Consider the following 115,343-nt stretch of genomic DNA (forward strand, 5'->3'; position numbering starts at 1 on the left):
CGTGAGGGGCCGGAAGCTTAACTGGTATAAGCTGTCGACTCATAATCGACCGACAGTGGGTTCGAGTCCCACCCGGCCCACCAATGCTTACTTCAAAATATCAGAGGGTTATGTGCCGTTAGGCATAAAATGGCCACTTGGACACGTTATGCTTTATTGTCCGTTGGGCCAAGTTATGCTTTATTGGCAGTCTCGCACAGCCCGCGTACGTCACAGGGCTGCCTGATCGTCCAGCGTAACGCCCCCACGTCCCCTCACGCGGTGGTGGAGCGGTCTTGCCGCCTCAAGTAGCCGAAGTTGTGTGCGGCGCGCGCCCTCCGACGCAAGGTCACCCCGGCGCGACACTCGTGAATTGACGCCTGACTCGGCGGTCTGCCGGCCGAAAAACCAAACACGGCTCGCCCGATCCGGCGCAGCGATCGTCGGCAGGACGTCTCTAGAAGCCTCCAACTCCTGCGGCGCCCTTGGGCATGCGGCACCGCCTCCCAAACCGCCTATGGTCGTGTTGACGCGCCATGTACGTGATTTGGACTGCACCGACGATGTGCGCCAATATCCGGAAGCTGAACCGGAATGCGAGCAAGATGTGCCGATGAGATGCCGAACAGCCTGTAGTTTTCGACGTTCTTATTCTCAACTCCACAGCAATTTCGCGAAGTCGCCTGCGCACACGGAAACAAGTCAAGGTCGGCGAAAAGCTTTTTCGACGATGCTCGATCCTCGACGAGCAAAGCCTCAAGCCCACAGAAGCGCGGCGCCCGGGCCCATCCTTAGTCGCCAGTGCCAACCTCTCTGCCAGCGCGTTTTAAATCAAATGGTCGTCGGCCCAATCAGTCGGACCGGTTTCTTTCGAAGCGTTGAGGAGCTGTTGAGGGAGGCGTTCTTCTTCGTTATCGAAAACGAGAAGGTCTTTAGCAGCCCCTTTCCACGAATTACGGAACTCGTATGGCACGCATTCCGTTTCTCCAACGAAACACAGAGCGCCTTGAGTGCCCTCTCCGATAAAAACGAGTTGGTCAAGTTTTGACAATCACGAAATTTACCCACTAGACAAAGGTAGTTTTTTTGATATTCAGCTCTCAAGGCGTACGGGTTCTTTCAAAGAGGTCGGGCTTTTTCGCGCGTCCCATCCGCGAATACCGACGCTTCTGGCGACCGTCGGAGGCAGCCAGCGGCGGAAAAGCACCGAACGATAACTCGCCGAATTCGATCGGCGCCCTCTTTTGGCAAACAGCGCCTGAAAGACTCCTGTCTCAGGGGAACTCGCGATTTGTTCGCTGCACGAGCATGCTGGCCACGCTCATACGGGCAGCTTTTGCTGGCTCGGCGGCGCTAGAAAGGCAGCCAATTCGCCCGCCTAGAGTTTTGCCCTCGATTCGAAATTGCGGGCGTATTCACTACTCGTTTCGAATCTCGACATGTGAACGCCGGAGCTGTCGTGACTGAGCCTCTTCCGTGATTCATACGGATAGTTGCTCAGCGTTCGCAAACCGCTGCATCTCAACATCCATGCGAAGTGGCAGCGTGATTCTCCGGCAGTCCACCGACGCAGCCAAAAAGAAACTTGCCATCGCTGGCGGACAAAAAGAGGGCGGGCGCGATCCAAGCGCCCGGGGGAAGTTTCCTCTGCCCAACGGCTCGCGAAAAGCGTCGCGGTGAAACGCTGAATTTTGCGACGGACGACAATTCTCGCGTCTTGCCCCGTGCGTCGCAGTCCACCTTATTCTTCGTCGCCTGCCGAAGTTTGCTACGCCCTCATCGCCGCCTGATGGTCGGCTTGATACCCCAGCACCGATGCCTTCACCACGAAGAGGTTGCTCCCCGTTTTGTGGTGAAGCTTGAGTTTTCCCTGTTCCGCCAACTTCACGACTTGCGACCGGGAAACGAATAACAGCCTCGCCGATTCGGCAATGGACATGAAATCGTCGGCGCCTTCCAAACGCTTATGAGCGAGTGCCATGGTGTCAGCCTCGGCTGGCGTCGGAATCTTCGAGTTCGTTAACGTCGTGACCTGCCAGTGATGGGTGTCTGACTGAGTGTAGGCCATCGGCAGCGCTTCAACCCAGCTATAGGTCTCCACCCTGAGGCGCTCAGCCGCTATCGGGGATTCGGCCCGACCTCTTCGGCTTGATGAACTGCAGTTGGCCACCTGTTTTCGAAGACGCACTCGTCGATGGATCGGCGCTAGGCCCAGCGCTCTTTTTCGAGCATCGGCGCGTCGTAACCGCGTTCGACGAGTCCCAACTGGAGGATTGCAACGGGCTTGGCGCCAGCGGGCATCTCCAACGGCGCGGCGACCTCATGCGGATCGAGCAGCGAAACCCATCCTATTTTGAGATCTTCAGCCCGTGCGGCAAGTCACATGTTTTGGATCGCGCATGCCACCGAAGCAATATCCATTCGGGAAGCGGGCGCCGCGCGAACACATAATTCTCGGGCTCGTCCGTTAGCGCAGATGACGAGCACTTCCGCGCATTCGCGTCGGCCCTCGCCCCCTTGAGTTTCATGAATGACTGCCGGCGCTCGCCGAGAGCGTCGGCGGTCGGCAATCCCTCGCGCTCGACCGAGTCGTGCAACCTGCCGCGAATCTTCGGGCAGGTGTACGCACGATCCGCCATGGCTGCATGAAACCAACGCTTGGCGCATGCAGACACCTTCTAGCTACGAGCGGCACCGAAACGCGATCTTTAGAGGTATTTTTCTAACTCGAAAATCTCCTCCCGTTTTCTGCGCGTTTTTCTCCCCTCCGGTTTGCCAGCGCTTCAGCTCCGCTTCGAACGTCTTTTCACTCTCTCTTGCCCGCTTTAAAATGTGCTCATTGGCGGTGAACAAACATCACGAGTGAGCCGGGCGGCTCTCAGACTATCTGGAGCTTGCCGGTCACTCTATGCTTTTTCAGCATGCGCATTTCGGCGCGGTTACTAGTTACGCAGAAGGAAGTTGTTGTGCTCTGAATAAATTTGATCTCTTCGCACCCGCCAGCTGTCAGTGCTTGTTGGTGCATTTTCGACTTGAGCGTCGATAACTCAAACTATTCGGAGCATAACGATGAGTTTTCCAGCGTATTTTGTTGCTTGGCCGGCAATAGAGAAGGTTATCTCGAATTGTGCGAACAGCTCGTTGGGCTTGTGACCAAAGGCAGAACATCGAAAGGCGGCCCTTATCGGATGGTCGATTGGTCAATGCGCTTTCAGAGCTCGTGTACGACAAGGGTAAATATCCGGGCACCGAGGGTCGAGGGCCTTTCTGGGAGTTGCTTCGCTACGGTCTTCAAGGGATGACATTTGGCCCTGTCGCCTGCCGAAAGCTCGCCTTCGATTTTGAAACCTGGGAATCAGATGCTTGGGCGTTGGGTGATTTTGAATTCTACCGAATGTATCGTCATGTTCAGCGGTGCTTCAATCTCCCCGACGGAGCTTGCATGGTCACATATCCTGAACCTTGGTCGGAAGACGGCAAAACGTTCACGGAACCCAAGCTCGGAATCGAAACGCTCAACTTGTTGAAACAAATCAGGTGACGGTTGACAGTCAGTCCGTGTATTCGGATGACGACCGCGTTTGTGCGGATGGCATTAATGAGACGGAATCCGCCTATCCGGCCGCCGACATCTAAGTCGGATTGGAAAGCCAGAATGGCTATCAATATGGAATAAAAGAAATGATTAACATTGAAAGTGAACTCGTCGCAGTTGGTAAATTAGTCCCGCTGCAGCATTTCAAGCCCAGGCCTAAACAGACCATCGGCCTACCAAAAGAAACGCCGGTATTAACCTGCCATGTAGGGCCGTCAGAAGCGTATTGTTTTTCGAGAAAACCCGGCGACGCGAGCTTTGGCTTCGGGCATTTCGACACGGACGACGGTCCGTTAATGAGCATCCGATTCCAGCTTGACGACTTACAGGTCTATTGGGTGGCTCAATTGACCGACCCAGAAGTCTGGGCGGCAATTGACGTGTGGAAGCGGGCGGGACGCGTTCCGATTCTGTTTAATGTGCAGGAAGCAAAACGTCGTCACGAGATGGTGTGCGTTATCGATTTGCCACGGGACATGTCTCGTCACGATGTTCACCGCCTTCGCCCTGACAATGCTCCCACTGAGCGTACATGGCAGAGCATGGTTTTACTTGCCGGGAGCGGGATGCTGCAGCTAGAGGCTACGAGCGACCTCCAGGGCATCTCATTGCGCCATGTGCTCGCCAACGTACTGCTCACCAAGCGATTGGAAGCGATCGCCCCAAGAGGTGATTGGCATAGCCGGCACTAACGACGGCAGCTATTCCGAGCGAGTCCGTCGGAAACCGCGCCCCATTCGCAGATGTGGGCCCGAAGCTACGGTCTCAGTTGACAACCTCTCTCATGGCATTGGCCTTGAGGCGCTCTTGACTGTCATACTAGCTGTAGCGTCGAATTTCGTGAACAGCGGCGCCAAATCGTATATCTGCCACCGGGAAAAGTCGCAAGCTCTCATTCTGAAAAAGAACGGAACCGGAATGAATCTGCCGTCAGTGAAAGATCTAGGCTCACTGCGGAGTACGATGGATGCACTCGTCGACGTTTCTCCCCGACTCGTGGTTCTGTACGGCTGGAACCTAGCCGGGCCGACGATTATTGATCGTCTATCTGTTACCAACGAGACGGTCCTTTCGACGGTACCCGATATAGTCGCGCTAGCAGCAAACTTGCTTGACATAGAGGAAGATGCGCTGCGGAGGTTAAACGAATTGCGAGAATTTCGGAACTTGGTCGCACACTCGCCAGGCTTGTCCGCGGCAGAAAATGGCCCGTCTCCCGGAGGTGGCCAAGGGGATCTATCCATTGTTGGTGCAGTTAAGGCCGAAGCTTAGTCAAAAGGCGGAGGAAGCTCCCCGGTCGATCTAATGTGGAGAGCGACAGTCCATCTTCTGAAAGAGCCTTCGGTGATAGCTGAAGCACTAACGTGTCGGCCATAAGTGAACGCAGCATTCGCTGCGTTCGGTCTTCGCCTTTGAGGTTTTCAGGATTGCTTCATCTTTTGCATCTCCCGAAGCACGGTAAAGACGTGTACCCCGACTAAATCTTCTTTGGGCACATGCGCGAGTACTTCACGAAGGTTCACCGCCTTCCCTTTAGCAGTAATCTCGGGGTAGGCGCGGGCGATGACCTCGGTAGACCTTCTCTGGCTTTCCTCGCTAAGAAGCTTCCTGTGTTGATTCCATTGCATAGCCAGTGCACGCGCTTCGTCGTTGGCGTGGATGTACAGCAGGCGCACGTCAATATCAAGGCCTCGCGCAGCTTCTCTCACACTGACGACAGTGGACGATTCACTCAATGCGGCCAGTTGCGCCCGTATTATGGGCCAATCTCGAACTTTGCGAGCCGGTCGCCTCTTCGACTCCGGAAAAACCACATCCGAATCATAAATTTCGGCGAACGAGGGTTCCCAATCGGTAAGGTCGCCGGCCACCAGCTTCGGAAGGGTCAATCCACTTCGTGAGGCGATGCGCAAAAGAGCCGGCAGTCCAGGGGTGCCTCCCTGCGCGAGCCAGTGGTGCACAGTGTTTTTCGGAAGACCAATGCGTCGAGCGAATCTCGCGCTCTTTCCTTCATCCAAACATTGCACTAACTCGCGGATGCCGTTGAGCATGGCTTCCAATGACGGCCTTGCAGCAAAGTCATGCTCAATTGCGAGCATGGCGCCGAATTGACCCGAAATCCAGACTTCTTCGTGCGTGGCTGGTTCCGAAGCACCGACCCCAAGGAAGCCTCCACATGAAGTACACCACCCTGGTACGACAAAGACGGATTTGTGCCGTGCGTTTGCGCTTCCGCAATCGGGGCACACCTGCACGAGCCGCGTTTTGTGCTTGGTACACGCGCTTACAGCGCCGACGTCCCACGACAGCCGGAAGTACGGTGTCGCGTCTGCTGCACGGTCATCGGCTAGGCAATATGGGCACCACTGTTCAGAGGCCGAACGGGCACTTCGTTCCGCGATGACACTGCGCCATGGCAAAAGTGTCAGAGAATGCAAATTGTCGACGCTGGTCAACTTCGACAGTGCGCGCGCCCAGTCATGTGCTGTGTCGGACATTCCGCTCAGACTGGTTGCGTTCCATCTCCAACCCGCCGGAAGGCTCCACTGCATGGCCCTTTCAACAGTGCGCCCTAGGTCTGCCGCTGAAATGCAGTGCGACATAGCCAGCCGGCAAAAATAGCTGACCAGGCTTTCGACATCCGGCGTTCCGACGCCGATCGGAGCGACTGGGTTAAGCGCAGAGCGCGTTAACGACAGCGCTTCGATAATGTTTGGCACCATGTCATACCGCCGAACGTTGAATTCTTGGCATGATTCGGGTGAAACTTGGCCCGATGGCGCTCTCGCCGTCAATAATTTCCTCAAGAATTCGCTTGCGCTGTGCCTCGGTGAGGAGCGCGCGTTCCAACGAATCGACCGACCATGAACCGACGGCTTCCGCTAGTTTGCCTGCGCGGATAAGCACGCTGCTCAACGTCCCAACGCATCGCAACGTGTTCCCAAGCAAGCCTTTCGAGTGTTGAGTGAGCTGCCCTCCCCAAAGGTTGGGCAGCGTTTTCTCGAACGCCAGAACGCAACGCTCGAACGCCTTCACGTCTTCGGGCCGGTCTTCACGATAGCGCTCGAAATGAAGAACGTGCGTACGTCGAGCGAGCTGCGCCGAAAGTGACACCAACTGATAGAGGTCGTAGGCCCCGACGAGGACCATCTGGGTGCCGCATTGGTTTGCCAACGACTTCAGCGTGTCGAGCTGAATCTCGAGCCTATGCTTGCCTCGGGTCTGGCGAATGATATGTGCCGCCTCATCGATGACGAGGAACTGTACCTGGCGTTCACGCAACCCTCGCTCAACGGCAGTCCGAAGCGCAGCCAGGCTGTTACCAGTAGAGCCACGCGGCCGCACGACCCTTCCGGTGTGCTCGTCGACGCCATACAGCTTCTTGGGCGCGTCAAGGTCGTCGCCGAGCTGTGTGAGAATGCGCCTGTAGAACAGTTTCCAGGAAAAGTCATTCTCGCCTGACGACGGCGCTTCGACATACACCGCCGGGATGACGCCACCATTCGCTTTCATATGTGAACGACCTCGTTCAAGTGCGGATTCAACCATGTGCCTCGATAGCGTCGTCTTGCCAGCGCCTGTCGGTCCACAAACAAGCAGGATGCTGTCCTGGCTGCTGGGGTATATGAGCGTATGGAGCTCGCTCATGACTTCGGTTACTCGTGTCTGTTTAATGCGCTTGCTCGAGAGCGCTTTTGCCAGGTCGATTCCGATCGGCGGAACGGTTTCGTTAGTTTGTGACATGTTGATGGCGTTAAAAATCTTCAAAATCAAAGTCGTCAGCCTCGATGGTGTCTTGGGACGGCGACAACGGTTGGCTAGCGGGCTGTTCCCGTTGACTGGGCGTGGCAGTTCCTTTCGGCCCTTCGGCGGTCTTCGGCGCTCCCGGCTTAAGACCAACCTTCTGATGCGCAATGACAGGCTCAACGCTCGCTAAATCAAGGTCGGTGTACAGGAGCTTGTTTTCGGACTGACGCTCGAATTCAGTCGCGAGAGCTCCGTCTGGCGTGAACACCTGCATGAAGTCGCGAAGCCGCTGTTTGTCGCGCTCGCCGTCCGAGAGCGATCCGTGCCGGCTGTTGAACTCTTCCGTGATTGCGCGCTTCTCGACTTCGGTCAGCATTGCGAGGCCATGCAGGTTGTTGCAAATCGCCCGGACCCACGTCTCTTTGACCCGCACGTAGACGGACGAGGCGTCCCACGGGTCGTATCGAACGTGTACGCTCTCGCCATCGAGCTGTGCGGAATCAAACACCTCGTTCCAATAGAGTCGCTGGTCTACTTTGACGCCTCGTTGACGGTGGACCTGACGCGTGCCCGTGCGGTCAACTGGCGGACACGTTGCAATCAGGAAGTCGCGATTAAACTGAATGTGAGTCTGCGGACGTCTGCCGTTCTCTCGCATGCCACGTACGAAGGCCTCGCGCGGTGACTCTTGTAGCGCCGGGTGAATATTTTGGTCGTAGTACTCCCATGCCCAGTGCTGAATGCCTTGGTATAGGGCGCCGATGGTCCACTCCGCGAGTTTCTGAGGCAGGTGGGAGCCGGTCACCATACGGACGTTTTTCGTCGCTTTCGTATTGCCAGCCAGGTTGTGGATGTATTCGGTGTTCAAGCGACCAAACATGCGCTCCAGCACTGCACCATGTCTTGGCTGCCCGGCCGGTCGAAAGCGCAGGTGAGTGCCCATTGCGCGAAGGAACGATTCGAATGCAGCCGACAAGAAATCACTGCCATTGTCGACAACGATGAATTCCGGAAGGCGATTAAACCGCCGCACCATGTCCCGGACCGTCATCATCACGGAGGTGTAGGAAGGCGAATCGAAAGTAAGATAAATCGCCACGATGCGTCGCGACCAAGCATCTACGGCAAGCGATAGCCACGGGCGGCCAAGCGCCTTCCCGGTCCGGCTCGAGATGACCTCAATGTCGAGCAACGTGTGGTCGATGTGCACATACTGGAACGGCCGGCTACCATGCGCGGGCGAGTCGTGATGCAGGACATCGACGAATGTGCTCCCCTGATACGCAATTCGTTTCCCATATCGTGTGCGGACGTCTCTGTTGGTTTCGCGGGCTTTGATCCGCGCAATCAGCGTGGGATATGAAGGTGGCACCTCGCCCGCCTCAGAGAACGCGACCAGCAACATGCGGTGGCAAGTCTTGTAGTTGATGGCCTTGCTGTTGAGCCATTGCTCGTCGATGACGCCGTCCATCAGTTCCATCTGTCGCGGACTCAATCGCGAAGTGCGGTTTCCCCTTGCACCTGTATTCGGCACGAGCGCAAGAACCTCGTTGGCGCCATTGGCGAGAGCAATTTCTTGGCGCGCCTTCCAGCGGCGAAGCGTGCGTCCAGAAACGTTGGCGGGCTCGGATTCGGCCTCCAACTGCGCTTGCCGGCGAAGGGCGGCCTCAAAATCCTCCTTCGAAAATCGGCTCAGGTCTTGGCTGGCTTGCTGGTCTTGCTGCGGGGACTTCAGTTGGCCTTTTTCGTGCGCGCTCTCCAGCCAATCACGCGTCAACGTTATGGTCGAGCCATCCTGTCCGTTGCAGACGACTGAGTCGCCAGCGACCATAACGATGGTGAGCTCGTTGCCTTCGAACACGAACTTGGCGCCGTTGGCGATGTTGAACGCGAAACGGTCGACACCTGGCAAGCTGCCCGAACGCGTGTCGGCAAGCATGAAGTCGCGCAATGCTTCGTCGCGGTAGAGGCGAAAGCTGCGCTTGTCGCTCAGCGATTGACCGTCGAGGTCGGTCGTCACGCGGTTCGCCGCGATCGCTCGATTCAGCATGTCGGCATCGAATTCGTGCGGGGGTCCGAGCAGCTCCATGAAGGTGAGGGAGCCATGCATTTGCAGCACGTCGTGGAGTCTCTCGCGAACGTCGTCCGGGCATGGTTCGGCAAGGTGCAGGTAGTCGGCCAGGTAGAGGAGGTTGTCTACGCGCCGGCGCGGAATCGATGCATCGCTGACTACGCGATAGCGAATGCCGAGGTCGGCGAGGTGCTTCTCGACTTGCGGCGCATACCATTCGCCGTCGCTGCCCTTCGAGTAGCGCCACGGATATTTTTCAGCGAGTCGAGCGAGCTTAGCCTCGGAAACCCAGTCTTCAAGAGTGAAGCCGTCCTCACTGATGGTGAGGAAATGCGGGATGTGAAGGATATTGCGGATTTCGCCGGTCGAGTCGTCGACGAGCTTGAGCTTCAGCTCGCACGGTGCCGTGTAGTACTCAAGCACGTTGGCTGAGTGTTCCTTCGTCACTGCCGCAGGAAACTCGATATGGCGGGTTTCGGTGCGAATATCACGGCCCATTTTCTTGCTGGCCAGGATAGAGACCACGCTGCCCGGTAGCGGGTTGACGGGGCGCACGGGCGCTTGAGCGCGAGCATCGAGAATGAGTTGCCGGCCTTTGTCGGGCGTGCCTAGTTTGTCGAAGAGTTCAGTGAGTCGAAGCTTGTCTAGCATTTACGTCGTCGAGAGTGAAGTGGCTATATAGACGTGTAAGTTCGGCGGCGGTGCATGACGTGCGAATAGGTCGCATACGACTGAAATTAGTGCGTTCGGCCGTTTCATCGGAACTCGCTTGGGATGAGGGAAGGTGAGGACGCACGACGATCGCGCTTTCGCCGGGGAAAGGTCCGGAAGGAAGTTACGAGCGTCGAGCCGCGGAGCGGTCACTTTTGGCATGCGACGTTATGCGCGCTCGCGGCCAGCCTGCATCGATCCGGGCCACCACACAGGATTGGCAAAGCGCCATCTCGCGCTAGAATGTGTCGGCTCCAAGAGTGTCGAACGCCGCAAGTCCCGCATCGCCATACCTTGGAGGATCCGGAACTCCCAATGTGCGCACTGGACAGGCGGCGTCACGTGTTCAGTCAGAGGAGGTGAGGGACCTCTCGGAGTTGAGAGAAATCAAGCTCCGCAAATAAACAAAAAGACGGAATGCGCTGATGCAAATAATTAATAAGATTGCGGCGTGGGCTGCCGAACAGCCGGCGTGGATTGACGACGCGGTGCGTCGGTTGATGGCTGGCAAGTTGACCGATAAGGATCTGCATGAGCTAGCTGCCCTGGCAAAGGCGGAGCACGGGTTGGCCGACCCGAATCACCCGGTTCCCAAGCGACTCGACCCGGAGGTAATGCCTGTCGCTGGGAACGACGGCAGAGACGTGAGCCTGAAGGCATTGCGGTCGCCGCAGCACTTGAATGCGATCGACCCCGGCCAAGCGCTGACGTTCGAAGCGGCCGGTTTGACCGTCGTTTATGGTTACAACGGTTCAGGTAAGTCAGGCTATGCGCGGGCTTTAAAGATGGCCTGCCGGGCGCGCAATGTCGAAAACATACTTCCCGATGTGTACGCCGCATCGAAAGGTCCCGCATCTTCGGGCGCTGTCTTCGATTGGAATGAAGGGCAAACCGCCCAGTCACAAGCGTGGATCGTCGGGACGGTTCCACCGGCACCCCTCTCGCAAATCTCTGTCTTCGACGCACACTGCGCTCGCGTATTCGTGGATAGCCAAGCAAAGGTTCTCTTTGTTCCAGATGGGATGGAGGTCATCCATGGACTGTCCGACGCGCTGGGTGCCATCCAGCGGCTGATAGAAATTGACAGGAAGAGCAACGTCTTCGACCACTCTCAGCTTGCCTCGCTGGCCGGAACAACCGTCGTCGGTCGAGCTCACGCGCAGCTTGGCCGAAAAAGCGATGTGGAAGCACTGAAGAAGCTCGCTGTGCTGTCGGATGAAGAGGAGGCCGAGCGACAGGTGCTCTCCAAGCTTCTGAAAGAAGCTGATCCGGTGAAACTCGCGGCCGCCATCCGTCGCACCGCGACGCGGCTTGGAAGTCTTCGCAATGAGCTCGCAGCGCTTGAGGCGCCATTGTCGGACAAGGCTACTGGTCATTTGGCCGATGCCTTTGTCGTCATGGTTGCGATGGAAGCTGCGTCGAAACTGGCGGCAGAGGCGCTTGAGGCCGATGGAGCGACGGTTGCTGGGACTGGCACCGAGCCTTGGGAGATCTTGATGCGCAGCGCTATCAAGTACGCGACGGAAGTCGCTTATCCTGGGCATGCGTTTCCGGGGCCCGAGCACGACGCCCACTGCGTTCTCTGTCAGCAGCCGCTTACCGAAGAAGCAAACGGTAGGCTGAAGTCCTTTTTTCAATTTTTGCAGGCCGACGCGCAGAAGAAGGCCATCGAGGCACGAGAGGTCTCAAAGAGGCTTTACTTGGCCATCAAGGCGCTCAATTTTGGCGCTTTCCCGGCGGACCCGGCGCTCTTCGAAGAGCTTCAGGAAAATCATCCGGCACTGGAGACCGCCATCCGCGAGTATGTGGCAGCGCTGACGCGTCGTCAGGCGAGCGTCGCAGCCATGACGCCGAACCGCAAGTTGGATCCCCTCCAAGCGTTGCCTGCGTCACCTTTCGCAATGCTGGACGAATTGATCAGCAAACAACTTCGAGAAGCTGCTCGACTCGAGAAAGCGCTGACGCCGCAAGAACGCGAACTGAAGACCAAGCTGCTTGCCGACTTCGACGCCAGGGCCAAGCTTGCGGAAATGTTGCCGAAGGTTCTTGAGGCCATAGATTGGCACAAGCGCGACAATTCGTTCGGCGAGGCCATTAAGGGATGCAGTACGCGGACGGTCACTAGCAAGATCAGCGAGTTGTATGAAGCGCACGTCACCGAAGAGCTGCGGAAAGCTTTTGCTCAGGAGCTCGCGGACCTTGGTCTCAGCAGGCTGGACGTTGCCTTGGAGATGACCGGGCAGAAGGGCGCTCGCATGCAACAGCTGAAGCTCCGAACTTCGTCCCAGTACGCCCGTGCGAAGGCGTCAGACATCCTAAGCGAGGGCGAGCAGCGGGTCATCGCCATGGCGCTGTTCTTGGCGGAGGTCGGCATTGAGCCCGGCCGGTCGGGGTTGATTTTCGATGACCCGGTATCATCCCTTGACCATATGCGTCGCGAGAGAATCGCTAAGCGCCTGGTTCTTGAGGCGAAGCGGCGCCAAATCATCGTGTTCACGCACGACCTGGCCTTTCCGTGGGCGCTGAAGGATTTCGCTGAAGACAATGGAGTTAGCGTAGCAGATCGACACATCTACGCTGCGGGCCCCAGGAAGGGCATCTGCCAAGACGGCTTGCCCTTCGAGGGAAAGAAGTTGACCGCGCGGGTTAACGACCTTCTTGAGCAAGCAAAGCGCGCGAGGAAGGTGCTGGAGGAAGAGCACAACAACGAGCTTTACAACGACATCGTGCGTAATTGCTACAGGCGAATGCGGGACACATGGGAACTGCTCATCGAGGAGCACCTTTTTGCAGGCACCGTGAAGCGATTCAGACGCGCCGTTGAAACCTCCAAGCTGCGGTATGTATCTGTTGGCGACGCGGAAGCCAGCGCAGTGTTCAATGGGATGACTCGGTGCTCTAACTTCACCCATGAAGGAGGAGCCGAGGCACCGCCGGCGCTCCCTGACCCCGATGAGTTCCTTTCTGACATCGAGGCGCTCGCGGCTGCTTTGAAGATGATCGATGAGAATAAGAAGGAAACCGAGAAGCGCCGGCTCGAAGCAGGACTGGCAACGCAGTAGCCAGGCTTGGGGAGGCCGTTCCCAAAATCGGCCGTCGGCTCCAGCGGCCGCGAGGAGCGTCGACGGTGCAGGAGCTATTGAACGAAATCTGTCAAACGCGACGAGGCCCAGCTGACTACGCTCCCGCGCTTCTAACACAGGTAGTTTGCATTGGGCCGCCCGACGAACAATAACCGCGCCAGTTCTCAATCATCGTCGAGTCAAACGAAATCTGCTCTTCGTTGGTTTCCGGCCAATAGCTCGCTATGAAGCCGCATTGCTGGCTGAGAAACATGATCACAGGTCGGTATTCGCTAGGCCTGTGCGGTGTCTGCTGGAGCAAGATCGCATCCGAACATGAAGCTTTAATTGCGGCCAGATTCCTTCTAGCCGACTCGTATGCACTGTCTGCGTCGGGATGCTGCGCCTTTATCGCGTGGACCCAGGCGATAGCCTTTTCGCGACCGGACTGACGCGCTGGGCTGTCGCCGTTCGGGCTTAACGTTATCGTGAACGAAGCAGGAGCTTCTCCCGAAACGTCAAGCGGCATCGGGTCCGACCTCTCGACGGCACGAAGCGCAGCGTCATCCCATTGCGGATTCCCGCTCGAGCGCGAAACAATCGCGGACAAAAGGGTGCCCGTCTTCCCGAGACGGACCGCGATTACTGTCTCTAGTCCGCTGGTATCGCCGGCCCAAATGATGTTCGGCCGAACTCGGCGCTTCGCTCTTTCTGCATAAAAGCTCGAGGGAGCCGCCTGGGTCGAGTCTGGAATCGGTTGTGCCGTGCCGATAAATCCGCTCTGACCGGAAGTTGTCGCATTTGCATTGACGATTGGCGGCTCCGAAGCGGTTGCCGACTCTACAGGTTGGTTCATTATTGCAACAAGGCGATCGCGCTGTTCGGTGTACCAGGTCACAAGACACGACTTGTTAAAGCAATTGGCGTTTCTCCAGTTCCATGCCTTTCGAGCGGCGTCTGCAAAGCCCTTCTTGTCGGGTGTAGTTGCCTTTGCCTGGGCGAAAACCGTTGCAAGGTCCAGATCCAGAGACGCAAGTTCGGCGTCGCTGCAAATCAGTTTCTCGGACGTTGAATGGGCTTTCTTGCAGTCGAAGCTGGTGATGACCTTCGGCTCTTCGGGGACAGGTGTAGCAGGGAGCGCAACGGGCGCCTTAGAGGATAAATCGCTGCCCCCGCTGTTTGCATATCGCGCCGGCGCTGCGGTTTCGCTGTTGCTCGAACTGTGCGACGCGCCCACCACCATGCGGATGAAGACAGCAACCAAAATGCCGACGATCCAAAACCAACCGGTGCGCTTCTTGGCACCGGTAGTCGAAGCTGAGCTCGGAGGGACTTCCGCAGCCGTCGGATGGGGCGTCGATGAATGTGCTTGTTCGTGCTTCTCACTCTCGGGCGGCTCAGCGTCGTGTTGCTGCTCTTCGCCGGAAGCCCGACGGACGGGTTCGTCCGCATCGATGAGGCTTGCGTCATATCGCTGGCGCCTGTCAGCGTCGCCCAAGACCTCATACGCCTCATTCAGAATCTTCATGATCCGCGTGGCGTCCGGACTGCTGTTCTTGTCCGGATGGTACCGCTGGCTCAACGCTTTATAAGCTGCTCGGATGACCTCGGGCGGCGCGTTGCGGGATACCTTTAAATTGTCGTAGTGAGTGTGCGGTCGAGACATACGCGCGGATCATTTCGAATTTTGTCTCTGGATTACGGCACGGTTTGCTAGAAATTTAGCGCGGCATGGGGAGAAGCGTCGGCCGGAAGGTCATTCGAATGCGTGGCCTACCGCACTGCCGGCGAGAAATTGCGCCGACCGTAGAGGTCACCGACGAGCATACCTGCCGCTGACATCGGCGCCTTTTGCAACATCGGGGACACGCCTCCACCTGCTTATGCCGTTCCAGAACGTTGTCTCTGATTGCGAAGAATCGGTCATATACGACCGAAATTGATGGCAGAATGAAACTTTGACAAGACCTGCGACCGGACGGGAAGCGGACGCGGGACTGTGCCGCCCGGTCCATCCTTCCTCGGCTTGAAAGGACTTGGTTTGCCATCCATTTCGATCAACGGCGTGTCGGCGCCTGCAGCAGATCGAGCGCACTCATTGCGTCCGGGACAGATTCCACTTCGAGGAAGCGCCCGCCCGCGGCGGTGAGTGGGACTTCTGTGTTATCGCAGTAGATGACGTCGCCGCTAGCCAGGAGCGCCAGGAGGTCCTCGACTGAAACCGAGCGGACGCCCACCTTCATCTCGAACGCCTCTTCGTCTTCTCGAGCTTGCTTTTGTGCATCCGATTCCTTCGAGAACAAGTCAAACGATGTGGCTTCGTAACCACCTGAATTGACGCACCGAATTTCGATAGGTTGTCCATCCGAGTCCACGTCACCAAACAGCGCAATCTGGCTGGTTCGTTTCACGTGCTCATGTTCGACACCACGGCCAATGGTCCGAAACCCGTTTGACCCGCGCTTCGTTAGATGTGGTGAGAGCGCAATCTCTGTCGTTGCGAGGTCGTCCAAGCGGGCGAGCGGATATAGGGCCTGCCAACGAAGACGTCGCATCCGCCGTTCTGAAACTCAGTTCGCTCCAGTCTGCGGTGCTGCCCCATTCCCTTCGGCCGGCGTGCTTGATGTATCGCTCATTCAATGAGAAGAGACCGGCTGAGCCGCGCCCTCGACTCGGGAAACGGTATTGTTACAAATCAGTTTGGAATCTCACTTTTGAAAAGGAACGATCGAATAACGGGCTTTTTCAGCGCCCGTGATTTCGAAGAACATTTCAGCGCGAATGTCGCATTGTTTTAATGGCGGCCCGATGTTATACATGTCAACAGTCACGCGTCGGCCGAGCACAAGCCGCCCGACGTTAGCCGCCTCTTCCGACTGAAGAGCTTCGGCGGTGACCTCCAAGCGTGGACGGGTTGTGACCGGTGGCGCGCTGGAGAAATTCCGCACCACGGGGATGGGGCCTGAAAAAGCGGACACGCTGGCGAAGCTAGAGGCGTGGGACCCGAGACAGTCTGGCGGAGTCGGTCATTTGAGCACCGATGGAAGGGCACCTGCGCTAACGTCAGGGGCCTCCGGCATTGCCTTTCTACTCTAAAAACACATATGCTCACTGAGGAATTTCTCCAGTGAGCGGTGTTGTCATTTCTCAGTAGAGAAATTCTCACAGAAGGATCTGCTCGGTCTTAAAGGCGATGCTTGCGTAAGCATCACTGTGTCTTTTCGCGTTGCGCGATCTAGGGCCGCTGCGCGGCTGGCAGCCAGGGCGTGCGGGGGCGGGCGCGGGATTGTCTGTCGGCCGTTGGAGGCGCGATGTTTTAGCAGCGAAGGGCGTTTCATCGCGATCCACTCAGCGCTCTCTCGAGGTTCTCTCTGAAAGGATTCTGTTTTCGGTAGCGGGGTGTAGGCCGCTGCGCGGCGGGCAGCCAGGGAGGAGGGTGACAGGGCTCGACGATCGCGAGACGCGCCCAGGCTCCGTTCCTGGCCCGCGCCTGTCTCGTCGTTCTCTCGCGAAAGAGCTTTCGCAAGCTGATGGATTTCGAAGCTCGACCGTTCCTCTTGGCTGCCGGCACATGCGCGACTCCGCCTGACGGCCGGTTCGCCGTATTCGCTCACCGCGAAAGCAATCGATACTGCGGAAGGCTACGGTGTCAAGGTGTCGCGCGCAAGGATGTCGGGTCCCGAGTGGCAGACTGCGATAGCGATTTTCATCGCGAACACGGTGCACGCCTCGCGAGAACGGGAGCGCTGAAAGAAGCCGTATAGCTGGCGAGATCCTCATCGCATCTAGAAGTTGAAAAAAATCTGCCGGACCTGGCCGGCGCAGATAGCGCAGCCAAACTCTTGCTACCAATCCCGCGCCACGATATAATCATCATACGTTTTGACTGCGCTTGCTCTTCGAGGGAATTGAGCTAGCGCGGGATTCCGAGGGCGAGTGTTGTCCCGGTGCTGAAGCAGCCGCTGCAATGGCGCTGTTTCTTTGGATCTTCGTGCCGCGCGGCGTGGATAGTTGCGCCTGCACGGGCCTGAAGCAAGTTTGCTTCAGGATGTCCCTCCGTACGCGTTGCGGAGAAGCATCGGGGCTACGGCATCTGCGCCGTAGCAGAACTCATCGGAATCAAAGGAACACCTATGTTGGACGCTGTCTTTTCTCTCAATGCCGACCCGTTCATTGCTGTCGGCAACCTTACCAAGCTCGAGCAATTCCGCGGATTCGCCACGTCGAAACTCGCAGCGGGTCTGCCCGCAGATTTCCCTATGCTTTCCTGCCCAATCGCGGACGAGGATGCACCTTTCATTCCGGCTGGCGTTATTCGGTATCGCATGAATTTCGGAGCCGCTATCGGAGTAGGTTCGCCTCTGATGACCATGCGACTGCAAATCAACGGTGCCCAAATCTACTGGCTGGCCGACCCGACGGACCCGGAGGTCTGCGCCGCATTCGCGAGGTGGAAGCGCGCCGGCCGGGTGCCGATATCGCTCAATTTCGACAAAGGAAACGAGCGCGAGTGCACGTTCTGCGTGCCGGAAATATCGAAGCGCCTGTCTGGCATGGAAGACCTCCGGGAGTACGCTGGGCAGCCGTTGACTGAGTACGTCTGGAAAAGCATGGTGACGCTATCTGCCAGCGGGAAGCTGCAGCGGCAGGCTACCTCCGACCTTCCCAACGTTCCGCTAGAACGCGTGCTCGTCAACCTTCTGGTGGCGGAGCGCCTGGCGCCTTTCGTGAGAGGGCGGCTGCACGACGTGAAACCGAAAAACGGGATTTTATCCTTCGGACTAGGAAATATGGCTTCAGCGTAGCTGGCTCGAACTCACGATGCGCGGCTAAAGATCGCCGCGCCATTACTCTCTCCTTCGAACACTCTTCGGAATAAGGAATATGCAAGCTCACATCTCTATCAATACCGCACACTGGCCCGTCGGTATTGGCGGCATCGTAGACTTGCGGTCACTCCCTGTACGCCCGAAACAAACCCATCGGAATGCGCGCCGACACTCCGGTACTGACGTGTTCGGTCGCGCCCGCAGATGCTGGTTGGCTGTCGAAGAGCAGTGGCCGGGCCTGTTTCGGCTTTGGGTACATTCCGCGCGCAGATGGCCTGCTGATGACCATCCGCGCGCAGATTGGCGGGCTGCAAATCTACTGCGTCGCAGAGATGGCCGACCCCGGAAGTATGGGCCGCCATCGACAAGTGGAAGAAGGTGCGACGCGTTCCTGTTTTGCACGAGACGCATGAAGGTGAGCGAACCGACCACGCTTTCGGTGCGTTCGACTTTCCTGTGGGAACGTTGCACAACGAGGCGCATCGGCATCAGCCTGACCCGGAGCCGACGGCTCAAGGGCTCCAGAGCATAGTATCCTTCTTGGGAAGCGGAGCTTTACAACTGTGGGCAGGAGCGGACATCGCTGGTGTTCCCTTGCAGCAGGTACTGACAAACGTGATTATCGCGGAGCGGTTCACGCCGTTTGCAGAAGCGTCGCCGGTTCCCGGTGTAAGGACTCGCCGCAAATGAATGGGAGGTGCGCGTCTTCAGAGCCGCGCGCGTTCTTGGCTGTCAGTCGCTCTCCCCGAATATGGCAGTTCGCAGACTATGCGACAGAGATTTTCATGGCAATGTTGCGGACTTCGACTCCTCGATTTTCCGTGTCCCCTCCTGGATCATCGCGAACACTCCACGAACACCGCCAAGAACCTCGCGAGGAACGAGCTGCTGCAGCTCGCGTAGATTCGGTGCTCTCCCTGTCGCGAGAATGTCCTCGACTGCCGCTTCGATCGCTTTCCCAGCTTCAAGTCGGTGTACCTCGCTACGGCCGCGCTGTTGTGCTGTCCACTTTGCCGCGATGACGCCCGCCTTCGCATTGTCGATACGGTAGAGTTGTCGCCGATGCACCTCCAGTTGCCGCGCCGCCTCTCTCACGCTGATAGGAATATCTGATTGACGCACTTTGTCCATCTGCTCCTTGATGCCGGCGCCGTCGCGCTGGCGCGGCGATGCGCGCTTCCTGTAGTCGGGGAACAGTTCTGCCAACGAAGGAGTTTCACGCAAGCACGGAACCTCGCCATCAACACATCCAGTCAGCAGCGCCAGGAGCGACACGCCCGTCTGCGATGCGATACGCAAGTGAGCCGCAAGTGTGGGGACGCCTTGCTTGAACCAGTAATGCACGGTTGACTTGTTCGAGCCGATACGCCGCGCGAACCTTGCGCTCATCCCGTCGTCGAGTTGGTCGACAAGCTTCCGAACTCGCTCCATCATGGCGCCGCGATCCGGTGCCGAGATTATCGAAGCCTGCGCGGCCAGAAGCTGCCCGACCTGCGCAGCTTTCCACGTCTCGGCAGCAGACGCTGATGCATGCGCCTCTTGAACTCTGCCGAGAGGTGCTCCGCAGTAGCAGCACCATCCAGGAACAACGCATGCAGCGTTGTTCCTCGCCCCGGTACGGCCGCAGTCTGAGCAGGCATCCGGGAGTCGGGTGCCATGCTTTGCGCAAACATCGATGTCGCCGACATCCCACGCGAGTCGGAAATAGGGCATTCCTCCTTGAACCAAGTCCTCTTCGAAGCACGCGGCGCACCATCGAGTCGTCGCCGGCGGCTTGCTGCTTTGTGCGATCACGTTGCGCCAAGGACGGAGCGTCAACAAGTCGAGACGCTCGACGCTCGTCATCGCCGACAACGCGCACGCATATCGTTCCGCGACATCCCCCATGCCGCTGAGGTTCACATCCTTCCAGAAGTTTTTTGGCGGAGCCGACCAACCGCACGACTTCGAAATTCTGTGCAACAAGTCTGTTGAAGATACGCAATGTGCCACTGCGAGGCGGCAGAAGTAGCTCGTGAGGCTCTCCACATCCGCGGTTCCGACGCCGATGGGCGGGAATGCATAAAGCGCCGAGCGTGGAGGGCAATTGTCGTCTTCCATCAGGTCGTCCGTGGCAAACTGGCCGTCTCAGATGCGGTCATGCAGCGATCAGGTTGGGGCCGATTCCCGATTCACCATCAAGAATCTCCTCGAGGATGCGATTGTGTTGAGCCTGGGACAAAAGTGCGCGCTGTAGAGAGGCGGTTGTCCACATATTCGTGATAGTCGCGAATCGGGCCGCACGGACGAGTACGCCGCTGAGGGTGCCTATGCACCCCAAGGTGTTCTCATGAAGCGCTTTCGAATATTTTGTGAGCTTTCCGCCCCACAGTTCGGGAAGCGTTTTCTCAAATCCGGAGACGCAACGCTCGAACGCCTGGACGTCCTCAGGCCGATCTTGCCGGTAGCGTTCGAAATGAACCACGTGAGTTCTGCGCGCGAGCTGCCCCGAGAGGGAAACCAAGTGATGCAGGTCATAGGAGCCGATGAGCACCATTTGCGTTCCACACAGGTTCGCCAGCGATTTCAACGTGTCGAGTTGAATCTCAAGTCTATTGCGGCCGCGAGTCTGCCGAATGATGTGTGCGGCTTCGTCGATAACTAGGAACCGCACCTGTCGCGCGCGAAGGCCGCGCTCGACTGCTGTACGCAGAGCCGCGAGCGTTGTTGCCCGGTTGGCGGCGCGAGGCTTGTTCATTCGGCCGGTTTCCGGGTCGACTCCATAAGCCAGCTTCGGAGACTCCGTATCGTCGTCAAGCTGCGAAAGGATCCGCTGATAGAAGAGACGCCAGGAGAAGTTGTTTTCCCCAGACGAGGGCGCCTCTGTGAAGAGCGCGGGAATGATCCCACGTTGTCTTTCGAGTTGACCGTGCGCTTGTTTAAGAGCATTGTTGACGATGTGCTTGGCGAGTGTCGTCTTGCCGGCGCCGCTGGGGCCGCACACCAGCAAGATACTGTCCTGGCTGCCCTCATAGATCAGTGTGTCGAGTTCAGTCATCACCTCGGTCACGCGCGTGTGTCTGATACGCTTCGCAGCCAACACTTCAATCTGTGAATCGACGTGCGACTTCTCGTTGCCATGTCCGGCGTTCATTTGAGCCTCCTATAAGTCGGCGAAGTGATCAAGGTCCGCAAGCACAGCACCACCGACGTCCAGCTCCCGAGCCAGCGGTGCGCCATCAGAGGAGCAATATTCAGATGCCAGTCTGCGCGCAGCGGGCGGCTCGCCTACCAGCACGCTGCGATGAGGGGCTGCGATGGGTTCGATGTTCGCCATATGCAGTCCGGTGTACAGGTCCTTGTTCTCCGACTGCCGCTCGAGCTCCAATGCGAGTGCTCCTTCTGGCTTGAACACCCGAAGGAACTCCCGCAGGCGCTGGGCATGTTGCTCGTCGTCAGCAGGCGCTGTGAGATGGCTGTTGTATTCGGCAGTCAGAGCACGTTTGTCCACTTCAGTCAGTTGACCAAGCCCGTAGAGGCTTCTACTGATGGCTCGAACCCATCCGTCTTTTAGCAGGACGTAGACAGATGACTTGTCCCACGGATCGTTGCGCGTTGCCAGCGACTCGCCAGCGACCTTTGGCAACTTGAAGGATGGATTCCAATAGAATCGATTGTCGACTTTCACGCCGCGCTGAGAGTTCACTGTACGGACGCCGGAGCGGTCGACGGGCGGACAGGTCGCGATCAGGAAATCCCGATTAAACACGATGTGCCGTTGAGGGCGGTGTCCGTTCTCTCGTAGGCCACGGCGAAACGCATCTCGCGGTGATTCGCCCAACGCGGGATGTGTCTGCTGGTCGTAATAATCGAAGGCCCAGTGCTGCAGCCCAAGATATAGACAGCGCAAAGTCCACTCGGCGAGCTTCTTTGGCAGATGTGAGCCTGTCACCATCCGTATGTTCTTTGTCGCCTTCGTGTTGCCCGCGAGGTTGTGAATGTATTCGGTGTTGAGCCGACCGAACATGCGCTCGAGTACCGCACCATGTCGCGGTTCTCCTTTTGGACGGAAGCGCAAATGCGTGCGCATCACACGAAGGAACGTTTGGAATGCCAGTGTCATGAAGTCGCGACCGTTGTCGACAATGAAAAATTCCGGAAGGCGATTGCACCGGCGCACCAAGTCCCGAATGACCATCATGACCGAGCGATATGAAGGCGGATCGAAAGTGAGATAGAAGGCGAGCACTCGCCTTGACCAAGCGTCAACTGCCAGCGTTAACCAAGGACGCCCCAACGGCTTGCCGGTACGACTCGAGATGAGCTCGATGTCGACCTCGGTATGATCTATATGGACGTATTGGAAGGGGCGACTGCCGTGGACAGGAGTGTCGTAGTAGAGGACATCGACGAAAAGAGCTTCCTGGTACGCAATGCGTTTTCCATGGCGAGTTCGTACGTCGCGATTCGTCTTGCGCGCTTTGATCCGTGCAATCAAGGTCGGGTATGAAGGAGCCTTCTCGCCCGTGCCATCGAAGGCGATGACCATGTGGTGGTAGCACACCGTGTAGTTGATGGCGTCGCTGGTGCGCCACTCGGTGTCGATGACCTCGTCCATGCGGGTGAACTGCGTTTCGGTGAGCCTCGGCGTCCGATTACCTTTCGCCGCGTTGTTGGGTACCAGCGCAAGCGCAGCATTATCACCGTTAGCCAGAGCAACGAGTCGTCGAGCCAACCAACGTCTAAGTGTCCGCGACGATACGTGTCCGTCGGTATTCATCGAGTCGAGGATCGTCTGTCTGCGAAGGGCGGTTTCCAGTTCCGCCTGCGAGTATCGACTAACGTCCGTACCTGATGTTGTTCCCTCGGTAGGGACTGCTGTGATTTGATTCTTTTCGTGCGCAAGTTCAATCCAATCACGCGTGAGCTCGACGTTCGTGCCATCCTGCCGACTGCACACGATCGATTCCTCTCCGACGAGGGCCATCGTCAGCTCCTGGCCATCAAACAGGAACCGGGAACCCGCGGCGATTTCGAGCGAGAAGGACTCCGCTCTGGGCAGCCACCGGAGGCCGCTATTCGCGATGAGCAGGTCGCGTAGCGCTGCGTCACGGTAGAGAAAGAACGCTCGCTTGTCTGCGAGTGGCTCCAGGTCGAGAGCTGTCGCGACGAGGTTCTCAGCGATGGCCTGATTGAGGAAGTCGGCGGAGAAACCGTATGGAGCCTCGAGCAACTCGAAGAAGGATAGGGCGCCTTGTTCAGCTAAGGCGGCGTTGAGCCGATCGACGCTCTCCGGAGAAAGCGGTTTCGCTCCCGGCAGGAAATAGTCGGCTAAGTCAAGGAGATTCTCGATGCGTCGACGTGGAATGCACTCTTCGCTAAAGACTCGGTACCGCACACCCAACTCGGCAAGCTGCTTCTCAATCTGCGGGGAGCACCATTGGCCGTCGCTCGCACGAACGTAACGGTAAGGGTATTTCTCCGCAAGACGCAGCAGCTTCGCTTCGGATTTCCACTCCTCGAGCGTGAAGCCGTCGCTGCGAATGGTGAGATAATCCGGGACGTGCTGGATCTTTTTGATTGCGCCGGTGGATTCGTCTACGAGATTGAGCTTGAGCTCGCATGGCTGCGCATAGTATTCCAGGACGTCTTTCGCGTGTTCCTTGGTCACGGCAACCGCAAACTCGATATGTCGGCTTTCGGTCCGGATGTCGCGCGCCATCTTCTCACTCGCGAGAACGGTGATGACGTTCCCACCTCGAGAGCTCACGTCGCGAACCGGTGCGTGCAACCGCGCGTGCGCGACGAGCTTCTGGCCGGCAGGCGGCGTGCCGAGGCGTTCAAAAAGCTCAGCAAGTTGAGATTTGCTCAGCATGGCGTGTGGCGGGAACGCAATCAGGATGAGATCGTGTAGGGAGGCGCGTTGTCGATGTGACCCGAGCGGCGCGCATACGATGAAATGCTATATAGCGCAAGTGCAGACAGCGAGCGTGAAGGATCAAACGAACCAAGAAGCAAGCAATGAGCAAACGACCGAATGCGGTTCCGGAAACGGATAATGTCTACGAGGAGTGGGAGGAGGAGGCGAGGGAGCTCATCGTGTCGAAGATGAACGAACTCAAACTCAGCTTTAAGGAGTTGGCGCTTCGGCTTGAGCGCCTCGGAGTCGTTGAGTCTGCGGGTCAGCTTAACCGCAAGATCAATCGCAAACGGTTCTCCGCGGCCTTCATGCTCGCATGCCTCGACGCGATGGAGGAGGAAACCTCCAGCTAGCAAAATGGATCGCTCCGTTGCACCGGTCGCTGCCGGTGCAGTGTTGGCGTTGATCTTCTCTCTCTCGGTCGACATCGCCGCCTCCGCCATCACGGCTACTCCGGTTCCGTGCGAGAAAATGGTTCGCGTTGCCACTGCATCAACAGGCGACGGAGGTGGAGCGTATGGGTCGGAACTCGCGTAGCCAGGGTGGCACGGAACAATGCGGCGGCTTGCGGGTAGCGCTGCTGCGCCGGCTTTTGTGCGTCACGTCTCGTCGCTTTGAGGTACCCCTTGAAGGTGGGACGTCGAAGGTTCGAAACGACATCTTCCAGCATATCCACGTCGAGGTCGCGTCGGCTAACACGCGATCTGAGCATCCAGAATTCCAAGGCGGGCCAGACCGTCCCGGCCCATTCTTCGCGAAGTTCTCTCTTTGAGGTTTTCATTTTCCAGGTTCCAACTGAGGTTTGCTTGGGGGCCGGTGAGTTCATCTGCGCAGCGCGTTTTACGGAGCGGATTGACGCGAGGGTTACACGCTTTAACCCGTCGCGTCGAAGGCCGGAAGTGGCACCTTTGCGTTCGAGCGTGGTCGAACGCACGATGAAAGGTAGCACTGCGACCTAATCTAAGCTCTGCGAGTCAACGAACCGACGCAAAGTGGCGACAAACTCGGCTGGACACTTGATGTCCGACTCGCTCACACAGATAGATCGATGTAGTAGCTCGGTAGGAATTGCACTTCGCGAGGCATCGACGATGATGATCTGAGTGGGCTTGCGTCTCGCCACGTCCTCACGTAGCAATTCGGCTCTTGCGCGGTACTCGACTGGACGACTGTGCAGCCGATTGCCGCTGATTGTTGCGCCAATCGCTTTTTGTGCTATACCAGCCGGTAGGAGGCGAAGGAGTCGTCGGAAACCGTAGTCGACCACCAGCCAACTGTTGAGGACGATCGCGAGCTTCGTCTCGTGCGCGACGATGGTGGACACTGGTTCGAGTAGTGATAAGGGCTCCGGGCGAGGTAGTGTGCGCGCAGTGCACTCGCCGGTATGGCTGCGTGCGTGGGTGCGAAGCAGAACTCCTTCGACACCGAGGTAGAGGATCGAGATCGGGTAGTCCATGGCGGCCATGCTCGTATGCCGCGAGTTGTCTGCAGGCGCTGGGGACCTCCTTTGTTGGATTGCGGCGGGGAGGGAGTCCTCTCGAGCAGTTTTTCTTTGTGTTGAGAGGCGGCATGGGTATTCATTGGTGAATTCAAGCACATGGCGGCGAAAATGCAAGGGGAAGAAGGGCAGACCGTCGACTCAGCCTGGGCTCATCTCGCGTCCAGAGCGGTTCGGGCCGCGTTGGTGCATAGGGGTGTGAATTATGAAGACCTCGCACGCCGGCTTGTCGAGGGCGGGGTTCAGGAGTCGGCACGTTCGATCGAAGGTAAGGTGCATCGAGGTACTTTTCGCTTCACCTTCTTTCTCCAGGTGCTCCGCGCGGCGGGGTCTGCGCTTCCGGGCACATGGTTGTGTCCGAAACAGAATAATGAGTCTTGGGAGGCACGTGCGACACGGGTCTTCAGGGCAGACCTCTCAGCTCAGCCTTGGCTGGACACGGACATGTTGAGTAGTCGGCTTGAGGAGGTCGGCGTACATGTTGACGCGGAATCGCTCGAGAGCCAGATAGAGGACGGGACGTTCAGCGCGGCGTTGTATTTCCAAAGCGCGACGGTCTGCCGCTTTGACGCCCTGTGGCTCTATTTGGACATCGCCGCCGTCAACGAAGTCGCGGCAAACAGAACGTTGCGCGAACAACGATCTGCGGATGACTAAGATTTCCTTGGATTTCTCGCACAATGGCCTAGAGGCGCGCGTGAGAATACCCACGCGGGACAAGATCGGCCTGAGGGCTGACTTCCAGTCTTGCCGCCGTCAACTGTCCGATTTGCGACGCCGGCCACCCCGGCACGAGTTCCGCCGGCGCGTACACCACCAGCCGGTTCGGGCAACGCGCCGCCTCGCACTCTAGCCAGCCGCGCATCACTGCGACCTCCTTTGCCGCCGCATTCCATACAATCCGGGCTGCTCATCGCCGGCAGTCAACATGGTCCACACTGGGCTCGCGATTGATCTCATCGAGGCCACCCGAGACTCGAAGTATGGATCCGACGATCTTGGCTGGGCGGACCTACCGCGAGGCTTGTTGGATCAGGCGACGCGCCGACGTACCAGCCTGCGGAGGACTGCATCGCGAGACCTGTACCACCGAAGAACTTCTGTGACGGTGCGCGGAAGGTCCTCTCGGCGTGTTTGCTCTTTCGCTGAGAGGGCTACATGGGTTTTCACTTAAATAGAGCAGTTCATTACCGTCTGCCACTCGGGAGACTTTGGCTCTAGTTCGACATCGCAGTTGTCAACGAACTTGCTCTGAACATGAGGTTGTGTCAGCAACCATCATCGGCAGACGGCGCGCTCTCCTTGCTTTTCTCGCCTACGAAGATCTATACTTTGAGGCACACACCGCATAAAGTTTCCCATGCGGTCGGCCGAGCCAACAAGTCAAATTCGAACCGTCTCGCCGCGACATTCGCCGCCCGGTATCTCGGGCAGTCGGCACTAAAGCTGAGCACGTGCTCGGTGCCGGCCCTCCTGTCGAGGGCAATCATGCCAATCTGGACTGTTCGCCCTATATCGAGCGAGCCGTGTATTCGCCTGCTCGAATGGCGAATCTTCCAGATTTTTCCGCAACATACTCGTCACTTTGTTGGTTTGAACGCGAGCGGTCGAACGGGGCGTGTCAGTTCGGCCATCGAGACTTTTGATTCTGAAGCGTCGCAAGGATCAACCCGGTCCGGGCGAGTCTACACGCTGGTCGGCGAGAGTGGGTATGCCGATGACGCGCAGTATGTCTGGGAGCGCTGGTGTAGGGCAAACGGCGTCGAGGAATGCATCGACGTGACGGACAAGATGGAATCGTGGGGCGAACATGAGCACCGCTGAGCAGAGGACGCGTGCCGTTGTGGGCGCGCGCGACCTGCTGGTAACTCTCGCGGATGGGCGCGGCCCGTATTGCGCGGACCTGGTGCGAACGTTAGCCATGACGCTGCTCAGACACTACCCGAGCGAAGCCGACATCGATGTATCCGCGATCGCGCTACCGAGTCTGTGGGCGGAACCGGCGAAGATTGCTAGCCGCAGGGAGCATCGATGAGTGAGGGCAGCCAGGGGTGGCGCTGTGGGCTGCGAAGACGCGAGGGTTGGTTTGCGGACCATCTGCCGAGCGATCGCCGAAGTAGGTTTGCTCATTGCTCAGGGCATAGCGTCCGATCGCTGGTCCTTGGCTGCGGTTCTGGCTGGGTGTCGTACCTCGATTCGTGTGTGGAGGCGTCAACCACACGGCTGCTCGAAGCTTTGGGAGGGGCATTACCGGTGCGAACGGTAAGGAGTGACGATGCAACGGTCTGCACGCGCGCGAAAGAGAAACCGAGCGCTCGACGACGCTCGGCTGCAGCTCGCATTTCGCCGCGCCGCCGTGGCGATGATTCTATTTGACCCGATAGCAGCCGAAGCGCTTTTGGACCTTCCGGATGCTGAACTCGGGCGACGCTTCAAAATCTCTCTCGCGCGAACCATCGGTCGGGCTACGGCGCTGAACTTGGACCTTCGTGCGATCCGCGAGGAAGGCGAGCAACTACGCGGTCGCGCCAAGCGTAGATCGCAACGCCGGATGTCGCGGGAGGCGGCCCTTGTAGCTGAGGGCAAGTTGTTGCGCGCGGAAATCGTCTGTCAGGCTTTGAGTATCTCAGAGAAGAGGCTGAGGAAAGACGTCGCCCGACGTCGTATCTTCGACGTCGATGTTGAGGGCACGCAGTACTATCCCGCGTTCTTTCTGGCAAACGAACTGAACCGCAAGCATCTCGCGAAGATCGTGCGGCGACTGGGTGGCTTGGACGGATGGAGCAAGTGGGGCTTCTTCACGGAGCCGAACGGGTCGCTTGCCGATTTCACGCCGCTCCAGGCACTGACGCGTGGTGAAGTGACGCAGGTGTTGAGGATCGCCGCAGCCCTCGTAGGACGGTCCCAGAAGCTTTAGAAGGGTAACGTACTGGGTACGCGGAAAGCGTGAAACCATGAGAGAGCTTTGGGCGTTCGCTTTGAGGTATCCAGCGCTGCTGATCGTCCCCGCGATTGGATTCGTTCTCAGCTTGGTGGTATTGCGCATCAAAACGAGGTACGTGAACGAAGGTGTCTTGTTTGGGCGCTCCCGCGGATCGCCGCCGGAAGGTCAAGGCTCGGATACCGTCGAAGAGGAGGATACGCGTGCTGAAAATCATATCGACCTGACGGTCGCGCTTCGAAAAATCCACGAATTGGCGTTGGCGGACGGGGACTTGAGATATGCCTACTGGCACGAGATTGGGCAGCTCTTGCAGAGGGCGAATCGCATGCAGGCGGAAATCGATTCGCTGAGCGAGGAGTTGGAACGGTGCCGCGCGATGCTTTCACGAGCGAAGTGAGTAAGCTGCCAGGCGTTGGCAGGTGCGCGGCGGAAAACTGAGGGTGACGTCGACAGCTCGGCGATCGGCTGTGGGCGGCGTCGGTGACGGATGTACGCTCGACTGCAATCCCTGGTTGCCCGTGTATGTAATAACCCAAATCGCGTCTGTCGATTTAGGGCAACACGTGGTGCACGTTTGGCATTCCGGGGACGTAAGTCCGCACCGGGGTTATCCACAGAATTTGTTGATAACGCTGGGGACAACGGGGCGAAGAACCGTCGCCAGGCCAAGTGCGGTCGGTAGGACCCACATGCACCTTGCGCTGTCAGCGTCCGCCGTCCCAAGCCTCTTGGTCCTCGATTGTCCTTGGCACCGCCGCGAGTGCGATGCTTATCACGAGCAGGCTGAAGATAATCGACCGAATCCCGCGTCATAGCCCGTCCATAAGATCGATTCCAGCGGACGAATGGACCTAGAATTTGTCGCCGTTGGCGTAAAAGCTGAACTATCGCTCCAAGCGGCGACCGCTTCACAGCTTCGTCTATGAGAACTTCCACCACGACCAACGCTGCCCGCAGCGACGTCGAGAGACGCTGCGGGCTAGCCTTCGCTGGTAACGAGAGCAGCAGGGCCGCGGCGCAAGGTCTCTCCGATATGCAAATGCCTCGAAGACGAGGCCTCAATCGGCAAAGCACGTGCTCCATCCTGCCGCAGGGCCGCCGGAATATGCGACTCCGTCCACCCTAAGACCGCGATCGTCGAGTAGGGAGAGAATACCGCCAGCGTCGGTAATGAGGTCATCTGTCAGAACGACTGCGAGTGGCTGGCCCGGTTCAATAGTTGTAGCGGGAAGGGGGAACGAGCTTGTCGGTGTCGTGACTGACCAGCCGGAAACATCCAACGGTTTGGAGGACATGTTTGCGACGACCAGCTTTCCTGTGCCATCCGCAAGCCGATTGAGCGAAGTGAGCTCAGCCTTAGGCGGGGGCGCCGGCATAGGATTGCCGAGACCGCCGCCAGCGAAATCGTAACGCGGCGCCTCGAACCCGGTGCTCGCATCTACCTGCTGCCCGTGCGAATCTGTCTGCCACGACTGAGTCTGGAAAGCAAGGAAGATTGCCGTGACACGATCGGTGTTCGTGCTCAAGAGGAAAATTGCGCCGTCGTGCCACGGTCCATTTTCATGGAGTCGCTCGTCGATGTCGGGCGGATCGCCTTGTGCCATGTGCGTGTTGTCGATACCAAATCGTGGCGTCTCACCGAAGACAGCATCGGTCTGGTGTGGCGAGGTGCGAAACTGGCTTCCGAATATGACAATATCGTCGTTTTGTTCGCGCGCGAGAGTAAGCAACCCCGAAAGACGGTGGACCAGATCGTCACCGCCCTGACTCTGACTCGGCAGCACCCGCATCTTGCGTGGATCGAACAAGTTTCCCTTGATATAGTCCAGCGCACCGGCGTCGTAGCTGGTGGTCTGGTTTTGAAGGCCTGGCTCCAGCTCGCGAATACGGTTGAGCACTGGATTTCGGTAATCTTCGTCGATGAAAAAGTCGAGATACGTTTCAGCAACGGGAGAACCGGGTGCGTCCTTGGACGACTGCACGTTGACCGTTGCGAAAAACGAGTCCGGGCCTGCGTCGACGAGCATCCACAGATGAGGGTTACCCGACGGTGTTGGCTTGAAGCGATCAATCTTTCCCTTCAGGTAACTATAAGCGATATGTCCCATTTCAAAGCTCCGTTGTGAGCCGCGACGTTTTGGTCAGCTGAAGTGCGTTGGCAGGTCTCCCGCCAGCAGAAGCTGCGGTACCTGAGTGAGACGCCAGGTCTCGCCGGTCCGATCGAAAACCCAGACCATGTCGAATCGATTGTCTGGCCAGTCCGGCACCGGCTCCTCCCTCGAGAGGAGCGATCGTGCGATTGACGGGATGCGCTTGTGCTCCCATGCGATAAGCACCGGACCATCCGTCGCTGTGACCTTCTGGACCAAGCTCTCAATATCGTCTTTTCCGACCGAGTCGTCGATGGAAATAGACGGGTCGAGATGCTGGGCAAGCGGTTCGATGGTCTCGTAGGGGCGCTTGCTATCGTCGTCTGACGCAGCATCGTAGAAGGCCGCGAAGAGATGTTCCGGGCGCGCGAGAGGCGCTTGTGGCTCGCCTCCGTCGCCCGGCGCGAAGAACTGGACGAGTGCGCCGGCGCGCTGCCAGCCCTGCGGCGTCAGTGATTTGTTGTCGTGCTGCCCGTTCGCGTCAACGCCGGCCGTCACATGGTTCGGCTTCTCCGCGTGGCGGATGATCATTATCTTCTCAGTCATTTTGCGTAGCCTCGATGGATTAGCGCGCCAAGGTTACCGGTTAAAAAGCAGTCGTTCTGTCTGCCGTATGTTGCCGTCTTCGTAGTAGGGCGCGTACCACTTGTCCTTGTCCTGTTTCAGGGAGAGTGGCTTCGGTGCCGCGCCGTCCGACTCCTCCCGTTTTAGCGCTGCTGCGAACGCATAGTGGTCGACAAGGCGCAGACCTTCGATCGCAAAAACCGTCGCAATGGCTCGGTCGTATATCGCGAACAGATTGTCACCATTGAGTTGTTCGCCGCCATCGGCGAGATTGGACGATCCACCGAATACCACGGGCTTAGTGCCGTTGAAATCCACAACAACGAACTTGTGATGAACTACGTGCGCTGCTGCACCGTGCACTTCGAGTTCGGTGTTGAACGGTGGGGGGAACTTTTCTGGGTTTTCCTTTGAATACACCAGTTCGCCCGCAAGTGTTCTGGGGCTGTACACCGTCGTCCCGTTGATTGTGTTGTCGCTTTCATCAACATCGTCAGAGATGCCATAAGAAAACACCTTGGGGTTTTCGTGGATCTTTCGTAAAGCTTCCAAAACGTTACCCTTCCCGCTCAATTCCATCACTGCAAAGATCACTGAGCTTTCGGCGTGGCTCACGGCATCGAGGAGAGTATTGAGTGAAAAGGTTGGCTCCTTGTGAGGAGCGAACGATAGCTTCAAAGCCGGCAAACCGACTTCTGCGACGTCGTACTCATGCTGCGAAATGTCGTCTTGCTCGAACGCCGGCCGGTGCAAATCTGCGTCGAAGGCAGCTTGGAACGCCGTACCGTATTTTTCTGCGACAGCTTCGTTGTCGAAGACGACGACATGATTAGCGTTGACGTAAAGGCCGGTGATCGAGAAGTTAGTCGATCCCGTTAGAACGCGCACGGCTTTTCGGCTCTCATCGCGTTTGATCAATACCTTGTTATGTTGGAACCGACCAAAATGTCCTCGTTTGAAGTTGCCTTCTTGTTCCGCAGCCGCGGCGCTCTTGATAGCAGCGTATGCCTGGCCAGCTGACGTATCGTCTCCGTGCTGTTTAGGATCGTTGTCTGAAAGGAGACGCAGCCGTCCCGCCTTTGCCATTAATTCAAGAGCCGTGATGAGGTCGGGCTCGTTCAAGTCATAGACCATTGCATCCAGCGTACAGGTCGTATCGGCGTGGCAGTCGTTCAGGAAATCGATGATCGCCTGGCGGCCGTGACCGCCAAGCCAGGTCCACTCTTCCTTGAACGGCGTCGTCAAAAAATTCCAGCCGCCTTCGTTTTTCTTCGGTTGGAAAGGTGCGTTGTGAAATTTATCGGCGTATGCCTGTGACGAAAGATATCCTCGGGTGAACGCGATTTCGATTTGGCCATCCTTGAAGGGGCCAACGTCAATTTCGAGGTCGACGCGCTGGTCGTCTATGAGATCGGTGGTTCCTTCGTCCTTGAAGCGCTTCACTACAACTTCGTAGCGGAACCTTCCGGAAGACCCGTCAGGTGGAAAATCGACCCACCAGAATTTCTGAAACGGTGCCTTGTCGGACGAAAAAAACTTTCCTTCCTTCGAAAGGTGCGGGTCTGGGTATGCCCCTTCGAAGTTCAGACGGTTTCCGAGCCAGGTCCAATTAACGGTTGATGCGGGCGTTCTTCGAATTGCGAACCCAGCTAGCTGATCGGTAAGATGGTCGGCAAGACTGAACGCCAGCAAGACACACCGGTCGCCCATATAAGCCTTAACCGTCAATCCTTGAGCGGACGCTGCTGCATTGAAAACTTGTGTCATCACGCCTCCTTCTTGGTTGGTCACAACTGCGGATGCGCTGCGGAGATGCCCGCTAACCGCTGTCAGCTTGCCTTGCTTTCTTGCGCGGGCATGCGACGACGATCGCGAGATAGCAGAAAGAATAGTGCGTGGAAGAATCGGCGAAGGTGACGTTTTAGTGTCAGAGCGCTATGGAATAGCTTTCAGGCCGTTGCCAAGACAGGATCAGGGCATAAACTTGTAACGGCATCTCAGTTAGCGCGCATAACTCCGAGGCTGCCGACTTGTCGCTTGGGCAAGCGCCCATTCGCCTGCGGACGCGCTTCGTTGCCTTGGTCGTATCTCGCGTAAATGACGGTTCTCTGGATGCACTAAAAAGCACGGCGAGCGGGACTTCTCGCGTTGTGGGCACATATATTTTCGTTTTGCAGATCCGCAGCCACGTGCAGCGCATACAGGCGCCGTGGAACCGCACGCCGACAAGATGCGCTCCGTTGTTTGCCCGAAGTGCGGCAGACATGCTTCCAACGCCGTGTCCGACGAACGGGATATTCGCGCTGCGCGTCGAACGAACGATCGAATGGTGATGGGAAGTAAAGGAAACCCTTCTTTACCCTCTGAGGCCGGACCTAGTCGCAATCAAATGCTATTTTTCATATGGTTCGGCAACTTGTCTCGCGTAGCGCCGCCTTCTATATTGGGTAGGACCCGGATGATTCGCGCGTAACACCTGGCGGTCGCGCCACCGTTATGTCGCCCCGCAACCGGGAAGGAGACAGCATGCCACAATATGTAGGCAAGCTATTGCATTACATGAAACGCATTGCAAGACCTCTTCTTTCAATCGTAATAATTTTTGTCTTCCTCTTTGCTCTTCAACATTGGATCGAATCTACGACGTTCGGACAACGCATTGGTGCCATCACTTTCGCTTCGCTTCAAGACTTGCTTCCCAACTTTGTGCCCGGCGAACGCTTACCTGTCGTAGTGGTTGATATCTGGCCTATCAAGGGTGGGAAAGACATTGGCAGCACCACCGACCGAAAGGCGCTGAGAGAGTTAATTGGTGCTATTGCAGCGGCTCATCCCCGGGCAATCGGAGTCGACATAGATTTTTCACCAAACACCGACGGTCCGGCAGACGATCAAGACCAAGGTTTCTTCGACTACTGCAAATCATTTGGAGAGAAAAACCCACCTGTTCCGATCTATCTCGGGGTTTACCGCGCTCGCGACGATGGTAAAGACGCCTGGCTAGGAGGGCAGATCAATGCACCACTGGCTGCAGACGTCCAGATTAAGATCGGATCGGACGCAGATAACGATATTGAATCTTCAAGGGACGGTATAACCAATCGCATGGCGACGTGGTACCTTCCTCGCGACAAGCCTAAACTGACTCCGCTGCCCACAATGAGCTTCGCTTTGGCGAACTCCTATATGCTCGCGTCGAGCAACAAATCGTGGCCTGCGCCGCCTCTGCTGCTCGGCGTAATCCCGATCGAGGCCGTTCTAGAGCACACTTCACTCAAGCCGAATGATGTCAAGGAAAACGATCGAGGCTATCTGCTCAATTTCAGTAAGATCCGGCAGTTGCATCACGAGACGCTGCTAACAACAAGTGCTCAGTCGGCGACGGAGTTTGCTCCCTACTTGACTGGGAAGGTTGTAATCTTGGGAGATGCAGCCCATGCACAGGATCATTTCACTCCGCCCGTAGGTCCCAGCAGTCCTGGAGTTTATGCGCACGCTCTCGGCGCATACACATTATTGGCCGAACCCGTCTACGAGTTGAAGCCACTTGCTCGTGTCGCGCTCGACTTCATTTTCACGATACCTCTTTTCTGGATGGTTTTAAGACGCGCAGGGAAACGCTCCGGCCCAACAGAGAACGCTCATGGAGTAGACGGAGGCGAATATAGGATGTCGCTACTGTGTGCAGTGAGCGTGTCAGTTCTGGGCATCATATTGATGAAGACGCTGCACATTATGTGGCTAGATTTTATGCTTGTTGCGCTGGCCCAGCTTCTGCATCCGCACGTCCAGCTGTGGATCGACGATCGTCACCGAAGAAGGACTGCTTATAGTCCAACGCCAAGCGAAATCGATATGTTGAAAAAACTGCGGACCGGAGCGCCGGATCCGAATTCCTGCCCTTTGTGCGGTTCGAAGGTTTCAGCAAGGGAGAACGCGCCATGACACCCGGAACTCGCGTTGCAACGCTTTTGTTGGTTCTGTCGTCAGCAGCTTCATTCGCGCAGGACGAGGTGGCGGATCCTGTGGCGAACGTTTCTATCCTTAGCGGACATTGCTGGGTTCGGAAACACGAGGAGGTACTTAAGGAACCGGCAGGTAAGGGGAGGGAACTACATCAAAATGATCCTGTGATGTCCGATGACGACATCAGGTGCGACGGAAATGGTCGAGCCAATATTAAATTCAATCGCGGAGATGGCGTGCGAGAGTTTTCCTCGAACTGGAAGACGGTTGGTAACGTCTCTGGAGCGCCGCATTACACGCCCGGCAGCGTTCCCGCCAGCCGTCTTGGCGAAAACCACAAACCGGAGCAGCAACAACGGGTGGCTACCTACGAGCCCTCCGGATCTAGTGCAGATATGGGAAACAAGTACACAGGTCATCAGGCGACCATGTCCAAGGCAGCGCAGGCAAAGACGCATAAGAAGGCCGCCGCCGGCGAGGCGTCGCCGTATTGAGCACGCGCAGCGGACACTACGAGAAAACGAGACTGTTCACGAGGGGACTCACCGCCGTCGACTATCAGCGGTTACGGCGAGCGTCTTCATCGGTCTTCTAGACCGCTATCCGGAGTCGGAGTGGTACGCTTTCCGTGCGACTACGGATTAGCGCGAGTTGCAGGGCGCACATCGATTGAGGATATGTTGCCAGCCATTTCGGAGTAAGCGCGTCTTCATTACCGTGTAGATTTCGTCGTTGAGTTTGGCTACTTTGGTGCCCACCAAGATGAATGGTGGACGCAACAGTGGACAGCTCTCCTCAATCCAAACGGCCGAAGCGCCCCAATTTTTCTGTCAGTTCAAGCGGCAGATCGTCGAGGCGACGCTCGAGCCGGGTGCGTCGGCCGCGCTCATCGCTCGCGAGCACGACATCAACGCCAATCTGCTGTTCAAATGGCGTCGTCATTATCTTGCCGGCGATTTCGGCATGCCCGACGTCACGCTGCCAGAGGCGCCTGTGCTCAACTGGCTACCAGTGGCAGTGACTGAGTCTTCACCGGAAGTACCGGCGTGCCCATCGCCGGACAGCGCGAGCATGTACGAGGTCGAATGTGGTGACGTCCGTCTACGCCTGAGCGCGGACACGCCCATCGCAACCCTGATCAAGATTATGCGGGGCCTTGCCCGATGAGCCTGCTGATGCTGCCGTCCGCCGTTGGCCTGCCGTCCGGGTCCCGCGTTTGGCTGGCCGCGGGAGTCACCGACATGCGGGCCGGGTTCAACAGTCTCGCCGCCAAGGTGCAGACCGTGCTCGAACGGGATCCGTTCTGCGGGCACATCTTCGTGTTTCGCGGCAAACGCGGCGACCTGCTCAAAGTGCTGTGGTGGAGCGGCGATGGCATGTGCCTGCTGATGAAGCGACTCGAGAAGGGGCGCTTCGTATGGCCGCAGGCCGACGGTGGCGTTATTTGCCTGAGCCCGGCGCAACTGTCGATGCTGCTGGAAGGCATCGACTGGCGGCAACCGACGAGAACGGCACGACCGACCTCGGCGTTGTAAACGTCGTTGCGGGCGCGTAAACTGCCTGCATGACGCGCGCGAGCCCACTTCCCGACGATGTCGAAACGCTGAAGGCCATGCTGCTCAGCCAGGAAGCGACGCTGCGCGAGCGCGACGCACAAGTGCTCAAACTGCAGGAAACTGTCGACTCGCAACAAGCTGCGTTGGCTTCACGCATCGCCGAAGTCGAACACCTCAAGCTGCTCATTGCCAAGCTGCGCCGCATGCAGTTCGGCCGCAAGTCGGAGAAACTGGACCATCAGATCGAGCAACTCGAACTGCGCCTCGAAGAACTTGAGGCCGACGAAGGCGCGACGCCGGTCGAAATCCAGAGGACGCCGCGCGCGGCCGTGGAACAAGCGCCGCGCAAGCCACTGCCTGAACATCTGCCGCGCGAGCTCCGGACGCACTTGCCCGAATCTGCCGGGAAGTGCTCCGAGTGCGGTGGCGAGATGAAGCTGCTGGGCGAAGATGTTGCCGAACAACTCGAGTACGTACCGGCAAGCTTCCGGGTTATCCGTCATGTGCGCCCCAAGTTTGCGTGCGTGTGTTGCGACAACATCTCACAGGCCCCCGCACCCAGTCGTCCTATCGAACGCGGTCTCGCCGGCCCAGGGCTGCTGGCACACGTGCTGGTCTCGAAGTTCGCAGACCATGTGCCGCTTTACCGGCAGTCGGTGATGTACGCGCGAGAAGGCGTCGAGCTTGATCGCTCGCTGCTTGCGAAGTGGGTCGGTCACGCTGCGACGCTGCTGCAGCCGCTCGTTGAAACGCTGCGTCGACACGTGATGTCGGCGACGAAACTCCACGCCGACGACACGCCGGTTCCAGTGCTGGCACCGGGTAACGGCAAGACGAAGACCGGTCGCTTGTGGGTGTACGTGCGCGATGATCGTACATCGGCCGATATGACGCCGCCCGCGGTGTGGTTCGCCTATACGCCAGATCGCAAGGGTATCCATCCGCGACAGCATCTCAAGTCATTCGACGGCACGCTGCAAGCCGATGCATACGGCGGCTACCAGGCCATCTACGAAACCGGGCGCGTCACAGAGGCGGCCTGTTGGGCGCACGCTCGACGTCGGTTCTATGAACTGCACGCAGCCCGCCCGAATGCGTTGAACACCGAGGCGCTTGCGCGTATCGGCGCACTATACAGGATTGAGGAAACGTTGTGAGCCACGCGTGGAATTGATCGAGTAGCGGTCGCGCATGCTCCTGGCGATGCGCACGGCGCTGGTCGGGCGGCTTGCCCCTGATGCGCTGAACCGGTGGGAAGCGCTCACACGCTATTGCGATGACGGCCAGCTCGAAATCGATAACCTGCCAGTCGAGCGCGCGCTACGCGGGGTGGCCATCGGTCGACGCAACTATCTGTTCGCTGGAGCAGACTCCGGCGGCGAACGTGCCGCCGCGATCTACAGCCTCATTGGCACCGCAAAACTCAACGGCATCGATCCAGAGGCGTATCTGCGCTTCGTGCTCGCGCGCATCGCGGGGCATGCGATCAACCGCATCGATGAACTCACACCGTGGGTCGTCGCCGATCAGATCCGCACCGCGCTCTAAAGATCTCAGTCTCCAGTCAAGACGTCGCTGGGGTCACGCTTACATTTCGGATTCGCACAGCTTCGCCGAGAATGTCGAGGTACTCTTTGTGGTCCACGCGTTCGTCCGGCGGAAGGGTGCCATTGGCGTGCCGCTCAAGCGCATCTTCCCGTTGCCTCACACTGTTAGCCATTGAAGTGATGCGGCTGTACGCCTCGCACGCGTACGCAAAGGTCTCGCGCTTGGCGTAGTCGATTCTCAAGAGAAACTCCGTCCGACGGTTTTCCTCCAGCCCGACGGTGGATCGCTTGCAATTATGAAAGACGTGCGCTGCCTCATGGACGACGAAATCGGCGAATGGGTCCGCGTCGTCGAAATATAAGGTCGAGATAAAGCAGGTGGTTTCCTCGCTGAGGCCAACGATGTGGCAGGCGTCCTGCGCGAAAGCGGGTGCGCCGACGCTTGTCAAATATAGATTGGCCAGGTTCCACGCTGTGGATGGCCAAGTTTGCTTCATGAGGACGAAGGAGATGTTCTGCGGCGTGAGGAAGACGACGCCACGAGCGAGGGCTTCTACGACGACGGAGCGTTCATGGGCGGGAAAAAGTCCGTTGAACATCGGCGAAAGCTTGTCACGAGCCCAGCCGTTCAGATTTATGGGCACGCTCACCTGGCTGCCAAGTCCCCGCGCCCGCCGCAGCGTCTCCTCCACGAGCGCTGTTCGCAAGCGTTGCATCGCCTGTTGTGCGACTTCCGCGAAGTTGTCGCCCGGCCCGCCTGTCAAGTTGCTGTCGTACTCGCCACTATCGAGATAGCGCTGCACTTCACCTTCAAGCCAATGCTCACTGCCGATTGCCGCGCGCTCGAGGTTTTGTTGTGCAGGGGCCAATGAAGCTGTCATATCTGAACCCGTTGATTTGCGAGGCTGAAGTAGAAGATACCGCGGAATCTGGGGACTTCAATTTGCGTCCTCGCATCGATCGGACGGCGTTGTAGACGCTTGTCTCCGCCTGTCTCAACGAACTTGCTACTTCGCAAAGGAGCCGCAACGAAGTGCGGCGTGGTTGAGTCGGCGCAAAAAGACCATCCGGGTCCACCGATGCACTGCTTGCTCGGGGTCCTGGTACAAACGACAAACGCTAGCAACGGACCTGTAGACCGAGAGTACGCGCGTGAACCGTCGCTCGCCACAGGTTGAGTGTCATGCCGGCATTCAATCGTATCGAATGAACGGGTTGCCGTACATGTTCATGGCGAGGGATTGCGCGAAGCGCCCAGGGAAAATCCGCTCCACGTTCTGGTTTGCTAGCATGTTCGCCTCGGCCAAATTGCATCCCCCTTTCCACGCATCGAGGAACGACGGCAGCCAGTGGTAAGTGACACGAGCATCTAGGGGCCAAGGCGATGCGATGACAGCTGAGCATCCCGCGTCGAAGAGTTGCTTTGCCATTCCTGCGGTGGTTTCTCCGACTGGATCCTTGTCGAGCCTTCCGCCGCTGCAGACGAACAGAACGACGACATCGACGTTTCGAAGGACTCTTGCGAGGGACCGGGCCGTCACGCTCAGTTCACCCTCGTCGCTGATGCGAGCAAAGTAGCTCTTTCCTCCGGGAGCGATCCCTCCGTGCGCTGTAATGATGGCAAGTTTTGCATCGACAAAATCGGGCAGCGCGCTTTCTGTGTTAAGCACGATGCCGTGGTCAGAAAGAGTTTCTTCAAGCCGGCTGGACACCATCGCGAGGGTAGCGCCGCGATCTTCACTGCCGGAGATCCATGCGTGCTTGGCACGTCCCTTCGTTGACGGTTTCGCCAGCGCCGAACGTAGCCAAGACAGCGACGGAACCGACGCTAAAGCGTGGGTTAATCCGGCGAACTCCTGGTCTATACGCCAAAGGTTGAGTGGGAGGCCCTGAAGCGTTGTACTGCCGATGACAAGCGTAGGTGACGATGGCAATGGTGAGAATTTAAGAGTTTCGGTGCTCAGATAGAAGACGTTGGCATGCGCGTTATCATCAGCGTAGCCATAAGGATATTGCTTTGCCCAAGCCGATAACGCCTTTCCCGAGAATGTTGCAAGGCCCTCTTTCTGGGCGGCGAAATCCATTTTGCCAGCGCAGTCGACTCGAACGAGTTCGCCGGATTCGTTCAGGCCCGCCATCACTACGCTCGCCCCCCGTGACAATACATCCGAGATGACCTTGCTAGCAGACGCTACGTCTTCTACGACGGCGACCGGCGAGGAATTCGATCGCCAGCCCGGAGAGGCAATGGCCCGGTCCGCAAGAAGTTCGATCGCGAACGCTACCTCGTCCGGGCGAGTCAGAACTTCGGCACTCTTCAAGAAACGAGCGGCGATCGTTGAAGAAATTCGGGCGTCGTATGCTGTATCCGCAGCATATCGGGCCCTCTCTGAAGCTCGATGCACTGCGAGCAAATCTACAAGCGTGGGCGTTTTTGCAGAAACCGCGGCAGTCACAGCATCTAGCGCTGAGTCGTCACGCAAAAGGCTTGAGTAGACTTCGCGCGTTGCTTCCGCGACAGGTAGTTCGTGACCATCAGCGAAGTTGATAAGCTGAGCAAGGAGGCTGGCGATAGGCGCGCGGCTGTCATTTCGCAAGAGTGCGAGAGAGGCGACCGACGTCGCCTCCGTAAGCAGCGTTTCAATCGCTGCAGCCATCGAATTTTGCGTACGCGAGGCCTTCTTTGTTTCAACTGTAAGGCCGAGGTACCGGTGCTGCAATGCCATCTCGTCCGATTTGCCGAGATCCTGCAACAGTTCGGCGGCAAAACGATGCGTCACCGTCGCCTGTTCGAAGAGCGCCAGATCTCGGAAAACGCGGGTCAGCATGTTCGCTTCCTGCCACGCATCCTGTGTATCGACAGGACAGTCGATGAGAAATGCGCAGTTAATGGCGATAAGACACGCCAGGGTATCTCCGCCGGCCTTATAGACGTCGGCATTGAGAGCCCACGCCAGACGCAGGCGTTGAGGATGGTCGCCGGCAAGAATTAATGTCTGGCGACAAAGATCGCGAGCCTCTTGAGCCCGACCGCCTTTCATGAAAATCCCAGCAGCGGCGTAAAGAAGACGAAGGTCCTGGAGGGAGTCCTTCGCGTAAGGCGCGATGGCAAGCCCTAAGCCGAGCCAATTTCTTACTGCAGTAACGTCAAGTTCGTCCTTGAGGCGCCCTTCATAGTACCCAATCAGATCAGTGAAATTCGCAAGCAACGTCCTTGGGTCGGCGGGAACAAGCTCTTTAGGCAAACAAGCGTGTCCGAGCACGGTTGGCCCGTTGTCGGTCAGCCACTGAAAACCTGCTTCAAATGCTGGCGTCATCGCATGCACCTTGTCGAGTGGGGCGCCATGCTCTGGGTCGTTTCCGGTAAGAACAACCGGTCGGTCCAAGTTCCGGCTGACGAGATAAATCATCGTTACTTCGCCGTATCGTCCGCTGCCCTCAACAGATACAAAGTGTCGGACGCGACTATAGACGAAGTTGTCTTCCGGCCGACCCGCAAGATACTGGAGGATAAACGTCAGAGGCGTGACGAGTCTCTCCGGGTCAATAACGAATTCGTCGTTTCCCGGGCCCCGGGCAATCGCGATCTGCTCTATGGCGTCGAGCGTCATGAGTACGGTGCGCCTGTCCGCCTCGCGACCACTGAGAACCAACTCAACGATTTCGAGCGCATGTATGACCAATCCGCGAGAGAGCGCATCCCGAACTAGCCCGTCTTGAGCGAGCGTAGACCACTTCGGCCGACGTGAAACTATGCGTCGATTTATCTCCGGATAGTTCGGTATTTCTGAACTAGGGAGCTCGCTGGCCAGGAAGTGATAAGCCTCAGCTTCGCCGTTTGCTTCCGATAGTTGCTGCGCTTCGATGGCGGCAGCGGCATAGTCTCGCTTGTCGGTGGCGGCACGTAAGCGGTTGCGGATGTTGAGTTCGCTGGAAGGAAACCGACTCTGCAACTTTGTGGCGATAGCGGAACCGAGAGAAACGTCGTTGAGGCGCCACGCGACTTGAAGCCCAACTTCGAGAGCTTCCTTGGAACGCATCCGATCCCGGGCGTGTGAGAGCAGATCCCGAGCGAGCAACAGCGAACCGCTGTCAGCGGCAATTTGTGACAACTGAACCGTTATATCCGGTTCAGCAGTGTCGAAGTTTCCCATATCCTCAATCTGCTGCACGGCCAGTGCGGTAATACCTTTGTTCAGAAAGAGCTGAGCCTTGAGGACGGTACGTTCTTGTGCCTCAAGCTCCATTAACTGGTCGATGGAGCGTGACACCTTTCCAAGAAGGCCAGCTTCATCCCATTCGTGCCAATCCGACGCCATATCGTCGATCGTGCGACTAGCGCTTGTTCTGCCGACCGTCGAGCATACGGTTGCCCCTGTTGCGTTCAACAATTGCATCAGCGACGGCCGCCGCGGCTCAGCATGCTCGATGTCGACCACAAGCCTGAGCTTACGCTCGACTGAGACCTCTATCAGCATCTCAGCAAGATGGGCAAGATGAGGGACCCAATTGTCCTCGGCGAGGCGCAAGAACGAGCTCGCCGGGTAAGCGATTTTGCCCGTTTCAGTAAATCGGACGTGACCAACGCCGACAACGACTGCCACACTGGCCTCAGGAAGCTGTGACACTTCATGCAAAAGCGATTCAGCGAGCAAATCAGGCGCAGTGACGCGTCTGATCGAATCGCCCAGAACCGTTGCGCCGGCAAGTTGCGCAATGTCTTTGCGAGAGCTAATGTGAAGGTCAGAATCTGCAAAAATTATAGTCGCCGGTCGCGAGATGTGGTCGCCGTCCGACGACTGACTCTGCAAGAGACAGGACACGTACCCATCGACGCGAAGATCAGCGGGGATCTTCGGAGCGAATAATAGGGCGACGGTGCCGACCTCAGAATGTTGTTCGTTGAGTATGGTCGCAACGACGTCTGCAAAATCAGTAGCGTTCATAGTGTTCAATCAAGATCTGCTTTTTTGCCGCCGAGGGTTAGTCCATATCTCAGCTGGCATCTCAAAGCCTCGAAGCCGCCGCACCGTCGGACGGGTTCGCGGAGCTTTCCGCAATCCAGACGACATGAGAGCGCTTCTTATGGAGTTTGCGGTTGCGACGCACTTCACGGTGCGCGGAAATCGTGTCAGGTGGCCGGAACTTGAGCCGAACGAGCCCGAGCTGAAAGATGCTACCTTCGACTTTTTGATTGAGGACCTCGGCGACAATGGGTTGGAGGTTGAGTGCAAGTCGGTGTCTCATGACAAGGGCCGATCGATTCATCGCACAACGGCGTTCTCGCTATACGAGGTGTTGAGGAGGGAGCTCAATGCGTTCGCTTATAGCCTGAAGACCGGACTCGTGGTCGTTGTGACTGTACCAGGTTCGGTCCCAGGATCACCTTCCGAGCAGGATGCACTCGCGAAGCGAGTGCACCGCCAACTAGTACTTGGGCAGTCTGAGACGTTCGACGATGGATTGCGGATCAGCATAACTGATTGTGAGGTGCAACGACTTGGAGATGTCGAGCTGCGGACAGATAGCGAAGACGCTCGTGCAATCGTCGACGACATAACTGGTACGCGGAACCGGAGCGTATTGGTTATGGGAAGACACGGCGTCGGTGCGTTGTTGCTCATCCTTCAGAACTCCAAAGACGATGGGCTACTCAGCGCAGTTTTCGATACGGCGAAGAAAGCGGCGCGAAGTCAACTTTCGGGAGCGCGACCAGCGCTTATCTTATTGGGTTTCGAGGGCGTCGAGGCTGAACAGCTAGCGTGCCTAGCGCAACAAGATGAAGATCCCACGCAAGCACCGAGTGCTGCGCGATTGGCCGTCAGTCAGTTCCTATCTGGGGATGGCCGGGAACACGTTGTGGGCGTCGGTCTTCTCAGCCGTAACCGCTTGCGAGCTCGAGGCTCTGGCTGCTTCGACAGTGGCGGAGCGACCTACTACTTTGAGAACGAGAGCAGTCCCCTCCGGCTGCCGGTGTTCAAGGGTTTGTTTCGGGCATAAGCTTCGCGTCAGCCTGGCGGAGCGCACCTGATTTATACGGGGGTGCGGTCGATGAACTCTCCCAAGATTAAAGTTCTTTCAGCGTTTGCCGTAAACGAGCGTGCTCACCATCCATCTGGGTTTCGGGCCCCACAAGAAGGCCGAACCAGATCTGGCGCGCGGATGGGACATGCGTCTCACCAAAGAACTTGCCACCAGGAAAAGGGAGCTCAGCCGATGACCACAATCGAACGTCGCTCTATCAGTGACGCGGACATATCGGAAGTGCATGAAATTGTAGTGGAGCTCACCACTCGAACGCGGCCCGCGGGAAATCGAACGCCGATGGAGCTATGGTTCGACGAGGCTGCCACGGCATTACGAGACCACTCGATCGCAATGTTAAGTGCGCTGTTTTGCTTGGTGTTTCTGAGCTGGGCGTTCGAGAAAGAATCTTTGCCAGATGCCTTTTTGGTGGTGAGCGCGTTCGTTGGATTGATACTGCTTACTGCATCGTTCATTGGGATCGGCGGCGCTGTCCCGTTTATCAACCGTCTGCGCAAGGCCCCGTATTCGCCTCTGCTTTGGTCGGTTGAAGCTTGTTCTCGCATCGATCTACCGCTTTTGCACCGGCTCCTCTGCTGCAATCGGGACGCCATAGCTTATATGCTGGTGCAATTCAGCCACGAGCGTAGCTCATTCGAAAAGCGCGGTGCGATGCTCGCCGGGGCGCTCGACAAGATTGGGCTATTTCCGGCAATCGCGGCTTTCGTCGGAGTCGCAACATCGCTGTGGTCGCACTCGGAAACATTCGTTCGTGTGCTCGTTTTCGTAGTTCCGGCTTTCTATTTCATTAACTTTTTGAATTGGATGCTCTTGCAAGAAATGGATCGGACAATCGCGATCCTAAAGTATAGCCTTGACATTCTCGAAGCGGATCACGAGGGATTGTCGTTAGCCGAAACAAGCGTGCTAACGGACATTGGAATCGCAGCGTGACACAGACCGTGCAGAAACCATCGTCGGAGAGTCTTTCGCTTCGCGCAGTCAGCTTATCGTCAACACCCCAACTCGCAACTTAAATGGATCAGAAAAGCTTTCTTGAGCATTTTGGTGTCAGCCAAGATGAGATAGACTCTATGAAGAAGCGCGCAAGGATTGAGACATTTAATAAGAAAGCACTTCTCGCTCGCTTGTCGACAGCTCGGCGGACCCCAGACGCGGGCGCCTATATTTCAGAGCAGCTGTGGGCCTGTCACCGCGTTCTTTCCGCCGCTGGCGTTCACAACCTGATGTATCTAACTAGAGATCTCGTAGAACGGGGAGTCGCTCGTCTCTGCTGGGAGGAGCTGCTGGATCGGAGGTTCGGCGATCCAATGAATGTGCAAAATCGTGCGGTGTGGCTTTTGTTCCACGTCTGTTTGCAAGCTCAACGAGACTTTGCGCTCGATGTCTGCACCGCTCGATCCCGTGAGGATCTGCTAACAGGGCGTTTTTTAGAGGGGATTAAGGGCGCATGTGCTGTTTGGGCAGAATCGTCATCTTCTTATCTCCGGAGGGTAGAGAACGTCCTGGAAGTTTGCAGCCTCGATCTGACGGTTGGCGGGGCCGAGCAGGAAACCGGCGGAGACTTCGCTTTGATCTTGGACATCAAGGGCATTCCTTCTTGCGCGGAAGACTTCGAGCATAGTGTTGTGACGCTGACAGAAGGCGGCCCACGAGGTGACCTTTTTGTTCCTCTGATATTTCAGGCAAAGCGTTATACCGGTTCTACTGCAGACATCGCGAGAATAAATAGTACCCAAGGTTATCAATTCAATAAACTGCGGCAGAGAGATTGTGCTTCTGCCTATATTTTTTATGAAAACGGAGACAACGGCATTGACTATCCTGCACTTCCGATGGTCAAACCCGCTCATAAGTGCTTACCTGTGGAGTCACACCGTAAGACTGGCGTATTTGAAGGGAGTGTCGACTTTGCGACATACATTCTTCGCGCCGCGAACGGATTCGATGATATGCCGGCTGCGCAGACCCGCGAAGATGCGTTGAACATGATTCTCGCCAACGCATCGCCTGAAGGACTTACCAAACTCGTCGTACTCGGAAATACCGCGGGGCTCAAAAGGACATACGAGGAGGCGTTAGCCGCGCTTCGTGAAGAGATTGAGAGTGGATTATCGAAGGATCCGACGCAGCACGAACGACCAAGGACGAATAGACCGCGTTGATTCGCACGCCAGGAGTAAATGAAAAGTTTGTAGAGGAAAGCTATCTTCAGACGTACCGTTCCAAATCGAACGTATAGTCGGGCTAGCAGCTGATCCTGCTCATTATTCTGTTTTCGCTACAACGGTGAGGTAAGAAAGTCGACGGGGGTCGGGGGATGATGGACCGAGCTGGTGGGACGCGGTGCATCGCTCGAGACATTTTTCTCTGCCCAGCAAGGCGAATTGGGAGGAAATACCGATTTATGCGTCGATTCGTAACAGAATCGTCGAACGATTGGCGCGATAGCATCTCTGGGCGAAAATCTCCGTAAGCTGGTGTGGGTTTGCGCCCACGCCGAGAACGACTGCACGGATTCGAAGAAATGGCATTGTCGCCGCCCTTAGGCCCGCCAGATTGCGAGAGCAGACATTCGCGGTTGTACCGGTCCCTGTCGCCTCTGCGCACGACGGAGTCTGACCTATATTGGGTGCATTCAATGGCGCCTAGCGTCTTCCGGGATGCCGCGGAATGCGGCTACGTCATCCCGTCTCACTGTCCCTTATTTAACTGCGATCTAACATATCTGTTCTACGGCCGGCCAGCTTATCGCTTTGGCTACGACGGTTCGATGCGCGCTGGTCAATGGGCACCGTGCGTCTTCGTCTTTCATCCTACAATTGAGCTTCGCGGCGTCCAGATGTACCCGTTCGATACCGGTGCGTTTTTACGTGGAAGATTCGAACAATGGATACCGCGCCAATACAGCCTCGCAGATTTCGAGTTGCCAATATCCTGCGGGGCGCCTGGCCATTTCATTCAGGCTTTTTACGGTTCGAACGTTGACTATTGGGTCGGCGACGGACGTGTGGCAGCTTCGTATCGCGGTTGCGAACTCGAGCGCGCCGTCCTCGCCGACATGATTTCTGATCGCGCGGGGAACCGCGCAGACAACAGGCGCCAGGCAATCGAAATGGCGTTAGCGGAAAAAATTCCGATCGACCGCGAGCATGTCGCGGCGCTTGTGGTTCCCGATCGTTTGAAAGACGCGCCTTTTGTTTTGCCCTATCAACTTGAGAAGAACATTCCCGTTTTTACCTACAGGCTGTATGAAACCGCAACGGTAATCGAGCATCAAGTGCATATCGAGGAAACCGTACGGCGTGTGCATCAACTGAATGGGGCGATTTGAAATGGATGCCATATTCAAGCCGCACGGTTTTACACTAATCGATCCTACTCTTCCGGGGTTCGCCCGGAGCGTTTTTGCGTCTACTCGCGATGGTCGACTTTTCATACAGGAAGTTGGAAGAGACGAAACTGTCCGGTTTGTGAACGTCGAATTTGAAGATGCGGAGATTTCAAAGTTTGACGACGCCGCAATTGGAAAGTTGACTCAAATACGGCGGATGGGAAGAGCTGTCCATGACTGGTATTCGACGCCACTCTATGTATTTTCATGGGGAGACGGAAAGATTACGGCAGGGTGCAAAGATGAGGTAGCGATAGGTCTGCTCGAAAGACTTCATGACTTGATTCAGTGGCCGCATATCTATGCATCTGCTGCGGACTTCATCTATTCCTCAAAAGCAACACTAGGCGGAGCGATCCATACTTATCGCCGCAATGATGGCGACCTTCTGTTTTTTGCGGACCAGAAGGTAGCTTCTTTGCAGATGCGAACAAATAAGATCCTCACAACGGTTCTGCCAAGTCGTGTCGTACCGCTTAATCACGACGCTGAGGCGAGGCGGTTATATCAGCGATTCAAAGAAAGACTCGACGCTAATGTGATGACACTTGCCGCTCTTTATTTGGAGACGGGGCGAAGTGAGCAAGTAATCAAGCTTATTGAGTTGAAGTCGGAAGGATCTGATCCAACACCTCCACCATGGGCGAGAGTCATAGATGAGGTTGTCGGCAGACTTCGATTTGCGGACAATGAAATTGCAAAAAGAAAGTACCGAGTAGCGACTTCAGTGTATGCAAGCGTGCGTGCGAAATATATATCTCAAATTGATGACGAAATTGTTCGGAAGCTTGCGGAGTTCTCCATCTCAAAGAGGTGCGATCTGCTGAGAACGAGTCGTGATGTATTGCGTCTTCGGGAGTGGCAGTTGCTTGACTGTCTGTTGCAAGAGCTTGGCTGCCTTGCCGGTAGTCCAAACGAGTGGATTGGATACGCTGGACGATCTCTGCTACTACTCGCCAGTCTGTTCTTGTCTGAGAAAGAGACTGGGCGAGCGCGAGATGTCTTGGCAATTGTCGCAGAGCTGGCGACTTTGGCGGCGGAGCGGAAACTGTCAATAGACTATGACCTTGCGTTGGAGTTTCTTTTAAGTCAGGCGTCCCTTGAGGTATGCGCAGGCGACCCCGATCGTGCAGAAGAGTGCTACCTGCAAGCGATCTCGCGTCTGCGAAGGGATGACGAGAACGCCAACACCATGGTGTCCTTGGCTTCAGTGCTGGCGACGTTGTCCAACTTGTACCTTGGGCAGGAACGTCTAATTGCGGCGGAAGCAACTGCGATTGAAGCAGTGGCCATGGGAAGAATCTTGACGCTCGGCGGAATCCCAAAAAGCAGAGAAAGCTTGTTTACCGCTCAAGGTGTCCTCGAGAGATTGTACGTTGGAGCCAGTCGGGACTTAGAGCTCTCTCTCCTGCGCAAGACACTGGATGCTTCGACACGGAGTTGATTGCTGTATACGACACATGAGTCGCTCGACGACTTCCCACAGGCGCCATGCGCCTGTGGGTTGCGCCGTGGCATCGGATCACTAAAGTGTTCCGTTGCGCTGCCGTTAACGACTACGGAGGGGCAGAAAAGCCAGTCGTGACAGGTGAGAATGATGCATCGCAACGAGACCGGATCCCTTTTTGGAAGATGAAAAACAACAAAGCTCGTTTTCGCGTTAATTCCCGGCTGGCACACATTCTCAGCCAAGAGTACACCTCGAGTGAGAAGGCTCTCAAAGAGCTTGTGGACAACGCTTGGGACGCCGACGCAGAGCGTGTAACCATATCATTGCCAGAGCCGATGAGCGATGCGCCGATTGTCATCTCGGACGATGGAAGCGGCATGACCACAGCGGAGCTGAATAACCACTACCTCTCGATCGCGTCGGATCGCCGCGCAAGAAGTGGCGAGCGTACCGCCCGTAAGCAGCGGTTGGTCAAAGGGCGCAAGGGGATCGGCAAGTTCGCGGGACTGATGACAGCCTCGGTGATGACGCTTGAAACCTGCGCACGAGGGACAAGGACGAGCTTCACTCTGCGACTTCAGGATTTGTTAAGTGCTGACGACCTTGACCTGTTGGACCTAGAGCTCGTTACTGCTGTCTGCGACTCGACCGCACACGGGACGACGATTACTCTCAGCGACCTTGACCAGCAGTTGGCGTTTCCTAGTCCTCAGGGACTGAGGCAACTACTGTTGCAAGACTATGGTCGCGAAACTGATTTTGGCATCATTGTTGACGGGAAACCGCTTGGCGTTGACGACGTTGTCGGGACATTCAAGGACAGTACGTTTTCCGTACCGAATGTGGGGGAAGTCAAGCTTCGGTTCGCGATCGCAGAGAAAAAGTCGGTGTCACGTCTGCCTGGAATCGTGATACGTGTCGACGGAAAGGTTGTTGGGAAACCGTCTTTCTTCGGATTGGAGGAACGCGACGATTTCCCCCCGAAGCTTTTGAAGCGTCTCTACGGTGAGATAGATGCGGATGGACTTCGAGATCATGTCACCGCTGGTTGGGACAGCCTTATTGAGAATAGCGAGCTTCTGGAGCAGGTAAGAGAAGTCGTTGCGCCACTTGTTCTTCAGGCGTTCAAGGAAACGCACGGCAAGGAGCTACAGCTCGCTCATGCTCGGCTGAAGCGTGAAATCAAAGAACGGCTAGCTGCGCTTCCAGAAAACCGACGGGAATATGCCGAAACTGCAATCAGGAAGGTGCTCGACAAATTCTACGGCGAACCGCCGGAGAAAGTGGAGCCTTTCATCCATGTTCTGCTGGAGGCAATCGAGCGATCAGACTACGGTTCCGTGGTCAGGCACTTGGCGGAAGCGCGACGTAGAGATGTAGTCGCACTTGCCGAGGCGCTGGACGAGTTTGGTCTCGCCGACATGGCTTATCTCGTTGAGCAGGCGGGAGCACGTCGAGAATTTTTAGACAATCTTGAAGCGCTCGCTAAGGATGCGAGCACCATCGAAGCGCAGATGCACAGAGCCGTCGAGCGGAATCTTTGGATATTTGGCCCCGAGTATTCTATCTTCAGCTCGAACCAGACACTGCAGCGCCAGGTGGAGGACATGCTTGGCAAGAAGTTTACGGGAACACGTTCAAAAAAACGGCCTGACCTGCTGCTCAATGAGAATCTTAGTGGAGAGTGCTTGCTCATCGAGTTCAAACGACCATCGCACGCGTTAAATCGCGGCGACTACGAGCAAGCTACTCATTATAGACACGACTTGACGAAGCACATGGGCAAGAGGATTAAAGTGTTGTTGGTCGGTGGAGACCGTTCTTCCGACTACCCGACGAACAATACAGAGCCGGACGTTGTGGCGCATACTTTCCTGGACGTCATTGCAACAGCGAGACGTCAACTGGATTGGCAACTCCGACAGCAACGCTGACGCCTGGTGAGCCTCGTTTCTGAAGCAGAGTGAAGGTGCCGATGACCAGCACAAGGGTCAGCTTACTCCCACTTTTTGTATAGCGCGGAGGCTACCATCCCAATCAAAACGCTTTGCCCGCGCGTCAGCCGCGGCGAATTTTTCTTAATTACTATCGCTCCGCGCTTAACCATACATGTCTCGTTTGGGAATCGACCGTGCAACCGGGCAAATCTTCGAGGGAAAGGATCATCCGCGCTACCTCGCCGTACCTACGCCAGTCGTGTCGCAATGCAAGCTCATAGAAACCCCCTCTGATCTGTCCCAGCTACCGCTTGGGCTCGACAGTCATCCCTTCGGTTGGGTGTTTCGCGAGGAATCCTTCGACCCTGTGTCACGTGTAAGAAGGGGGCGGCTATATCAGAAGCTCGGGAACTCCGGCTGGGAACAAATGCTGGTTGATGCCAGCACGTTCGCTATTTCCGACTATTCGAGCAAACGGAACGATGGCCGCTTGTATAAGGAACTGTGCGTCTATGCTCAATGCTCCGAGCTTTTGGGGAGACCCGACAGAGGTGAGGGGCTGCGTTTGGCGATAGGTGTGGCCGGGTCGTTTTCAACCTGGCAGATACTGCAAACGGAGTCCACGGTCAGCCAGGATGTGCTAGTCACGCTTCGAGCAGAGTCGGCACTTGGCATAATGCCGTCGCTGCACGAGGCGCGGATTCACACCGAGAGCCTCCCCGCGGTAAAACGGGCCTACCAGCGCGTGCTAAACGCGGCGTATCGAGAATTGCCAACGTCAGTAGTAGACCAGTGTCGCAACCTCTGCGTCGTGTTGATCTCGAGATGGCTTTATCAACTGTCGGGAGATGCTTCGTTACTCGGGGAAGATCTAGCTCGATGCATCGGCGCGATTCAGCGTCACTTCGGCCAGGGCAGTCACGTCTTGCTACGTTCCGCGCTCGAGGTTGTGAACATGTTGCATCCGCGCGGCAAGGAGAACGAGCGGCATCGGCGTAACCTCCGCGAAGTCACTGAGGATGATGCGAACCTCGCGGTCCACGCAACCGGCTTCGTGCTCCGCGAAATTGACTGGGCGCTTTGAGCCGTTTGTCGACTCCGACCAGACCTCCATATGTTCGAAAGATATAAACCCGTCCGAGATTTGATGCGCTGCTACAGCATTGATGAATCGCTGGTCATTATCTGGCAGTTGTCGCGGCACGTTGTGGCCGGTGGCCCGGCGCCGTCGATCGATGGGGCGCCCGGAAAGGACCTAAGGAAGATTATTTTTCCCCATCAGCTTAGCCTTGTTTGTCGTGAGGTACTGCTGCACGGAACCATCGGGCGGGGAACACGGACGCTGTCCAACTGGCATGACCTAGAGAAAGCCTTCGGGGCAGTTCAGGCGTACTTGGAATACACGTCAGCAACCACGGAAGGCAACTTCCAGCTAGAACTGCATCGCATCGGGCAGCAGCAGTTGTCCTTACAGCGAAGACCTTCGCTGGGAAGGTTCATGCGATATGTCGCCTTGTACGAGAGCAAGGACGTCGCTGCCGTCCTTGAGCGCGCGATTGGCATCTCGGCGAGAGACTATACGTTTCTTGGCTTCATGACGTACACGCAGTTCGCCAAATCGCCGCGCTTCGTTACGAGTGTCGACCTGGAGAAGGCTGGCATTGACCATGAGACGAGAGATCGATTCTTCGAGCGTATGACCGGCTCTCTCTCGGCGACACGCGCCCAACTTCGAAAAAGCCAGCGGTTCGACCATACGTGGGCATACACGTTTGACACGCTTGACGACAGGCCGCTCGTCAATCTCGACCCGTTGTACCCCGAGAGGACCTATTGCCCGATGCCCGAGAGGATGCTGACCCGATTCACGGAAGGGACGTTCTATCTCTTGTTTCAGCAAAAGGGATTTGATGCGGCATTTGGCAAAGCGTTTGAAGAATATACAGCGGACGTTCTCCGAAGGACTTGCATGCCGTCGCGGGTGACAGTGCACGAAGAGATGCCCTTCATGGTTCGGGGGAATGTGCACCACGGTGTCGATTTCGTGCTGTCGGACATACATGCGAACGTTTTCGTTGAGTGTAAGACGAAGCGACTGGATCTGCGAGGCCGCATCGCATCTTCGGCTGAGGATCTCGACGCTCAGTTGACAATTCTCGCGGAAGCGATTGCTCAAAATTATCGGAATATAGTCCTTGCGTTGGATGGGAAATCGCATTGGGTCCGCAATTCCTTGCCGTGTGCGAATCTTGTAGTGACTTTGGAAGACTGGCTTCTGGTAAGCCCTGACGCGCACGATACGCTGGTAAGCAAGGTTCAGGCGATTCTCACGAGCAGGGGGTGCAATGCGGCTCTTCTGCGGCGGATTCCATTTGCTATTCTCTGCGCTGAAAAATTTGAAGTGTTTTGCTGTGCGATAGCCAAGCACGGTATCAAGGCTGTCGTGGACCCCTTGTTCGAAGAGTACCGAGGTCCTTGGACGCTTTCTGCACACCTTGAAACCGACTTTCGGGATGTTGCAGAATCGGCCAGCTCATTGTTTGCGGACGCCTTCGCGGAGTATGGGCGAAACATGGTGACGCCGGTAGTGAATTGGAAAGAAAATATATCAAAAGTGCTACCATTAAATATAAAAAACTATGTCAGAGAAGATGCCTAGGTTTCTGGTTGAATGTGCAAACGACCACGTTGAGCAGGTCAGGACTGCGCTCAAACGAGCTGTCGAGTACTGCATCGCAGAAAAGATATGGACAATCGCGGTGATTGTGCCGGCACTTCAGCATGTAGACTCCTCGACGGTCGGCAAGGTTTTAGGGGGTGAGAATGTCAAGGCAATGTCGCAAGGCAAAGTGCTCAAGGTTTCGGACTCTCAGGAGGTTTCGATGGCACTCACGCCTGCGGCCAAGGCGGCTAACGCGGATACTGGTTCCCTCTTACTCGCAGTACATCTTGACGAGTCTGATATTGGGAAGGTAGATGATCATTCTCGAGCTTCAGCGATTGTCTACTGCCCATGGACCGAAGACGCGGGGAGACTGTGGCTCAGGACCTGGCAACCCACATTCTGGGGAACCCAGACGTGGAAGGTGCCTCCGCTGGGACTCAGTCCTGCAGTTGAGGCTGCGCTGAAAAGTATCCATACGGTCGTGAACGTGTCGAGCGGTCTGACGCACACATCTGACAAGGCATTTGCTGCGAGCCGATTCAAGGCGCTCGGGAAGCAGGGTGAACTCTTCGAGCTGGATGATCTCCGCATCTGGGCCCTTCGTCATGGTTGGAAGCAAAGCGGTGCGAAAGCATTAGTCAAGGTCGCCGCCAAGTATGCAAACTGACCGTCGACCTGACTTGATCTGTTGGCAACTTCCCGGCCCGTTGATTGTTCGAAATGAGGGCGCGGCCTTCGGGCATGAGGTGTGATGGGATAAGGAAGCGCCGACCCACGGTCGAGCCGCTTGGAGCCTCCTTCGACGGCGCAGTTGATCGAGAAAGGGTTGTGGCGTTGTCGCAAGTGCGATGTAAGTGTTTGCTGCGTCTTTCAGGTCACCCCTACGATTTCATGCTCTGATTTCTCAGTTCCTTGTCAAATGACGGGGCAGTCTAATGGTTGGTGCAATCACATGAATTCCTCGATTAAATCGAGCGCGGTCCCACAAACGCTCCTAAACGACTGACATTTCGCAGAATGGTGTGGCATAGTGCGACCATCGCATACATAAGGAGGGGTGCTATGGCAACGCTGAGCGAAATTCAGGCAAAGATACAAAAGCTACAGGAGCAGGCAGCGGAAATTGCCAAGAAGCAATCGTCCAAGGTGCTCGCAGAGATTCGAAGTCTGATGGACAAACATGGCGTGACGATTGCCCATATTGAAAGCTATGGCAAATCGGGTCGAGGTCAGAAGGCGCCGTCTTCGCAGTTGTCTGCGAAACACGCAGGAGCTGAGAAATATCGCGATCCAAAAACCGGGGCGACGTGGACTGGTCACGGCCGCGCGCCAGCGTGGATTGCGAACGCCAAGAACCGGAATCGCTTCTTGATCGATGCTGATACGACCACTCCGCCGGTCGCCGCATCGAAGCAACCGAAAGCTGGGAACTATGTGCGCGGACCGCAGGCTCCGAAGTATCGCGACCCCGAAAGTGGGGCGACCTGGAGTGGCCGTGGTAAAGCTCCAGCATGGTTAGCCAGCGCCAAAGACCGAACAAAATTTCTTATCGACAAGCTTACTGAGGCGCCTGAGGTGTCCGACGCCGCTCCGGGGAAGAAGACCGCCGCTAAGAAAGGAGCTTCGTACAAGGCCGGGGCGAAGAAGGCGGTGACAAAGAAGGTTGCCAGTAAAAAGGTAGCGACGAAGAAGCCGGCCGCAAAGAAAGCAGCCTCGAAGACGGCCACCGTGAAGAAGGTGGCAGTGAAGAAGAGTGCAGTTGCTGGCAAGAAGGTGCCGGCGAAGAAAGCGCCGACGACTGCAGAGGTCACGCCGTCGACTGCTGAGCAGGGAAGCGCTGAGGCGAATTCGACGGCGACGGCTTGAGCCGCACTTCGGAGTCGTCTGTGGCTGAACAGGGAGTGGCCGCCCTGATCATAGATATGGATCGCACGACGGTTCAGGCCGATCCAGCATCACGGCCGGTCCCGACCCAAGAGCCAGCGGATTTAGGAAATACCCATCTTTGCAGTGAACAGCAATCCATGCGATTCCCGAGCGTCTTGCTGACTGCGTGAGTCTCGTCTGTGCACGCGGCGAACGGCTCCGAAGCGATTCTAACGGGAATTCGTATTGGTACAAAATTCTTTGCCAGAAGTGTTTTAAGAAAACACTCATCGAATAAAGGAAGATTTCGTTGGAATGAAATCGCAGGGCGAATTTTGGCTCGATCTTCGATTGGCGATTAAGCAATTTTGGTGTTATACATCGATAGTCACGCGTCGGCCGAGCACCGAGCCGCCCGACGTTAATGCCGCTTCTTCCGACTGAAGAGCTTCGGCGGTGACCTCCAGCATGGACGGGTGCGACCGGTGGCGCGCTGGGGAAATCGGACTACCACGGGGGTAGGTTGAAATAGTCCGGGCGGTGGCGAATAGAGAGCCGCGACCTCAAAGTCTGTCGGAGCCATTTCAGAACGAGATGGTGGAAGGGGAACCTGCGGTGTCTGGCAGGGGCCCCGGCTATTCCTAGCTACCCTAAAGGAAGATATGCTCACTAAGGATCCGCTTCCGTGAGCGTGTGCTTCTATTCTCGATTGAGCTTGTTTCTTTTAACGTGTGCGCAATCTCAAGAGCATATGCTTGCGTAAGGATATGCTTCCCCCTGGTTGCGTGCATCATCAAAGGCCGCTGCGCGGCTGGCAGCCAGGAGAGGATGCTTGCAGCGAGCGTCCATCTCCCGTTGGCGGCAAGCGCATGCATTTGGTGACGGGGCGCGTGTGCCTCATCACCGGTCTGCTCCGAGGGCCAGTGTCGTGCATGTTTCGCCTGGGGGCACTGCGTAGCTGGCGGCCAACGAGCGGATGTCTGCGTCGCGCATGCAACTCGCGTTGCCGACTGGCATCCCGGGGAATGGCGCCGCGGTGTACGCTGTCATCGGTGCTCTCGCGTGATCTGCTGTGCGGAGTGTGATTCGGTCCTCTCGCTGCTGGCCCGGCGCTCAACTTCGCGTCGATGCCAGCCTCGTGCTCGATCGCTCTCTCGTGGCGGCATGCGCCGTCGGTGCGCTCTTGGCAATACGAGTGAGAGTTTTCCGCTACCGTAGTTCAAGGGTAAGCGCGCAGAAATGGACGTCTGGAACTGTTTGATCTGAGCGCGCAGGCTATGTCCACTGTTTCGAATCAGTGGACACCTTTCATGACAGAAGAGCACTCAGAAACGACCGGGTTGAAGGTCGTCAACGTTGGTCGGGACGGCAAGCGCAGATATGATCGGCAAACCAAACAGAAGTTGGTGGAAGCGTGTCTTGAGCCGGGCGCTTCGGTCGCCGGACTCGCACTCAAGCATGGAGTCAACGCCAACTTGCTACGCAAGTGGATCAAGCTGCATCAGCAGCGACTGGCTGGCACGTCCCTAAAGCCGGCGCCGACTGGCACCGCTTTCGTTCCGGTAGTCGAAGTCGATAGTCACGAAGCGGTGGTTGCGCCCGCATCCACGAAGGCACACCGCCACACCCCCGCAGCAAGGACGTCATCGCCCACTTCGGCGCGGTTGATGGTGCAGATGCCCAACGGCGTCACACTCCGGTTTGAATGCACCAACAATGACGCGCCGTTGCTATCGGCCATGATCGAGACGCTTGGACGGTGCGATGTTCCGCCTGGACGATGAACTGAAAGTCTATGTGCATCGTGACGCCGTGGACTTCCGCAAGAGCATCAACGGTCTCGCAGCCATCGTCGAGCGTCAATGAAGCTCGATCCATTCGCGCGTGCGGTTTATGTGTTCAGCAATCAGCGGCGCGACCGCATCAAGATGCTGCTGTGGGACCGTAACGGCTTCTGGCTTCTCATGAAACGCCTCGAGCAGGACCGCTTCGTATGGCCGCGCAAGGAAGCGGTGCTCATGCTGCGAACAGAGCAACTTCACTGGCTACTGGACGGCATCGACATCGAAGCGATGCGCGCGCATCCGAGGCGTTATTATCAGCGCGTGACCTGAAACGAGAACCGGCATCGCTGGTCTAATTCAGCGATGCCGCCATCATCCTCTTCTTCTACCGACGAACTGCAGGCGCTGCGCGCAGAACTCGCTGCCATGAAGGGCGAGTTGCGTGTGGTGACAGTCGAACGCGATTTGTTGCGCGAGAGACTTAAGGCCTATCAGCGGCAGTTGTTTGCTTCCAGGAGCGAAGTGCGCGGTGCTGAGCAACGCGACCTCTTCCTGAACGAAGCAGAAGCCCTCGCAACGGGATGCGAGCCGGCGCAACAGGCCGAAACTGAACAGAGCGTCGAAGTCGGCGCGCATGAACGCAGGAAGCGTGGGCGCAAACCGTTAGACCCGATGCTGCCTCGCGAGGTCGTGCGCCATGAGTTGCCCGAATCAGAACGCGTCTGCGCACACGATGGCCACGCACTGGTCGAGATCGGCGCCGAGATCAGCGAGCAACTCGATATCGTGCCGCAGCAGGTTCGCGTTGTTGCCTTTCGCCGTAAAGGGGCCGGGTGTTTTCGGCGTAATGGCGCCAGCGAAGGGCGCCTGATTCGGGGCTCGAACGGGGATCAAGAATCCTTGTTTTTACCTCCTTTCGCAAGTGCTGATTTGTTGGTCTCGGGCATCGGGCGTGGAACACGGTAGCTCTCGCCGTCGAGCACGACGCGGTATGCCGCGTGTCGCAAGCGATCAAGCGTTGCAGCGCCGAGCATTTTGTTTGTCGCGAACGCATCACCCCATTCCGTAAAATCAAGATTGCTGGTTAGCACGGTGGATGTACGTTCGTACCGTTCGGCGATCAGATCGTGGAAGTCTTCATCTTCGGGCGTGCGCATGGGTTTCAGCCCGAAATCGTCAATGATGAGTAGCGGTACCTTGGCAAGCGCCTGGAAGCGCCGGTCGTAGGAGCCGACGGCTTGCGCATTGCGTAGCGCGCCGAGAAGCCGGGTCTGGGTCATGAACAGGACATCGTGACCTTGCCGGGCGGCGGAGTGGCCCAGTGCCTGCGCCAGATGGCTTTTGCCCGTTCCACACGGACCGGCGATTAGCACGCTGACCTTCTCATCGATGAAGCGGCAGGTCGCCAGATCATGGACGACGGCGCGATTAAGGTTGCGCAGCCGGTCGAAGTCGAAACCTTCCAGTGTCTTCTGGCCACGTATGTCGCATGGCAGTGCGCAAGGGACGCCGTCTAATGCGCGCTTACGTTCAAGGTCGAGCAGCCAGTTTGCTTCTGTCCGATTAGCGTAGCGAGTGTTGCTTTTCGACTGATACGGTCTCGGTTCCCGAGTCTCCGATGACTTTGAGTGGGATCTCACCTACACCCATTGCGCGCTCAATGAGCAAACTATCGCCTTCGGCAACGAGGAACTCTTGGAGTCGGCCAAAATCCCCGCACCAAAGCATTTCGACGTCTTTGTCGCGGGCGACATCGCGATTTGCGGATAGCGCTACAGCGCGAACTTGTAGTCGGCTCGACTTTGCTTGTCCACCGACTTCCACACCGTAACCAGGCAAGGCTGGGTTCTTAAGGACGACGCGGCCATCGCGCGCCCACGCGGTCTCCATGCCGTCGTTGACCTCGTACCCGAGACGCGCCAAGCCCGCTAGAATTGCGTCGCGGCGTGCGTGCGCCGCTTGGCGTTGCTGCTCTTGCGCAACGAGGTTCTTGCATTGCTCGGCAAGCTGCGTAATCGCCTGCAATGATGTTGCGGGGCCGCACTGCTGAACACGGGCAAGCAGAGTTGTGGCTTCGGTGGACGCGTTTGCGCCGATCTCAGCCGCGAGCTCTTGCAGTTCTTCGATCGCTGAACGATGTGCACGAGACGTATCCACAGCGCTAGAGAGGTCGAGTATCAGACTATCGAGCAAGAGGTTACGACGCTGTTCGTTTGCCTCGGTCTCGATCGAGCGCAATTTGGCCGCAAATTTTGCGACATCAGCGTCTTCAAGGAACACTTGCGCTTCGGCAACCTGGCGGTCGACACGGTCGTAAAGAAGGTTGTTCGAGCGCGAAAGTTTCGTCGCTTTCCACTCGCCAAAGTCTTGAGCCGTATCGTCGCCCAACAGGCTACTCGCCAGCTTTTGCTGCGCCTCGCTGATAGTCTGCGATGACTCCGGTACGAGAAGGCTGAATCCCTGAGCGAGCAGCGTATCCGCGTTTGCGACATCCTCGCCCGATGCGATGAGGTCGAGCTTTGAAGCGAGTTCCTGCGGCACCACGATGCCTTTGGACTTGAGCGCGCCCATGAGGGTCGTCGCGCTATCGCGTCCCTGCCTTCTACGCTTTGCCGCCTGTTCCGCTTTCTCGATCGCAGCACGTTGCCGCCGTGTGACGTCTGCCTTCAGGAACGCGATTTCGTCTGGAACCTTCTTCTGCAGTTCCATGAAAGCATCCTTGGCAATCAATGCACCGAGTGCCTTTCGACGCTCGTGAGTAGCTACAATCTCCTCAGCCGAAAGCTCTTTAATACGCTGCCCTGATGCTGTCCATGCGGCAATCACCTCATCGAGCCGGTGAAGATGTGCTTCGCAGATAGCAAGAACCTCCTCGCGCGTGACGATTCGAACTACTTTCGGCCCACTCATGCTGCTACCTCCGTTTTCAGGGCGGCGTCAATCGCGGCCTTCAGACGAGCTTTTTCTGCCGCTGGATCGTGATACCACGCTTGCGATGAAACGCGGTGCAGTGTTGGTATGGCCCGCCGCAGAACGGACGGTCGCCAGATTTCACGTGCCCGAGCTCTTTGGAGCAGGTGGTGGCGCGGGGCGTCACATTCAATGCCGATGGCGTACAAGCCGGTTTCCAGGTCAGCGATCGCGAAGTCAAGGCCAAAGGCGTCGCCTTCCTGAGCGATAACGGGCGACAGTCCAAGCCCACGCAGATACTCGAGGACATCCGTTGCAAAGCCGTCGGTATCGCCGCTTTCCTGCAATTTCAAATGAGCGCGTTCGCTGCTCATCCGGGCAAGAAGCGCCCGGCCGGTCGGCAGTTCCCCATTGGACATTGCACGCGCATACTCCAGATAGCCTTGAAGGTAATCGCGCGGGATGGCCGGCTTGCGCTTGGTGTTGAGCATGTCGGAGATATCCCGGATGGGCATCGATGTGACAAGCACGACCTTCTGTCGAGCCCGAGTCACAGCGACGTTCAGGCGACGTTCACCGCCTTTTTGTCCAAGCACGCCGAAGAATCGCTTGAACGCGCCTTGACTGTTGCGGCCAAACGTAGTGGAAAAGACAATGACATCACGCTCATCGCCCTGGACGTTTTCTACGTTCTTGACGAACACGCCCATGTCTTCGCCACCGTCGGAGCGATCGCTCTCTTCGCGGTAGGCATTTCGGAACTCCTCGTCCTCTTCGGCACGTATCTCCAGTCGTTCCTGGATGAGGCTGGCCTGCTTAAGATTGAACGTAACGACACCGACTGAGGGACGTTGATCGTAAGGCAGCTTCCAGAGTGCCGCGAGGTACTCGACCACGCGATCCGCCTCGTCGGAATTCGTCTGCCGTTCATAGATACCGTTCACCGCAATCAATTCCAGCGGCTTGACTTCCCGGATCGTCGCTTCAGGATGCCGGACCGGCACGCTGAGCTCGTTGTCGTAGAACGCCGCGTTCGAGTAACCAATCAATTCACGATAGGCAGAGCGATAGTGAATCTGCAACGTGGTAACGGGCAGGGAACTGCGTGCCAGTTGGAGCAGGTCGGGGCAGTCCTTAATCTCCCGTCGGTTCCAGGTGTCTTCGAAGAGTTCGCGTTCTTCCTCGGTAGCGTCCTCATCAGGCTGCTCGCCGTCGTAAATCTCGGTCTCGTCGTTGTCCGTGCGCCCCGAGAAGAACTTGGCTGGCGGCATCTGCTTTTCGTCACCGCTCACCACGGAGACACCGCCCCGGAAGAGCGTCGGGATGGCGTACTCGACCGGCATCTGTGATGCCTCATCGTAGACCACTGAGTCGAACAGATTCGACTTAAGCGGCAATACGCGGCTAGCCACGTCAGGATTCATCATCCAGACCGGGCGCAATGCCATCAGGCCAAGACCGGCACCAAGTTCAATAAACTCCCGCAGGCGACGGGACCGTCGGCCGCTCAGTCGGGTGACGTCCTCCCAGTCACGCACCGATCCAAGCTTGCTGCGGTCAATCCCGTTGCGAAGCACCTCGCGATTGAGGCGACGCATTTCTTCGTCGGCGCCCGCCAAGCCTTCAACCTTTGCAGCCGTCTCAGTCTGGTCGAGAAGCAGTTCTGGGTTCTCTTGCTCGAAGCGACGCTTCCAGCCTAGGCGTGCCTCGCGGTTGATGAGGCGCCGCACCTCCCAATCAAGATCTTCGGACGGAACACTCGCGAGAGCCGCCTCGTGGGTTCGCATCACTGCGAACACCTCAAGAGCTTGCGCATTGACGTGCTTTGAACGCGTGCGGAACTGCTGATATGCGGCCAGCGTCGCGAGCGCGTCATTGATACGGTTTAGGGGCGCCTGGTAGCTCACGTTCTCTGAAATCGCGCGGCGACAGGCATCAGCCAGTTCTGGCGAGACCCATTCCTCGAGTCCACTCAGCGCGTTAAAGCCGTGCTGGCGGGCGTTGTAACGAACGAAGGCTGTTTCAAAGCCGTCGAGCAGCTGTTTCACGGGAGCCTGGTCGCCCGTCATCACCGCCGAATCGAATTCGTCTCCACGCGGGGCAATCGAAATATGCTGGGCGAGCTCGCGCACCTCTTCGAGCTGGCGCAGGCGGGTACGGCATTCTTCGGTGAGTGTCGGCCCGCATGCCGGTTCTACCGTGTCCAGGTGCAACGAGCGGCTGGTGGCGTTCAACGCCTCGCGTTTCGGACGCCATTGCTGCTCAAGGCGTGCGGCGGCCAGAAGCACACGAAGCGCATCGTCAGTCGTTGGAGCACCACAGCTCGCAAGGTACTTTTTAAGCCCGCCCCGTCTGATGTAAGTTGCGGGGTTGAGTCGACTGAAAAACGTCGGCACTCTGGTTGCCAGTGCCGCCCGTGCTTCGATGTCGTTGAGCTCTGCATTGGCCAACTGCGCGAGCGCCGGCGATAGCGTCTTGTCGAAGGCGGCACCATCGATTGCCAGCAACTCCTCATGGAGTTGTTTCAGCGCGGCGTAGTGCTCATGGCCAGGTGCGTCGGCCTTGTCGGCCGGTCGGAACAAGGGCAACCATTGGGCGAGACGCTTGCGCTGCGTTTCGTCGAGGCTCACGAGGCGGCCTGCGTTCGCATCGAGCCAGGCTCGATACGGTGCGGGGTCGTCGACATCGAAGCGAGCCGGATGGGCGGCGAGGGTGTCGACACGTAACTGCTCGGCCTCGCGGAAGCTCGCGAATATGGCGTTGAATTCCTCGATTGTTGCAGGATCGGTCGCAAACGATTTCAACTGGGCAAGCGCGCTGCCTTCGAACTTGGCCGGGAGCCAATAACGCGCGAGCGGGGCGCACTGCTCCTCGAGCGTCGTCAGCGCTGAAATGTCCAGTCCGGCGAGCTTTGCTCGAAGCTGCGGCACGCTAACAGGCGCGGAGCCGGCCTCAAGCTGAATCAACTCCCCGAGTAGGGCGCGATAGCTCAGACCTGTCGAGTCGTCTACGCGATGGAGCGCTTGATGTTGTCGGTCGAGTTCGCCTTCCAGCGTTTCGATTCTCGCTGCCATGCGCTCGCGTTGACGCACCCAGGTATTGTCAAATGACGAACCCCGAATGATGGCGTCAAGCTGCTCTCGGACAGCTCTGATCGTCGGTTCCCGGTCCTTGTTCACGTCATTGACCATGACTATGCGGTCGCCGAGCCCTTCCGCAACAAGCCGCTTATGTACCACCTCCAGTGCAGCGTGCTTCTGGCACACGATCAGAAGGCTCTTACCGCGTCCAATCGCGTCCGCAACCATGTTGACAATGGTTTGGCTCTTCCCGGTTCCGGGAGGGCCTTCGACGAGCAGACCTGGGCCTTGCCGGGCCTGCATGACTGCAGATTCCTGCGACGGGTCGCTGGCGACGGTCAGAAAGCGCTCGATTTCGATGGCTGACGCTTCGGGCGCCTCGTAGGCCGACTTGTCTTTGAGACGGAGCATCGATTCGAGCGCGGTCCCGGAGGGCGACAAGACCTTCAACTGGCGTAGGTCTTCACCGATGGCCTGGCCCGCGAAGTCCACGTGGAAGAGGACGCCGGCACACGCAATCCGCAGTTCGCCCACCGGCACGTCGGCCGTGGGAGAAGGCAGGGCGCCGAGTTGGCGGCGATCTGGACTTGCCAGCAATCCGAAGGCGTCGACCACATCGGCAACCTTGAGCGCGGACCGTCCGAGCACGTCGTCTGCTGCGGCCCGCCATGCCTTGACCGAGTCCCGCCCGAGCAACCCTTCGAGCGCCGGGTTCAGCCGCACTTCCTCTCGCTCTCCGTCGAATGCCAGTGCAACCTGACCGCGAGCGCCAAGCTCCATGAGCAGCTTGACCGGCCAGAGCAAAACGGGAGCAATGCGCGGGCGTGAGCTGCTCCGACCATCCTTGTAGTGCAGGAACGGGAAACCGAGGTAGAGGCCGTCAATGCCGGTATCCCGCTTGTAGAGAGATGTTTGTCTGTACAGCGTATTCAGCCGATTCTCCAGCGTCGCATTGGCGCCCAAAACAGCAGGGTCTACCGAGACCGACTGCGCATTGCGCTGTAGCAGGTGCTCCAGCAGCGCGGCGCTCGAGTAACGCTCGCCGTTCAACTCGTGGACATCAACCCGGCCGGTCGTCTTGCCGATGGTCATTCGCACCAAGGGGCCGCGCAACACAGTGGTCGCGACTTTCTTTTCGAAGAACTCCAGGATTTGTGAGACGTACTGCTGCTTTTGGGGCTCCAGCCACTGCTCCGCAGGCACCGAGAGCAGGACAAGCACCTCGTGCAACGGCAAGCGGCGCTCAAGGCGGAAATGTTCAGCCCACTCGTCAATAGACTGATTGCCCGTCCGAGCGAAACCCGCGATCCGGTCGTCAACCTTCCGGAAGAGCTCCGTGCGGGAGAGCGCAAGCTCAGCCCGAGCCGCCTCCCGGTCGAACGCAAGAACTTGTTCCCGCTCAGCAACATCAGCGGCCTGGTTGAGAATCTCTTCGACCGACCGAAACTGCGAGATCTTTGCGCTCAAAAGAACGATGAGGTCTTCTTCGCTGACAATTCTGCGTTCCGAGAGCGACAAGAGGCCCGAATGAGTGGAGTCAGGCAGAAGGAGCCGTCGCTCTTCCCATTGCGCCGCTAGTTGAGCCCGCGAAGTGGAGAGCACCGCGATGCGCGCCATGTCTTCATCGAGCTCGATGGCGTGGTTGTGTGCTCGCGTGCGGACTTCCTCGGCCCGGCGCCGAAGGCGCGAGAGCCACGTCTCTGTGTGCAGCCGCTCAAGGAACGAGGGCACCGCGCCCGTCACGAGGTCATAGCCTTCGAGCGGGTTTCGAAGTAGCCATCCGGGCGTGACGATGTCGCCACGCAGGATAAGTGGCATTTCCGGGTTCAGAAGCTTGAGTGCGATCATCAGACGGCAGTCGTCGTCAACGCCGTCAAGTTGCGCAGCCTGACGCAGGCCGGCGAGCTCCTTAGACGGAACGCCAGCTTCTTCCGCCCAGGTGACGATTACGCCACGATTCAGGTGATCGCGGGCTTCGTCCCAGTTCTCGCGTTCCGCAGCCGCGAGTGCAAACACGGTGGGCTTGTGATACTGCCGTGAGCCGAGTGAGATGCTTGCGCCTTCAGCCGTATCAGCCTCGGAAGTCGTCGCAGATGGCGCGTCGACTTGCTTGCCTTCGAGCCAGGCCTTGACCTGCGCCCACTGCCATCGCTGATGGCGATCGCGTGCAAGCAAACCGCGTAGGAGAAGGTGAAGAGCGGGGTCGAGGTCGTCTGGTAACGTGACCCCGTTCGCCAGGACGTGAATCAGAAACGCGCGTGGGTTGATACCCTCGAAGCATTTACCCTCTGTCAGCTGCTCGAGCAGGATCATGCCGAGGCTCCACCAGTCGGACGCAGCAGCAACGCCGCCGGCGATGGCTTCGGGCGCCATGTAGCGAGTCGTCTCGAGCGGCGAGACGATGTCGAGGTCGAATTCCGACAACCGTGCCGACCCGAATCCGCTGATCACAAGATCGAGCGGCTCCCGACTGCGCACAAGCAACGTGCCCGGCCGCATGTCGCGATGCCGCAGACCAGCCTCGGAGAAAGAGTTGAGCGCCTGTCCGAGTTCGTCCACGACATGGCGAATTGTCGCCATGTCCCGCATCGCGATACCCACGTCGGCAAGCGTGCCGCCGCTGAGCTCTTCGGCGACTTCATAAGCCCGCGTATTCCAACGACCGGTCGCGATGATTTCAGGGACGTGCTCGCGCGGAAGGCGACGGACGACGTCGTATACTGATGGGTCTGGCTCCGCACCGTCGCGGTAGAGCGTCAGCACCGCCTGTCGGTTGGTATCGCAGTGCTGCACTACATAGCGCTCTCGCACGCCGTCGGTATTGGAAATTTGCCTGAGGAGCCGCCATCCCTCGATTTGCGTCTCGGTCGTCTCGGGCAACGGCGTTGTTTCGTCTCCGACATCGCGCTCGGCTTCGTCTGCGTCCCGGTCATCTGTGGCCGTCGCGGGGTCGGCCCCGCATTCAAGGCACATCAGGTCACCCTCATTCATTGGGTGCCCGTTTGTGCACAGAAGTTGCGGCCTGACCTGCGCCGGGCGGTCAGCTTCGTTGTTGTCGTTGTTTGCGTGTTCAGCTGTGACGACCTCCTGCGGTCGCCAACCCGGCGCTCGAATCGGCAGGCTGGACAAGTCCCAGTTGCACTTGGCCTCGGCGACGGTGCCTGCGCAGAACCATTCCTCTACAGACCGCTCGGTCTTGCAGTTCGGGCAAAAACGCATCATTGCTGATATTTCCTGTCTTATTTGTTTCGCGCTTTATCGGCGCTGATTTGGACTCGGTGGCCCTGATCCGTCAATAGGTCTCTCAAACGCCGAAAATCGTTCCGGTTCGGTATCCCCGCGAACCAGACGCTGCCGTCCTCGTCGAACATGACATCCAGTGACTTATCGCTCTCGCGTAGGTCGCGTTCATACTGCGAAAACATCTCCCGACCGAGCGCCGTGAGCAAATGCAAGCGCTGGTTATCGCTACCTCGCAGCGGTCGCGTATGCGAAGCATCGATTTCAAATGGGTCGGTGATGAGCGCGTCAATCCAACCTTCGGTCTGCGCAAGAACGCCTGCGAGGGATTCAATCGGATAACCGCTGTAGACGAGAATATCGCCGGAAGACATCTCGCGAAGCGCGCGAACAAGCGTTACGAGGGCATCCGGCTGGTCAAATGGCTCTCCACCCGAGATGGTGAAGCCGTCCGCGTGCGGCAGCCATGCGCGAACCTGCTCGAGCACGCGTTCGAGTGTGGTGTCTCCGCCTGTGGCTGACCAGGTATCAGCCGAGATGCATCCGGGGCAGCGAATACTGCAGCCTTGAAACCAAATACCGATACGTTGCCCCGGACCCAAAGACGTAACGGGAAAGTGCAAGCGCGACAGTTGGATGTTCATGGCCTAAAGCTTTTGTAACTGCAACTCGCCACTTGCGATACCTGTAATCAGGAACCGGTCGCCTGTCTGTGCATCCTGGTCGAACAGGCCTCGCGCGAGCGGATTGATAAGGTGAGCCTCAATCTGGTTCCGGATTCCGCGGCCACCGTTCGATAGGTCGCCAAGGCACCGCTGCTGAAGTGCCACTTTGGAAGGCTCATCGAGTTCGACTGGCATTCCTTGTGAGGCAATGTCCTCGAGCACAACCCGGACCATCTGGTCGAAAATCTCTTGCGCGACGTCCTCCCGGATGAAGTCGAAAACGATGATGTTCTCGCCAATCCGGTTAAGAATTTCGGGTCGGTTAAGCACCAGCTTGAAGTGCCGCTCGATTTCTCCGAGCACCTTTTCCTCCATCTCCGCAAAGGAATCGCTGGGAAGCACATTAGGCACGCGTTGGCCTAATTCGTCCTCGCGGTAGATACCAAGGTTGGAGGTGAAGATGATCAATGCCTCGGAGAAATACACCCTGTCACCACGACCGGACGTGAGTACGCCGTCATCGAGGATCTGAAGGAACTTGTCGAGTATCCGCGGGTGCGCCTTCTCGATTTCATCGAAAAGCACGACGCTAAACGGCCGCTCCCGAATCGCGTTCGTCAGTTCGCCGCCAACGTCATAACCGACGTACCCGGGCGGTGCGCCGATGAGTCGCTGGTCGGAATGCTCCGAACTGAATTCGGACATGTCAAAGCGAATATAGGCACTCTCGTCGCCAAACAGAAGGCCGGTGAGTGTTTTCGCGAGCTCGGTCTTGCCCACACCTGTCGGCCCAGCGAGAAACGCGACGCCGCGCGGCCGGTTGCCCTTGCGCTGCGAACCGACGCCGGTCATTGCGCGCTTGACAAGGTCAAGCATATGCGTCACCGCGTGAGCTTGGCCCTTCACACGCTTGCGTATAACCGGTTCGGCATTGCGTATCTTGTCGCGCCCGATCAGAAGCCAAGGGTCTTCCGTCACGCCGACCTTGTAGCGCCTCACGGCATCAGAGATTTTCTCGATGGAGACGGTTTCGACGCGGGCGAGGGTTGCGATCGCATTCATATCTGCAAGCAAAAGGCCCTCGCTTCCATCGACAAAAGCCGACTCGGCTTCCTCGAAGGTTGTCGGCGAAGCTTCCCGCGAGCCCGGCACACCGCGCAGAAGTGCCCTCGAAAGCGCGCGTCGGGCGGCACTGTCGGGTTTGGATACCGGGATATGTCGGATTCGAGGGTTGCCGATAAGCAGCCAGTCAGGCAAGTCGCCCTCCTTGTCGACGACCCAGATCACGGTGTTGAAAAAGGGACGTCGTTGTTCGCCGGCTGGACGAGCGCTGACCGTGTGCGCAAGCACAAGCGCCCGTGTGAAGAGGCTATGTTCTGCTGCGCTCAAAGACTCCGTTCGAACAGCGACTCGCGAGGCGAAGTCCACGACCAGCGCTAGCGGCGGGCCGGGTAGGGCGGTCAGGCGCTCAAGACAGGCTGCCAGCGCATCGATCCCACCAGGTGCTGCACCGTCGACTGGCGTCAGCCCGAGGCGTCGCAGAGTCTCATCTCCCTGCTCGACAGGAGGCACGCGGCCTTCCGAAACAGTAAAACCGGACAGAGGGTTCCAAACAACCAAATGGCTGTAACCCGTCTCCCTGAGATTGTCGGTCAGCGTGCTCACGAGAGACTGCGCCGTTACCACCCCGGGTGCGACCTCACAGGCCTGGAGGTCGCGAACGTTTCCGGACAAAACGAATTGGCTCTTTAGCGGCAGAAAGCGCAGCAAATCCCTTAACCAGCGGGGCTTCACATAGACGGACATGGCTTCGTGAAATGCTCGGAAATTGGCTAGAGCGCTATCATATCCGGTGCCCTCGGATATGCGTATTTCATGACGTCGGCGGTTTTCAATGCATCTCGATGTATGCGCGAATGTACCGGAGGTGAGGCCGACCGGGGGCGGGCAAAACGGTGGAGCAGAGTGTGCACTCGCGATTGGCCGGCTCACGGCCCGACCGCCCCAGTCGTCGCTATCTCGTTGAGCGCAATCTTCTGGTCGGCGTACCAGCGAGCGACGCATTCACGGTCGTGGCAGGTCTTCTCACGGTACATCCATTGTGCGCGGGTGCGCTCACGGAAAGCCGGCTGGTCCGTCGCGGCAGCCTTGGCTTTTACGTAGATCCCAGCCAGTTCGACGTCGGCGGCGGCAAGCTCCGCATCGCCGCAAATTAGATGCTCGGCGTCCGAATGCGCCTTGGAGCAGTCGAAGCTTGCTGCGAAGGATGGGGCAGCGTGTGAGGTTGCCATTGCTGCCGACGATGGCGCCCCCGGAATAATCGAATCCGCGAGTTGCTGCTGCTCCCAAGCGGCCAGCGGGGTCTGCCCGATGGTCAGCTGCTTCCAACGGTACGTTGTGAAAACCGGAGAGCTTCCTGGCGTCTCCATCATTATGAGTACGCCTTTGCCCGTGCTCTCGTTGATAGCGAACGCTACCTTCTCAGAGTTGCACTGGTGAGCCTTGCAACCTTCGCCTACGAGGAAGCCGTCTTTCGACTCGACGCCCGCCTGGTTCACAACTGTCAAGCGGTCGCCGATTTTTTTCCAGTCGGCGCGCGATACGCCCTGGAACGCGGCCCTGAACCGGCGATCGTTCACGAGATCGTACGGATATTTGCCGATCATCCACGAAAGGCCTGCGGTCTTCTCTTCCGCGACAGGTGCAGGGGAAGGCGCAGTGGCGGTATCTGCACTGCGGGAACCGTCTGATGCGACGGTGTCGGCCACGGCCCGAATTGGGTGCGAAAAGTGCATAACGACAGCGCACACCGTTGCGACGAGCGTCACCGCGGCAAAACCGATCGCCTTTGGACGAACAATGTCGCGGCCGATATGTAGCGAGGGTCGGGGTGTGACTTCGGCGGTAAACAATGAGTCGAAGTGATGGTCCGCGGCTTCGACGTTGGCCAACGTCGCGTTGCGCTGGCGAAGATATTTCGACGCGTTGATATAGCCGTACAATAGGGCCAGAGCGGTCAGGCCTAAGCCAGCCTCGGCACTGACCGCGTAGGTGATGAATGCGCCAACCAATCCGATGACGAGCGGGCTTACCAGAGAGGGCATCGACGGGAAGCTGCGTACTGCACTCAGCAGGGCTGACGCAGCCTGACTCAGCTCTGCTCGCTGGCCTTGATGCTCGGAGCACTGTTTCTCGATCTCATACACCGCCCGCATCGCCTTCTCCTTCTCAGCGAGGGAGATTGAGCCGATATTGACGGCGAGTCGGATGGCGTTTGTCGTGGTTTCGAACTCGCGTGATAGCGATTGAAGGAATTCTTGGTGGTCCTCCAGCGTCACTGCCTCGCTCAAGTCCTCGGCGCGCACGTAGACGCCGTGGGAGAAAAAGTAGTTGACCAGTGCGCCTGCGGTACGTCCCTGAACCTTCTGCACGAGGTCCTGAGTTGCCTGCTCGCGCTTTGACAGCTGCGCCGAGCCGTCGGCATCGAGATTTCGGCTCCCCGTTACGACCGAGCTGACAGGGCGAGACGTCCGCGCTCCTTTTAGGTTCTGCGTGAACCGTATTCCCGTGCCGGGGATGCTCGCCGTAACACGGCCTCGCGTGTTGTAGGTGAATCCCTTCCAGCCGATTGAGGTACTGACTCCGCTCTTGCTGAGATTGATGCGGATTCCCGGTGCGACCTTGATACTCTTTCGAAAGCCCCAGCCCATTATTTTTTTTGCTCCTCAAGTCCTGCGGCGTCGCGCTGTTAGTGATCGCGAGTTTGTGCAAGAATTTGGCCCAATTTTTTCGTTCTTTGCGGGTGTGATAGTACAAGAAAAGCCGGTCGGGAGACCAGCGTGTCGCGTTCAAAATGGCCGAGCAGCAGACGGTGTGGCGACAATGCGGAGCCGCAAGCTCTAAAAGAGCGCGATGCAGAGACTCTAGCAACATGGAGCGATGAGGCCGATTTTTCCCTGGTTGCCCGGACGGCAGTTTCCATTGCCGCGCGGGAGTCCGAACTGCGGAGCTACACAGGTGGCTGACGTTCGGAAGGTCTCGGGGGAAGGCTGGCCAGAGCGGACGACGCACCCAACAACGCCGGAGCCAGCAAAGAAATCGCCAAAGATGGCCGCGACTGACAAGACCGCCGCGAAGGAAGCCGCCCCCAGCTTGAGTTCGCCACGCCGTCACAGGTGCCGGCTCAACTGCTCCGTGCCGCCTGAGAGCGTTTTCCCTATTGCCACACCGCGCCGACAAAGATCACGATAGCTGTGCCGCACGCGACATGCAGGGACGCCTCGGACACGCCGGGCGCAACCGCTGGCAACAGATAGATCGCGAATCCGAACGCGCCCGTAAGCAGCGTCGTGAACGCTTGCACGCGGCCGATCATGCTGGTGTCGACGACGGTGAGCAGACAACCGTTCTTTATTGCGCCTCAGTCCTTCTGTGGCCCGTTGTTCGCGTGAACCGCGCCGTCTTGCTTCGTCCATGTCGTCGCCTGTCTCAGGCCCAAGATTGTACTGGCATCCTGCGCCAGTGATGTCGGGCGGCGCGTGGGCCTAGCACCAAACGACGGCAGCGCCGGTTGGTCCTTGCTCGACGCTGCAGGGCAAAACCGGGAGCGAGGTCGCGCGAACAAGAATTGTAAAAGCGGTGCCCAAGTCCGAGCCGAAGCATGGGATCGAAATGTCAGTCGCCTGTCTCCGATGCCGAATGCGTGATCCAGCGGCGCCAGTCAGTTCAGAACTCGCCACCGTCGGGTTGTCGCTATGCAGCGTCCCGGGTTGTAGCAAACGCATTTTTGAGCTGGCGCTAAAGATATCGCTGTCACGCAACAGAAATGTGGAGACGTAGGGCAGCCAGGCCATGTGACACGCTTGGATAACGTCGCTCACTTCGCTGACCTGGGCTCAGCCGGTGTGAGCAAATTTTGCTCATCCATGCTCACGCGTTTCTTCAACCGGCATTTTCTCGCTCAGCCAACACCCGGTTGCGCCAGGTCCGGGCGACCCTAGTTCCGATTCTTTCATACTCCAATCCCAGCGCGGCTTGCTCAAGGCAACGCACGACGTCAAGTGCAGCCTCGCCACAGGTATTGCCATCGCGACGCGCAAATATCAGCTCAGTCTCGAGGCCCCTTTTTCGAAGTTCCGCGAAAATCCATTCCGAGGCCGCTTCTCTGTCTTTCGGACGGGCCTGTGGCGGCAGAGCCATCAGCATCTCGGCGTTTGCTTCGTCCAGCGCGTGGAAATGCAAAATCTCTTGAACTTTGCGCAATACATCATCAGCGCTCCAGTCCGGTTCCTGCACGGCAGAACGCCAATTGGGAAAACGCTCTGAGATGGCTTCAACGAGCGCCGTCATGTCGAAGTCGCGCCAAACCCTTGGAAGCGGGCCGTACGCATATTCGATGGCGAGGTTCAGATTGCCTGCGTTCACGTCGACATCGCGGAGGCCTCAGTCGGTCATGAAATCTATGATGGTTCTGGCAACCTTGTTGTGAGTGTTCGCTTCAGCTTGTTGGTTGGGTTTTTTGATGCTCATGGTGTTGCGTCCGTTGTGAGAGTACCAGGCGACTTCGCTGGCGACGTCGTCAATTCTTGATGTCTCGAAGACCAATGTTCGATTGAGCACGAGCGCGACTTTAGATCGCGCACGCTGCGTTCAGTATTCGTCTCTACGGCCTAGCATGTCGTCGAACGTGATGTCGCCTCGATGCAAGATGAACGACGTTACATCCAGCTCGCATACGGCATTTCCGGCAGTGACCTCCAGCAACGCAACTGCCATGTTGTCGAACGAACTGCATGGAAATCCCAGGAGACCATGTGCCGGTTGAAGCTCCTCGAACTTGGGTTTGTCCGGTCCGGTGATGATGTCTGCGAGCGGATTACCTGTTGGCGTGAAACCGTCGGCTGCACGCCGAGCCGGGGTCACCCCAGCTTTCACCGCCTCTGCCAACGCATCAAGCCAATCATCGAGCGTGCCCGAGAAGGCGCGACTGTAAGCATCGGCGGACTCGCCGGTGAAGTGCAAGGAACCCGGGTCCGACATGAAGACAAACCTTTCGTAGTAGTCCCAAAACTCCTTGTCTAACGATGCGCGGCTGAACCCGGCGCGCCCGAGCCGTTGGCGCAGAGTATCCGTGGTGGTGGAGTATACGAATTGCATCTCGACCACGTCGGCATCCGACTTGTCGGTGGACATGATATGGGGGAGCGGATTGCGCTGGTCCCTTCGCCGGCACCGAATGATTCGGTCTTCGGGCCGGAAGCGCCAGCGGTTGTAGCTGTTGACAGTGCTTGCAATCGGATAGCCACCGATAGTGGCGTGTACGACGCATTCTTCCATAGTGTTTTCCATTATTCGGTTGTCGAATGAGTGCTTCGTCCCGAAGCACGCACTCGTGATCCACTCATTCGACGTGGGGATACATGTCCGATGCTCACCCACGATTCGCTGAAACGCCGGTTGTGTTAGATGTCTTCTTGGTCGTCGAAAATGACTTCGTTTTGCCGAGGCTTCTTCCGCAACCGCATGTCGTCGAACGACGAGTCGCCCTGATATTCAACGAACATAGAGACCTCTTGCTCGCACAATGCGTCGCCGTTTGTGACCTCCAGCAGCGCCACCGCCATGTTGTCGAGTGAGGCGCAAGGAAAACCGGATAGATTGTGGCGGGGCCAAAATTTGTCACTGGTGGGGTGGTCCCGACCAGTAATGATGTCCACAAGGAGGTCGCTGGGCGTCGTGACGTTCCTTGTGACATAAGTCACGCCGTCTTTGACGGCCTTCGCGAGAGCCACAAGCCAGTCGTCCAGCGTGGCAGCTTGATACGCTTCAGCACGAGCAAATGCTCTCCCCGAGTCGGGATAAGTGCTGAAGAACATATTTCCTGACTCCCCAGAATGCGCTCGATGGTGCGTCAGGTACTCCTGCTCCAACGTCGTGCGAGTGAACCCCGCGCGCCCCAGGCGCCGGCGCAGGTCGTCAGCGGTCACCGGATATGCGAAGTCCAGCTCGAGCCGTTGGGCGTCGAGTTCGGTCTCTGGCAAGCCTTGATGAGGGGATTGCGCTGGTCTTTCCTGCGAGACCGGATGATTCGGTCCTCGGGCCTGAAGCGCTCCACACAGTGTAGGAGCGGCGCATGGTCCGCAGCGGATAGCCGCCAATCGTAATGTCCGAACTGCATGTCATGCGTTTAGCCTCTGAAAATGAAGAATGCGACGATCGAACACATGTGACGTCCCGTGAGGTGGCATCACTCTGCGCGTACATCCTCGAGCCTCGACACCCGGCCTTGACCTGGATGCGGCGCAGGAGCGCAGCGACCGTACCGTTCAGCATGCCGGCGTCCTCAATGCGTCCCAGAATCGCACGCGCGTCGGCCGAGAAAATGCGGTTGCCGCAGCACCGGTAGCGAAGTCGTGGCTCACGAAATGGCAGACCTGCGAGCGGCAGCACGAGATCCCCGGTGTGTAGGGAAGACATGCGGCGGTAGCGGATGCCGAGACCGCGTCGACCATCCCTGCTATGCTTCGGCAGAATTCCCCCGAGAGCCAGGGGCTTTTTCGGACGCCTTCGCCTGCCAGCACGTGCTTACGCCGCCCCGGGGAGCGCGCTCAAGACTTCAACCGTTACGTCGTCTGAACGGTTGCCAGGTCGCAGATCCCGCGCTGTTTGTGCGTCGCACGGCCTCGCTTGCCTAGCCGCGCGACGCGCTCCGATCAGAACTTGTGACGGATCCCCAGGCTGACCACAGCCTGGATTAGCGCTACTCAAGTTATAGCCAAAATCGCCACGCGATGCGACGGCCGGCATCAGAACGCCAGAACTGTTGCGCTGTGTGCCGCTCGCGTGCTGCCATCCGCCAACGAGATAGACGTCTGTGCGCTTCGAAAGGCTGTAGTCACCGGCAAGTGAGACCTGGTTGTACGATGCACTGCCATTGCCATTGCCATTGCCATTGCCATTGCCATTGCCATTGCCATTGCCATTGGCGTGCGTATAAATTTAGCCGAGCCCAGCTACTGCTGCGGGGGTTAGCTGGTAGTTCAGGAAGCCGGCGCCGACGTCGAACATCTCCGTTAAACCAAATGTCGAGTGTGCGTCGGGTTTGTATTGCGCATTGCTATAAGGCAGCCCCCACGTGACCGGGCGGTGACATATTGCGCTGCTATCGAGGCGATATCGACCGACGCCGCTGTCTGATAGGCAAATTCTGGATGCCACCGTCGAACGTACCGTCTGCTGTCTCACTCCAGGCGCTGCGCAATGCCCTTGTAGTCGGCGAAGGATTGCCGCTCTGCAGTTCCTGGTAGAAGTCCCACATCATTTGCCCGCTCCAGTAGTCGCACTCGATGAACCGTTCGCCCTTGCCGTTCGCGGTGAATTCACCCAGTGGTCCGGTGACGTAAGCGCAGGCCGGGCCGTTATAGTCCTTAATGAGCGGATTGATTTGGAAGCACTCTAGGTTCGCGAGCGCGGCGCCTGCGTGGTATGCCAAGGCGTAGCCATCGCCCGCATTCGTCAGGTTCTCGTAGGTGCCCATCAGGTAGCCGGACGAGGGCAGGCCGAGACGCCCGGCGGCGCCACAGCACAGGATCACTGCCTTCGCGCGCACCACGTAGTACTACACTGTGCGGCAGTCGATGCCCAACACGCCGCTTGCGCGGCCATGCTCATCGGTCATAATTCGCGTGGCGACGATACGGTTCGTGATGTTGACACGCGCGCGTTTAAGCTGGCGATAGAGGATCTTCTTTACGTCGTGCCCCTCGGGCATCGGCAGCACGTAAGCGCCCTTGTGATGGACCTTCTTGACCGCATAGTCGCCGTTGCCGTCCTTCTCGAACTTCACGCCCCAGCGATCGAGTTCTTCGATTATAGTGAAGCTGTGGCGCGCATAGGCGCACACCGCCTCCTGGTCCACAATGCCATCGTTGGCGACGGTGATTTCTCGCGTCTACTGCTCCGGCGTCGCATGTCCAGGAATGATGGCGTTGTTCAGGCCATCCATGCCATCGAAATTGCGCCGCTGCGCTTGACGTTGGCTTTTTCGAGCAGCAACACCTTGAGCGCCGGATTTTGCTCTTTCGCCTTGATTGCGGCCATCGGTCCGGCTGTGCCGCCGCCGACTACCACGATGTCGTATTCGAGCACTTCTGTATTCATTGGTTATTCCTTCCCCGCGCACGGGTTTTCTGACTGTCTACGCGCTGCCGGTACTGAAACGCGTCCCCGCGGAAATACAGAAATTCAAAGTCGACCGGATTGCCGGATGCATCGTGCGGCAGGCGTTCGATTCTCAGCACAGGGCTGCCATCTTCGACGCGCAGGGCCCCAGCAATATCCTCGTCCGCGAGAGTCGCTTCGATCGAAACATCGGCATGACCAAGCGGCACATTCTGGAACGCCTTAGGCTTCGACACGAAGGTCCCGTTGCCACGCAGTCGGAACAGAAGTCCCTCTTTTTGCAGATCGCCCAGCGCCTGCCAGACGGTGATGCGACTGACGCCGAGCATTGCGCAAAGCTCGTGTTCGGAAGGCATGTGGCTGTGCGGCGCATAGGTGCCATCTAGAATGCGCTCGCGCAGCGTGTCCTTGATCTGGCGTAAAGCGGCTGCGGGTAATTGCCACCAAGTTTGTTCGTGACATGGCTCGCTTGTCATAACAAGATCGAACGGCAGTCTAGATTCCCGGGCGACCCGGCAGACCAACGATTTCTTATATTGATAGCTTGGAACGTCGACCCTGGAAGGACGAGGCGGCCGCAGAAGGCGACACTACGCGCTGGCAAGTGATGCGAGAACAATGTCGACTGCGAAGTTCGCTTCAGCATGTGGGGCTACGTTCCCGGTCTCGCGGCGGTTATCGTGAGTAAGGAGGTCTTAATGACGCGAAGCCACGGCGTAGGCTGCGTCTGAGCGCTTCTGACCGGTAATACAGCATTACTCCGCGTCAGTAACATTCCTCGAATCTTTGCTCTTGCATCGCAACGGAAGGTCGGTTGCGCATCGGTCGTTGACTTTTCAAGTCAAGAGGCAGAGTCTTACCAGTGTCGAAATCTCGACTTTTCCGTCCTTGCTTCGGCTCGCACGGAACAGTCCGGGATGAGACACCTCTCATCGAAGGGTCGTGCCCCCATCTTTCGAACAAGGGAGTCACTCAATGAGTACAGTTCCGAAACCAAGCAGGACATTGGCCTTGAAGGTCGCGAACACGGGTTTTATGCTCGACCGATTAGGGATGGACTGCGATGATTTGCAATTCCTCCGAGAATTGACGAAAAATTCGATCGAGGCGATTCAACGATTGCCCGACAAGATGGGAGAGATCGTGTGGGACGTCGACTGGCTAGAGCACGAATATCTCGGCGTGTATCGCTTGTCGATTACTGATACTGGTGCCGGGATGGACGGCGACGAGATGGTCAAGTATATCAACCAGTTGTCTTCCTCCAGTGGCATCCAATCGCATGTTACTAACTACGGCGTTGGCGCGAAAATCTCCGCAGCGACACGCAATCCTGCGGGGCTTCAATATGTGTCGTGGAAAAACGGCGTAGGTTACATGATCCATCTTTGGAAGGATCCGAAAACAGGTGAGTATGGTCTGAAACAGATGGTCCGGCCGGACTGCACATTCGGTCATTGGGCTTATTTAAGCGATGAAGTAAAGCCTAGTCAGATCGGCAAACATGGCACGAAAGTCGTACTGATGGGGCGGTCAGAAGAACAGAACACAATGGAAGCGCCCGCGGGTGCGCCGAGCCCGTCGAGATGGGTCACGCGCTATCTCAATACCCGGTTCTACGACATCCCGGACCGCATCACAATCAAAGCGCGCGAGGGGTGGACCTTTGACCGCAGCGACAAAGATCGCAATGTGCTGCGCACCATCACCGGTCAGAAGCGCTACCTGGATGGACACGCTACTTGTAAGGGGTCGCTTACGCTGCAGAATGCAGTGGCGCACTGGTGGATACTGAAGCAAGAATCCGCTCTAACTCAGAACTCGGGCTTCATTGCGTCCAGCGGACACACCGCCGCTCTATGGCAGGACGAGTTGTATGAGAGCACTTCAGGGCGGTCCAGTACAGCAATGCTTCAGGGGTTTGGCGTTGTGTTCGGCTATAACCGCGTCGTCATCTATGTTCAGCCGGTCGGCGACGAGATCACTACCAACACCGCCCGAACGCACCTTTTGATTGCAGGTCGAGCCTGTCCGTGGGCAGACTGGCAAGACGAATTTCGCGCGGCCATGCCGAAAGAGATCGTTGCGCTGATGGAAGACGTCGCGTCGAGCTCCGAGAAGACCGACCATTCGGACTCGATTCGGGATCGTTTGAAGCAGGTGGAAGACCTGTTCAACCTGAGCCGCTACAGGCCGACGGAGAGCGGCTCGGTGCTGGTTGACGGCGAGATCACCGCTTTATCGGCGGGGCCGGTCAATGGGTCGGCCAAACAGAGCGAAAAGACGGCCAATACGACGGGGAGGGTATTGGGGAAGGTCCCTTCGGCATATGCACTTTTCCTTTCCGACAAAGGCGTTCCTGGTCAGCCGGCGAAGCCAGACATCTTCCCTCGAATTCGCTGGATCAGCCGCGCTGAGGGAACGAGAGATCAGGGAGACCTTGAGGATCGTGCTGCGAAGTATCTTCGTAAGGACAATCTCATCCTTGTGAATTCGGACTTTCGCATCTTCAGGGATATGGTTACGCGATGGTCTGCGCAGTTTTCTTCGACGCCGGGTGCGAGCGGAACCGTTAATGAAGTCGTCCGGGAATGGTTCGAACAGTCGTTGGTCGAGGTGGTTCTTAGCGCGAATGCACTGCGTGGGTCACAGCACTGGACCGACGACAAGATCGACGAGCTCCTGTCTGAAGAGGGTCTGACTGCCGCAGTCCTGCCGCGGTATCACATTGATTTCAGCATCAAGAGAAGCTTGGGCACCAAATTGGGCGCGATCAAGAAAAGCGCTTAACCGAGGGATGAGTGCGGCCGGCTCGGAACGCTGCCGTGCCGGTCAGTTGGGTGGCGATCGACGACCTCGCGCGTTCAATCAACCGTATCTCCCTCGCGGAGTTCGAAAAGCTCCGCGTCTGCCCCGAAGGCCATTCGCTGCAGTCCCCGCTTGCCGCGGCGCTTGAGCCCCTTAGCGACTGACCGCTTGGTATGATCTCTAGCCGGTTCCATGCATGGCCGACTGCACGAGCCTCGTCCGCGGCTTCGGCTTCCGACTTGACGGGCGAACAGCGCGCACCGCACCGATTGCCGTAGGTTTTGGGACAGATATCAGGGCTCGAGTTTTCGCCGGTGTCATCGGAGCTAGGAGGCATGTCCGCAAGCAGTCCAACGTCGAAGGCGCGATGCCGACACTCCCGACAAGTATGCGCGGCTCGAGAGCAATGGCATTTGGTAGAAGGCGCCAGGTGATCGGCAAACCGATCCCGGGTGCGTCTGTCGCTAGCTGCCTCCAGGTTGTTATCCAGAACCGACATGTCCAGCGCCGGATGGTGGATGGTGTTCGTCAACAATCAGACGTGCCATTGTGAAATCAATCATCAAGCAATGGATTGCATGAACAAGTGAGATCGCACACCGTTCACGCGGATGAATTAGATGTCGCTGGCGTCATCGCAGCGCCGGCAAATTTAGGAACACGGTTTCACTGCTCGGCTCGTATCCCAACCGGTGTGAGTGTCCAGCACCTACGATTCGCGTACGCCTCGCCATTGCGCGGGAGGCTGGATCGAAATTGAGCACACGCTGCGTCCGCCTATCCCTGTATCCGCCGCCACGGTTTTACCGATTACCGAATCGGCAAGCGTTCGCACACCTCTATTTCGATTGAACTCTCGCCAGAACCCGTTATTCTCTTATTGGATTTGGCGCTCCTGTAGCATTATCGTTATGCATCAGCGCTTTCATTGACGCATATCTTCTCTCGGGGGAAGCAAGCGCAATGCCATCACGATACTCGACAACAGCGCGCCCTGTTTCGGCTGCCGGCAATGATGTCCGTAGGGGAGCGCCGGCAAAGCGTACGCCAAGCTCCGCCTTCCTCCTGTCCGGCATCGCCGTGCTCTGTCTCGCGTTCACAGGCGGATGCGCCAGTGACGCAGACACAACGCGCGCCGAGGGCGCGGGGGCCGGCGCTGTTATAGGCGGTGCGATTGGCGCGCTGATCGGCCACGGAAAGGCCGGCGGGATCGTCGCTGGCGCGGCGGCGGGCGGCCTCGCGGGCGGACTCTACGGCAATCACGTCGCCAACCAGAAGCAGGCCTATGCGACGCGTGAGGATCAGTTGCAGGCATCGATCGCGCATGCACAGCAGGTCGCCAGTCAAGCCCGCGCCTACAACCAGCAACTGCAGGCACAGATCGCGGCGCTGGAGCAGACGAGGCAGCAACTCCGACGGCAGGTTGTCAGCGCCGACACGCGGCAGCAGGCCATGCTCGACGAGCGGCGCAAGACCGCGGCCATGATCGCGAGAACGAACGCTGAGTTGACCAACGTTCGGCAGGAGATTGCGACGCAGCAAACCGTCCTGCGGACGGCATCGACCGACGCGGCGGGCAATTCGCAGCAGTCGCCGGAAATCCAGAAGGTCTCGAGCAACATTGGTGAGTTGCAGAAGCAGGCGCTCGCATTGGAGCAGGCGCAGACACAACTCCAGATGATCGATCAGCGAAGATCCTACTGACATGGCAAATCTACCGCGAATCCTGACGGCGCTGACGCTGCTGGCACTGGTATCGGCGTGCGAGACTACCGGCGATCCCCGCCAGGGCGGCCTTTTCGGCTGGAGCGCCACTCAGGCCGACGAGCGTCAGCGCGCACTCGAGCAGCAAGCGGCCCAAGCGCAGAAAGAGGCGCGCCGCGAGCAGGCAAAAGTGCAGCAGTCGTCGGCGAAGGAGGGGGACTTGCAGGCGCAGGTCGACTCGCTGCATAACCAGTTGAAAGCGCGTCTTGCGGAAAACACCCGGCTCTCCAGGCAACTCACCGATCTGACGCGCAACAAGAAGTTGGCGACGAGTGACCTTGAGCGCGTACGTCGCGAACTGAGCCAGAACCAGCAGGTGCGCCAGGCGGCCATGGTCTCGGATACCGCTCCCGCCGGCGCCATGAAAAACGCCAACAACCTGATTAACGAACAGAACAAGCGTCTGGGCGAGGAAGTGATGTTCCTGCTTCAGCCGTGACCGTGCATCGCGGAGACGATCGATGACACCTGGACTGCGCCGGCGATGGTACTGCTCGAACGTCGTGGGCTGCGCGCGGGCAAGATCCGACGAGCCGTTTTGGGAGCGCGATCTCAAGCAGGGCGTCATTTGCAGCCAGTGCGGACAGTCACTGGTCGAAGGCAAACCCATCGACGTACGCGCTCGCCGGATTGCCGTTGGCGCGGCCGTCGCAGTGACCGCGGTGCTCGTCGTGTGGGCTCTGAAGGCGATCTTCTTTCCGACGCCGCTTCAGTATGTCGATTTCGCGCAGCACGAGACCCGCGTCCAGCAGAACGGCATCACGCTGACATTGCCAGTGGTCCGTTCGCGCGACGTGAATCGTCGCGAGACGGTGCGGTTCAGCACGGTGGACGGGACAGCAAAAGCCGGCGTGAATTACGAAGCCGCGCAGGGCGAGCTCGTTTTCGAGCCGGGCGAGACGAGCCGCGACGTGCGCATCACGGTGCTGCCTGGAAGCGGCCGCCTCAAGAGCGATCTCTATTTCAACCTCATACTGGTCAACGTCGCCAACAAGCCGCACCAGGTGGTGATCATCGAAGAGCCGAAGATCATTGACACGCTTGCTGCCCAGGCTGAGCGCGTTGTGCGCGCGGCCTCGGTCGTCGCCAAGGACATCGCGGACGCTGTGGTAAGGGAGCATGTCGTCACGCGATTGCTTTCCGCGTCGAGAGCCGATCCGGCAGCTTTCGAGCGCTACCAGAACGCATTGCAGGTCATTCAGGGCAATCTCAGACGATCCCGCGAAAGCTACGAGCAGTCCTTTCGCGACATGCGCGGCATTCAGCCGCGCGCGGTCATGGAGGCCATGGACCGTGTCTCCGACAACCAGAACCGCAACGGCTTCGTTCAGCAGGCCCGTGCCACGGCCATCATGAAACGTCAGTTCGACGAGTACCTCTCGGACGGCAACATGGACATGGATCGCTGGGCCAACGAGCTGAGCAGCGTCGTACCGGTGGCGCGTTCGGGCGGTGCGTCAGCCCTTTGATTTGCGCCTCCCTTCGCCAGGCAGGAGCATTTTGTCTCGCCCCCCGCTTTGCGCTCCGGGCAATTTCCCGGAGCGTAATGTCTCGCGCGGCGAAATAGCGAGATCGGTCGCGCCCCCGCCCTTTGTGCCTCGGGCGCGCTTGTCCTCGTCATAGATTTCATCGACCTTGTTGGACAGGACTTCCGGAACGATCTCGTTGTTTCTGACCGCTTCCTCGTGAGCGAGCATTTCCGCGTCATGGGCGCGTTGAAGCCGGTCCATCTTCAGCTCTTCTATTTTCCTGCGACGCTCGAGCAGGGCCTGCGCATCGGTTTGCTCGAGCCCGAGTTCGACTTCCTGCTCGGTATCCAGGAGCGTTGCTGTACGCGTTTCCGTCGCTGTGTCATGCCTCGTCAAGGCGCGCAGCGAGATCGCCAGACCGAACTCGCTGCCAATGGCCTCGCTGGCGCTCGCCTGCATGGCTTGCGAGATTTCGCCGCTCCGGCGCACGGTTTTCCATTGCCGTGCGAGCGAGGACACCTTCGAAAACTGCTCGGTCAGCACCATGACGACACGATCGCGTATATCGTCCAGTTCGAACGCGATCGCAAGCGACTGCCGCTCGGCGGAGGAAAGCGCCCCGCCCGACGAGCAGGGCAGCTTGAGTTCCTTCGCCCGGTTCCTGACGCGCTCATCCGACCAGTTCGAGTCGCTCCGAAAACCGTAGTCGCGTTTCTCAAATTCACTCCAGCGTCCCTCAAGCATGCCGGTGATCTCGATCCTTCCCTCGACGTCGATCTTGTCCTGCCGACCATCGTCCGCTTGCGCGGAAATCGTCGCCACGAACGGAAAGGGCGGTTCGCTGCATAGCGCCCGAAAGCGAGCGGATTCATCCGTGGGCGCCTGAATGATTTTGATGACATCCGTTTCCAGGCCATAGTGCGCGAGCCCCTCGGCGATGACACGCTCGAGCCGAGGCACGACGGTTTCGTCAAAGCCCAGATTGAACTCCTGCCGCCCGATCTTCTGGATTTCGTCCTGGCAAATCTGCCGAACGCGTTGCGCGATTACCAGATCGAGCTTCTGCTTGTCGTCGGGATCGATCAGACGGTGAAGCAGGTCGAGGTTGCTGGCCTTGACGCTGAGCGCAACTTCGATCTGTACATAGCCGACCGAGTCTTTGGGCCGGGATTTCAACGTCTCCGCAGCGATGTCGATCCGGATGCCGCGCAATAGCTCGAGCGCGGCGATGTCGGGAAAGCTCTGGAACATGTGCACGCGAAATCCCAGGCGCCGCGCATCGGCGGTGATGTCCGCGAGCATGCTCTTTTCGATGGAATTCTCTACTCCGGAAAACGATTTGACGACATCGTGATACTTCACCGCGAAAAGATTGCGCCGGACCGCCTCCGCGATCGAATGCCGAATCGCGTTACGGATCGCCGATTCGCTTTCCAGCGCTGCCTTCTTGTAGGTCTGGTAGTTGTCGAACTGCAAAAGCGCTTTCGTTTCGACCGTGCGCGCCTTCGTGCTGTCCGCGAGGATGAATTCGTCGCTGGACTCCACGGTAATTTGCATGGGCGGAACATGCTTCAACACGAAGCCAATGCGAAAGACGGCGCAACCCAAGGCATGCCTGACATCCTCAGACACCTCCTTGTTCAGGTCCATCGACTCTCCGATGCCGACCGCGGAGTCGCGAAAATTCGCGAGCAGGTTCGCATTCATGCCTGCGCTCGAGGACATGCGTGCGAGTGACTTGTGCAGCGCCTCCTCGATCAGATTGAAGAGTGACTGGCCCGTTGCCACCGTGTTGGAAAGCGCTCCGACGAGCAGGCATGCCTGCATCGGTTCCGTCACGTGTATGGCAAACGTCGACGTGAACTCGAGTGCGATCGCACTTGCCCCTTCCGACCAAACGAACTCCCATGACTTGACAACCAACGGCGAAGGCAGCCTTTTCACGTAGTACTGCGGGACCTCCCTCCTCGCGAAAATTCGCTTAAGGAGACCGTCTTCATGAATGACACACCGGTCCTTGTCTTCCACGTCCACGCGGTAGCCCGGACCGTGAGCCGCTTCGGAAAAGTTCTCAGGATCGATCTTGCGAACCAGCTGATCGAGTTCATTGAGGTTCATTCAAAGGTCTCCGTCATGCTTGCGCTCGGACGCGGGTGCGGGGCAAAACATCGTCAGCTCGCTAATTTCAGCGCTGCCAGAAGGTGCTGCATGGCATGCAGGCGCACCGTGGCGGCGGCGATCGCGCGCCAGTCCTGAATCGCATGTGCCGACTGACGCTCGCTGCGGGCGGTTTCTAGCATAAATCGGCAACGCCCGAGCAAATGGACCCGCAAATCTCGATGCCGGGGCGCCTTGAGCGGTGCAACGAATTCCTGAAGCTTGCGCGCGGGTTGCGCGCCGTCGTCACCTTCCGCGGTTGCTGTCAGAACCATCGCGACCGCGCGGTACGGTTCAACGGCGTAATCCAGCGCGAAGGGCGACGTGGGCCGGGCCCGCGCTCGGGGCGGCACGATGTAGAGCCGCATCGACGAGCCGGCGTGCTCCGCGGCGACGTCGGCAAGCACAATGCCGCTCGATGCCAACGTCTCGCCCAACAAGGGTTCAATCACCGGGTCGAGCAATGGCCCGGGCGTGGTGGCGTCGAGCGCCGGTGCCACGACGTCGAGGCAACACCTCAGCATGTGCATGTACGCCGTGGCGCGCCGTGCCGGTTGCGAGCCGAACAGATAGTTGCACGCGTGGGCATGTTGCGTCGGGATGCGCGCGTCTCTGTGCATGCTTGCGAGCGCGGCGCGCGCACAGGCGAGCCAGTAGCCCGAGTCGACACCGAATGCCTGGCGCAAACGCTCCTCGAAGATGGCAATCGAGGGAATGGTTACCGGATTCGCTTGAATATTCGCCCCCGCCACGCTCAGGAATTGAACGCGATAGTCCGGGCCCGCCATGCAATCGCACATGGCATCGGCCGCGCGAACCGGCGTAGCGAGTGTCATCGCTATGATGAAGTCGAAGAAGTCCTGGAGCGTGTTCCGCACTTCCTGATACGCGATCTCCAGATTCAACTGCTGGACGACGCTATTCAGGTTGTCCTGCAAGTCTTCGTGCACGGCAGCGGGATAGCCTGCTTCCAGAAGATGCCATTCCCACACTGCTTCGGCCTGTTGTGCGGACGCCGATATCCGTGAGAGCGTGTCGGCCACTAGCAGTTCGAGGTCGGAACGTTGCACCAAATACCTAAGCAAACTGACGTACTTGCGCGGCGAATAGACGGCCGGCCCGTTTCGAACCGCGGTCGTGTAAAGCTGCTCGAGCCACTCGACGCTCAAGGGGCGCAAATGCTTCACGTGCAATTCGAGCACATACCGCTGATAAGCGATCCAGAAGCGCTCGCTGGCCGCGTCGAGTAGGTAGCGGCGGGTGAGGGTCTCGAAATGCCGCACCAGTTGTTGCTGACCGCGGGTCAAGAGGAATTCGGAGCAGCGGGCTTTTTGCGCGGGGTCGCGAAAAAAATAGCCGGGAAGCGTGGCGGACTCCCGGTCGACCGACTCTTCAGGATCAATGCCGAACGCGAGTCCGCACTCCTCGATCAGCCGGTCACGCTCCCCGCGCCGCCACCGGGCGAGCGTTGTCGTTTCCGGTTCCTTCGATTCCTTTGGTTCCTTCTCCTTGTTCGTTTCAGACAGATCGGCGGGCGGCAGCATTGCGTCGACGACGTCGCGGAATTCCAGCGTCCCGAGTCCGGGAAACAGTATTGCGGTCAGGAGGATGACTGATTCCGCCGGGTCATCCATCCGCGCGGCGATTTCGCCATCGTCGTGATGGCCCGTCGCCTGATTCCTCGTGCGCGTATTCCACACGTGATAGTGCATCGCTTTGCTTGCGCCTCTTGGCGGCCGCGACGACGGGCTGACGTAGTAACCGACAATCAGAAAATAGCACTCGATGTCGCGCGCCACGTCCATCAGATGATCGACCAGGCTGTCCCCGATGCATTCGGTCGCGGGGTCCCGTCCTCTGTCGACGAGCAACACCGCGTTGCGGCACTGATCGTGCCACGTCTTCTGATTGTCGAAGTCTACGAGACGGACGGCGTTGTCGCCGCATAGTTCGAATAATTTCAGCTTCCCATGCAAGCCCGAGCGACGTTCCTGCATGTACTCGAAGATCGAAAGGCCCGCCGCGCGCGGCTCCGGATCGTCCGGCGCGGATCCACGGATAACAATAAAGCGGCTTTCTTCGAGGAGGGCAGAGTACTTTTCTACTTCGTCGACAACTGCCCGTTCGAATCGGGGCAGTTCCAGCAATTCGTGCAGCATATCCTTGAGCGTGGGCTCGCTCGAACCGTAGTGATTGTTCGTCGTGCTTCGGTCATAGACGTTTGTGTCGCCTTGAGTGAACGCCGAGCCTTTATATTCGGAATTTTCCAGATTGATCGTTGCATCCACACCAGCGCCTCTGCGGCCGGGATCAGACGGTTTCGCCGATGATGTGGACGAGGAGCTGGAAGGATTGTTCGCCGTCGCAGCGGGCCCTGATGCTTTTGGGGTCGGCTCTGCCATGTGGGTCGACTCGATTCCAGAAGTTCGCCTGTCCCTCTCTAGGTCCTGGTTGCATACGGCAGCTATCCGTTCGAGCCTTCGACACGAACATTCGTGCAGCCCTCTGTATAGACTGAACCAATGCTTTTCGAGTCCTTCAGATGAATTTCTACGCTCCGCTGATTGACATTAGCGGCCTTCGACGACTCTTCGAGTTTTCTGGCTGCTTGCGCGATCTCGTTATCTTTCTCGAGATTAAGTCTCTCAAGCGTCCTGAAAGCCTGCGAAGACGAAATTGTCGTCGGCGTCAGCGACTCGACTTCCTCGACCACCGACACCACTTCGCTTTTTGCACCAAAACGCTCTGCGATTTTTTCCTTAAGTGTGTCATAGGCCGATGCCACGGTTTTCTTGGCGGATTCTTTGATCGCCTCGTTGGCAAATGTCGCTAGAGCGGAGGAGATCGCTGCGGTCACAAGATCCATGGCCTTTTTCCTTAAACGAATCATCAGAAGATTCTCGAAATCGGCAGAGCCGCTCCCGGCCGTGAATCAAAGCATAGCCAACAATCTGCAAAAGTACAGACGACCGCCTCGCAGCCGTAAAGATGCATCACCTAATGCCGTCGCCGCGGATCAAAGATCTTGCGACGGTGCAGGCGAAGGCGATCAAGGGCCCGACCGCGTCACAGAGGGCGAGTGCGCTTAAAAGTCAGGCTGATGAGATCTAAGAGAATCAACGGTACTCGATTTGTAAGGCGGCGTCAAAGAACTGCACTTCCAAATGACGCCGGTTCAGCTTATCTAACGAAGGACGACACGTTTGCGCTTGAGTACGGCGCATCAGCGATAGTCGACCGTTCGCGTGTCGGGCGGTGCGCCCTGCTGCGGACTGTTCGCAGTTCATTCTTGAACCTTTGCATCCGCCATGACACTTCGCGTCGGAAGGAACTGCTATTGACTTTCGCTACGGCCAACGCAGATCCTCAGGCTTTGAGTTTCTCCGTGGTTCGTCGAAATGCCAGACCTGTTTGCATTCGCCGCCAGAAGAGACCCTCCAATCTGTTGACGCTTCAGACAGGACAAACAGGTCACCTTCCGCTTATGACGCGCGCGGCTACGTTAGACGCCTGCGCTTCCGGCAACGGAACTCGAGCCTCCTAGCTGGTCGCGAACGTGTCGCAGTTTCGCGAGCATTTCGTCGAAAGTTAATACTTCCACATCTTTGCAGGCGTTACGAAAAACATCAAAGCTTCGTTGTTGGTTTTCCTCGGTCGGAAGGCGCCCAGCTATGATAATGCACGAGATGGCGTCTGGACTAGCATTGCGCAAGTTGCTGGTGCTCTGGTGAGCTAGCCAGTTCGTCCGTATCGCACTCTGTTGATACAAGACCTGTATGACCGCGCCGCTCAATTCTTTCGATGGCGCAAAGACCGTCATGTTCCGGTAGGGCGTAGTCGATACCAACTGCGTCGCGGGTTTTTTGATCTCAACGATCGCCAACCCTCGTCCTGTGCGTCGAAATAGGAAATCTCCAATCTGTGCTCCGGAGCCTGTGAGCGAAGCTACTTGCGCATGAAACTGTGTGGCTACCAGTTGCACGGGGCGCGCGAACACCATCTCGAGGATGAACTGATGTGCCTCAAAGAAGGCCTGCCAGCGCGATTCGGGCAGATCTTCATTGAGTAGTCGGTCAAACTTCTCGATCATTTCTGAGAGGGTGACCTTTTCAATCTCTGCTCGAAGCTGCATGAGCACAGCCGGACTTTCGGCCGCGAGAGACGGCAGGCTGTCGCGTACGCGGGCGACAGCAGCCGCATCTGCTTGCCGTCGAAGCCTAGTTGCCTGGCGAGAGAACGCTCCGCTCGCGCTGCGTGGAGCAGAATCAGCCGGAAGATAGCCGATGCGGCCAAAGTGCGCCGGATCCAGCTTGACGAGGAGATGGTTGAAGACAAAGCTCGACTTCTCGCGGCTTATTCCCTCTCGTTTGCGTCGGTCTATTCTATTCATAGCTCTTCTGAGAGAATCCATATCATCTTCAGAAACGAATACTTCGCTCTCGGCAAGGCGTGAACTTCCGTCGCTCACGACAATCATCGCTTGGATATTTGGCAATCGTCCTATAGTGCGGACCACATGCTCGAGCTCCTTCGCGAAGCCGAGCCCTTCCTCCGGCCGCTTAAATATCCCCCACGGGAGTCGCGACGTAATTTCTTCGATCGCTTCGTCAGCAGTGGACGGAATTTCATGACCGTCGCCGTCTCGGTATTCTACGTAGCGCAAGGGATGATGCTTCGGCGTCAAGTAACGCTGTGCGTGCGGATTTGAAAAGGCGGGATACATGCGCACGTAGCCGGCCGTCAGCGTTGCAACTAGCGGCCACTTCTCTGTCGCCATTGAGGCCCACTTCGTAGGATCCACTTGAGAGTGAGTGAACGCCTCCATGAACAAAAGGCCTTCCGGTCCATCTTCAGCTAACGCTATAGAGTACTTGAATCTCGGCGCCAGAATTTGATGTGACTCAAGTAGATCTAGAAGGTCGAGTTGTGAGTCAGGTGGTAGCGTCATGAACAGTAAAAAAGCTTGAAAAGGTATCAATCTTCGAAGGCATCTCGAATGATCCGCGGTTCGCTCAGGCTATAACACTGACCGAATCCATAGCGAAGCGACAAGAGCGCTCCGATATGTCATTGGTTTTCGTGCCGCTGAACAAACGTGCACGGCATTCCTTCACGTGATCTGCAGCAGGCGGTGGTCGTCCAAGGCCGGTGTGCATGCTTTAATACAACCAGCGCCTGTGGAAGCAGTGTTCTGGTCCGGTTCGCTTCTTATGGAAGCTCCGTCAACATGGCCACGTCATCGTTGCTCGGGATTACTCTGCGCGTTACTTTAGTTTCAGCACATCGTCGAGCGCCGCGTCAGCATTTGCTTCGGGATCGTCGTGCCCGTAGATTTCGTCGATCGTCAGCCGCTCTTCTTCGTCGTCGATACCATCACCGGTTTCGTTTGCGTCGTCTTCGTTCAAGTCACTCTCTAAGGTCAATTGCGATCCGCAGGCGTTTCGTGCCGAAGCAATCATGGCCGTGGCAACAACGCGCGCAGAAGATTCCGCATCGCGACGTATGGCCTCAATTTCCATTTTTCCATGAGCGGCAGCCATGTTCAGCTTATGCCAAGCGCCGACCTCTGATGGGGTCGCCTTTACTCCATGCCTAGCGAGGCTTCCGACCGTCAGTTCGTTCGCTGTCTGCGTCGAATATGCCTCCCGAAGCTTTGCATATTCGGAAAATTGACGCACGACGTTGGAAGTGCCCTTCAAGTTGTCCTTTAACATAGCTACTCCGATTCGTGGGTAAGAGGGGAAGGTTTTTTGAAGGAGGCAACGATTACGACGACAGCAATGCGTACTGCGCAGGAAAGAAAACTCGCATCACACACTTGAGGAAGCGCTCTCGCTGAAGCCCGAAATAGTCTGCCAGCGAGAACGCCAAATCTAAAGGTAGCCTAAAGAGCCCGCTCTCCAGATCAGCCATCGCAGAAGCGTCCACCGGTGGCTCCGCATCGGCACCGTCCGCCGTGAGCTTCGCTCTAACAGCCTTTACGAACTGAGCGAATTCCGCAGGCGTCTTTACGTTCTCTACATCGATGCCGCGCACTGATGGCTTTGTCGGGACAAATCCGCGTCTGCCCGTGAGCCACCGGCGTGCCGACGCAGGGTCGAATTCAACTAGACTTCCGACCTTTTTGAACACGATGTCGCCCGCCGCCATCGCATTCCGAACCGTCCGAGCGTCAACTCCACCAAGGGCCACCAACGCCTCGACCGTGATGTGACCGAAAGGGCGCTGGAGCTCAACGCGGGCTTCCGAAAGAAAAACTAGTTCATTGAACAGCTTCGTTTTATCTGGATAGACTGCATTGAACAGTGCAGTAATCCTGCGGGCAAACTTATTGATTTCGTAGATGCTTACTCCCGTCTCATCGGGAATGCCCTTCACTCCGAAGTCATACACCGCCTTAATGCATTTCCACGCGTCCATCCTTGATAGTTGCTGCTGGACTTGCTGTTTCGTGTCCATATCGAGCCCCGCACCGAGGTGGGCCGGACGGAGATCTGGTAAGGGGAAGCCCAGGAGATGTTTGTCCAGTTGGGTCGCGCCGAAGATGCTATCTAACGTTTTCAGCAGATGCACAAGCAAGTCGCTAAACAGCCACTGCAATTGCTGCTCGTCAATTGACCGCGCATTCAGCTCCCATCGCCCAGTCGGAGATGCTTCAGTGTCAGCCGAAAGGTGACTCATGACGTTTTCCCAGTAAAGATCATGAAGCTATTATGCGCGTGACTTCACAGCTTGTCCAGCGATTTGTGAAGTTTTCTCGGAAGAAATCATTTTGCTCGGCTCGCACGATTCGGCACGGGGATGCAACGGTGTGTGCTGCATTGGCTGTCCTTTCGGGGTAGGGTCGTTTGGCTCCGGGGCGCGCGAGCCTTCTACCGAGATGATTCGATGGGCACTCGAGGCGGTCGCGCGAATTCGCCCCGACCCCCTATGGGGTCCCTTTAAGCGGATCTGGCCGCATACTTTCGGCACGTACAGACCAGTCGCAGGAATCGACGACCCTCGCTCCTTCGGCGTGTTTCGGGCGCGGCTGCAGTCCGACGCCGACTGCTTGGACTACCTTGGGTGGCTGCGCTGGCCGTCCGCTTTTGTCTGTCCGTAATGCGCCCACGCCTGCGGATGGCGGCTGAAAGACGGGCGATTCACGTGCGCGGACTGTGACGATGCAACATCCGTGATGGCGGGGACTATCTTCGACCGAACCCGTACGCCACTTACAGTATGGTTCGCCGGGAACTTCGCCAGCGGCAAGGACGGAATTTCGGCACTAAGTCCGAAGCGGACTTTGCAGAATGGCTCGTGCCAGGCGGCTTGGGCCATGCTGCATCGATTGCGATCCGCGTTGGTTCGTCCCGGTCGGGAACTGCTGCGGGGCAAGGTCGAGGTGGATGGAAACATACATCGGTGGTCCTGAGCGGAGGTTGACCGCAGGGCGCGCCCGAGGCAAGAAGGTACTGACGTGTGTCGCAGTCGAGATTTTCCAGCCCAAGAAGCGAGTGTCGATCGCAAGCGCGATATGGGCACCGGGCGGTGAAAAAGTGCTTGTGGTGCAGGCAGATGTTCGATTAGACAGCTTTTGCTTTAATTCCGTTCGATAGGCCAATTTATGCTTTACGCCGAAGTCTTAGAGGGCCACGAGAGCCCACTGAACGGACAGCTTATGCTTTAATTCGCGGAAGCCTTTTCCCTAACGGCACAGGTTAGTGGGATTTTGGTCCCTGACGGTTGCCTTCAGGGACACTCTGAGGGCAATTCGGGGACGCTGGTGGGTTGCGTGGCCCACTGGGCCTACCACGAGACCCGATGACCACAACGACGGTCTGCTGCTGCACGCGTCGTTCCTTCCTCATCGAGTCATTGCACGCTCTGAGCGGCAGGCGCATGGTTTGACACGTTTGCACACTCCAGCGCGCGTGTGGTGGGCACGCTTTCATCTAGTCCATGCCTGTCCATCTAATGAACGGAGATTCAGCATTGCTGCGTTGCGTTTCATGCTGTTGCCGCTCCTGCGTGCCTTTCGAATAGCCAACCGAGCACCACGGCACTTAAGCCTGCGATTAGCAAGAACAAGCCGAGGGAAAGACGGCCCCAAAAGTGCTCGAAGAATCGCGTGTAGAGATCGATGCTCAGAAAAACAATTCCGAAGCCGGTCAGCTTGCCCTCTTTCAGACGCGCGCCAGCGATGATCTGCGCAACGCATATCGCGGAGAAGAGTAAAACCCAGCGCAAGACATGGTCTTCGCCGTAGGAAGCGAGGCTCAAGAACCACAGCGAGCAGTCGAGATATAGCAAACCAAAGATGACGTAGAGTCTGCCAAAGCCGACAAGGTGCCTCAGCCGGCCTTCTTCTGCATGCTGATGCCACAGGCCGAAGTTGGCGCATAGTGCCGCGATCACCGCCATGGTCCGTGGGTCCTGAATGTTAGCTATGTAGTCGCCGTTCCCCGCATATTCATGCCAAGCACCAAGTCCGTGAAAGAGGCATAAGAGCGATAGTAAAAGTGGCCAGCGAAGGTGATACTGGTATGCCGTCGCCATGCTGAGGGCAGCGGTGACAGTCAGCAGAACCGAAAATCTCGTATCGTTGAAGCTGTCGCCAATGGGAAGCGTGAGCAGCGTCATGGCGCCATAGGCAGCGGCCAACCCGACCGTGACCAATGCACTGCCGGTGACCGGGTGACGCTTAAGCGGATCAGATGTCATCCGAATCCCGCGATACCAGAGCGCGACTGCGGCTGCGCCGAGAATACCTCCGCCGAGAGTCGCGGACTGGGAGCTAAGAACGATGATGGCAAGGACCGCGAAGCCGAGCAAGCACATCGCGCTCAGAGCGAGCCAGGAGATGAGCCCCGAATAGCTCGCGCTCTCTCGGTCATAGCGACGACCCAATTGCGCCGACACGGCGGCACTTATCAGGCCGCGATGATGCCATTCGGCGCTTTCTTGCGCCAGAAGTTGGGACTTGCTCTGTCTCATATTCTTCAAAAGTTTTTCTTGGTTGGTTCAAATGCGCACCAGTTCACCTTTGTTTACGCTCGCATCGTTGTTTCGTTTCGTGCCAGTTGTCTCAACGGGGTGAAGTGTCATTACACAGTGCGTTGCACGGTCCAAATTGACGAATTAGCGTCGTCGCATTCGACGCTACATCAGCGGACGAAATACCGTGGTCGCTAGATGACTATGCGCAGTGCAAGTGCGACGACGAACGACGACGACGCCACGCGGACAGTTCACCCGACTCTATGGTCGAGCCAACAAGACCAAACCATAGTCGCTCGGACGGTGGCCAAGCGATAACACTGGCACCGTTTTCGACCCGGCATTCGCCGGGCAATGCACAGACCGAAAATGCGCCCTTCCATCGATTGTCGCGTCGAACACGATCACAAGGAAACGGCAAGTGATGGCCACGTGAGACGCGCAATCGAGCGTCGCAAGACCAAACTTCCCGAGAAAGTGTCGCCGAGCCGAACGTGACGGGTCACATAATACGCATCTTGGACAACATAACGACCGCTACCGGAATGAGCGGAATAGAGAGAATCATCAACGCTCCATCTAGCGCTACGGTGACCGGAGTCAATAACAGTGCGACTTTCTTCATGTTCGAATGGCGCGTCTCATACACCGTCACTTGATACGACTGGTTCAATACCGTTGGACTCAGCTTCGATCGGTCGAAGTGCTTGGCACTGTACCGCGTTCCATTGAGCAAGATCCGCCGGGTCCAGTTTCTCTCGGAGAAGCCAAAATCAATCAATTGCGCCTTGGCCTCAGGCGTCAGCTTAGAAGCATCCGAGATCTTCAGGTCGAATGCACCTGACGCCTTTCCATCCGGTCCAACATCGAACGTGGTGACCTCTGCGTGTATCAGTGGATGGACCGCCGACGAGAGAACGTCGGCAAAATGCGTCGGCGCATCGAAGATGTAGTGATAGTCCGCGCCGAGAAACACGAGCTTGTTTCGATCAGCCGAAATGAGCACACTGTCAATCGTCTCAGTGTATTGAAACCTGTCGTCCGAGTTGGCCGTTTCGATCAGTTCAGACGTCACGCAACCACTTAATAGGAGCGGCGTCATCGCCGCTAAGGTCAGGAAGGATCTTCTTTTCATAGTTCTTTGTCGTACTCACTCACTGATTTCGCATCGGTCGAGACCACCGGGATGCGGGCGACCGCTGCATTCATGGAATCAACGCTTTGCAGTCCATCCATTGAATGCCGCTTGCATTCAACTGATCATGCAGCCAAGGTACGGCGACTTGCGCTTTGGGATGGATGTCGTGAAACAGAATGATGCCGCGCCTCCACAGCAACGTGAGCGTCAGAACGCGCTGCTTCACTTGATCGGCGTTGACCTTCTCGTTCCAGTCTTGCGAGTCGATATTCCAGAGCGTCACATAGAGGCCGTGCGAGTCGAAGAATGAGCCGCTATCGGCTCTGCGCTCCCCGTATGGCGGCCGAAAGAGGGGCACGAAGCTGGGCGGGACATTCGCGCGCACGAGCCCGATGCTGCGCGTCACCGAGTCTTCCCAATCCGCCCACGTCGCGTGCGAACGGTGCTGCCAACCGTGCGCGCCGACGCACATCCCTCGGTATGTGTCGGCAATGGCGGATGAGCCCGAATGCTGCAAGCGCGATTGCAATTGCGGACCAAGCGTGAAGAACGTGCCACTCAGATGTGACGCGCGTAGGGTTTGCACGAGCTGGTCTGTCGTGCTGCCGGGCGCGGAGGGCCCGTCATCGAAAGTAAGAAGGAAGGTGCGGTCGGGCAACGCACTTCCGTCGATCTCCCGCGAGGAGTAAGTATCGACTTCGCTGCTGACTCGCGGGAACAACGCAGCAAGCCGGAGCAGTTCATTCAGATACGTTCGATGAAACGCGCCGGCATGCACGAACCAGTTTCGATACTCACTGTCCAACCCGACAGAGAACGTCCTCGCAGCCTTGACGAAATCAGCCTGATTGTCGACCTTCATACAGAAGGCCGCGCCATTCGCGCAATGAGCAGATGCGGCGAGATACCCAGCCGTGAGTCGCTGCCAGTACTTGGCGCGAACGCGCTCGACCGAAGCATGGTCGAACGATTTGGTCCTCAGGCGCGCCTGCATATCGGCATCGCTCATCTGTTCCGAGTCGGCCAATGCATTGCCGAAAGCGAGTATCTCTGCGCGCGACGCCGTGTCGAAACTCTCGGGTGAATTTAGTGGCCGAGGCCATATTGCTCGATCACTGATTGCCACGGAAGACGGGCCGTTTGCATGCGCCAAGGCACTGGCCGTTGCAAGCAGCAACGCCAGAAGAGCTCTTTCAACCATATTGATTCGATGCACCCGGCAGGAAGCTGGGTGATTTTCAGAAGGTCTTATCGGTTGCCGACGCGCGCAATGGAAGCGTCGTAGGCCGCATTGGCCTTGCTGTTCTTGGCCGCGCGATATTGGGTCAAGGCATCCGCATATTGACCGGCATCTTCGAAAATCCGGCCAATGTTGTAATGCGAGCTTGCGCGTACGGTCGCGGCGGTGGGGCCGCTTGCCAGTGCGATAGCCTTGCGATTGGCCCACATCGCTTCTGCTGGACGTCCAGCTTTCTGGAACGCCAGACCCAGGTTGCTGTAGGCTTGACCAAATTCGGGCTGGAAGCCGATCGCCTCCGTGTACAGGGCGATAGCGGTATCGATGTCGCCGGATCGATAGGCCGCCTCGCCTCGCTTGTTCAAATCCGATGCGCGGACCGGATTTACATAACCCTCGTTCGCCGGCTGGACTGCCATCTGTTGATCGTTATAGATTTCAATGCTTCCGAGCACGTTGGAGGCATCGACGGTCACTCCACGCATGCTGTTGATGTCCTGGATCTCTCCATCGGCACTCAGGCGAAACACCGTCCAGAGATTGCCAGCTTCGCGCGGCACGGAGAACGTGCGCACGAGCGATTGGCCGACATACACGTACACTTTCGCCTGACTGTTCGAGAGAGTTGAGGAGTGCGGGAGCGATTGATCGCTGAAATCGTGCACCGCGAACACGTACGTTTCGCCCTGATGCCTGCGTTCGAGCGTGATGGTTTCCGGCCCGAAGCTGTCCGTGTGATCGATGTCGAGGTTGGCATCGGTTCCTTGCTGGCGCGCGTAATACACGTGATTTCGCGGGTATGACACGTGCAGGTCCAGGTCGCGCGGCGTCGCGCCCCACGTTAGTACGACCCGCATTCCATCAAGATTCTTCATGACGGGGCTCATCGCATAAGTGAGGCCGGCGCAAGGACACTTGACGACTAGATCGGAATAGCCGGTCTTCTTGATAATCAACATGGCACTGCCGCTGTCCGCGACATCGTCGGGAAGCGGAGCAGCGCCTTGTGCATCTGTTTCTGTCCGGATCGACTGTGCGCCGTCGTTCTGTACGAAGACGGCGGCGCCTGAGATCTTCTGATCTCTGACCGTTGCGCTCAAGACCTGAATGGGTGCCGGAGCGGCTTGGGCGATGGCGGCGCTGAGGAACGCCAAGAGGATGGGAAGTCTGCGAATCGAACGAATCATGCTGCGCTTGTTATTGGTTATATGGAGCGTCAGGCCTCGTTGCAGAGCGACTTTTGACTTCCCCTAACAACTTGCTAAATGCCAGGGCCTGATTAGCGGGACTTTACATGTGGACTACACCGATCGGTTTCAGTGTGCCAAAATGTTTCAAGTTGGCTATCGCCGCGCGCATTCGACTTACAGGTCCATTGAGTAATCGACACGAAAATGTCTTCGGCTGAAGTGCGCTAAATAGCTATGCATGGATGCGCCTTTTTTCCCGGTATAGGCGTACTTTGTCCGGGGCAAATCATCTTCGATATACCGTAGAAGAGTATGTTAGATCTTCATTGGGAGCCGCCAAGAACTGGCAGTTGAAGCGAAGAGAGCGGCGCGCGCGAGTGCTGGAAAACGCCCTGGTAACGAGTGGCGAGAGGAAGCTGGCTTCAGGGTCCGCAACGAACTGCTGGCGACCGTTGAAGCCAAAAGAAACTAAAGCCGGACATCAAGACAAAAACAGCAACACGACCACGGCCCCGTGCGCTCGACAGCCCAAATGCGACCCGCACGGTCCGAAGTCTATGCGGGCCCCCAACAATCCGCGCGATCGTTCGGATGAGCAGACAGAATGCCCTGATCAAACCATAATCGCGGCGTCGTGGCCCCTTCCGCTCATAGCTCATGAAGACACCAACGACGCCCCGCCACCCGACGCTATCTATTACCGAACAGAATCACCGCGGATGATTACGCACAAAGTCCCGAAAAGACGAATAAGCGGGCTTCTGCGTATGCCCGTCGCCCCGGATCATTCCGTACGCGCCTTCCGCATCGTCGTACAGTTCGTAGGCCTGAATCGACTGGATGTTGTACTTCGACGCGACATTCACATACTGGGACATCATGTCGCCGCCAGTGAGATACGTCGCGATCTGCAGGAGCGATCCCAGGCTCGGGCGCACGCCGAATTCGTTGATCCAGATCGGCTTGCCCATCTGATGCAGCACCGCCAGCACATCGTGGCAGCCCGTACCGCCGCAAGCGTTCGTGATGTCGCCTTCGTTCGAGTACCAGTGCCATGCCGTGATGTCCCAGCTCACGGTCGGATGGCCCCATGAGCCGTCAGGCTGCGAACCGTCGGCAAGCATCTGATAGAACGCATAGTGCAGCCACGTCCCGCCAAGAACGATCTTTCCGTCCGTATCCTCCGATCGGACGCCCGCGATCAGGCCGCGAATGATGCCTCGCGCAATCTGATACTGGTGGTTGTTGTAGTGTTGCCAGTAGACGCCGTCGACGTTTCCGTTGAGCGTCTTCGCCTCGAGTTCGTTGCCCACCTCGTAATACTTGTAGTGGTACGCACTCGCCGTTTGTTTGCCGAGCCTGTAGCCCGCGTTATACGCATCGTCCTCGTTGCTATAGCCAAGGCCCAGCAACATGACGGGATAGACGGTCACGCCGCCCTGCGCCATGGTCTGTGCAATGCCCGCGAGTTTATTCGCCGAGGCCTGGTTATAGACCTCGTTCCGGTAGATCGTCGCGCCAAGATCGTGGAGTTGAGCAAGCTGCGTCTGAGGGCTGGAGATGTCGTATGCGCCGCCGCTGTTGTTATGGCCGTTCATGCCATAGAAGATCGAGCCGTTCGTGCTCGCGCTTTTCACCGTCGCTGCGAGCGTGCTGCTCTTGGCGGTGGCTGCGTCGACGGCGCTTCTGCTATCACCGCCGCAGGCTGCAAGCAACAGGCTCGTCATGATCGCGCTGACTGCCGCGCCGCGCTTAAGCGACGTGAAAGGCCGGGTAACGAATGAGCAGGGTCGAGTCGAATTCTTCATGGTGTTTAGTCGTACTAAATGGCGTGCCGTGTCGTGTGCGATGACAGTGTGCCTTCATCGTCTTGGATGGCTCGGACGGAAAGGGAAGCAGGCCGCGCGGAAAGCATCGCGGCGCACGTCAACCCACGAAAGGATGAAACCGATGGTTGAAACGCATTGCCGGCCAATAGACCAATAGCAGGGCAATTGAGGGCGACCCGAGGATCGCCGATGCGTTCGTTCATGCGCGACTCATCGCGCATTTGATGCGGATACGCGGCGCAGCTTGCACGCAGCGCAGTCGATCCACGCTGTCTCCAATCCGCCGCATCAACGATGAGCAGTCAGATTTACCCGTTTTGTGCGAAGCGATGCAGCAGACAGGCAAGCGTTGCCGGGAACCGAGGCAGCGGCGAAAGATTACTTCGTTCTCGCTTCGATGTAAACCTTCAGCGCGAATTATTGCCTGTCCATCATGTGGGATTCGGCTCGAAAATACGGACTACGTAATAACATTCGATGCGTACACACAACGGCGCATGCATTGAGAAACAAGACGCTCACCGCGCTCTAACATACTTCGCATGACGAAGTATCTATAAAAATATGACGATTCGTGACCGCCAAGAAAAAAATGCTCATAGGAAGCGATCGGCGCCGACTGCTCGCGCCGAGCCCGATCATGTTAGCCTCTCGTTTTTGTCGCGGCGGCGGGGCATCGGCCGCTGTCCATATTCAATCGCACATCACGAACATGACGTACAGAAGTCCGCAAGTCGCCGAGTTGATGGCGCAAAGGGAGTCGCTGGAGAAAGAACTGGCCGAAGCGCGGCGCAAAGAAGAACGCCTCGCGCTGATCGAGATCGTCCAGAAGATGCGTCAATACGGCATCACGTTGAACGAACTGATGGGCCGTAAGCCCGGCACGCAGCACGCGGCGCCGGACGTGGCCATCAAGTATCGCGATCCAGAAAGCGGTGCGACGTGGAGCGGGCGCGGTCGCGCGCCGCAATGGATCGCGGGCAAGGATCGAGACGCGTTTTTGGTGGAAGGATCCGCGAGCCTGTCGTCGCGGCAGGCCTCGCAGGCGTCGCTTTTCGCAGACGAAGACTGAAGCGCGCAGTTGGCTGAAGGCTCTGCGTAAGCCGATTCTGCGCGCTCGCGCGTCGTATTACCGCGCCAACACGACTTGGGCGATCAGCCCCGTCGCTGCCGCGACGAGCACATAGTCCGCGCCGACGCCGACCCACTGGTATCCGCGCGGCGGCTGACGCAGGCCGTGGCCGCGCCAATCGTCGACCACATACTGGTGGTCGCGATATTCGCTCGAAAGGCGATCGCCCTTGTGCCAGTCCGGATGTCCGCGGTCGCGCTCGGCATGCTCCGGCGGGCGGGGCGCGTCGTGGCTGTCGCGTGCGTCGTGGCCGTGCATCATCGGCGCGCGGTCGGCGCCAGGGCCGTGATTCTCATCCGGGCCATGCCATTGCTGCGCGAAACTCGCGCCCGCAGAAAGTCCGAGACCAGCCGACAGCAGCGCAACAATGATTCGTTTTTTCATGAAACGTTTCTCCTCATAGAGTAATGATTGATCGCCTGCCAGAGCCTTTTGCTCTTTGCGCGAACAGGCGGTCACTCTACGTTGCGGGGCGGCGCGATGGCGTGAGATTGTGTAAGCAACGCTTACTTCGCATTACGCGCATTACGCGCATTACGCGCATTACGCGCATTACCCGCGTCCGGCGGCGAACTCGAACGAGTCTTGGCGTCGCGATGTCATATCTGCCCATACATGACGCTGAATGAGAACAATAAAAATGTTTTTCTATCGTCGAGCGGCTTTCTGGCTCACCATGAAACGATTTAATAAAGCATGGAGCGAGACATGGAAAGCAGAGCGGATTTGAAGCGCTATGAGTTATTGATAGGCGGCGAATTCGTCGCGCCGAGCGGCGGCGAATATTCGACCAATCTCGATCCCGCGACCGAAGAGCCCATCGCGTATGTCGCGCAGGGCACGTCGGCCGATGTAGACCGCGCCGTGCAGGCGGCGCGCGCCGCATTGAAACCCTGGAACGCCATTCGCGCCGCCGAGCGCGGCCGCATCCTGATGCGGCTTGCCGAACTGCTCCGCGAGAATCAGGAAGAACTCGCTGCGCTCGAAAGCCTCGATGCGGGCAAGCCCATTGCCGGGGTCCAGCGCCAGGACGTGCCCGCCGCCATCGATACGCTCGCGTACTACGCCGGCTGGTGCGACAAGATCAACGGTCAGGTCGTGCCGGCGCGGCCCGATGCGCTGACGTACACGGTGCGCGAGCCGGTGGGCGTGGTCGGCGCCATCGTTCCGTGGAATTTCCCGCTGATGATCGGCATGTGGAAGATCGCGCCGGCGCTCGCCTGCGGTTGCACGCTGATCGTGAAGCCCGCCGAAATCACGCCGCTCTCCGCGCTGATGGTCGGCCGCCTCGCGCTCGAAGCGGGCGTGCCGCCGGGCGTGCTGAACATCGTCACGGGCAAGGGCTCGGTGGTCGGGGATTCGATGGTCGCGCATCCGGGCATCGACAAGATCACCTTCACGGGTTCGCCTTCGGTCGGGCGAGGCATTCTGCAGGGCGCGGCGGGCAACTTTAAGCGCGTGACGCTGGAGTTGGGCGGCAAGTCGGCCAACATCATCTTCGCCGATGCGAACATCGACACCGCGGTGCGCGCCGCAGCATCGGGCATCTTCTTCAACGCGGGACAGGTGTGCTCGGCGGGCTCGCGCGTGCTGGTGCAGCGCGCCGCCTATGACGACGTGGTCGAGCGCCTTTCCCAGCGCGCGCAAACCATCAAACTCGGCGATCCATCGAAGCGCGAGACGAACATGGGACCGCTCATCTCGGCTAAGCAGATGAAGACCGTGCTCGATTACGTGGATATCGGCAAAGGCGAGGGCGCGTCGCTGGTGACGGGCGGGCGGCGCTCGGGCGAGCGCGGCTACTTCGTCGAGCCGACGGTGTTCGCGAACGTCGAGCACGAAATGCGCATCTCGCAGGAAGAGATCTTCGGTCCGGTGGCGAGCGTCATTCCTTTCGACGACGAAGCGGACGCGCTGCGCATCGCGAACGGCACCGCTTACAGTCTCGCGGCCGGCGTGTGGAGCGCGGACATCGGGCGGGTGCATCGCATGGCGGCAGAACTCAAGGCGGGCACTGTCTGGGTCAATACCTACGGCTACACGGACGTGCGGCTGCCGTGGGGCGGTTCGGGCGATTCGGGCTTCGGCCGCGAGCATGGCGACGTGGCCATCGAGAACTTCACGGAGCCGAAGGCGGTGTGGGTATCGCTGACGCCTTGAGCGACCGATGAGCGCCGCGCGCCGAACACGCGCGGCAGCGCTTGAACAATGCGAGAAGGGCGGCCGAAGCCGCCCTGAGTTCATCGCCGAAGAAAGACTTAAACGCGCGCCTGCGCGCCTTCCTGGTCGCGCGCCCGCCAAAGCCGAGCGCGCTGCGTGCTGTCTTCGTACTGAACGGTGTTCTGCCGGCACGCCTCGATCGTCATGTTCTTGCGCTCGACGATCGCCTGGCAGAGAAACTCCGCGCTATACGCCTTGAGCAAATGCGGACACTGCGTTCCGATGTACTGCGCGATCTTTCCGTAGTCGCTGTCCGCCGATGCCAGCGAGCGATACATGTCCGCGTCCCAGCGGAACATCAGGTCGAGTTCTTCGAAAGCGGTATTGAACGCGCAGACTTGCGCCTGAACTTCACGGTCGTCGCTGTGCATGGCTTGGCTCATGATCGTCTCCTCAGTGGCCGCAGGGCATACACGCAGGATAGAAAAAGCCATTCATACAGGACAGTCAAAGTTTCTTCGGCTAACCATTTAGCTTCAGTTATGAATCGGGTTTACCCGTCTTGGCGACGATATGCGTGATCGCTTCGATCTGCGCGGCGCCTTCTTCGATCAGAAACTGTTTGAACGCGAGCGCCACCGGCGGCAAGCGCTTGTTGTTGCGATGTACGACAAACCAGTTGAGCATCACGGGAAAGCCTTCGATATCCAGCACCGCCAGTTTGCCGACCTGCAATTCCATGCTGATGGTATGCGCGGATAAAAAACTCAGTCCCATTCCGGCGATCACGGCCTGCTTAATGGTCTCCGTGCTCGTGATCTCCATCGCGACATTCAAATTCGTGAGCCTGCCGGCGAAGCCTTCTTCCATTGAATTCCACGTATCGGAGCCACGCTCGCGCACGATGAAAGGTTCATCGGCAAGCGACTCCAGCGGGATATCGCTTTGTCCGACGAGCGGATGGTCCGGCGGCGCGACGATCACATAAGGATGCGGCGCAAACGACACATTGACCGTATCCATATCGCGCGGCGGACGCACCATGACGGCGAGATCCGTCAAATTGTCGGACAGTTGATGCAGCAGTTCCTCGCGGTTATGCACGGCGAGATTGAGGCGGACATCCGTATTACGTTTAGTGAATTCGGCCAGCAGACGAGGAAAGAAGTAATCGCCCGCGCTGATCACGGCGACGTTAAGCGTGCCTCCGGAAATACCCTTGAGACGCGCCATTGCGTCGTCGGCTTCGCGGAATTGCTCGAGGATCGCCCTGCTGTAATGGAGCATTTCGTTCCCGGCCGGAGTGAGATAGATTTTCTTGCCGAGCTGCTCGAAAAGAGGCAGGCCGGCGTGCTCTTCGAGTTGCTTGACCTGCGTGGAGACGGCCGGCTGCGTGAGATAGAGCTCTTCCGCCGCCCGCGAAAAACTCAGGCGTCGCGCGACCGTTTCGAAGATTTTGAGTTGGCGCAGAGTGGCATTTCGCAGCACGGCAGGCCCTCATCCATTCACGATAGCTAACTTATACAATAATTTTTTTTAACTTTCCTTAATCATTTTTGTCCCCCACGATGCTTTCACGTGCCCCGCAGTTGTAAGCCAGTTTTCAGCCGACGCAAGAGCGCGGAAGAGCACGCAGCATCGAGCCCGACAGGGCTGCATCGACCATCCGGACTTCTTGGGAATCGCTCGAGATGATTCTTCGATCGCCTGACGCGGATGTTGGCCCCCACGGCGAACCCATCGCCCTTCTGGACACGCGACGCCACGCCCGCGCCGCCTGGCCGGAGCACCTTCCCTGACCGACCGCAACGCCCGCCGGCCCCGCGCCGGTGATCTCGCTGTACACCAAGCGCCGCACGAGCGCAGAGACAGATATCGGAGACAGACATGGCAAGCGCAGACACGGTGGTGTCCGGGCAGTCGCACGGGCGTCATCACAACCGTTGGATTCAGCTGGCGATCGGCATTCTATGCATGGGCCTCGTCGCCAATCTCCAGTACGCCTGGACCCTTTTCGTCGTGCCGATGGATGCCAAGCACCATTGGGGTCAAGCGGCCATTCAGACGGCGTTTACCATCTTCATCGTCACGGAAACCTGGCTCGTGCCGGTCGAAGGCTGGCTCGTCGACAAGTTCGGGCCGCGTCCGGTCGTGATCGGCGGATCGGTGTGCGCGGCCATCGGCTGGGTGATCGACGCGCACGCGACGAGCCTCGTCCACCTCTACATCGCGGCGGTCATCGCGGGCATCGGCGCGGGATGCGTGTATGGCACGTGCGTCGGCACGGCGCTGAAGTGGTTCCCGGACAAGCGCGGTCTCGCGGCGGGTCTGACGGCGGCGGGCTTCGGCGCCGGCGCGGCGGTCACGGTCATCCCGATCTCGAACATGATCCAGTCCTCGGGCTACGAGCACGCGTTCATGTTCTTCGGCATCTTCCAGGGCGTGTGCATCTTCCTGCTCGCGCTGATGCTCGTGCGTCCGAAGCCTCCGGTGCACGTCGCGCCGGCCAAGCGGATCGTGTCCACCAAAATCGACTACACGACCGGACAGATGGTGCGCTCGCCGCTCTTCTGGGTGCTCTACCTGATGTTCGTGTTCGTCGCGGCGGGCGGCGTGATCGCCACCGCGCAGTTCGGGCCGATCGCGAAGGAATACGGTTTCGCGAAGATGCCGGTGAACCTGTTCGGCATCACGCTGCCACTGCTCGCGATGACGCTTTCCATCGACAATCTCTGCAACGGCTTCACCCGTCCGCTGTGCGGCTTCATCTCGGACAAGATCGGCCGGGAGAACACGATGTTCATCATCTTCCTGGGCGAGGGCGTGGCGCTGCTCGGGCTGATGCAGTTCGGTCATCATCCGTATCTCTTCATGCTGTTCGCCGCGATGACGTTCCTGTGCTGGGGCGAAATCTTCTCGATCTTCCCGGCCACATGCGCGGACACCTTCGGCAGCAAATACGCCGCCGCCAACGCGGGCACGTTGTACACCGCGAAGGGCACGGCCTCCATGCTGGTGCCGCTCGCCTCGGTGCTCGCGTCGGTCGGATCGTGGAATGCGGTGTTCATCACGGCCGCGACGACGTCGATTTGTGCGGGACTGTGCGCGAAATTCGTGCTCGCGCCGATGAGAAAGCGCTGGATCGAGAACACGGTCGCCGCCACCTCGGGCGATTCGTCGATCAACGCGTCGTTTCAGGCGGGCTGGCCGGAAGCGCCGGGCAAGACGTCGGTTCAATAAGGAAGCAAGCGCATGCGCGAACGCCCGGCCGCTCCCGCGCATGCGCTTTCCGTTTCGCTGCATCAGTTGCGGGTTTTCGTGACGCTTGCGCGACACCGCAGCTTCACTCGCGCCGGCGACGAATTCGGCATCACGCAATCGGCGGTGAGCCGCAGCATCCGAGAACTCGAAGACGAAATCGCGCTGCGGCTTTTCGACCGGACCACGCGCCAGGTCACGCTGACCGACACCGGGCGCAAGCTTCTGGCGCGCATTGCGCAGCTCGTCGAGGAACTGGAAGCGACGCTGCGGCCGCGCGCCGACAGTCAAGGGCAGGGCATTGTCCACGTGGCGAGCAGTTGCGGCCTGACGGCGAGCGTGCTTCCCGCGCTGCTCGCGTCGTGCAAAGAGCGGCTGCCGGATCTGTCGATCACCGTGATCGACCGGCCGCAGAGCGCCGTGCTGCAACTCGTGCGCTCGGGGGAGGCGGAAATCGGCGTCGTGATTGCGCCAGACAATCTCGACGAACTCGCCTTCGAGCCGCTATTCGCCGATGGTTTCGCAGCGGTGGTCGGCGCGTCGCATCGGCTGGCGGACGCCGCGCGTCTGGAGTGGACCCAGTTGCGCGGCACGCCGCTCCTTCTGCTCGACGACGACACTGGCAGCCTCGCCGCCGTCGAAGCCGCGCTCGCGCGCCACGCGGTGGCGGGCGCAGTGCGACAGCGGCTGACGCAGCCGGTGGCGGTGGCGCGCATGGCGGAGGCCGGTCTCGGCGTCGGCGTTTTGCCGATGCACGCCCGTCTCGCCTGCGAAACCGCCCGCACGCGCTTCATTCCCCTCGCGCCCGACGCCGCTCGCGCGGTCATGATCGTGCGTCGCCGTGGTCGCGCGCTGCGCGAGGGCGCGGCGCACGTCTGGTCGCAATTCATCGCCTCCTCGACGCATACTCTCAACACGTCACAGGCCATCGAGGCCTAAGGGACGCGTCCGTTCATCCCGACGACACCGCAAGGCCGCCGCCGCATGCGGGTTTTCGCTCGTCTGCCGTCGCACGAATCGCCTTGTCCTGCGTGAACGTGGAATGTAGTATCTTGTATATCAGAAGCCTGCAAGACTACGACTCTAGGAGACGAGCATGAAGATCTGCGTGTATGGCGCCGGAGCCATCGGCGGTTACATGGGCGCGCAACTCGCGCGGGCCGGAGCGGACGTCAGCTTCGTGGCGCGCGGGCCGCACCTCGCGGCGATGCAGGCGAACGGCGTGCGGCTCAGAATCGACGGGGAAGAGCACACGGTGAAAGTGCGCTGCACGAATAACCCCGCTGAACTCGGGCCGCAGGACTACGTGATCATCGCGTTGAAGGCGCATTCGGTGCCCGGCGTGGTCGACCTGATGCCGCCGCTGCTCGGCCCGGACACGGCCATCGTCACAGCGGTCAACGGCTTGCCCTATTGGTACTTCTATCAGCACGGCGGCGCGCTCGCCGGCACGACGCTGCAAAGCATCGATCCGGGCGGCAGGCAATGGAGCGTCTTCGGGCCGGAGCGTGCCATCGGCTGCGTGCTGCTGCCGGCGGCGGAAATCGCGGAGCCGGGCGTCATCGAGCATCACTACGGCAAGAAGTTTCCCATCGGCGAGCCGAGCGGGGAGATCACGCCGCGCCTTCAGGCACTGCACGACATCATGGCGGCCGCCGACATGGAAGCGCCGATGCGCGACAACATCCGCGATGAAATCTGGCTGAAGCTCTGGGGCAACCTTTGCTTCAATCCGATCAGCGCGCTCACGCACGCGACGCTCGATGTGCTCACGAGCGACCCCGGCACGCGCGCGCTCTCAAAGGCGATGATGCTGGAGGCGAAGGCGATCGGCGACAAGATCGGCGTCAACTTCCGCGTGGACGTGGAGCGGCGCATCAACGGCGCTGGGGCGGTCGGCGCGCACAAGACGTCGATGCTGATGGACTGCGAAGCGGGCCGGCCGATGGAGATCGATCCGCTCATCACGGTTGTGCAGGAAATCGGCCGCCTGGTGCACGTGGAAACGCCGATGATCGATGCAGTCCTCGCATTGATCAAGCTGCGCGAAGCGGTGAATCAGGGAACCGCGCGGGCGCCAGCGCCGCCGCAAACGCAAAAAGCGGCCTAAACTGGATCGAAGAAACCCGCGTTGTTTCTGATATACAAGATGCAAAATATGTTGCGTCCTGCTGCGACGCAACATATACTAGAGGCTCTTGAGTGATTTGACCGGAGCCTGAAATGAGCATCGCCTTGTTGGTAGTCGTTGGAATCGCGCTGGTTGCCATGGGTGTGGGCGTTACGTTTATCATTGCGTCGGCGGTGCCGCAGGACATGCTGCAGCGCGCACAGGAACACGGTCGGTTCGCCGGACTCGCGGCGGACGACCAGAACGGCGGATCGGGCAAGCGCGTCGTCGCGGACCGTCCGCAAATGGGAAACCAAGCCATCAATGCCATCTGATACTCAATCCGTAGACAGGCCGGAAGTTCGCCCGAACGGGCTGACGCTTTCGCTGGAGCCGATCAACGCCACGGTTTCGCTGCGCGATCAGGCGTACGCGAAACTGCGGCAGGCCATCGCGGAGGCGGACATCTACCGTTCGCGGGAAGAAATCCGTCTGGACGAGAAAGAGCTAACGGAAGCGTTGGGCGTCTCGCGAACGCCTATCCGCGAGGCCATGACGCTTCTGGAGCAGGAAGGCTTTCTGCGCACGGTGCCGCGCCGCGGGGTGTATATCCTGCGCAAGACCAAGCGCGAGATCGTCGAGATGATCCACATGTGGGCGGCGCTCGAAAGCATGGCGGCGCGCCTTGCCACGCAGCGCGCGACGGACGAGGAAATCGCCCAGCTTCGCCACATGTTCGACAATTTCCGCGACAGCACGCCGGCCGAGCATATCGACGAGTATTCGGAAGCGAATATCGCGTTTCATCAGGCCATCGTGCGGCTGTCGAAGTCGCAGATCATCTTCGACACGATCAAGAACATCTTCGTGCACGTGCGCGCCATCCGGAAGATGACGATCTCGCAGAGCGACCGCGCGTCGCGCTCGATCGTCGATCACATGCGCATCATCGAGGCGCTGGAGAAGCGCGACACCGAGCTCGTCGAGCGGCTCGTGAGGCAGCATTCGCTGGATCTCGCGGCGTTCGTCGAGGCGAACTGCGATTTTCTGGACTGAGTTTCGCGCAGCGCGAGCAGTAAGCAGAAGGCCGCACGGCAATCGCCGTGCGGCCTTTTTCACGCGCGCGCAAAATGCGCTAGCGCATCGCCCGCAGCATCGTTTCGCCGAGCGCCGCCGGGGAATCGGCGACGTGAATGCCCGCCGATTTCATCGCGTCGATCTTCGCGCTCGCCGTGCCCGAGCCGCCCGAGATGATTGCGCCCGCGTGGCCCATGCGGCGTCCCGGCGGCGCGGTCGTCCCGGCAATGAAGCCGACCACTGGCTTTTTCGTGTTCGCGTCCTTCAGGAATTGCGCCGCTTCTTCCTCCGCTGATCCGCCGATCTCGCCGATCATGATGATGCCTTCCGTCGCGTCGTCGGCGAGAAAAAGCGAGAGGCAGTCGATGAAGTTCGTCCCGTTCACCGGATCGCCGCCAATGCCGATGCACGTCGTCTGCCCGAGTCCGGCGGCGGTCGTCTGCGCGACGGCCTCGTAAGTCAGCGTGCCCGAGCGCGACACCACGCCGATCTTCCCCGGCTGATGAATGTGTCCCGGCATGATGCCGATCTTGCACGCGCCCGGCGTGATGACGCCCGGACAGTTCGGCCCGACGAGCCGGCTCGCCGACCCAGCGAGCGCGCGCTTCACGCGCAGCATGTCGAGCACCGGGATGCCTTCCGTGATGCAGACGATCAGCGGCACTTCGGAGTCGACGGCTTCGAGAATCGCATCGGCGGCGAAGGGCGGCGGCACGTAGATCACGGACGCGTCGGCGCCCGTTTTCGCGACCGCATCGGCCACCGTGTCAAAGACCGGCAGGTCGAGGTGCGTCGTGCCGCCCTTGCCGGGCGTGACGCCGCCGACCATTCGCGTGCCGTAAGCAATCGCCTGCTCGGAGTGAAAGGTGCCTTGCGCGCCGGTGAAGCCCTGGCAGATCACCTTCGTGTTCTTGTCGATCAAGACGCTCATGGGGGCTTCCTTTCAGTGGTGGACGGCGCTGACGATCTTGTCGGCGGCATCGGCGAGGTTTTCGGCGGAGATGATGGTGAGACCGGACGTGCGCAGAATGTCGCGGCCTGCATCGACGTTCGTGCCGGCCAGACGGACGACGAGCGGCACGCGCAGGTCGACTTCGCGCGCCGCCGCGACGACGCCTTGTGCGATCACGTCGCAGCGCATGATGCCGCCGAAGATGTTGACGAGGATGCCTTGCACCTTCGGATCGCGCAGAATCAGCTTGAAGGCGGTCGCGACGCGTTCCTGCGTCGCGCCGCCGCCCACGTCCAGAAAGTTCGCCGGCTCGCCGCCGTACAGCTTGATGATGTCCATGGTGGCCATCGCGAGGCCCGCGCCGTTCACCATGCAGCCGATGCTGCCGTCGAGCTTCACGTAGTTGAGCCCGTGCTTCGCGGCTTCGATTTCGGCGGGGTCTTCTTCGTCTTCGTCGCGCAGGGCTTCGACGTCCGGATGGCGATACAGCGCGTTGTCGTCGAAATTGAGCTTCGCGTCGAGCGCCATGACGTCGCCGGAACCGGTCACGACAAGCGGATTGACCTCGACCACGGAAGCATCCAGATCGACGAAGGCCTGATACAGCGCGGCGATGAACTTCGACGCCGCTTTCACCTGATTGCCAGTGAGCCCCAGCCCGAACGCGACCTGCCGCGTATGAAAAGGCTGGAGGCCGGTCGCGGGATCGATCGCGACCTTGAGGATCTTCTCGGGCGTGCGATGCGCGACTTCCTCGATTTCCATGCCGCCTTCGGTCGACGCCATGATCGTGATGCGCGAGCTCGCCCGGTCGACCAGCATGCCGAGATACAGCTCGCGCGCGATGTCGCAGCCTTCCTCGATATAGAGGCGCTTTACTTCCTTGCCGACCGGTCCGGTCTGCTTCGTCACGAGCACGGACGACAGCATCTTTTCAGCGTTCTCGCGCACGTCTTCCACTGACTTCACCACGCGCACGCCGCCTTTGCCATCGGGATCGTTGGCAAACCGGCCCGCGCCACGTCCCCCCGCATGAATCTGCGACTTGACGACCCAGACCGGGCCGCCGAGCGCGTTCGCGGCATCGGCGGCCTCCTGCGCCGTGAAGGCGACGCGGCCTTGCGGCACCGCGACGCCGTACTTTCGCAGCAGCGCCTTCGCTTGGTATTCGTGAATGTTCATTGCGTCTCCTGTTTCGTCCGGCGCGTGCTGACAGCGAGCGCTCCGGTCGTTGTCGTGGATGCGCGTGACGAATGCAGCGGTCCGCGCTGATATGAGATATATCACATATCACTATCACGCGGATATCAGGGCGTCGTTGTGCCTCGCAGCAAGAATAAAGCGAAAAGCAGATGCAGCAGCAGGAAGCGCCGGTCATGCACTGCATCACAGGGTTTGTTCCAATCAGAACATCGTTGACTAATACTGTGTGTGGAATATTGTATATCACAGCAACAGGACAACAGCGCGAGGTCCTGAGCGAAAGAACATCACCCCATTCGAGGAGGAGACAACACATGTCCGAAGTCGTCAGCAGCCGTCCGGAAGTCGCTCCAGCCACCACCACCGCCGATGACACGCTCAAGCAAAAGACGCGCGGCGCAGGCGTCGTCTCGGGCGGCCATCTCGTTGCGCGCGCCCTCAAAAACGAGGGCGTCGATACCATCTTCACGCTGTGCGGCGGCCACATCATCGATATCTACGACGGCTGCGTCGATGAAGGCATCCGCATCATCGACGTGCGCCACGAGCAGGTCGCCGCTCACGCCGCCGATGGCTACGCGCGTCAGACGGGCAAGCTCGGCTGCGTCGTGACGACGGCCGGCCCCGGCTGCACGAACGCGGTCACGGGCGTCGCCACGGCGTTTCGCTCGGAAAGCCCGATCATCCATATCGGCGGGCAGGGCGCGCTCACGCAGCACAAGATGGGCTCGCTGCAAGACCTGCCGCACGTCGACATGATGTCGCCCATCACCAAGTTCGCGGCGACCGTGCCGAGCACCGAGCGCGTCGCCGACATGGTTTCGATGGCCGCGCGCGAAGCCTTCAACGGCGCGCCCGGCCCGGCGTATCTGGAAATTCCGCGCGACGTGCTCGACCGTGAAATCGACGTCAGCAAGGCCGTGATTCCGCAGCCCGGACGCTATCGCGCATCGACGAAATCGGTCGGCGATCCGAAGGACATCGAAAAGCTCGCCGATCTGCTCGTGAACTCCGAGCGCCCGGCGATCCTTTACGGTCAGCAAGTGTGGACGGCGCGCGGCCACGAAGAAGCCATCGCGCTGCTGCGCGGCCTCGACATTCCCGGCTACTTCAACGGCGCGAGCCGCGGCCTCTTGCCGCCGGGCGATCCGCATCACTTCGACCGCACGCGCTCGCAGGCTTTCGCGAAGGCGGATCTGATCGTGATCGTCGGCACGCCGTTCGATTTCCGCATGGGTTACGGCAAGCGCATCAGCAAAGAGCTGAAGCTGGTGCAGATCGACATGGATTACCGCACGGTCGGCAAGAATCGCGATATCGACCTCGGGCTCGTCGGCGATCCGGGCGCGATTCTCGGCGCGGTGCTGCAAGCCGCGAGCGGCCGGCTGAAGAACGACAAGCGCCAGTCGCGCCAGGCGTGGATGCGCGAACTCGCGGCGGCGGAAGAAACGGCGACCGCCAAGCTCATGCCGCTCTTCACGTCGGACGCGAGCCCGATTCATCCGTACCGCGTCGCGCACGAGATCAACCAGTTCCTCTCCGACGACACCATTTATATCGGCGATGGCGGCGACGTCGTGACGATCTCGGCGCAAGCCGTGCGTCCGCGCCGCCCCGGCCAGTGGATGGACCCGGGCGCGCTCGGCTCGCTCGGCGTCGGCACGGGCTTCGCCATCGCGGCGGGGCTCGCGAATCCGGAGAAGGAAGTGCTCTGCTACTACGGCGACGGTGCGTTCTCCATGACCTCGTTCGACATGGAAACGGCCAATCGCTTCGGCGTGCCGTATATCGCGGTCATCGGCAACAACTCGGCGATGAACCAGATTCGCTACGGCCAACTCGCGAAATACGGCGAGGAGCGCGGCAACGTCGGCAATCTGCTCTCGGACGTGCCGTATGGCCGCTTCGCCGAAATGCTCGGCGGCTACGGCGAGGAAGTGTACGAAGCGTCGAAGATCGCGGGCGCGTTGCAGCGGGCGCGCGAGTCGATCGCGAAAACGGGCAAGAGCGCGGTCATCAATATTTGGGTCGATCCTACGGTTTACGCGCCTGGCACGATGGCCCAGACGATGTACAAATAAAGAACGCGATCGAAGACACAGGGAGACAGCCATGAACACCTCGGGCAAGGCACTGGATGGCGTACGCATCCTCGATTTCACGCACGTTCAATCGGGTCCGACCTGCACGCAGTTGCTGGCGTGGTTCGGCGCGGACGTCATCAAGGTGGAGCGCGCCGGCGCGGGCGACATCACGCGGGAGCAACTGCGCGATATCCCCGACGCGGACAGCCTCTACTTCACGATGCTCAACCACAACAAGCGGTCGATCACCATCGACACGAAGAATCCCGAGGGCAAGAAAGTACTCGAAACGCTCGTCAAGAAGTGCGACGTGCTCGTCGAGAACTTCGCGCCGGGCGCGCTCGACCGCATGGGCTTCACGTGGGAGCGCATCCAGGAACTGAACCCGGCGATGATCGTGGCGTCCGTCAAGGGCTTCGGGCCGGGGCCGTACGAAGACTGCAAGGTCTACGAGAACGTCGCGCAGTGCGCGGGCGGCGCGGCATCGACCACGGGGTTCGACGACGGCCCGCCGACCGTCACCGGCGCGCAGATCGGCGATTCCGGCACGGGGCTGCATCTCGCGCTCGGCATCGTGACGGCGCTCTATCAGCGCAACCGCACGGGGCGCGGGCAGAAAGTGCTCGCGGCCATGCAGGACGGCGTGCTCAATCTGTGCCGCGTGAAATTGCGCGACCAGCAGCGGCTGGAACGCACCGGCGTCATGAAGGAGTACCCGCAGTATCCGAACGGCAAATTCGGCGACGCGGTGCCGCGCGCGGGCAACGCGTCGGGCGGCGGCCAGCCGGGCTGGATCCTGAAGTGCAAGGGCTGGGAAACCGATCCGAACGCGTACATCTACTTCATCACGCAGGCGCCGGTGTGGGGCGAGATCTGCAAGGTCATCGGCAAGGAAGAGTGGATCGAGCATCCGGATTACAAGACGCCGAACGCTCGCCTGCCGCGTCTGAAAGAAATCTTCGCGGAAATCGAGCGCTGGACCATGTCGAAAACCAAGTTCCAGGCCATGGAGATCCTGAACAAACACGACATTCCCTGCGGCCCGATTCTCTCAATGAAAGAGATCGCCGAAGAACCGTCGCTGAGAAAGACCGGCACGGTCGTGGAAGTGGACCATCCGGTGCGCGGCAAATACCTGACGGTCGGCAACCCGATCAAGCTCTCGGACAGCCCGACCGAAGTCGTGCGCTCGCCGCTGCTCGGCGAGCATACCGATGAAGTCATGGCCGAGCTCGGCTACACGCCCGACCAGATCGCCACGCTGAAGAGCCTCGGCGCGATCTGAGCCTTCACTCCCGATGCGCCCTTCGCGCGCTGCCCGCAACGGGCGGCGCGCGGTCCAGACTCGTCCTCGAATACACGGAGACACGCCAACATGAACAGCACGGTCGTCCAGGAACGCAGCGAAACAGTCCAATCTTCCACGCCGGCATCGAACGTCGTGCCGCTGCATGCGGCCGACGCCAAGCGCCGCGTCGCGGAAATCTTCGAGCGTGTGAAGGCCGAGGGGCGCGCGTCGCTGACCGCGCCGGAAGGCAAGCTCGTCTGCGACGCCTACGGTATCTCGGTGCCGCAGGAAGGCGTCGCGACCAGCGCCGACGACGCGGCCAAGCTCGCGTCCTTCATCGGCTTTCCGGTGGTGCTGAAGATCGTCTCGCCGGAGATTCTGCACAAGACGGAGGCGGGCGGCGTGCTCGTCGGCGTGAAGAGCGAAGCGGACGTAAAGGCGGGCTTCGCGACCATCATCGAGAACGCGAAGAAGTACGACGCGAACGCGACCATCGTCGGCGTGCAGGTTCAGCAGATGGTCGGCGCGGGCCAGGAAGTCATCATCGGCGCGGTCACGGACCCGTCGTTCGGCAAGCTGATCGCGTTCGGGCTCGGCGGCGTGCTCGTCGAAGTGCTGAAGGACGTGACGTTCCGCCTGGCGCCCGTCACGCGCGAAGAAGCCGCGTCGATGCTCGACGGCATTCAGGCCGCCGATGTCCTGCGCGGCGTGCGCGGTTCGGAGGCCGTGAATCGCGAGGCGCTCGTGACGCTGATCGAGCGCGTGTCGCGCCTCGTCGACGACTTCCCGCAAATCTCCGAGATGGACCTGAACCCGGTCTTCGCGAGCCCGAACGGCGCGGTGGCGGCGGACGTGCGCATCGTGATGGACTTCGAGCCGGTCGAGCCGCGTTATCGCCCGACGCAGGAGCAGATCGTCAGGCAGATGAACCGCATCATGAAGCCGGATGCGGTCGCGGTGATCGGCGCGTCGAACGAGGACGGCAAGATCGGCAACTCCGTCATGAAGAACCTGATCAACGGCGGCTACCAGGGGACCATCTACCCGATCCACCCGAAGGCCGACGAGATCATGGGCCGCAAGGCGTACAAGAGCGTGAAAGACGTGCCCGGCGTGATCGACGTGGCCGTGTTCGCGATTCCCGCCAAGTTCGTCGCGCAGGCGCTGGTGGAGG

The 115,343-nt window shown here is 58.5% G+C and carries 83 protein-coding genes, 1 tRNA gene and 4 pseudogenes (1 of these 88 only partly in view); 43 read left to right on the forward strand and 45 right to left on the reverse strand.

Annotation, left to right across the window (positions count from 1 at the left end; all coding sequences use genetic code 11):
- The first annotated feature begins 6 nt into the window (after positions 1–6).
- Positions 7–83 (forward strand) — tRNA-Ile (locus JYK05_RS14615).
- 1,664 nt (positions 84–1,747) lie between these two features.
- Here the strand turns inward: JYK05_RS14615 and JYK05_RS14620 are convergent.
- Both JYK05_RS14620 and JYK05_RS26335 read right to left on the reverse strand, forming a co-directional pair.
- Positions 1,748–2,047, reverse strand: a complete 300-nt coding sequence (locus JYK05_RS14620) for a helix-turn-helix domain-containing protein (RefSeq protein ID WP_175940980.1) — start codon at positions 2,045–2,047, stop codon at positions 1,748–1,750.
- A 137-nt stretch (positions 2,048–2,184) separates the two neighbouring features.
- A pseudogene (locus JYK05_RS26335) lies at positions 2,185–2,659 on the reverse strand (nitroreductase family protein); the annotation flags it as partial.
- Between the two features lie 516 nt (positions 2,660–3,175).
- Here JYK05_RS26335 and JYK05_RS14625 point away from each other — a divergent pair.
- Positions 3,176–3,520 (forward strand): hypothetical protein, encoded by a 345-nt coding sequence (locus tag JYK05_RS14625; RefSeq protein ID WP_175940981.1) that lies wholly within the window; start codon positions 3,176–3,178, stop codon positions 3,518–3,520.
- 140 nt (positions 3,521–3,660) lie between these two features.
- Positions 3,661–4,266, forward strand: coding sequence for a hypothetical protein (locus tag JYK05_RS14630; protein WP_206469202.1), 606 nt, complete (start codon positions 3,661–3,663; stop codon positions 4,264–4,266).
- Positions 4,267–4,995: 729 nt separating this feature from the next.
- Here the strand turns inward: JYK05_RS14630 and JYK05_RS14635 are convergent.
- The 3 genes from JYK05_RS14635 to JYK05_RS14645 are packed head-to-tail and all read right to left on the reverse strand — an operon-like array spanning position 4,996 to position 10,043.
- Complete coding sequence (locus tag JYK05_RS14635) at positions 4,996–6,297, reverse strand: TniQ family protein (RefSeq protein ID WP_241269964.1); 1,302 nt, start codon at positions 6,295–6,297, stop codon at positions 4,996–4,998.
- A 1-nt stretch (position 6,298) separates the two neighbouring features.
- Positions 6,299–7,318: an AAA family ATPase gene (locus JYK05_RS14640; protein ID WP_206469565.1), complete on the reverse strand. Its 1,020-nt coding sequence runs from the start codon at positions 7,316–7,318 to the stop codon at positions 6,299–6,301.
- A 10-nt stretch (positions 7,319–7,328) separates the two neighbouring features.
- Positions 7,329–10,043 carry a Mu transposase C-terminal domain-containing protein gene (locus tag JYK05_RS14645; protein WP_175940983.1) on the reverse strand — a complete coding sequence of 905 codons (2,715 nt, stop codon included), beginning with the start codon at positions 10,041–10,043 and terminating at the stop codon, positions 7,329–7,331.
- 485 nt (positions 10,044–10,528) lie between these two features.
- Here JYK05_RS14645 and JYK05_RS14650 point away from each other — a divergent pair, with 485 nt between their 5' ends.
- Positions 10,529–13,165 (forward strand): AAA family ATPase, encoded by a 2,637-nt coding sequence (locus JYK05_RS14650; RefSeq protein WP_175940984.1) that lies wholly within the window; start codon positions 10,529–10,531, stop codon positions 13,163–13,165.
- A 115-nt stretch (positions 13,166–13,280) separates the two neighbouring features.
- On the opposite strand, the gene JYK05_RS26710 is transcribed toward JYK05_RS14650, so the two are convergent.
- The 3 genes from JYK05_RS26710 to JYK05_RS14670 all read right to left on the reverse strand — a co-directional run bounded on the left by JYK05_RS26710 (position 13,281) and on the right by JYK05_RS14670 (position 16,068).
- Positions 13,281–14,831 (reverse strand): TonB family protein, encoded by a 1,551-nt coding sequence (locus JYK05_RS26710; protein WP_371826445.1) that lies wholly within the window; start codon positions 14,829–14,831, stop codon positions 13,281–13,283.
- Positions 14,832–15,222: 391 nt separating this feature from the next.
- A complete protein-coding gene (locus JYK05_RS14665; RefSeq protein WP_175940985.1) occupies positions 15,223–15,576 on the reverse strand; it encodes a hypothetical protein in 354 nt (117 codons plus the stop codon).
- 297 nt (positions 15,577–15,873) lie between these two features.
- Positions 15,874–16,068, reverse strand: coding sequence for a hypothetical protein (locus JYK05_RS14670; protein WP_175940986.1), 195 nt, complete (start codon positions 16,066–16,068; stop codon positions 15,874–15,876).
- A 1,230-nt stretch (positions 16,069–17,298) separates the two neighbouring features.
- Between JYK05_RS14670 and JYK05_RS14675 the strand changes: the two genes are divergently transcribed.
- The gene (locus JYK05_RS14675) at positions 17,299–17,970 is read left to right on the forward strand and encodes a hypothetical protein (RefSeq protein ID WP_241269965.1); all 672 of its coding nucleotides are present in this window, start codon (positions 17,299–17,301) and stop codon (positions 17,968–17,970) included.
- An 807-nt stretch (positions 17,971–18,777) separates the two neighbouring features.
- Here JYK05_RS14675 and JYK05_RS14680 read toward each other — a convergent pair.
- Genes JYK05_RS14680 through JYK05_RS14690 form a run of 3 tightly spaced genes read right to left on the reverse strand, consistent with a single transcriptional unit; the run spans position 18,778 to position 23,848 of the window.
- Positions 18,778–20,094 (reverse strand): TniQ family protein, encoded by a 1,317-nt coding sequence (locus JYK05_RS14680; RefSeq protein ID WP_175940987.1) that lies wholly within the window; start codon positions 20,092–20,094, stop codon positions 18,778–18,780.
- Between the two features lie 37 nt (positions 20,095–20,131).
- Positions 20,132–21,127, reverse strand: coding sequence for an AAA family ATPase (locus tag JYK05_RS14685; protein WP_175940988.1), 996 nt, complete (start codon positions 21,125–21,127; stop codon positions 20,132–20,134).
- Between the two features lie 9 nt (positions 21,128–21,136).
- The gene (locus JYK05_RS14690; protein WP_206469203.1) at positions 21,137–23,848 is read right to left on the reverse strand and encodes a Mu transposase C-terminal domain-containing protein; all 2,712 of its coding nucleotides are present in this window, start codon (positions 23,846–23,848) and stop codon (positions 21,137–21,139) included.
- Positions 23,849–23,994: 146 nt separating this feature from the next.
- Here JYK05_RS14690 and JYK05_RS14695 point away from each other — a divergent pair, with 146 nt between their 5' ends.
- Positions 23,995–24,246 (forward strand): DUF6471 domain-containing protein, encoded by a 252-nt coding sequence (locus tag JYK05_RS14695; protein ID WP_175940990.1) that lies wholly within the window; start codon positions 23,995–23,997, stop codon positions 24,244–24,246.
- Positions 24,247–24,848: 602 nt separating this feature from the next.
- On the opposite strand, the gene JYK05_RS14700 is transcribed toward JYK05_RS14695, so the two are convergent.
- On the reverse strand, positions 24,849–25,349 hold the full coding sequence (locus JYK05_RS14700; protein WP_175940991.1) for an HAD domain-containing protein: 501 nt from the start codon (positions 25,347–25,349) through the stop codon (positions 24,849–24,851).
- 153 nt (positions 25,350–25,502) lie between these two features.
- Between JYK05_RS14700 and JYK05_RS14705 the strand changes: the two genes are divergently transcribed.
- From JYK05_RS14705 to JYK05_RS26350, 5 genes are all read left to right on the forward strand, one after another.
- Positions 25,503–26,048: a DUF6471 domain-containing protein gene (locus tag JYK05_RS14705; RefSeq protein ID WP_206469204.1), complete on the forward strand. Its 546-nt coding sequence runs from the start codon at positions 25,503–25,505 to the stop codon at positions 26,046–26,048.
- 831 nt (positions 26,049–26,879) lie between these two features.
- Positions 26,880–27,215, forward strand: coding sequence for a hypothetical protein (locus JYK05_RS14710; protein ID WP_175940993.1), 336 nt, complete (start codon positions 26,880–26,882; stop codon positions 27,213–27,215).
- Entirely contained in the window at positions 27,202–27,426 is a 225-nt protein-coding gene (locus JYK05_RS26580; RefSeq protein ID WP_305870083.1) for a BPSL0761 family protein, read from the forward strand. Before JYK05_RS14710 ends, JYK05_RS26580 begins: the two co-directional genes overlap by 14 nt.
- Before the next feature lie 240 nt (positions 27,427–27,666).
- A complete protein-coding gene (locus tag JYK05_RS14715) occupies positions 27,667–28,308 on the forward strand; it encodes a hypothetical protein (RefSeq protein WP_175940994.1) in 642 nt (213 codons plus the stop codon).
- Between the two features lie 37 nt (positions 28,309–28,345).
- Entirely contained in the window at positions 28,346–28,732 is a 387-nt protein-coding gene (locus JYK05_RS26350; RefSeq protein WP_241269966.1) for a hypothetical protein, read from the forward strand.
- A gap of 661 nt (positions 28,733–29,393) precedes the next feature.
- Here the strand turns inward: JYK05_RS26350 and JYK05_RS14725 are convergent.
- From JYK05_RS14725 to JYK05_RS14735, 3 genes are read right to left on the reverse strand one after another with little or no spacing between them, the layout of a single operon-like run.
- Positions 29,394–30,443 (reverse strand): DUF2278 family protein, encoded by a 1,050-nt coding sequence (locus JYK05_RS14725; RefSeq protein WP_206469205.1) that lies wholly within the window; start codon positions 30,441–30,443, stop codon positions 29,394–29,396.
- Positions 30,444–30,476: 33 nt separating this feature from the next.
- On the reverse strand, positions 30,477–31,016 hold the full coding sequence (locus tag JYK05_RS14730) for a histidine phosphatase family protein (RefSeq protein ID WP_241269967.1): 540 nt from the start codon (positions 31,014–31,016) through the stop codon (positions 30,477–30,479).
- Between the two features lie 48 nt (positions 31,017–31,064).
- Positions 31,065–32,816, reverse strand: coding sequence for a phospholipase D-like domain-containing protein (locus JYK05_RS14735; RefSeq protein WP_175940997.1), 1,752 nt, complete (start codon positions 32,814–32,816; stop codon positions 31,065–31,067).
- A 759-nt stretch (positions 32,817–33,575) separates the two neighbouring features.
- On the opposite strand from JYK05_RS14735, the gene JYK05_RS14740 reads away from it, so the two are divergent.
- The 5 genes and pseudogenes from JYK05_RS14740 to JYK05_RS14760 all read left to right on the forward strand — a co-directional run bounded on the left by JYK05_RS14740 (position 33,576) and on the right by JYK05_RS14760 (position 38,119).
- Positions 33,576–34,994 (forward strand): CHASE2 domain-containing protein, encoded by a 1,419-nt coding sequence (locus JYK05_RS14740; RefSeq protein WP_175940998.1) that lies wholly within the window; start codon positions 33,576–33,578, stop codon positions 34,992–34,994.
- The gene (locus JYK05_RS14745) at positions 34,991–35,509 is read left to right on the forward strand and encodes a hypothetical protein (protein WP_175940999.1); all 519 of its coding nucleotides are present in this window, start codon (positions 34,991–34,993) and stop codon (positions 35,507–35,509) included. Before JYK05_RS14740 ends, JYK05_RS14745 begins: the two co-directional genes overlap by 4 nt.
- A gap of 256 nt (positions 35,510–35,765) precedes the next feature.
- On the forward strand, positions 35,766–36,182 hold the full coding sequence (locus tag JYK05_RS14750) for a transposase (RefSeq protein WP_208454784.1): 417 nt from the start codon (positions 35,766–35,768) through the stop codon (positions 36,180–36,182).
- Positions 36,179–36,550: an IS66 family insertion sequence element accessory protein TnpB gene (tnpB, locus tag JYK05_RS14755; RefSeq protein WP_241269968.1), complete on the forward strand. Its 372-nt coding sequence runs from the start codon at positions 36,179–36,181 to the stop codon at positions 36,548–36,550. The genes JYK05_RS14750 and tnpB (JYK05_RS14755) overlap by 4 nt, the downstream gene beginning before the upstream one ends.
- Before the next feature lie 77 nt (positions 36,551–36,627).
- Positions 36,628–38,119, forward strand: a pseudogene (locus JYK05_RS14760) (IS66 family transposase).
- A gap of 16 nt (positions 38,120–38,135) precedes the next feature.
- Here the strand turns inward: JYK05_RS14760 and JYK05_RS14765 are convergent.
- Entirely contained in the window at positions 38,136–38,999 is an 864-nt protein-coding gene (locus tag JYK05_RS14765; RefSeq protein WP_206469206.1) for a hypothetical protein, read from the reverse strand.
- Positions 39,000–39,311: 312 nt separating this feature from the next.
- Positions 39,312–43,064: a CHAT domain-containing protein gene (locus tag JYK05_RS14770; protein WP_241269996.1), complete on the reverse strand. Its 3,753-nt coding sequence runs from the start codon at positions 43,062–43,064 to the stop codon at positions 39,312–39,314.
- A gap of 124 nt (positions 43,065–43,188) precedes the next feature.
- On the opposite strand from JYK05_RS14770, the gene JYK05_RS14775 reads away from it, so the two are divergent.
- The 13 genes and pseudogenes from JYK05_RS14775 to JYK05_RS14835 form a co-directional block, all read left to right on the forward strand.
- A complete protein-coding gene (locus JYK05_RS14775) occupies positions 43,189–44,118 on the forward strand; it encodes a hypothetical protein (RefSeq protein WP_206469208.1) in 930 nt (309 codons plus the stop codon).
- A gap of 216 nt (positions 44,119–44,334) precedes the next feature.
- On the forward strand, positions 44,335–45,096 hold the full coding sequence (locus tag JYK05_RS14780) for a hypothetical protein (protein WP_175941003.1): 762 nt from the start codon (positions 44,335–44,337) through the stop codon (positions 45,094–45,096).
- A gap of 83 nt (positions 45,097–45,179) precedes the next feature.
- Positions 45,180–46,328 carry a hypothetical protein gene (locus JYK05_RS14785; RefSeq protein ID WP_175941004.1) on the forward strand — a complete coding sequence of 383 codons (1,149 nt, stop codon included), beginning with the start codon at positions 45,180–45,182 and terminating at the stop codon, positions 46,326–46,328.
- A gap of 476 nt (positions 46,329–46,804) precedes the next feature.
- Positions 46,805–47,497, forward strand: a complete 693-nt coding sequence (locus JYK05_RS14790; RefSeq protein WP_175941005.1) for a hypothetical protein — start codon at positions 46,805–46,807, stop codon at positions 47,495–47,497.
- Position 47,498: 1 nt separating this feature from the next.
- Positions 47,499–49,001, forward strand: coding sequence for a hypothetical protein (locus tag JYK05_RS14795; RefSeq protein WP_175941006.1), 1,503 nt, complete (start codon positions 47,499–47,501; stop codon positions 48,999–49,001).
- A gap of 188 nt (positions 49,002–49,189) precedes the next feature.
- Positions 49,190–50,941, forward strand: a complete 1,752-nt coding sequence (locus tag JYK05_RS14800; RefSeq protein ID WP_206469566.1) for an ATP-binding protein — start codon at positions 49,190–49,192, stop codon at positions 50,939–50,941.
- Positions 50,942–51,116: 175 nt separating this feature from the next.
- Positions 51,117–52,028 (forward strand): hypothetical protein, encoded by a 912-nt coding sequence (locus tag JYK05_RS14805; protein WP_175941007.1) that lies wholly within the window; start codon positions 51,117–51,119, stop codon positions 52,026–52,028.
- Between the two features lie 63 nt (positions 52,029–52,091).
- Positions 52,092–53,603, forward strand: a complete 1,512-nt coding sequence (locus tag JYK05_RS14810; RefSeq protein ID WP_175941008.1) for a hypothetical protein — start codon at positions 52,092–52,094, stop codon at positions 53,601–53,603.
- Complete coding sequence (locus JYK05_RS14815; protein WP_175941009.1) at positions 53,584–54,276, forward strand: hypothetical protein; 693 nt, start codon at positions 53,584–53,586, stop codon at positions 54,274–54,276. The genes JYK05_RS14810 and JYK05_RS14815 overlap by 20 nt, the downstream gene beginning before the upstream one ends.
- 395 nt (positions 54,277–54,671) lie before the next feature.
- Positions 54,672–55,475, forward strand: coding sequence for an H-NS histone family protein (locus tag JYK05_RS26585; protein ID WP_175941010.1), 804 nt, complete (start codon positions 54,672–54,674; stop codon positions 55,473–55,475).
- A gap of 1,310 nt (positions 55,476–56,785) precedes the next feature.
- Positions 56,786–57,259: a transposase gene (locus JYK05_RS14825; protein WP_175941011.1), complete on the forward strand. Its 474-nt coding sequence runs from the start codon at positions 56,786–56,788 to the stop codon at positions 57,257–57,259.
- 78 nt (positions 57,260–57,337) lie between these two features.
- Complete coding sequence (gene tnpB, locus JYK05_RS14830) at positions 57,338–57,589, forward strand: IS66 family insertion sequence element accessory protein TnpB (protein WP_175941012.1); 252 nt, start codon at positions 57,338–57,340, stop codon at positions 57,587–57,589.
- Positions 57,590–57,622: 33 nt separating this feature from the next.
- A pseudogene (locus JYK05_RS14835) lies at positions 57,623–58,096 on the forward strand (IS66 family transposase zinc-finger binding domain-containing protein); the annotation flags it as partial.
- Between the two features lie 53 nt (positions 58,097–58,149).
- Here JYK05_RS14835 and istB read toward each other — a convergent pair.
- The 12 genes and pseudogenes from istB to JYK05_RS14895 all read right to left on the reverse strand — a co-directional run bounded on the left by istB (position 58,150) and on the right by JYK05_RS14895 (position 76,810).
- Entirely contained in the window at positions 58,150–58,899 is a 750-nt protein-coding gene (gene istB, locus JYK05_RS14840; protein WP_279612491.1) for an IS21-like element helper ATPase IstB, read from the reverse strand.
- On the reverse strand, positions 58,823–60,169 hold the full coding sequence (locus JYK05_RS14845; protein ID WP_175941013.1) for a hypothetical protein: 1,347 nt from the start codon (positions 60,167–60,169) through the stop codon (positions 58,823–58,825). Before JYK05_RS14845 ends, istB begins: the two co-directional genes overlap by 77 nt.
- Positions 60,166–66,471, reverse strand: coding sequence for an AAA domain-containing protein (locus JYK05_RS14850; RefSeq protein WP_206469209.1), 6,306 nt, complete (start codon positions 66,469–66,471; stop codon positions 60,166–60,168). Before JYK05_RS14850 ends, JYK05_RS14845 begins: the two co-directional genes overlap by 4 nt.
- Before the next feature lie 17 nt (positions 66,472–66,488).
- Positions 66,489–67,133, reverse strand: coding sequence for a 4Fe-4S single cluster domain-containing protein (locus JYK05_RS14855; protein ID WP_175941015.1), 645 nt, complete (start codon positions 67,131–67,133; stop codon positions 66,489–66,491).
- A 3-nt stretch (positions 67,134–67,136) separates the two neighbouring features.
- The gene (locus JYK05_RS14860; RefSeq protein ID WP_206469210.1) at positions 67,137–68,960 is read right to left on the reverse strand and encodes an AAA family ATPase; all 1,824 of its coding nucleotides are present in this window, start codon (positions 68,958–68,960) and stop codon (positions 67,137–67,139) included.
- A gap of 182 nt (positions 68,961–69,142) precedes the next feature.
- The gene (locus JYK05_RS14865; protein WP_175941017.1) at positions 69,143–70,864 is read right to left on the reverse strand and encodes a DUF4236 domain-containing protein; all 1,722 of its coding nucleotides are present in this window, start codon (positions 70,862–70,864) and stop codon (positions 69,143–69,145) included.
- Between the two features lie 506 nt (positions 70,865–71,370).
- Positions 71,371–71,529, reverse strand: coding sequence for a hypothetical protein (locus tag JYK05_RS14870; RefSeq protein ID WP_175941018.1), 159 nt, complete (start codon positions 71,527–71,529; stop codon positions 71,371–71,373).
- A gap of 566 nt (positions 71,530–72,095) precedes the next feature.
- Positions 72,096–72,578, reverse strand: a complete 483-nt coding sequence (locus JYK05_RS26370) for a hypothetical protein (protein ID WP_241269969.1) — start codon at positions 72,576–72,578, stop codon at positions 72,096–72,098.
- Positions 72,579–72,803: 225 nt separating this feature from the next.
- A complete protein-coding gene (locus tag JYK05_RS14880; protein ID WP_175941019.1) occupies positions 72,804–73,490 on the reverse strand; it encodes a HEPN/Toprim-associated domain-containing protein in 687 nt (228 codons plus the stop codon).
- 125 nt (positions 73,491–73,615) lie between these two features.
- A complete protein-coding gene (locus JYK05_RS14885) occupies positions 73,616–74,194 on the reverse strand; it encodes a HEPN/Toprim-associated domain-containing protein (protein WP_175941020.1) in 579 nt (192 codons plus the stop codon).
- A 1,241-nt stretch (positions 74,195–75,435) separates the two neighbouring features.
- Positions 75,436–76,313, reverse strand: a pseudogene (locus tag JYK05_RS14890) (FAD-binding protein); the annotation flags it as partial.
- Positions 76,310–76,810, reverse strand: coding sequence for a GntR family transcriptional regulator (locus JYK05_RS14895; RefSeq protein ID WP_175941021.1), 501 nt, complete (start codon positions 76,808–76,810; stop codon positions 76,310–76,312). The pseudogene JYK05_RS14890 and the gene JYK05_RS14895, both read right to left, overlap by 4 nt.
- Before the next feature lie 499 nt (positions 76,811–77,309).
- Here JYK05_RS14895 and JYK05_RS14900 point away from each other — a divergent pair, with 499 nt between their 5' ends.
- From JYK05_RS14900 to JYK05_RS14915, 4 genes are all read left to right on the forward strand, one after another.
- On the forward strand, positions 77,310–79,124 hold the full coding sequence (locus tag JYK05_RS14900; RefSeq protein ID WP_175941022.1) for a hypothetical protein: 1,815 nt from the start codon (positions 77,310–77,312) through the stop codon (positions 79,122–79,124).
- A gap of 981 nt (positions 79,125–80,105) precedes the next feature.
- On the forward strand, positions 80,106–80,846 hold the full coding sequence (locus JYK05_RS14905; RefSeq protein ID WP_175941023.1) for a glycine zipper domain-containing protein: 741 nt from the start codon (positions 80,106–80,108) through the stop codon (positions 80,844–80,846).
- Between the two features lies 1 nt (position 80,847).
- Complete coding sequence (locus JYK05_RS14910) at positions 80,848–81,345, forward strand: hypothetical protein (RefSeq protein ID WP_175941024.1); 498 nt, start codon at positions 80,848–80,850, stop codon at positions 81,343–81,345.
- A gap of 22 nt (positions 81,346–81,367) precedes the next feature.
- Entirely contained in the window at positions 81,368–82,375 is a 1,008-nt protein-coding gene (locus JYK05_RS14915; RefSeq protein WP_206469211.1) for a Calx-beta domain-containing protein, read from the forward strand.
- On the opposite strand, the gene JYK05_RS14920 is transcribed toward JYK05_RS14915, so the two are convergent.
- The 11 genes from JYK05_RS14920 to JYK05_RS14970 all read right to left on the reverse strand — a co-directional run bounded on the left by JYK05_RS14920 (position 82,364) and on the right by JYK05_RS14970 (position 98,803).
- On the reverse strand, positions 82,364–84,493 hold the full coding sequence (locus tag JYK05_RS14920) for a hypothetical protein (protein WP_175941026.1): 2,130 nt from the start codon (positions 84,491–84,493) through the stop codon (positions 82,364–82,366). The genes JYK05_RS14915 and JYK05_RS14920 overlap by 12 nt on opposite strands.
- 53 nt (positions 84,494–84,546) lie before the next feature.
- Complete coding sequence (locus JYK05_RS14925) at positions 84,547–86,820, reverse strand: hypothetical protein (RefSeq protein WP_175941027.1); 2,274 nt, start codon at positions 86,818–86,820, stop codon at positions 84,547–84,549.
- A 176-nt stretch (positions 86,821–86,996) separates the two neighbouring features.
- On the reverse strand, positions 86,997–87,398 hold the full coding sequence (locus JYK05_RS14930; RefSeq protein ID WP_175941028.1) for a hypothetical protein: 402 nt from the start codon (positions 87,396–87,398) through the stop codon (positions 86,997–86,999).
- Between the two features lie 636 nt (positions 87,399–88,034).
- Entirely contained in the window at positions 88,035–89,309 is a 1,275-nt protein-coding gene (locus JYK05_RS14935; protein WP_175941029.1) for a Shedu immune nuclease family protein, read from the reverse strand.
- A gap of 487 nt (positions 89,310–89,796) precedes the next feature.
- Positions 89,797–90,246: a hypothetical protein gene (locus JYK05_RS14940; protein WP_206469212.1), complete on the reverse strand. Its 450-nt coding sequence runs from the start codon at positions 90,244–90,246 to the stop codon at positions 89,797–89,799.
- Between the two features lie 52 nt (positions 90,247–90,298).
- Positions 90,299–91,213 carry a hypothetical protein gene (locus JYK05_RS14945; protein WP_206469213.1) on the reverse strand — a complete coding sequence of 305 codons (915 nt, stop codon included), beginning with the start codon at positions 91,211–91,213 and terminating at the stop codon, positions 90,299–90,301.
- A gap of 1,308 nt (positions 91,214–92,521) precedes the next feature.
- Positions 92,522–93,508 (reverse strand): hypothetical protein, encoded by a 987-nt coding sequence (locus tag JYK05_RS14950; protein WP_206469214.1) that lies wholly within the window; start codon positions 93,506–93,508, stop codon positions 92,522–92,524.
- Positions 93,509–94,013: 505 nt separating this feature from the next.
- Positions 94,014–94,646: a hypothetical protein gene (locus tag JYK05_RS14955; protein ID WP_206469215.1), complete on the reverse strand. Its 633-nt coding sequence runs from the start codon at positions 94,644–94,646 to the stop codon at positions 94,014–94,016.
- A gap of 70 nt (positions 94,647–94,716) precedes the next feature.
- The gene (locus JYK05_RS14960; RefSeq protein WP_206469216.1) at positions 94,717–95,850 is read right to left on the reverse strand and encodes a polysaccharide deacetylase family protein; all 1,134 of its coding nucleotides are present in this window, start codon (positions 95,848–95,850) and stop codon (positions 94,717–94,719) included.
- A gap of 47 nt (positions 95,851–95,897) precedes the next feature.
- Positions 95,898–97,073, reverse strand: coding sequence for a YfaP family protein (locus JYK05_RS14965; protein WP_206469217.1), 1,176 nt, complete (start codon positions 97,071–97,073; stop codon positions 95,898–95,900).
- Between the two features lie 713 nt (positions 97,074–97,786).
- Positions 97,787–98,803, reverse strand: coding sequence for a lipopolysaccharide biosynthesis protein (locus JYK05_RS14970; protein ID WP_206469218.1), 1,017 nt, complete (start codon positions 98,801–98,803; stop codon positions 97,787–97,789).
- 814 nt (positions 98,804–99,617) lie between these two features.
- Between JYK05_RS14970 and JYK05_RS14975 the strand changes: the two genes are divergently transcribed.
- Positions 99,618–99,977, forward strand: coding sequence for an H-NS family nucleoid-associated regulatory protein (locus JYK05_RS14975; RefSeq protein ID WP_206469219.1), 360 nt, complete (start codon positions 99,618–99,620; stop codon positions 99,975–99,977).
- A gap of 57 nt (positions 99,978–100,034) precedes the next feature.
- On the opposite strand, the gene JYK05_RS14980 is transcribed toward JYK05_RS14975, so the two are convergent.
- Entirely contained in the window at positions 100,035–100,496 is a 462-nt protein-coding gene (locus tag JYK05_RS14980; RefSeq protein WP_371826446.1) for an RcnB family protein, read from the reverse strand.
- A gap of 249 nt (positions 100,497–100,745) precedes the next feature.
- Here JYK05_RS14980 and JYK05_RS14985 point away from each other — a divergent pair, with 249 nt between their 5' ends.
- On the forward strand, positions 100,746–102,197 hold the full coding sequence (locus JYK05_RS14985) for an aldehyde dehydrogenase family protein (protein WP_206469220.1): 1,452 nt from the start codon (positions 100,746–100,748) through the stop codon (positions 102,195–102,197).
- Positions 102,198–102,295: 98 nt separating this feature from the next.
- Here the strand turns inward: JYK05_RS14985 and JYK05_RS14990 are convergent, their stop codons facing one another.
- On the reverse strand, positions 102,296–102,640 hold the full coding sequence (locus tag JYK05_RS14990) for a hypothetical protein (protein ID WP_206469221.1): 345 nt from the start codon (positions 102,638–102,640) through the stop codon (positions 102,296–102,298).
- Positions 102,641–102,737: 97 nt separating this feature from the next.
- A complete protein-coding gene (locus JYK05_RS14995; RefSeq protein ID WP_206469568.1) occupies positions 102,738–103,682 on the reverse strand; it encodes a LysR family transcriptional regulator in 945 nt (314 codons plus the stop codon).
- A 402-nt stretch (positions 103,683–104,084) separates the two neighbouring features.
- Here JYK05_RS14995 and oxlT point away from each other — a divergent pair, with 402 nt between their 5' ends.
- From oxlT to JYK05_RS15020, 5 genes are all read left to right on the forward strand, one after another.
- The gene (gene oxlT, locus JYK05_RS15000; RefSeq protein ID WP_206469222.1) at positions 104,085–105,437 is read left to right on the forward strand and encodes an oxalate/formate MFS antiporter; all 1,353 of its coding nucleotides are present in this window, start codon (positions 104,085–104,087) and stop codon (positions 105,435–105,437) included.
- A gap of 12 nt (positions 105,438–105,449) precedes the next feature.
- Positions 105,450–106,394 carry a LysR family transcriptional regulator gene (locus tag JYK05_RS15005; RefSeq protein ID WP_206469223.1) on the forward strand — a complete coding sequence of 315 codons (945 nt, stop codon included), beginning with the start codon at positions 105,450–105,452 and terminating at the stop codon, positions 106,392–106,394.
- Between the two features lie 157 nt (positions 106,395–106,551).
- Positions 106,552–107,565, forward strand: a complete 1,014-nt coding sequence (locus tag JYK05_RS15010; protein WP_206469224.1) for a 2-dehydropantoate 2-reductase — start codon at positions 106,552–106,554, stop codon at positions 107,563–107,565.
- 113 nt (positions 107,566–107,678) lie between these two features.
- On the forward strand, positions 107,679–107,900 hold the full coding sequence (locus JYK05_RS15015; protein WP_206469225.1) for a hypothetical protein: 222 nt from the start codon (positions 107,679–107,681) through the stop codon (positions 107,898–107,900).
- The gene (locus JYK05_RS15020) at positions 107,890–108,621 is read left to right on the forward strand and encodes a GntR family transcriptional regulator (protein ID WP_175941041.1); all 732 of its coding nucleotides are present in this window, start codon (positions 107,890–107,892) and stop codon (positions 108,619–108,621) included. Before JYK05_RS15015 ends, JYK05_RS15020 begins: the two co-directional genes overlap by 11 nt.
- Before the next feature lie 79 nt (positions 108,622–108,700).
- On the opposite strand, the gene sucD is transcribed toward JYK05_RS15020, so the two are convergent.
- A complete protein-coding gene (sucD, locus tag JYK05_RS15025; protein ID WP_206469226.1) occupies positions 108,701–109,573 on the reverse strand; it encodes a succinate--CoA ligase subunit alpha in 873 nt (290 codons plus the stop codon).
- Between the two features lie 12 nt (positions 109,574–109,585).
- Entirely contained in the window at positions 109,586–110,776 is a 1,191-nt protein-coding gene (sucC, locus tag JYK05_RS15030) for an ADP-forming succinate--CoA ligase subunit beta (RefSeq protein WP_206469228.1), read from the reverse strand.
- Between the two features lie 335 nt (positions 110,777–111,111).
- On the opposite strand from sucC, the gene JYK05_RS15035 reads away from it, so the two are divergent.
- The 3 genes from JYK05_RS15035 to JYK05_RS15045 form a co-directional block, all read left to right on the forward strand.
- Positions 111,112–112,878: a thiamine pyrophosphate-binding protein gene (locus JYK05_RS15035; protein ID WP_206469230.1), complete on the forward strand. Its 1,767-nt coding sequence runs from the start codon at positions 111,112–111,114 to the stop codon at positions 112,876–112,878.
- A 31-nt stretch (positions 112,879–112,909) separates the two neighbouring features.
- The gene (frc, locus tag JYK05_RS15040; RefSeq protein WP_175941045.1) at positions 112,910–114,166 is read left to right on the forward strand and encodes a formyl-CoA transferase; all 1,257 of its coding nucleotides are present in this window, start codon (positions 112,910–112,912) and stop codon (positions 114,164–114,166) included.
- Positions 114,167–114,256: 90 nt separating this feature from the next.
- Positions 114,257–115,343, forward strand: partial view of an acetate--CoA ligase family protein gene (locus JYK05_RS15045; RefSeq protein ID WP_241269970.1) — the start only. 1,121 nt of this gene lie beyond the right edge of the window; 1,087 of the gene's 2,208 nt are visible here — the first part of the coding sequence; its start codon is at positions 114,257–114,259; its stop codon lies off the right edge, out of view.

This window comes from Caballeronia sp. M1242, assembly GCF_017220215.1.
In the GTDB taxonomy this organism is placed as follows: domain Bacteria; phylum Pseudomonadota; class Gammaproteobacteria; order Burkholderiales; family Burkholderiaceae; genus Caballeronia.

What these genes read in the sequence shown, in the direction of transcription:
- JYK05_RS14695 (WP_175940990.1), top strand. Translation starts at nt 23,995, where the DNA reads ATGAGCAAACGACCGAATGCGGTTCCGGAAACGGATAATGTCTACGAG.
- JYK05_RS14775 (WP_206469208.1), top strand. Translation starts at nt 43,189, where the DNA reads ATGAGAGCGCTTCTTATGGAGTTTGCGGTTGCGACGCACTTCACGGTG.
- JYK05_RS14860 (WP_206469210.1), bottom strand. Translation starts at nt 68,960, where the DNA reads ATGTCCGTCTATGTGAAGCCCCGCTGGTTAAGGGATTTGCTGCGCTTT.
- sucC (WP_206469228.1), bottom strand. Translation starts at nt 110,776, where the DNA reads ATGAACATTCACGAATACCAAGCGAAGGCGCTGCTGCGAAAGTACGGC.
- JYK05_RS14940 (WP_206469212.1), bottom strand. Translation starts at nt 90,246, where the DNA reads ATGTTAAAGGACAACTTGAAGGGCACTTCCAACGTCGTGCGTCAATTT.
- JYK05_RS14735 (WP_175940997.1), bottom strand. Translation starts at nt 32,816, where the DNA reads ATGACACAAGTTTTCAATGCAGCAGCGTCCGCTCAAGGATTGACGGTT.
- JYK05_RS14955 (WP_206469215.1), bottom strand. Translation starts at nt 94,646, where the DNA reads ATGAAAAGAAGATCCTTCCTGACCTTAGCGGCGATGACGCCGCTCCTA.
- JYK05_RS14850 (WP_206469209.1), bottom strand. Translation starts at nt 66,471, where the DNA reads ATGATGCGTTTTTGCCCGAACTGCAAGACCGAGCGGTCTGTAGAGGAA.
- JYK05_RS14990 (WP_206469221.1), bottom strand. Translation starts at nt 102,640, where the DNA reads ATGAGCCAAGCCATGCACAGCGACGACCGTGAAGTTCAGGCGCAAGTC.
- JYK05_RS14900 (WP_175941022.1), top strand. Translation starts at nt 77,310, where the DNA reads ATGAGTACAGTTCCGAAACCAAGCAGGACATTGGCCTTGAAGGTCGCG.
- JYK05_RS14920 (WP_175941026.1), bottom strand. Translation starts at nt 84,493, where the DNA reads ATGAACCTCAATGAACTCGATCAGCTGGTTCGCAAGATCGATCCTGAG.
- JYK05_RS14725 (WP_206469205.1), bottom strand. Translation starts at nt 30,443, where the DNA reads ATGGGACATATCGCTTATAGTTACCTGAAGGGAAAGATTGATCGCTTC.
- JYK05_RS14730 (WP_241269967.1), bottom strand. Translation starts at nt 31,016, where the DNA reads ATGATCATCCGCCACGCGGAGAAGCCGAACCATGTGACGGCCGGCGTT.
- JYK05_RS14815 (WP_175941009.1), top strand. Translation starts at nt 53,584, where the DNA reads ATGTCAGAGAAGATGCCTAGGTTTCTGGTTGAATGTGCAAACGACCAC.
- JYK05_RS14650 (WP_175940984.1), top strand. Translation starts at nt 10,529, where the DNA reads ATGCAAATAATTAATAAGATTGCGGCGTGGGCTGCCGAACAGCCGGCG.
- JYK05_RS14810 (WP_175941008.1), top strand. Translation starts at nt 52,092, where the DNA reads ATGCGCTGCTACAGCATTGATGAATCGCTGGTCATTATCTGGCAGTTG.
- JYK05_RS14675 (WP_241269965.1), top strand. Translation starts at nt 17,299, where the DNA reads ATGTTGGACGCTGTCTTTTCTCTCAATGCCGACCCGTTCATTGCTGTC.
- JYK05_RS14770 (WP_241269996.1), bottom strand. Translation starts at nt 43,064, where the DNA reads ATGAACGCTACTGATTTTGCAGACGTCGTTGCGACCATACTCAACGAA.
- JYK05_RS14960 (WP_206469216.1), bottom strand. Translation starts at nt 95,850, where the DNA reads ATGGTTGAAAGAGCTCTTCTGGCGTTGCTGCTTGCAACGGCCAGTGCC.
- JYK05_RS14780 (WP_175941003.1), top strand. Translation starts at nt 44,335, where the DNA reads ATGACCACAATCGAACGTCGCTCTATCAGTGACGCGGACATATCGGAA.
- JYK05_RS14950 (WP_206469214.1), bottom strand. Translation starts at nt 93,508, where the DNA reads ATGAGACAGAGCAAGTCCCAACTTCTGGCGCAAGAAAGCGCCGAATGG.
- JYK05_RS14905 (WP_175941023.1), top strand. Translation starts at nt 80,106, where the DNA reads ATGCCATCACGATACTCGACAACAGCGCGCCCTGTTTCGGCTGCCGGC.
- JYK05_RS14700 (WP_175940991.1), bottom strand. Translation starts at nt 25,349, where the DNA reads ATGGACTACCCGATCTCGATCCTCTACCTCGGTGTCGAAGGAGTTCTG.
- JYK05_RS14975 (WP_206469219.1), top strand. Translation starts at nt 99,618, where the DNA reads ATGACGTACAGAAGTCCGCAAGTCGCCGAGTTGATGGCGCAAAGGGAG.
- JYK05_RS14630 (WP_206469202.1), top strand. Translation starts at nt 3,661, where the DNA reads ATGATTAACATTGAAAGTGAACTCGTCGCAGTTGGTAAATTAGTCCCG.
- tnpB (WP_241269968.1), top strand. Translation starts at nt 36,179, where the DNA reads ATGAGCCTGCTGATGCTGCCGTCCGCCGTTGGCCTGCCGTCCGGGTCC.
- JYK05_RS14945 (WP_206469213.1), bottom strand. Translation starts at nt 91,213, where the DNA reads ATGAGTCACCTTTCGGCTGACACTGAAGCATCTCCGACTGGGCGATGG.
- JYK05_RS14910 (WP_175941024.1), top strand. Translation starts at nt 80,848, where the DNA reads ATGGCAAATCTACCGCGAATCCTGACGGCGCTGACGCTGCTGGCACTG.
- JYK05_RS14795 (WP_175941006.1), top strand. Translation starts at nt 47,499, where the DNA reads ATGGATGCCATATTCAAGCCGCACGGTTTTACACTAATCGATCCTACT.
- JYK05_RS14880 (WP_175941019.1), bottom strand. Translation starts at nt 73,490, where the DNA reads ATGGAAGAATGCGTCGTACACGCCACTATCGGTGGCTATCCGATTGCA.
- JYK05_RS14645 (WP_175940983.1), bottom strand. Translation starts at nt 10,043, where the DNA reads ATGCTAGACAAGCTTCGACTCACTGAACTCTTCGACAAACTAGGCACG.
- JYK05_RS14680 (WP_175940987.1), bottom strand. Translation starts at nt 20,094, where the DNA reads ATGGAAGACGACAATTGCCCTCCACGCTCGGCGCTTTATGCATTCCCG.
- JYK05_RS14690 (WP_206469203.1), bottom strand. Translation starts at nt 23,848, where the DNA reads ATGCTGAGCAAATCTCAACTTGCTGAGCTTTTTGAACGCCTCGGCACG.
- JYK05_RS14915 (WP_206469211.1), top strand. Translation starts at nt 81,368, where the DNA reads ATGACACCTGGACTGCGCCGGCGATGGTACTGCTCGAACGTCGTGGGC.
- JYK05_RS14710 (WP_175940993.1), top strand. Translation starts at nt 26,880, where the DNA reads ATGCCAATCTGGACTGTTCGCCCTATATCGAGCGAGCCGTGTATTCGC.
- JYK05_RS14685 (WP_175940988.1), bottom strand. Translation starts at nt 21,127, where the DNA reads ATGAACGCCGGACATGGCAACGAGAAGTCGCACGTCGATTCACAGATT.
- JYK05_RS14895 (WP_175941021.1), bottom strand. Translation starts at nt 76,810, where the DNA reads ATGACAAGCGAGCCATGTCACGAACAAACTTGGTGGCAATTACCCGCA.
- JYK05_RS15005 (WP_206469223.1), top strand. Translation starts at nt 105,450, where the DNA reads ATGCGCGAACGCCCGGCCGCTCCCGCGCATGCGCTTTCCGTTTCGCTG.
- JYK05_RS14965 (WP_206469217.1), bottom strand. Translation starts at nt 97,073, where the DNA reads ATGATTCGTTCGATTCGCAGACTTCCCATCCTCTTGGCGTTCCTCAGC.
- JYK05_RS14930 (WP_175941028.1), bottom strand. Translation starts at nt 87,398, where the DNA reads ATGGATCTTGTGACCGCAGCGATCTCCTCCGCTCTAGCGACATTTGCC.
- JYK05_RS15015 (WP_206469225.1), top strand. Translation starts at nt 107,679, where the DNA reads ATGAGCATCGCCTTGTTGGTAGTCGTTGGAATCGCGCTGGTTGCCATG.
- JYK05_RS14865 (WP_175941017.1), bottom strand. Translation starts at nt 70,864, where the DNA reads ATGGGCTGGGGCTTTCGAAAGAGTATCAAGGTCGCACCGGGAATCCGC.
- JYK05_RS14825 (WP_175941011.1), top strand. Translation starts at nt 56,786, where the DNA reads ATGACAGAAGAGCACTCAGAAACGACCGGGTTGAAGGTCGTCAACGTT.
- JYK05_RS14845 (WP_175941013.1), bottom strand. Translation starts at nt 60,169, where the DNA reads ATGAGTGGGCCGAAAGTAGTTCGAATCGTCACGCGCGAGGAGGTTCTT.
- frc (WP_175941045.1), top strand. Translation starts at nt 112,910, where the DNA reads ATGAACACCTCGGGCAAGGCACTGGATGGCGTACGCATCCTCGATTTC.
- tnpB (WP_175941012.1), top strand. Translation starts at nt 57,338, where the DNA reads ATGAAGCTCGATCCATTCGCGCGTGCGGTTTATGTGTTCAGCAATCAG.
- JYK05_RS26350 (WP_241269966.1), top strand. Translation starts at nt 28,346, where the DNA reads ATGAGAGAGCTTTGGGCGTTCGCTTTGAGGTATCCAGCGCTGCTGATC.
- sucD (WP_206469226.1), bottom strand. Translation starts at nt 109,573, where the DNA reads ATGAGCGTCTTGATCGACAAGAACACGAAGGTGATCTGCCAGGGCTTC.
- JYK05_RS14790 (WP_175941005.1), top strand. Translation starts at nt 46,805, where the DNA reads ATGGCGCCTAGCGTCTTCCGGGATGCCGCGGAATGCGGCTACGTCATC.
- JYK05_RS15010 (WP_206469224.1), top strand. Translation starts at nt 106,552, where the DNA reads ATGAAGATCTGCGTGTATGGCGCCGGAGCCATCGGCGGTTACATGGGC.
- JYK05_RS14805 (WP_175941007.1), top strand. Translation starts at nt 51,117, where the DNA reads ATGTCTCGTTTGGGAATCGACCGTGCAACCGGGCAAATCTTCGAGGGA.
- JYK05_RS14640 (WP_206469565.1), bottom strand. Translation starts at nt 7,318, where the DNA reads ATGTCACAAACTAACGAAACCGTTCCGCCGATCGGAATCGACCTGGCA.
- JYK05_RS14785 (WP_175941004.1), top strand. Translation starts at nt 45,180, where the DNA reads ATGGATCAGAAAAGCTTTCTTGAGCATTTTGGTGTCAGCCAAGATGAG.
- JYK05_RS14765 (WP_206469206.1), bottom strand. Translation starts at nt 38,999, where the DNA reads ATGACAGCTTCATTGGCCCCTGCACAACAAAACCTCGAGCGCGCGGCA.
- JYK05_RS26585 (WP_175941010.1), top strand. Translation starts at nt 54,672, where the DNA reads ATGGCAACGCTGAGCGAAATTCAGGCAAAGATACAAAAGCTACAGGAG.
- JYK05_RS14705 (WP_206469204.1), top strand. Translation starts at nt 25,503, where the DNA reads ATGCAAGGGGAAGAAGGGCAGACCGTCGACTCAGCCTGGGCTCATCTC.
- JYK05_RS14855 (WP_175941015.1), bottom strand. Translation starts at nt 67,133, where the DNA reads ATGAACATCCAACTGTCGCGCTTGCACTTTCCCGTTACGTCTTTGGGT.
- JYK05_RS14715 (WP_175940994.1), top strand. Translation starts at nt 27,667, where the DNA reads ATGCAACGGTCTGCACGCGCGCGAAAGAGAAACCGAGCGCTCGACGAC.
- JYK05_RS15035 (WP_206469230.1), top strand. Translation starts at nt 111,112, where the DNA reads ATGTCCGAAGTCGTCAGCAGCCGTCCGGAAGTCGCTCCAGCCACCACC.
- JYK05_RS14800 (WP_206469566.1), top strand. Translation starts at nt 49,190, where the DNA reads ATGAAAAACAACAAAGCTCGTTTTCGCGTTAATTCCCGGCTGGCACAC.
- JYK05_RS14745 (WP_175940999.1), top strand. Translation starts at nt 34,991, where the DNA reads ATGACACCCGGAACTCGCGTTGCAACGCTTTTGTTGGTTCTGTCGTCA.
- JYK05_RS14870 (WP_175941018.1), bottom strand. Translation starts at nt 71,529, where the DNA reads ATGATCGGCCGCGTGCAAGCGTTCACGACGCTGCTTACGGGCGCGTTC.
- JYK05_RS14985 (WP_206469220.1), top strand. Translation starts at nt 100,746, where the DNA reads ATGGAAAGCAGAGCGGATTTGAAGCGCTATGAGTTATTGATAGGCGGC.
- JYK05_RS14935 (WP_175941029.1), bottom strand. Translation starts at nt 89,309, where the DNA reads ATGGCGACAGAGAAGTGGCCGCTAGTTGCAACGCTGACGGCCGGCTAC.
- JYK05_RS15020 (WP_175941041.1), top strand. Translation starts at nt 107,890, where the DNA reads ATGCCATCTGATACTCAATCCGTAGACAGGCCGGAAGTTCGCCCGAAC.
- JYK05_RS14970 (WP_206469218.1), bottom strand. Translation starts at nt 98,803, where the DNA reads ATGACGAGCCTGTTGCTTGCAGCCTGCGGCGGTGATAGCAGAAGCGCC.
- JYK05_RS14635 (WP_241269964.1), bottom strand. Translation starts at nt 6,297, where the DNA reads ATGGTGCCAAACATTATCGAAGCGCTGTCGTTAACGCGCTCTGCGCTT.
- JYK05_RS14620 (WP_175940980.1), bottom strand. Translation starts at nt 2,047, where the DNA reads ATGGCCTACACTCAGTCAGACACCCATCACTGGCAGGTCACGACGTTA.
- oxlT (WP_206469222.1), top strand. Translation starts at nt 104,085, where the DNA reads ATGGCAAGCGCAGACACGGTGGTGTCCGGGCAGTCGCACGGGCGTCAT.
- JYK05_RS14740 (WP_175940998.1), top strand. Translation starts at nt 33,576, where the DNA reads ATGCCACAATATGTAGGCAAGCTATTGCATTACATGAAACGCATTGCA.
- JYK05_RS26710 (WP_371826445.1), bottom strand. Translation starts at nt 14,831, where the DNA reads ATGTCTCGACCGCACACTCACTACGACAATTTAAAGGTATCCCGCAAC.
- JYK05_RS26580 (WP_305870083.1), top strand. Translation starts at nt 27,202, where the DNA reads ATGAGCACCGCTGAGCAGAGGACGCGTGCCGTTGTGGGCGCGCGCGAC.